Origin of the sequence: Streptomyces sp. NPDC085596 (assembly GCF_044541565.1) — a bacterium.
Taxonomy (GTDB): domain Bacteria; phylum Actinomycetota; class Actinomycetes; order Streptomycetales; family Streptomycetaceae; genus Streptomyces.
In genome coordinates this window covers 969,491-1,081,116 of sequence record NZ_JBITTC010000001.1, presented here as the reverse complement: position 1 = coordinate 1,081,116, position 111,626 = coordinate 969,491, and the positions used below count along the sequence as shown (strand labels likewise).

Here is a 111,626-nt window from a genome sequence, read left to right as displayed (position 1 = left end):
GCGACCGTGACCCGGTCGCCGCGCACGGACAGCACCAGACACGGCCGGTCCTTGGACTCCGGCCGGTCCTCGTAGGGCACGTCGGCCCACCAGATGTCGCCCGGCCGCGGACGGTCCGTCAGAGTCCGTGCCCGGTCCCGCGGTCGGGGCCGCGGTGCGGGCCGGCCGGGTGGCCGCAGCCGCCGCCCGCGCTGCCGGTGTCCCCGCCCCCAGCCGTCCACCAGCGTGGCGACCAGGGCCAGCAGGAGCACCGCCACCAGCGCCAGCCACCAGGTCGTGTCCATGCGGAGGACGTTACCGGCGTGCGCCGCCCGCCGCGCGCCCTTGAGTCATCCCCATGCGCCCCCGGTCCAGCCGAACCGGTGACAGCACAGGTGAGTTCGCCCACAACGGCCCCTGGCGGAGGAGCGACCCGCGCTTTCGCGCCTTACGCTCGACAAACCGCACAACCATGCCCTGCTGCTTCCCGACCCGCTTCTGTCCACGGAGGTTTCCGCTCCATGAAGCTCACCGTCGTCGGCTGCTCGGGGTCGTTCCCGTCCGCGGAATCGGCCTGTTCGAGCTACCTCGTCGAGGCCGACGGCTTCCGGCTGCTTCTCGACATGGGCAACGGCGCCCTCGGCGAGCTGCAGCGCCATGTCGGTCTCTACGACCTCGACGCGATCTTCCTCAGCCATCTGCACGCCGATCACTGCATCGACATGTGCGCGTACTTCGTGGCGCGCTACTACCGGCACGACGGCGGCCGCTGCGAGCCGATCCCGGTCTACGGCCCCGAGGGCACCGAGCACCGGCTGACCACGGCGTACGCCGACACGCCCTCGGCGTCGTCCATGAGCGAGGTCTTCGACTTCCACACGGTCAAGCCGTCCACGTTCGAGATCGGCCCGTTCACCGTGCACACCGAGCGGGTGCGGCACCCCGTCGAGGCGTACGCCATCCGGATCGAGCACGGGGGCAAGTCCCTGACGTACTCCGGGGACACCGGGGTCAGCGGGGCGCTGGACGAGCTGGCGCGGGACGCCGACCTGTTCCTGTGCGAGGCGGCGTTCACGCACGGCAAGGAGAACATCCCCGACCTGCACCTCAACGGCCGCGAGGCCGGGGAGACGGCCACCCGGGCGGGCGCCCGCATGCTGGTCCTGACCCACATCCCGCCGTGGACCGACCCCCAGGTCAACCTCGCCCACGCCCGCGAGACGTTCAGTGGACGGGTGGAGCTGGCGGTGCCCCGCATGACGTACGAGCTGTAGCCCCGAGCACGACGAAGGCCCCGGAACCTCGAAAGGTTCCGGGGCCTTGCGCGTAGACCGGCCGGGTTACTTGGCCTCGGCCTTCTGGAGTTCGGCCAGCTCCTCGTCGGACTCGCGGCCCGGCGTGGGGAGGTTGAACTTGGTGATGGCGAAGCGGAAGACGACGTAGTAGACGACCGCGAAGCACAGGCCGACCAGGACCAGGCCCCACGGGTTGGAGGCGATGCCCAGGTTCAGGCCGAAGTCGATCGCGCCGGCCGAGAAGCCGAAGCCGTCCCGCATGCCCAGCGACCAGGTCAGTGCCATGGAGACACCGGTGAGCACCGCGTGGATCGCGTACAGCACCGGGGCGATGAACATGAAGGTGAACTCGATCGGCTCGGTGACACCGGTGAAGAACGAGGTCAGCGCGAGGGAGAACATCATGCCGCCGACGACCTTGCGGCGCTCGGGGCGGGCGCAGTGCACGATGGCGAGGCAGGCGGCGGGGAGCGCGAACATCATGATCGGGAAGAAGCCGGTCATGAACTGGCCCGCGGTCGGGTCACCGGCGAGGAAGCGCGCGATGTCGCCGCTCTTGCCGTGGTAGTCGCCCGCCTGGAACCACGGGAACGAGTTCAGCAGGTGGTGCATGCCGATCGGGATCAGCGCGCGGTTGGCGACACCGAAGATGCCCGCGCCGACGGCGCCCGAGCCGACCAGCCACTCACCGAAGCTGTGCAGGCCCGTGCCGAGCACCGGCCAGATGTAGCCGAAGACGATGCCGATGAGCAGACCGGCGAGCGCGGAGAGGATCGGCACCAGGCGGCGGCCGCCGAAGAAGCCGGCCCAGTCGGGCAGCTTGGTGCGGTAGAAGCGCTGGTAGAGCAGGGCGACCACGATGCCCATCACCACACCGCCGAGGACCTTGGCGTCCACCGGGGCGTTCACCATGACGACCTTGCCGTCGACGGCGGTCGCCACCTTCGGCAGGTTCTTGTCGGTGAACGTGGCCAGCACGTTCTTGAAGACCAGGTAACCGACGACCGCGGCGAGCGCCGTGGAGCCGTCCGACTTCTTGGCGAAGCCGATGGCGATGCCCACCGCGAACAGCAGCGCCATGTTGTCCAGGATCGCGTTGCCGCCCGCGGCCATGAAGGATGCGATCTTGGTCAGGAACGCCGGGTAGGAGGGGTCGCCCAGCATGTCGGGGTTGCCGAGCCGCACCAGGAGGGCGGCGGCGGGAAGCACCGCGACCGGCAGCATCAGGCTGCGGCCGATCCGCTGCAGGACGCCCATCACCTTGGCGCCCTTCTTACTCTCGGCCGGGGGCGCGGCGCTGGCCGTGGTCACAACTTCCTCCAGATGGGCAGGGCGCCGCCCTGGGACCATGGAAGGGGACGGCAGCGTCTGTGGTCTACACCACTTGTGGTGTAGACCTGTTGTAGCACGATGGCACGAATATAAGGAACCCGTGAAATCTGCGACCGCAGAGCTACACGGTGTGCGCGGCCCGAGAGTTGCGGGGGGCGGTTTGGTGGGGTTCCCCTTGGTGGTGTAGACCAGTCTGCGGACGTTTGGCGTTCGGATCAGGGAGAAGGAACATGGCCACCAAGGCTGAGAAGATCGTCGCCGGGCTCGGCGGCATCGACAACATCGACGAGATCGAGGGCTGCATCACCCGCCTGCGGACCGAGGTCCACGACGCCTCGCTCGTCGACGACGCCGCCCTGAAGGCCGCTGGCGCCCACGGTGTCGTGCGGATGGGCACCGCCATCCAGGTCGTCATCGGCACCGACGCCGACCCGATCGCCGCGGAGATCGAAGACATGATGTGAGCCTCGGGCTCACCGGCACGAGGGGCTTCTCCCCATGGGGGAGGAGCCCCTCGCGTCACTCCCGATAGGCTCATCCGCATGTCTCGAATCGACGGCCGCTCCCCCGAACAGCTCCGCCCCGTCACCATCGAACGCGGCTGGAGCAAGCACGCCGAGGGCTCCGTCCTCGTCTCCTTCGGCGACACCAAGGTGTTCTGCACCGCCAGCGTCACCGAAGGCGTCCCCCGCTGGCGCAAGGGCAGTGGCGAGGGCTGGGTCACCGCCGAGTACTCCATGCTGCCCCGCTCCACCAACACCCGCGGCGACCGCGAGTCCGTCCGGGGCAAGATCGGCGGGCGCACGCACGAGATCTCCCGCCTCATCGGCCGCTCGCTGCGCGCCGTCATCGACTACAAGGCGCTCGGCGAGAACACCATCGTCCTGGACTGCGACGTCCTCCAGGCCGACGGCGGCACCCGCACCGCCGCCATCACCGGCGCCTACGTCGCCCTCGCCGACGCCATCGCCTGGGCCCAGCGCAAGAAGCTGATCAAGGCCAACCGTCAGCCGCTCACCGGCACCGTCGGCGCCGTCTCGGTCGGCATCGTGGACGGCGTCCCGCTGCTCGACCTCTGCTACGAGGAAGACGTGCGCGCCGAGACCGACATGAACGTGGTCTGCACCGGCGACGGCCGCTTCGTGGAGATCCAGGGCACCGCCGAGGCCGCGCCCTTCTCCCGCGACGAACTGAACGCCCTGCTCGACCTGGGCGTCGCCGGCTGCGCCGAACTCACCGAGTTCCAGCGGGCCGCCCTCGCGCTGACCCTGCCCGAGTAGGACCAAGCCCGAGTAGGACCAAGTAGGACCGGGCAGGACCGGCCGGGTAAAGGGAACACCAAAAACCCCCGGCCCTACGGGCAACCCCGCCCCGGCGGACGGCGTCTTGGACGGTACGGGCGCGCGGCACATCACCGCGCGCCCGGCCAGCCGTACCAGGGGAGGAACACCGCATGCCCGCCAGCCGCCGCCGAGGCCGCGTCACCGTCATAGCCGCCGTCGCGGCCGCCACGCTCACCGTGGGCCTCACCACCGGCTGCGACGCCGTGAACAAGGCCCTGGACTGTGTGCGGACCGCCGACTCCATCGCCGACAGCGTCACCGACCTGCAGCAGGCCGTGGAGAACGCCGCGAACGACCCGACGCAGGCCGACGCCTCCCTCGACTCCATCGAGAAGAACCTGGACAAGATCGGCGACCGGACGGACGACGCCGACGTCAACAAGGCGGTGGACGACCTGAATTCGGCCGTCTCGAACGTCCGTACCGCCATCAGGAACGGCGACAACACCCCGGACGTCACCCCGGTCACCGACGCGGCGGGCGAACTCACCAAGGTCTGCACGCCGTAGCGCGCTCAGTGTCCGTCGCGGTCCTCGCGGCGGACATGGCGCAGTTCGTGGCGGGCCTGCCTGCGGTCCAGCCGCTCCTGGCGGCGCAGCTCCTTCAGGCGCTGCCGCTCGGCCCGGGTGAGCTTGCGCTCCACGCCGACGCCGCCCCAGAACGCGAACCCGCTGATGATGACGCGCGGCGCCCCGGGCTCGCCCGGCTCGTCGCGGTCGGGGTGCTCGAAGCCGCCCATCACGCCGATGCCGCGCACCACGACCTCGACGCCCGGCGGCACGATCACCTCCAGGCCGCCCATGATGGCCACGCAGGAGATCTCGACCTCGCGGTCCGCGAAGTACGCCTCGCGCAGGTCGATCTCGCCACCGCCCATGAACGCGAAGCAGGTGAACTTCTTCGGCATCGTCCAGCGCCCCTTGCGCTGGAACCCGGACAGCACCGCCACCGCCCCGGTCGACGTGCCCTCGCTGCCGACGATCCGGGACGCCCAACTCCCGTCGTCCACCGGCTGCTTGGTGAAGGACACCGGAGTTGCGGGGGCCCCTGCCGCGGGGAGGTCACTGGTCAGCGGGGCCAGCTCGCCGTAGGTACGGGCCGTGTACGCCGCCTCCAGCCGCTCCTCGAACTCCGCCATGTCCAGGCGTCCTTCGGCCAGCCCGTCGCGCAGGATCTCGACGACCCGCTCACGGTCGGCGTCGGAGGCGCGGAGGTCCGGGACGGGACCGGGGGAGCGGCGGTCCGGGGCAGCGTCGTCGGTCATGACAGCAGACTACGAGACCGCCTTCTCCGCGTACATCTTGGCGATGACCGCCTCGATGTCGGGCTCGCGCACGGAGAGGTCCACCAGCGGGTACCCGGCCGCGATGTGCGCCACCAGCGGGGCCGCCGACTGTCCCGCCGGGAACGCCAGCCACTGCCGGGGTCCCTCCACCCGCACCACCCGCGCCGACGGCGCCTCGATCGGAGGCAGTTCCCGCTCCAGGTCCACCACCAGAGTCCGCTCGCCGTCCCCGGCCTCGTGCAGCCCGGTCAGCGAACCGTCGTACACCAGGCGCCCGTGGTCGATCACCATCACCCGCGAGCACAACTGCTCGATGTCCTGGAGGTCATGGGTGGTGAGCAGGACCGTCGTGCCGCGCTCGGTGTTCAACTCCTTGAGGAAACCGCGCACCTTGGCCTTGGAGACGACGTCCAGGCCGATCGTCGGCTCGTCCAGGTACAGCACCTCCGGGTCGTGCAGCAGGGCCGCCGCGATGTCGCCGCGCATCCGCTGGCCCAGCGACAGCTGCCGTACCGGCACGTCCAACAGGGCTTCCAGTTCCAGCAGTTCGACGCAGCGCTCCAGGTTCTCCCGATAACGGGCGTCCGGGACGCGGTACATGCGGTGCGCGAGGCGGTAGGAGTCGATCAGCGGCAGGTCCCACCACAGGGTCGTCCGCTGCCCGAACACCACCCCGATACGGTGTGCCAGCCGTGTCCGCTCCTTCGACGGGTCGATCCCGGCCACCCGCAGCCGGCCCGAGGTCGGGGTGAGGATGCCGGTCAGCATCTTGATCGTGGTCGACTTGCCCGCGCCGTTCGGCCCGATGTAGCCGACCATCTCGCCGCGCGCCACGGTGAACGAGATCGAGTCCACCGCCCGCACCTCGCGCCGCACCCGCTTGAGGAACCCCGCCTTCTTGCGCACCTCGAAGACCTTGCCGACCTTCTCCAGCGTGATGAACCCGTCTTCGTCCGCCATCAGTTCAGCTCCCCGTGCTCCGGTACGAACGCAGTCCCGCCCGCCAGGCCAGCCCGGCGAGCGCACAGCACGCCAGCGCCACCAGCGGGGAGACGAACGCCGTCCACCCCGGCAGCCCCAGCGGATACGGGCGCCCCAGCACATAGGCGGCGGGCACCCAGTTGACGAAGGCCAGCGGCAGCACGAAGGTCACCCCGCGCACCAGTTCCGCGGTGAACACCGTCGGCGGGTACTGGAGCAGCGTCGTACCGCCGTAGGTGAAGGCGTTCTGCACCTCCGAGGCGTCCTGCGCCAGGAACTGGAACGCCGCCCCCGCCACGAACACCGCGCAGAAGATCCCACACCCGCCCACCACCATCAGCGGCATCAGCAGCAGCTTGGCCGCCGTCCAGTCCACGTCCAGCCGGCTCAGCGACCAGCCCAGCACCAGCGACCCCTGCGTCACCCGGCCCAGCCTCCGCAGCGCGAACTGGTCCGCCGCGACCTGCGCCAGCACCGGCGCCGGACGCACCAGCAGCGTGTCCAGCGTGCCGTCGCGCACCCGGCGCCCGAGCCGGTCCATCGAGCCGATCAGCAGGTCCGCCAGCCCGAACGCCACCGCCGACAGCCCGTACAGGAACGCCACCTCGGGCAGCGAGTAGCCGCCCAGGGCGTCCACGCGGGAGAACATCAGCATGATCGCGACGAAGTCCAGGAAGGTCGCCGCGAAGTTCCCGAACGTGGTCATCACGAACGACACCCGGTACGCCATCGTGGACCGCACCCACATCCCGGCGATCAGCCCGTACGCCCTTACCCCCTCCCGCACCCGGCCGTACTCAGCCACCCTGGACCACCACCCGCCGGGTCGCCACCGACTGGAGCAGCCGCCCCGCGCCCAGCAGCGCCACCGCCCACACCGCCTGGAACAGCCAGGTGGCCAGGAGGTTCGCCCGGCCCAGCAGCACGTCCGCCGGGGCCTGGAGCAGCGCCGACCACGGCAGCGCCCGTACGACCTCGCCGAGCGTGCCCGGGAAGACGTTCAGCGGCAGCAGCATCCCCGAGCAGAAGTGCCCCGCCAGCCAGGCGATCCGGGTGATCCCCGAGCCGTCCAGCAGCCAGAACGTGCTCAGCGCCAGCAGATAGCGGATACCGAAGCCGACCAGCATCGCCAGCGCCACCGTCACCAGCAGGGCCAGCCAGGTGCCGACGTCCGAGGGCAGGTACGCGGGGAAGCAGAGCATCCCGAAGAGGAACGGCACCACCCCGCGCCCCAGCAGCTGGAAGCAGGCCCGGCCCAGGTCCGCCGCCAGCCACCACAGTTGGAGATCGACGGGCCGGTACAGGTCGACCGCGACGTCACCCGTACGGATGCGTTCCATCAGCTCTTCCTCGACGCCCCCGCCGCCGATCGCCAGCGTCGACAGCAGGGCCTGCCCGAGCCATACATAGGTCACTGCCTGCGCCTGGTCATATCCGCCCAAGTGCGGCCGGGCGTCCCACAGGGCACGGTAGGTGCACACGATGATGAGACCGAAGACGGTGTTGGTGAACACCCCTGCCGCAGTGGCCGCCCGGTAGGTCGCGTACCGTCTGAATCCACCTGCCGCGACGGCCCCGTACAACCGTCCAGCGCCCACGACGGTCCACCTCCCCGGACTCTCGACACCGAAGCGCAGGAGCCTAGCCCCCGGCCCCGCGATCGGCCACGCGTTTTCCGTGCCGGAAGCGTGCCGGAATCCGGGAACGGTTCGCCAGGTGCGAGAGTCTTCAAACAGGGGGCGCAGAAGGCGTACGAGGCGTACGGGAACGTACGACGAAACAGGAGTCCGTGCACGACATGAGCGACGAGCCGCAGCCGCAGCAGCCGAACGAGGGCGGGGCGCGAGAAGAACCTCAGCCGGCCGGGGGGCCCGCAGCAGCGGAACCGCAGGCGAAACCGGCGAAGAGTCCGGCCGGCCGCGAACCGGCGGAGACCGGGCAGCAGCCGGAGAGCGCACCCGCGCGCGACTCCGCGACCCCCAACACCCCCCGCCCGGCTGGATCTTCGGCCACGGGCGGGAAGTCCGACGCGGCGGCGGAGAAGACGCCCGGCAAGGGCACCCCGGCGGCCAAGGACGCCGGGACCCCGGCCAGGACCGGGCAGGCTCCCGCCGTGCCCGCCCAGTCCGGCGCCAAGGAGACCCCGCCGGCCGAGAGCACCCAGGTGCTGCGCCGGGTCAACGCGCCGACCGGGTCCGCAAAGCCCCGTACCGCGAGCGGGAAGCCGGAGCAGGCGCCCGAGAGCACCCAGGTGCTCCGGCGCGTCAAGGCCGACCGGCCCCCGCCCGCGGAGAGCACGCAGGTGCTGCGCCGGGTCAGCGCGCCCCGGCCCGGCGAGACCGCCGAGCCCGGTGGCGACGCGCCCAAGGCCCCCGCCGTCCCGACCGCCGCGGCCGGTGCCACCACCGTCCTGCCCCGCACCCCCTCCGAGCCCGCCGTGACCCCGCAGGCGAGCGGCAGCGGCAGCGGTGACGGCGGCAGTGGCGACGGCGGCGGTGCCGGTGGCGGCAAGAAGCCCAAGCGGCCCAAGCGCACCGGCTGGCGGCGGATCTTCCCCACCTGGCGGATGGTGCTCGGCACCCTCGTGCTCGGCGCGATGGTGATCATCGGGCTGCTGTTCCTCGGCTACTCCATGGTGCAGATCCCCGCCGCCAACGCCCTGGCCACCAAGCAGGCCACCGTCTACCTGTACGCGGACGGCTCCCAGCTCGCCCGCGACGGCGAGATCAACCGCGAGAACGTCGGCCTCGCCCAGATCGCCAAGGGCGCCCAGCACGCCATCCTGGCCGCCGAGGACCGCGACTTCTACACCGAGTCCGCCGTCGACCCCAAGGCGATGCTCCGCGCGGGCTGGAACACGGCCCTCGGCAAGGGCAAGCAGTCCGGCTCCACCATCACCCAGCAGTACGTGAAGAACTACTACCTGGCCCAGGAACAGACGGTCACCCGTAAGGCCAAGGAGTTCTTCATCTCGATCAAGCTGGACCGCGAGAAGTCGAAGAACGAGATCCTCGAGGGCTACCTCAACACCAGCTACTTCGGCCGCAACGCCTACGGCATCCAGGCCGCCGCCCAGGCGTACTACGGCCGCGACGCCATCGACCTCGACCCGGCCCGCGGCGCCTACCTCGCCGCGCTGGTCAACGCGCCCAGCGAGTACGACGTCGTCGCCCACCCCGAGAACAAGCCGGCCGCGCTCGCCCGCTGGAACTACGTGCTGGACGGCATGGTCTCCAAGGGCTGGCTGGCCCAGTCCGAGCGCACCGGCATGAAGTTCCCGATGCCGAGGGAGCAGACCGTCTCCACCGGCATGTCCGGCCAGCGCGGCTACCTCGTCGAGGCCGTCAAGGAGTACCTCGTCGGGCACGACATCCTGACCAAGGAGCAGCTCGCCACGGGTGGTTACCGCATCACGACCACCATCCAGAAGCCCAAGCAGGACGCGTTCGTCAAGGCCGTCGACGACCAGCTGATCTCCAAGCTGGACAAGAAGAACCGCAAGGCCGACACCTACGTCCGCGCGGGCGGCGCCTCGATCGACCCCAGGACCGGGAAGATCGTGGCGATGTACGGCGGCGTCGACTACGTGCAGCAGTACACCAACGGCGCGACCCGGGGCGACTTCCAGGTCGGCTCCACCTTCAAGCCGTTCGTGTTCACCTCGGCGGTGCAGAACGCGTCCGCCACCCAGGACGGCCAGCGCATCACGCCCAACACGTACTACGACGGCACCAACAAGCGTCCCGTACAGGGCTGGTCGGGCTCCGGCTACGCACCGGAGAACGAGGACCAGAAGTCGTACGGCAAGATCACCATCCGCAAGGCCACCGACCTCTCGGTCAACTCGGTGTACGCGCAGATGGCCGCCGATGTCACCGGCCCCAAGGTCAAGGAGACCGCGATCGCCCTCGGCGTCCCCGCCGACACTCCTGACCTGTACCCGTCCCCGTCCATCGCGCTGGGCACCGCCACCGCCAGCGTGCTGGAGATGACCGAGGCGTACGCCACCCTGGCCAACCACGGGCGGCACGGCACGTACACGATCATCGAGAAGATCAGCAAGGACAACGTCCCGGTCGACCTGCCCGGCCGCCAGACCAAGCAGGCCGTCAGCCGCGAGGCCGCCGACACCACCACCTCCGTGCTCAAGAGCGTGGTCGAGGGCGGCACCGCCACGGCCGCGCAGGCCGCCGGCCGCCCGGCCGCCGGCAAGACCGGCACCGCCGAGGAGGACACCGCCGCCTGGTTCGCGGGCTACACCCCCGACCTCGCCACGGTCGTCTCCGTGATGGGCCAGGACCCGGTGACGGCCAAGCACAAGCCGCTGTACACAGCCCTCGGCGCGCCCCGCATGAACGGTGGCGGCCCGCCCACCGAGATCTGGGCGCAGTACACGCGGGCCGCGCTGCGCGGCAAGCCCGCCGCGAGCTTCGACCTGGAGCTCCAGGCCGGCGCCGACGTCGTGGCGCCCAGCACCCTGCCCTCGACCTCGCCCGGCACCGACGCGGGCCAGGACAACGGCGGCGCCACCGGCACCCCGAGCCAGGGCACCACGCCGGCCGACGGCGGCCAGGACAACGGCGGCACGACCGGCACCCCGACCCAGGGCACCACGCCGGTCGACCCGACCACCACGGGCGGCGCCACCACCGACGGCACGACGGGCGGCCCGGCCACGGACGGCGGAGCCACCGGCGGCGGCACGGGCGGCCCCGGCGGCCCGCCCGGCGGTGACGCCACGGGCGGCGGCGCGGACCCCGGCACGACCGGTCTGCCCGGCGGTTTCATCGCCCCGCAGACGGCCCGGCGCCAGTAGCACCGGACAACACGAGAAGGGGCTGACGACCAGGTCGTCAGCCCCTTCTCGCGTTCTGGGCGGGGGTTGTTCTCGGCGGGGTTTCAGAGATACAGCCCCGTGGAGTCCTCCGACCCCTCGAACCGGTCCGCGGCCACCGCGTGCAGATCCCGCTCGCGCATCAGCACGTACGCGATGCCCCGGACCTCGACCTCGGCCAGGTCCTCCGGGTCGAACAGGACCCGGTCGCCGGGCTCCACGGTGCGCACGCTCTGCCCGACCGCGACCACCGCGGCCCAGGCCAGCCGCCGCCCGACCGCCGCCGTCGCGGGGATCAGGATGCCGCCGCCCGAACGGCGCTCGCCCTCACCGGTCTCCTGCCGCACGAGCACCCGGTCGTGCAGCATCCGGATGGGCAGCTTGTCGTGGTGGGGGGTGCTCTGCTCGTCTCTGTTGGCGCTCACGCCCCCGAACCTACCTGCCCGCGCGACGCCGGCACGCCTCCGGGCCGCCACGGCTGCCCGCCGCGGCGACCCGGTCGTAGGTGTCGTACGTGCTAGCGCCTGTGCTTGCGCTTGCGCGTCCCCGCGACGATCAGTCCGAGCGTCCCGGCCACGATCAGCGCGGCGGGCACGATGCGCTCCATCCGGGGCGCGCCGTCGTCGTCCACGAACTGGTCCCGTACCTCGGTCATCACCCGATTGACCTGGACGTACGTCCGTCCGAAGACACGGTCGACGCCGGCAACGGCCTTCGCCTTGGCATCCCCGACGATCGTCTTCGGGTGCACCCGCACGCCGATCTCGTCGAGCGTCTCGGCCAGCACTTCGCGACGGCGCTTGATGTCCGCCTCGATCTGCGCCGGTGTTCTGGTGTCCGACGTCTCCGCCACCGCACGGCCTCCGAAATCTCCTGGTGCTGTTCCGAACAGTCTGTCAGCTTCACGCCACACCGCACGGCAGGGGCACCCGGTTAGGCTGGCCGGATGAGCGAGCGACTTCAGCCCGGGGACGTTGCCCCCGCCTTCACCCTGCCCGACGCCGACGGCAACGAGGTGTCCCTGTCGGACCACAAGGGCCGCAAGACCATCGTGTACTTCTACCCCGCGGCGCTTACCCCCGGCTGCACCAAGCAGGCGTGCGACTTCACCGACAACCTCGCCCTGCTGGCCGGTGCCGGGTACGACGTCATCGGCGTCTCGCCCGACAAGCCGGAGAAGCTGGCCAAGTTCCGCGAGCAGGAGGACCTGAAGGTCACCCTCCTCGCCGACCCGGACAAGAAGGTCCTGGAGGCGTACGGCGCCTTCGGCGAGAAGAAGCTCTACGGCAAGACCGTCGTCGGCGTCATCCGCTCCACGGTCGTCGTGGACGAGGACGGCAAGGTCGAGCGCGCCCTGTACAACGTGAAGGCCACCGGCCACGTGGCGAAGATCATCAAGGATCTGGGCATCTGACCCCACGGGGCCCCGCCCCGCCGTCCGACGGCCCGCACCGGGGTGACCTGGTGCGGGCCGTTCGCGTTTTCCGGGCGTGACTGTCCGATAACCGGTTCGTTACTCCATCCGGGCGGCGAACGCGCGGCCGGAACGGAGGGGGCTCGATGGGGGCCAGTACGTACACCAGGGAGCGGCTGGAAGAGGCGGCTCGGGGGGCGCGGAATCTCTCGGAGGCGCTGGAGAGACTGGGGGTGGACCCGAAGAGTTCGACGCGGCGCCATGTGTGGGGACGGATGAAGACGCTGGGCGTGGACACGTCGCACTTCGAGCGGGAGGGGGTGAAGTGGACACGGGAGACTCTCGAGACAGCGGTCGCCGCCTCGACGAACACGTGCGAGGTGCTTCGTCATCTCGGGCTGGACGTCGTCGGCGGCCATCACACGCACATCAGCCGACGGATCAAGGCGTACGGGATCGACACCTCGCACTTTCGGGTACCGACCCAGCGAGGCAGGGCCTGGCAGCCGCGGACACCGGAGGGACCGCTCGTCGAGCAGCTGACCGGCCGGGAGCGGCGAATCCCAGGTGATCGGCTCAAGGGGGCGCTCATCGCGATGGGCCGACGAGAGCGATGTGCCCAGTGCGGTGTCGAGCCGGTGTGGAGAGGACGCCCCCTGCCGCTGGAGGTCGATCACATCGACGGAAACTGGCGCGACAACCGACCGGAGAACCTGCGGTTCCTGTGCCCCAACTGCCACTCCACAACCGACAGCTACCGGGGACGCGGCAAGGGGCGAGGCGGGGATGGTGTCGCATGAGCGGCGGCGCGCGGTACACCAGGGACCGGCTGGCTGAAGCGGCCGCGCGGTGTGCCGACATCGATGAGGTCATCGCCTACTTCGGCACCACACCGTACGGGCAGCTCCGGTGTCATCTCTTCCGGCGCTTCGATCACTTCGGGATCGACGTCTCCCACATGCCTCGGGGCAAGCGAGCGAGCGTCGCACATGTCAGACCAGCCGCTGATGTGCTGCGCGAGGCGGTCGCGGAATCGACCTCTGTCGCGGACACGCTTCGCGCGCTGGGCCTGGAGCCCTACCACAACAGAGCACGCACCATGCTCCGCCGCTGGGTGGCGGAGGACGGCCTCGACACCTCCCACTTCCTCGGGCAGGCGCACCAGCGAGGCGGTTCGGGCACCGTGCCACTCCGGCGCGCCTCGGACATCCTGATCCAGCACGACGGCAGTCGTCGGACGAGAACCCGTCTGCTGCGCCGGGCGCTCCTGGAGGTGGGCGAGCCCGACGTCTGCGCGGACTGCGGGGTCGGCCCCGTGTGGCTGGGCAGACCCATGACCCTGGAGGTCGACCACATCAACGGCGACTGGAGCGACGACCGGCGCGAGAACCTGCGGTTCCTGTGTCCCAACTGCCATGCCGTCACGAGCACCTGGTGCCGAGGGGGCAGTCGACGCTCCCCTCGGATATCCGGGACGTGACCGGTATCATGACCGTGCAAGCGGCCGTGTCGTAACTGGCAGCCGAGCAGCGCTTAGAACGCTGTGGGCGAAAGCCCGTGTGGGTTCGAGTCCCACCGGCCGCACGTGACTGAGGGGCCGCCGACGGGCGGCCCCTCACTCGTGCGTTCAGCCCAACAACTCCCGCACCACCGGCACCAGCGCCCGGAACGCCTTCCCCCGGTGGCTGATCGCGTTCTTCTCCGCGGCGCTCAGTTCCGCGCACGTCCGCGTCTCGCCCTCCGGCCGCAGGATCGGGTCGTACCCGAAGCCGCCCGTACCCGCCGGAGCCCCCCGCAGGACGCCGCGCAGCTGCCCCTCCACCACCCGCTCGGTGCCGTCCGGCAGGGCCAGCGCGGCCGCGCAGGCGAAGTGGGCGCCCCGGTGCTCGTCCGCGATGTCGGAGAGCTGGGCGAGCAGCAGGTCGAGGTTGGCGCGGTCGTCACCGTGGCGGCCGGCCCAGCGGGCCGAGAAGATGCCGGGGGCGCCGTTCAGCACGTCGACGCAGAGCCCGGAGTCGTCGGCGACGGCGGGCAGTCCGGTGGCCCGGGCGAGCGCGTGGGCCTTCAGCAGGGCGTTCTCCGCGAAGGTGACGCCGGTCTCCTTGACGTCCGGGACCTCGGGAAAGGCGTCGGCGCCGATCAGCTCGTGCGGCAAACCGGCTTCGGCCAGGATGGCCCTCAGCTCGGTGATCTTTCCGGCGTTACGGGTGGCGAGGATCAGGCGGGTCATGGGGGCCAGTATCCCCGGCTACCCGCCGAAGTCCCGCCGGGGGTTACAGCTCCGTCTGTCCCGCGCCCTTGAGCAGGCTCAGGTCCAGGGTCTCGGCCATCTTGCGGAACCCGAGGTCGCTGGGGTGCAGATGGTCGCCGGAGTCGTACACCGGGCGCATCCGGTGCGGGGCGGTGGGGTCCTTCAGGGCGAGGTCGAAGTCGACCACCGCGTCGTACACCCGGCCGGCCCGGATCTCCGCGTTGACCTGTTGGCGCATCGTCTCCAGGGCCGGACGCCAGGTCCGGTGGCCCCCGAAGGGCGTCAGGGTGGTGCCGACGACCTTCAGACCGCGCGCGTGCGCCTGCCGGACCAGGGTGCGCAGCCCGTCGGTGATCTTCTTGCCGTCGGCGGGCGACCGCGAGTGCGCGATGTCGTTGATGCCGAGGTCGATGACGACGATCCTGACGTTGGGCCGGGAGAGCGCGTCGCGGCCGAAGCGGGACAGGCCGCTCGGGTTCTCGGCGGGCCTGCCCAGGCCGTTCGCCAGCACCTGGTTGCCGGAGATGCCCTCGTTGACGACGGAGTAGCGCGGCACGTCCGCCCCGCTCGCGGCGGCCGAGCGCAGTCGGGAGGCCAGCACGTCGGGCCAGCGGCGGTTCTCGCCCATGGTGGAGGTGACGCCGTCGGTTATGGAGTCGCCGAACGCGACGACCGTGCCGTCCGCCTCGTTGCTGAGCACGTCGAGCGCGGTCAGATAACGCCAGTACGCGCTCCGCTCCGCGTACGGGATGCCCGTCGCCTCCGCGGTGCGGTCACCGGCCGCGACGAACGAGATCTGCCGTGCGTGCGGGTGGATGGTGACCGGGCCGGACGGCGTGGGGGAGTAGGTGGTGACCAGTACGTCCTGGTCGTGCGGTACGACGATCCGCACGGCGTCGCTGACCGCCTGGCCCCCGGCCGGGATGGTGACGGCGTAGGCCCCGTCGAACGTCAGGCGCCGCATCGTTTCCGCACGGGCGGCGGCGGTGCCCTTGCCCGCCGAGAGGGCCAGCGTGACGTGAGTGATGGTCAGGGGGGCCTGGCCGTACAGGTTGGACAGGGTGACGCGGGCGCTCGTACCGCCGGTGTTCGCGTGCACGACGTTGCGCACCGAGCGGCCCGCGAGCCCGGTCGTCTCGGTGCCGGGTTCGGCGCCCACCGGCGAGGCGGCCCAGGAGCCGACCCAGGTGCCAGCGGAGGCGGGAGCGGCGGAGGAACCGTGGTGGGGGCGCCGGCCCGTGGCCGTGGACCCCGAGGTGCTGTCGCCGGACGCCGTCCTGAGGAGGATCGTGACGGAAAGGGCGACGACGAGTGCGACGAGCGCACTGAGCAGGGCATAACCGTGGCGCTTGGTCACGCTGGCGTTGTTCTCCTCGGGCGACGGAAGCCGGACGATCGGTACACCATGATGCGGCATATGGGCGAACGGAGTTGACGGGCACCTGCCCGAACCCCCCTCCCAGTCTGACGCCGGGAACTTCCCGTCCGTTCCGTGCGCCGACGGGAAGGGACAATGTGTGTGCGGGATCACCGATCGGGCGGAGCGAGATGGAACGCGCGCAAACGGAAGAGGCGAAGCCGGGGCGTACCCCCCGGCCGGCCACGGCTGCCGGACGGGCCGGGTCGTACCGGACCATGACCGCCTTCACGGCGGCCGACGAGGAGCGGCAGCGCGGCGTACGGCGCATGAAGCTCACGGCGGCCGGACTGCTGCTGTTCGTCGCCGTCGTGTACGTCCTGGCCACCTGGGCCGGGCACTCGGGGGCGGGCCCCTGGACTGGCTATGTGGCGGCGGCCGCCGAGGCCGGCATGGTCGGCGCGCTCGCGGACTGGTTCGCGGTCACCGCGCTGTTCCGGCATCCGCTGGGCCTGCCCATCCCGCACACCGCGATCATCCCCACCAAGAAGGACCAGCTGGGCGTGTCCCTGGGGGAGTTCGTCGGCGAGAACTTCCTCTCCGAGGACGTCGTACGCCAGCGGCTCGCCGCCGTCGGCATCGGCAGCAGGCTCGGCGACTGGCTGGGCCGCCCGGAGAACGCCGACCGGGTCACCGCCGAGCTGGCCACCGCGCTGCGCGGCGCGCTGACCGTGCTGCGCGACTCGGACGTGCAGGCGGTGGTGGGGGAGGCGATCACCCGGCGGGCCGACGCGCGGGAGATCGGGCCCGCCGTGGGCAAGCTGCTGGACCGGATCGTGGCCGACGGCGGCCACCGGCGCGTGGTCGACCTGGTGGTGGGCCGCGCCCATGAGTGGCTGGAGCGGCACCGGAACGACGTCATGGTGGCCATCGAGGGCGGCGCGCCGGGCTGGACCCCGCGCTTCGTGGACCGCAAGGTCGGCGACCGCGTCTACAAGGAACTGCTGCGCTTCGTCACCGAGATGCAGGAGATGCCCGCACACCCCGCGCGGGCGGCCCTGGACCGCTTCCTCACCGACTTCGCCTCCGACCTCCAGTCCGACACCGAGACGCGGGCGCGGGTGGAGCGGCTCAAGAGCGAGGTGCTGGCGCGGGACGAGGTGCAGGACCTGATCGCCTCCGCGTGGACCGCCGTACGGTCCATGATCGTCGCGGCGGCGGAGGACGAGCAGAGCGAGCTGCGGCTGCGGGTGCGGGCCGGGCTGATGTCGCTCGGGCAGCGGCTGGCGACCGAGCCGAAGATGCAGGGCAAGGTCGACCGCTGGGTGGAGGGCGCGGCCGTCCACGTGGTGACGAGCTACCGCACGGAGATCACCTCCCTGATCACCGAGACCGTGGCGGGCTGGGACGCGGAGCACACCACCCGCAAGATCGAGGCGCACATCGGGCGTGACCTCCAGTTCATCCGGATCAACGGCACGGTGGTCGGCTCGCTGGCCGGACTGGTGATCTACACCGTGTCGCGGGCGCTGGGCGGCTGAACGACTCCTCCGGCCAGGTGAGCCTGCCCGTCCGGGCGGTCTGTTCCCGCGTGGCGCGGGCACCCGTAACTCGTCCTTCGACGAGGAGGGGTGCCGATGAGCGAGGGGTGCGGATGAGCGAGGGGTGCCGATGAGCACGGCAACCGGGACACCGTCGGCGGCCGGCGGTACGACCAGCAGTGACATTCCGGCCCGGCTGGACCGCCTGCCCTGGTCCCGCTGGCACTGGACCATCGTGATCGGCCTGGGCACGGTCTGGATTCTCGACGGCCTGGAGGTCACGGTCGTCGGCAACATCGCGGGCCGGCTGTCCGAGCCCGGCAGCGGCCTGTCGATCAGCTCCGGGCAGGTCACGGGCACCGCGGCCGCGCTGTACGTGGCCGGTGCGTGCGTCGGCGCCCTGTTCTGGGGCCGCCTGACGGACCATTTCGGGCGCCGCAAGCTGTTCATGATCACGCTGGCGGTGTATCTCGCGGCGACGGCGCTGACCTCGCTGTCGACCGAGGCGTGGTGGTTCTTCCTGTTCCGGTTCCTGACCGGCTTCGGCATCGGCGGCGAGTACGCGGCGATCAACTCCGCGATCGACGAGCTGATCCCGGCGGCCTATCGCGGCCGGGTCGACCTGATGATCAACGGCAGCTTCTGGCTGGGCGCGGTGGGCGGCTCCCTGCTGTCCATCCTGGCGCTCGACACGGCCTTCCTGCCGGAGAACATCGGCTGGCGGCTGACCTTCGCGCTCGGCGCGGTCCTGGCTCTCGTCATCCTGCTGGTCAGGCGGCACGTACCGGAGAGCCCGCGCTGGCTGCTGATCCACGGGCGGGACCGGGAGGCGGAGGAGATCGTCTCCGGGATCGAGCGGCGGATCGAGGAGGAGCGCGGGGAGCCGCTGCCCGCGCCGGAGGGCCGGCTGGAGATCCGGCGGCGCGGCAGTGTGACCTTCATCGAGATCGCCCGGACCGTCTTCGGCCGCTACCGCAGGCGCGCGGTGCTCGGCTTCTCCCTCTTCATCGGCCAGGCGTTCCTCTACAACGCGATCACCTTCGGCTTCGGCGCCATCCTGACCCGCTTCTACGACATCCCGGCGGACCGTACCGGCTACTACTTCGCCGTCATCGCGGTCGGCAACTTCTTCGGCCCGCTGCTGCTGGGCAAGCTGTTCGACACGGTGGGGCGCCGGGTGATGATCTCCTCGACGTACCTGCTCTCCGGTGTCCTCCTCTTCGGCACGGCCTGGCTCTTCGACCGGGGCGTCCTCAGTGCGGCCACCCTGACGGCCTGCTGGTGCGCGGTCCTCTTCTTCGCCTCGGCGGGCGCGTCCAGCGCCTATCTGACGGTCTCGGAGATCTTCCCGATGGAGACGCGTGCCATGTCCATCGCCTTCTTCTACGCCCTCGGCACGGCGGCGGGCGGCATCAGCGGCCCGCTGCTGTTCGCCGACCTCACGGGCACGGGCCGGGTCGGCGACACGGTGCTGGCCTTCCAGATCGGCGCGGCGCTGATGTGCGTGGCGGGGCTGGTGGCGGCGGTGCTGGCGGTGCGGGCGGAGGGGCGGTCACTGGAGGACGTGGCTACGCCGTTGTCGTCCTCGGCGGGCTCCGAGGAGAAGGGGGTGGGGGTGGGGTAGGGGCTTGTTGGTCTGGCGGGACCGGGGCCGGGGCGTGTGGGGGCCTGTTGGCCTTGTCTTGCGGAGCCGGGGCTGTCCGTGTTCGTCGGACGGCCCCGGCTTTCCTGGCATCGGCGGCCGGCCAGGGCCGGGCAGGGCCGGGCAGCCGAGGCGGTGTTCAACCCCGCCGGCCGCCCAGGACCGGGCGGACGAGGCGGTGTTCAGCCCCGGCGGTCGGCCAGGGCCCAGGAGGCGAGCGCGACGGCACCGGCCACGCCGAGGACGGACGGCCAGGCGCCGACCTTCTTGGCGAGGGGGTGCGAACCGGCGAAGCCGGCGAGGTAGGCACCGGTCAGCGCGGCGGCCGTAGGAGCCCCGGCCCGCGCGTTCCACTCACGAGCGGCGAGGGTGCCGGCAGCGGCCAGTACGACCCCGCCGAGCGGGCGCTTCTTGGTCCAACGGGCGACGCCGTAGCCGCCGATGAGTCCGGTGGCGGCGAGGGCCGCGCCGGGAATCTTGGGCATGGGTGTCTCCTGTCGTCCCCGTATGTCGTTGTTCGGTATGTCTGCCGCCGAGGCTAACGCGCGGTACGGAACGAGCATCGACCGGGTCACCCACCCCCGACGTGGCCACAACCATCCCCCATGCCCCTCCGATCGCGGACAGCCGTGGCCCACCACCTGGAGACCCTTCAAACCGCCCGCCTTCTCACCCAACTCCCGCCGGGGTGAGTCCTGCTGTTCGGCTTGGTGGACCTAGCGGCGGTGGCGTAGCCGCCGACCCAAGCCGTATCAATTGATGGGGCGATACGTTCAGAACCAGATCAGGTCGAACCAAACGACGTGACAAACATGATCAGCCTGGGTCACCATGAGGGGCATGAACGAGCGTCGCATCGGCCACATCGATGGCGTAGTCCCTGGCTCAGTCTTCGCAAGCCGTCTTGATGCCAAGTATGCCAACCTTCATGCCGATAACATGCGCGGCATCTCCCGCCTCAAAGGCCAAGATGGTGTGTACGTAGCCGATGCGATCGTCTTGAACGGTGGATACGAGGACGACGAGGACGAGTGGTATCGCGTTCTCTATACCGGCGCTTCTCCGGACGCAGATAAAAATGGCAAGAAGCTGCTGCGTAGCCAGTCTTGGGACTATCGAGATAATGCTGCGCTAAAGCTCAGCTATGAGCGCGGGATCGACGTCCGGATCATTCGCGGTCCCAAGGGTGACCAACGCTACTCGCTTCCCGACCAGTACAGGTATGACGGCCTGTACCGGATCACTGCTGCTCGTACTGCCATTTCTAAGTCTCCGGCTCCAAGCGGCTCGCCGATCGAGATCTGCCAGTTCGAGCTTGAGCGACTTCCTGATGAAAAGCAGGAGTTGACTGAGGCGGAGCGCGACATCACGGCTGTTTTGGTTCAGCAGGAAGAGCTGTTGCAGGGAGAGCTGGGGGACGGGCTCGTAGAGGACGAGGAGGTCGAGTTCTCGGACAGTGAGAAGCTGCCCAGGACGCGTGCCGTGTCAGTGCAGCGAATTGTTCGAGATGCCGCTGCTGCCCGGCGCATCAAGGATCTCTACGAGCATGAGTGTCAGATCTGCGGCACGCGGATCGTAGGCCCCGACGCGAAGCCCTACAGTGAGGGTGCGCACATAAGGCCCCTGGGTAAGCCGCACGGTGGCCCGGACGTCGAACGAAACATCCTTTGCCTGTGCCCCAATTGTCACGTGCGATTCGACATGGGTGCCATCGTGATCGACGAGGACTGGTCCATCGTCGTTCGGGCTGGACTGTTTGGCGACGCTGTGCGGTCCAAGCTCAAGATGCACCGCAAGCACAGGGTGCACGAGGGGTATGTCCGTTACCACCGTGATTGGTGGCAGGGGGCGAGTGACCCCAGCCAGTCGTAGGGCCGGGGTCGGTGCGCCCTACTTTATCCCGTGGCACACCTCATAGGCGCGCCCGGACCCGCACCAGCATGCCGCCCCCCGCTGCGGCGGCCACGCGATCGCCAAGCCGCGGGCCGCCAGTGTTGTTGCGTACTGGGGCAGCAGGGAGGGGTCTGCTGGGGAGGCGCCCTCCGAGGCCGCGAAGGCTTCGTACGACGGGACTGTGCCCGTCACGATCCCGAGGTTCGGGGTGCCGGAGGCGGCGAGTTCGCTCAGGGACGTCTCTATTGTCGCGAGATGGCCGGAGTGGGAGGTGTACTCCGACTCCAACGTCGGATACGCCGCCACGAGTTCCGTCAGTTCCGTCGACGGCCAGTGCAGGACTGCCACCGGGTACGGGCGGGACAACGCCTCGCGGGCTGTGGTGAGTTCGGCTCGGAGGCGGGAGAGTTCGGCCTCCAGTTCCGCGGGGTTCTCCGAGCCGAGGGACCAGACGCGCTTGGGGTCGTGGAGTTCGTCCAGGGAGACCGGGGAGGTGTGGAGGGTGTCGGCGAGGGCGTCCCAGGTGTCGTGCGGGAGGCCCAGCATGCGGCGGACGCGGTGGCGGCCGAAGAGGAGAGGGTGCGTGGCGTACGGGGGTTCCGGCACGTCCGTCAGGAGCAGGACCGCGCCCTCGTGGAACGTCTCGTGCGCCGCCTGGAGTTCGTCGTGCGACTCCAGCGACTCCGCGACGATCACCCAGGGCGCCGCCTCCCGCGGAGCCGTGGCGCGGATGCCGTCGATGATCGCTCGTGCCTCGGCCTCATGGCCGTACTCCCACAGGTTCGCCGCCTTCAGGGCGCGGACGAGCTGCGGATGCTCCAGGGGGCCGGCGGAGGACAGCAGGCGGTCGTAGAGCGCGGTCGCCGCGGGGCGGGCGCCGGACAGTTCGAGGTGGGCCGCGGCGCGCAGCAGCAGGGCCTCCGCGTCCTCGGGGTACAGGCCGGCGGTCCGCTCCAGGCGTGCCGCTTCAGCGGTGTGGTCGACGTTCTCGGCAGGCGTGTCGGGGCGCATGGATGACACCGTACTGCCGAGGGGTGACAGCGGAGGAGGGCGCCCGAGGTGGAGATTCCTCCAACTCATGGCGAGCGCGGGCCAAGCGAACAGCGGTCGAGAGCCCTGCCCTGGCCATCGACACCGTGCCGGGGCTCGGGGTTGTCGGCAAGGTGGCCCCGTTCCTGTCCTTTCTCACCCTGGTGACCGTCGCCGTGGTCCCGCTGGCCGCCGCGCTCTACGTCGTCACCAGCACGACCTGGAGCGCGGTGGAGCGGGCGGTGCTGTCATGAGCGGCCGGGGGCAGGGGCGGTCAGATGAGGATGCCCGCCAGCTTCCGCCAGGCCGCGCGGGGCAGGTCGTCCGGGGAACCGGCGTGCACGACTTGGAGGGCGACATGGTCGGCGCCCGCGGCGAGGAAGGAGTTCACCTTGTCCCGGATGCGGTCGTCGTCGCCCCAGGCGTACAGCGAGTCGATCAGGTGGTCGCTGCCGCCGTCGCGCAGGTCGTCCTCGCTGAAGCCGAGGCGCTGGAAGTTGGTGGTGTAGTTGGGAAGCTGGAGGTACATGTCCAGGTGGGCGCGGGCCAGTTCGCGGGCGCGGGCCGGGTCGGATTCCAGTACGACGCCGAATTCCGGTGCCAGGAGCGGGGCTTGGCCGAGGAGCTCGCGGGCCTGCGCGGTGTGCTCTGGGGTGACGAGATAGGGGATCGCCCCCAGGGAGCGCTCGCCGGCCAGTCGTACGGTCTTCGGTCCGAGCGCGGCCAGTACGCGCCGTCCGGCCGGGACACCGGCCGCGTCCAGCGCGTCCAGGTAGTCGACCAGCGCCGAGTACGGCCGCCGGTACTGGTCGGCGAACTTGGCGTGGCTCACGCCCAGGCCGAGCAGGAAGCGGCCGGGGTGCGCGGCGTCCACCTCGGCGTACCCGGCCGCGCTCTCCTCGGCGTCGTACTGCCAGATGCTCTGGATGCTGGTGCCGACGATCAGCCGGTCGGTCGTCTCCAGCAGCGGCAGGGCGTTGACCGGGGCGCTGCTGCCGCCGAGCCACGCGGTGCCGTAGCCGAGTTCCTGGAGTTCGGCCGCCGTCTCACCGATCTCGCCGCGCCGGCCCGGGTCCTCGTTGCGCAGGCCGACGCTCCAGACGCCGTACCGGCCGATCGCCGCCTTGTCGATGCTCCCGGTCGTCGAGTCGCTCATCGGGTAGTTCCCTCCGGCTGGATGTCGTGCCGTCGATCGTCGTGCACGACGGACTCAACCGGAGGGAGCCGCGCGGTAGTCCCGCGCTGCGATCACTCGCCGAGGAACCGCTCCAGGGCCTCGACCACCAGGCGGTGGTCCTCGATCTGGGGCAGGCCGGAGACGGTCACCGAGCCGACGACGCCGACGTTCTCCACGGTGATCGGGAAGGAGCCGCCGTGCGCCGCGTAGCGGTCGGGGTCGAGCCGGGACGAGTCCTCGAAGGTGGTGCCCTTGGCGCGGAAGCGTGAGCCGACCAGGTAGGAGGCGGCGCCGTAGCGCTCCACGACCCGGCGCTTGCGGGCGATCCAGGCGTCGTTGTCCGGGGTGGAGCCGGGCAGTGCCGCGTGGAAGAGCTGCTGGCCGGCGCGGTGGATGTCGACGGCGATCGGCGCCTGCCGCTCCCGGCCCAGCTCGACCAGGAGGGAGCCCAGCGCCCAGGCGTCGTCGTGGGTGAAGGTACGGAACTTAAGGCGCTGTTCCTGCGCCTCCAGGTCCGCCACGCTCTGAGTGGTCTGCGGCTGCGTCATCAGAGGGTCACCGTCACCTTGTCGCGGGCGGAGCGGCGGGCCGCCTCCAGTACGTCGAGGGTCTCGGCGGCCTCCAGCGCGGTCACCGGGTTGGGGCCGGTGCCACGGACGGCGGCGGCCACGGCCGCGTAGTAGGCGGGGTAGTCGCCGGGCAGCGTCTCGACGGCGGTGCCGCCGCCGGTGACCGGGGACTCGCCGGCGCCCAGGCGGCCCCACAGCGACTCCTCCTCGACGCCCCACGCGGCCTCGGTGCCGGGGCGGGCGCCGTCGCGCAGCGCCGCCTCCTGCGGGTCCAGGCCGTACTTCACGAAGCCGGCGCGCGAGCCGAGCACCCGGAAGCGGGGGCCGAGCTGGGCGGTGGCCGCGGAGACGTAGAGGTGCGAGCGGACGCCGCTCGCGTGGGTCAGGGCGAGGAAGGTGTCGTCGTCCGTCTCGGCGCCGTCCCGCCGTACGACCGCCTCGGCGTACACCTCGGTGACCGGGCCGAACAGCACCAGGGCCTGGTCGACGACGTGGCTGCCGAGGTCGTAGAGCAGACCGCCGATCTCCGCCGGGTCGCCGGACTCGCGCCAGCCGCCCTTCAGCTGCGGGCGCCAGCGCTCGAAGCGGGACTCGAAGCGCCATACGTCGCCCAGCGCGCCGTCGGCCATGAGCCTGCGCAGGGTGAGGAAGTCGTTGTCCCAGCGGCGGTTCTGGAAGACGGAGAGCAGTACCCCGTGCTCGTCGGCGAGGGCGGCCAGTTCGCGGGCCTCGGCGGCGGTGCCGGAGATCGGCTTGTCCACGACGACCGGCAGACCCGCCTTGATCGCGGCGGTGGCGAGCGGGACGTGCGTCTTGTTCGGGGACGCGATGACGATCAGGTCCAGCTCACCGGCGCGCTCGAGCAGTTCCTCGGGGGTGGCGGCGACGCGGACGTCCGGGAACTCGGCGCGGGCCTGCTCCTGGCGCTCGGGGTTCGAGGTGACGACCGTGTCCAGGACGAGACCGTCCGTGGCGGCGATCAGCGGGGCGTGGAAGACGGAGCCGGCGAGGCCGTAGCCGATCAGGCCGACGCGGAGGGGTGTACCAGTCATGCCTCCTACTTTCGCAACGCTGTTGCCAAAGTGCAAGCGGCGGGGAGAATGGACCCGTGAACAGGACGAGGAGCAACCCGGCGGGGGCGAATCTGCTCGCGGTGCGGTCGCACAACACCGCGCTCGTGCTCGATCTGCTGCGCGGCGCCGGGCCGGAGGGCATCAGCAGGCTCGAACTCGCCGAGCGCACGGGGCTCACCCCGCAGGCCGTCAGCAAGATCACCGGGCGGCTGCGGGAGGACGGCTTCGCCGCGGACGCCGGACGCCGGGCCTCCACCGGCGGCAAGCCGCGCACCGTGCTGCGCCTGGTCCCCGAGGCCGGGCACGCGGTGGGCGTGCATCTGGACCGGGACGAACTGCGGGTGGTGCTGCTCGATCTGAACGGCACCGTGGTGGGGGAGCGGCGCGGCGAGGTCGGCCTCGGCGGCGGCGCGGAGACGGTGCTCGCCCTGGTCGCGGACGAGGTGACCGCGCTGGTCACGGAGGTGCTGGGCCTCGGGCTCGCGGACGCCGGGACGCTGCTCGGGGTCGGGGTCGCGCTGCCGGGCCCGCTGGACCACGTGGGCGGGGTGCTGCACCGGGTGACCGGGTTCCCGGAGTGGGAGGGGTTCGGGCTGCGGGACGCGCTCGCCGGGCGGCTCGGGGCGCCGGTGGTCGTCGACAAGGACACCAACGCGGCGGCGCTCGGGCTGGCGGCGGGGGGCGAGCGCGGGTCGTTCGCCTATCTGCACCTCGGTACGGGCCTCGGCGCCGGCCTGGTGATAGGCGGCAGTGTGCACCGGGGGGCGCGGACGGGGGCCGGGGAGTTCGGGCACCAGGTGATCCAGCTGGACGGGCCGCTGTGCGAGTGCGGAGACCGGGGGTGCCTGGAGGCGCTGTGCCTGGCGGCCGTCGGCCGTGGTGAGACCGCGGAGGCGGCGCGGGTGCTGGGGGTGGGGGCCGGGAATCTGGCGGGGCTGCTGGACATCGACCGTGTGCTGCTCGGCGGGCGGACCATCGCGTCGGCGCCGGGGGTCTACGTCCAGGGGGTCTCCGGGATTCTCGCCGCGCGGGCCCGGCGCGAGGGGCTGCCCGGCGAGACGGTCCCGGTGCGGCTGGCGCCGGGCGGGGAGCGGGTCGTGGCCGCGGGGGCGGGGCAGTTGCTGCTGGCGCCGGTGTTCGGGCGGGCAGGGGGCTGAGAGGGGCCTGCCGGTTGGCGCAGCCGGGGTCCACTGATCGGGCGGAGATGAGGGCGGGGCCGGAGTGGCGCGGTGGCGGGGGACGGGTTTCCGGCATGTTCATGTGTTCATGCGATTGTCCTCGGCCCTGTCGTTGTCCCTGTCTCGATCTTCCGCGTCCGCATCCGTGCCCGCCTCGCTCTGTCTCGTCGCCGTCACCGCACTCGCGCCCGTGTCTCCCGCGGCCGCGGTGGCCCCGTGCACGGCGGGTGATGACGGTTCCTTCCCGCTCGACACCCGTATCCACGGCGGTCCCGCCACCTACCGGGCCGGCGGGGCGCCCGGTACCTGGTACATCGACCTCGTCAACACCGGGTCGCAGGCGTGCGCCGGTGTCCATCCGGTCGTGGTCCTCGTCGACGACGAGCGTCTTCTGCGACCGTCGCAGGCCAAACTCGATTTCTACGACGGCCACAAGCGCCGCCCGGTCCGGCTGGAGAGCACCGACCGGCAGGAACTGGTCGGCGTGGTCGGGGCCGACGGTTTCGCCGGGTACACCGTGGCGCCCGGCAGGACGGTCACCGTCAAGCTCCGCCTGATGATCACCTCCGACGCCTTCGCCGACCACGTCACCGCCAAGGCCGCCCTGGTCCAGCGGCGCGGCCAGGACGGGGAATGGGTGGGGGAGTCCGAGGACTACGTCTTCGACATCGACGGCGAGGAGCCCGAACGGGACCCGGACGAGCAGCGCGACCCCGGCCGTACGGAGGGCCCCGTACCGCCGGCCGAGCCGGACCGGTCCAGCCGCCCCGACCAGCCGGTCGGCACCGATGAGCCCGGCCGGCCGACCGGCACCGACGAGCCCGACCACCCGTCCGGCACCGACGAGCCCGACCGCCCGGTCGGCACCGATGAGCCCGGTCGGACCCCCGGCCCGACCGACCCCGCAGACCCCGACAGCACCCCGGTCGATCCCAGCCGCGCCCCCGACACCACCGAGGCAGGCGTCACCCCGGCCGCCGAAGAACCCTCCGCCACCGCAGCCGCCACCACCGCCCCCCTGGCCCCCGTCGACCCCTCCCCGCCCAACGCCGACGCCGACGACGCCGAGGACCCCGACCAGCAGCTCGCCGAGCTCGCCCGCACCGGCCAGGCCGTACCGCGCGGCCTCCTCACAGCGGCCGCCGTACTCCTCATCCTTCTCGGCGGCACCGCGCTGGTACTGGCCCGCAGACGCCGCTGACCTCACTCGACGCCCCCTCGCGGCCGCCGCCGGGCTCCTCTCCAGGGCAACACCGCGCCCCTGCCCCCGGAGCCGCTCGCGGCGGCTGCCCTGCCTCCGGCTGAAACCGGCAGCGCGCCCTCGCCGGCCCGTCGCCCCTCCGGAACCACCCCGGCCCCCGCCGCGCCGAAGGAGCCACCTCGTTCCACCTGGCTCACAGCGACACGACGCCCTCGGGTCTCCGACCCGCGCAGCCCCGCCCAGGGCGGCCGCCCTCGCCCCTCGAATCCGCTCAGGTTCCGCCGAGACCGCACCAGCCCGACCCACCCAGGCCCCGCCGCAGGCCGCATCCAGCCCCAGGCACCCCGGAACCGCTCAGGTCCCGCCGAGACCGCACCAGCCTCACCCACCCAGGCCCCGCCGCAGGCCGCATCCAGCCCCAGGCACCCCGCCGACCTCCCCCGAAACCCGCCACCCAGCAACCACCCGCCGCCCAGCAACCACCCGCCACCCAGCAACCACCCGCCACCCACAACCACGCCCGCCGCCCACAACCACGCCCGCCTAACTACCCTGGACCTCTCAGCCGTCGGCAGACACCCGCAGGAGGACGCACGCATGGCAGATCGCAGGCCCATCGAGTCGTGGCTCACCGACATGGACGGCGTCCTGATCCATGAGGGGGTCCCGATCCCCGGCGCCGACGCCTTCCTGAAGAAGCTGCGCGAGGCCGAGCGGCCGTTCCTGGTGCTGACCAACAACTCCATCTACACCGCCCGCGATCTGCACGCCCGGCTGACCAGGCTGGGCCTGGAGGTGCCGGTGGAGAACATCTGGACCTCCGCGATGGCCACCGCCCAGTTCGTGGACGAGCAGCGGCCCGGCGGCAGCGCGTACGTCATCGGCGAGGCCGGGCTGACCACCGCGCTGCACGACGTCGGCTACATCCTCACCGACCACGACCCCGACTTCGTGATCCTGGGCGAGACCCGTACGTACTCCTTCGAGGCCATGACCAAGGCGGTCCGGCTGATCAACGCCGGCGCCCGGTTCATCGCCACCAACCCGGACAACGTCGGCCCCTCCACCGAGGGCGCGCTGCCCGCCACCGGCTCGGTCGCCGCGCTGATCACCGCCGCGACCAAGAAGAAGCCGTACTTCGTCGGCAAGCCCAACCCGCTGATGATGCGCGCCGGGCTCAATGTGCTCGGCGCCCACTCGGAGACCTCCGCGATGATCGGCGACCGCATGGACACCGACGTGCTCGCGGGACTGGAGGCCGGGATGCGCACCTTCCTGGTGCTCACCGGGGTCACCCAGGCGGACGAGATCGACCGTTACCCGTTCCGTCCGTCCAAGGTCGTCGACTCCATCGCGGATCTCGTAGACCTGGTCTGAGCTGGGGGTTTGTCGGCATCTTCAAACCCGATCCCACCCGTACGGAGCAACCGGACGCCCTGTGAGGATGCGGAAGCGCACCGGACGGGGGAACCTCCCAATATCTGGAGGTTCACGATGGGCTCACTTCGCCTCACTCTCTGTACTGGAATCCTCGCCGCCGCCGCGTTCACCCCGGTGGCCCACGCGGCGGACGGTGACTCGCACGGCACCGGCGGGCTCACCGTGGCCCCGGCCGTCCCCGTCCCCGGTACCGATGTGTCGCTGCGGGTGCGCGGCTGCACGGCGTCGCAGGGCACGGCGGTGTCGAGCGCGTTCGTCTCGGACGCCCGGCTGACCGGCGGACAGGGCGACCTCTCCGGGGAGACGCGCGTCCGCACCTCGCTCAAGGCGGGCGCCTACGACGTGCGGATCACCTGCGCCGACTACTCGTTCACCGGCCGGATCAGCGTCGACGAGTCAGGGCACGGCACACGCCCCGACTCCGACTCCGATTCCGACTCGGGGCCGGACACCGGGCCCTCCCCGGTCGCCCCGGTCCACGCGGGCGGCGGCGGTACGGCGGCCGGTGACAGCGCCGGGGCCGGCAACAGCACCCTGTTCGCCACCGTGGCCCCCACCGGCTCCGGCCCCGGCGCCGCCCAGGCCCTGACCGGGCTGGCCCTCGCCGGCTGCGCGGCGGTCACGGTCGGGGCGCTCCGGTCCCGGCGGAGCCGGAACAACGGCTGAGCGGGAGCCGGAATGTCCGAGGAGCGAGGGCACACCACCGCCACCGGCCGGCTGATCACGGTCGTGGCCTGGGCCGTGCTGCTGCTCGGACTCTGGCTCTGGGGGCGGGACGTGACCGGGCTGCCGGAGAACCCGGCCGGCACCGCGCACGGCGATGTGGCCGGACTCGGCGGCATCCCGCTGCCCGCCCCGGCGACCCCGCTGTCCGACTCCGCCCCGCAGCGCGTCGACGTCCCCCAACTGGCCATCCAGGCACCGGTGGTGGCACGCGGGCTGGACAGCCGGGGCGGCATCGACCCGCCGCCCTTCGACCAGCCGGGGGTGGTCGGCTGGTACGGCGCCGGGACCACACCCGGCGCGGCCGGCACCGCGCTGCTCGTCGGCCATGTCGACACCGAGACCCGGCCCGCCGTCTTCTACCGGCTCAGCACCCTCGAACCCGGTGAGACCGTCCGGGTGGTCCGCGCGGACGGCCAGGTCGCCCGGTTCACCATCGACGACGTCGAGGTGCTCCCCGCCGACCGTTTCGACGCCGAGCGCGCCTACGGCACCCGTCACCCCGGCCGCGCCGAACTCCGCCTGATCACCTGCGGCGGCACCTACGACCGCGCGAGCCGCACCTACACGGCCAACGTGGTCGTCTCCGCGTACCTCACCGGTACGGGAGCCTGAGCACGCCCTGTCAACAGCCTTGACAATCAAGGGCGTTGGCTTCCACGTCTCCGCATGTCCGGCACGGCCGGCATGCCACGATTGGCCCTGAGGAGCAAATGCGCCCAGGGGGGAATCGCATGTACGAGAAATGGGGGGCTCGGGCGTCCGTGGTGCTGCTGGGGGCGGCACTGCTGACGGCCGGGTGTTCTTCAGGGGATGACGGCGCCGGGGGAGCGCCGATCACCCAGCGGCCCACAGCCGCCGACCCCTACTGGGTCAACCCCGACGGCAACGCAGCCCGCCAGGTCGCCGCCTACGAGAAGGCCGGGAAGAAGACCGAGGCCGCGCGGATACGGAGGATCGCCGAGCAGCCGGTGGGGGAGTGGATCGGCCCGGAGAACCCGGAGGGGGAGGCACGCGGGTACACCGAGGCCGCCGCCAAGTCCGGCCGTACCGCCCTGCTGGTGCTCTACAACATCCCGCACCGCGACTGCGGCCAGTACTCGCAAGGAGGCGCGGCCGACGGAGCCGCCTACCGGGCCTGGATCGACGGGGTCGCGCGCGGCATCGGGGACCGCGCCGCCACCGTCGTCCTCGAACCGGACGCCCTGCTCCACCTGGTGGACGGCTGCACGCCCGAGGAGTTCCACGAGGAGCGCTACGACCTCCTCAAGGGCGCGGTCACCACGCTCACGTCCCTGAAGAACACCAGGGTCTACCTGGACGCCGGCAACGCGGGCTGGGGCCACCCCGACCAGATCTTCGCCCCGCTGAAGTCGGCAGGCGTGGAGGACGCCGACGGCTTCGCCGTCAACGTCTCCAACTTCTACTCCACGACGGACTCCATCGCCTACGGCAAGCGCCTGGCCGCCAAGGTCGGCGACAAGCACTTCGTCATCGACACCAGCCGCAACGGCAACGGCCCGTACACGGAAGGCGCCCCCGAGGAACGCTGGTGCAACCCACCGGGAAGGGCCCTGGGCGAGCCCCCCACCACGAAGACGGCCGACCCCATGGTCGACGCCTACCTGTGGGTGAAGCGCCCAGGAGAGTCGGACGGCGAATGCAAGGGGGGCCCGAAGGCGGGGGCCTGGTGGCCGGAGTACGCCCTGGACCTGACCCCCTAGGGCACCCGCACCCACCGAGCCTTCGACGGCGTCCCCTGATCGTCATCCACGAACAGCATGTACCACCCCGCCTGCACCAGATTCCGGTTCCCCGGCACCCGCACAGTGATCCGGTCGCCGGAGACGCTGAAGTCCAGTGCGATCGACCGCTGATCCACATCCGTCACATGCGTGGCCGCGCTCGGCCGGATCAGCCGCACCTTGCGGATGCTCGGCGCGTGCTGCGAGACGAACGTCCCCGAGCCGCCCCGCGCGATGCTCTCCGGCCCCTTGCCCAGCGAGGGCCGGGAATCCCGGTACAGGTAGGGCGGGGTGTAGATCTCGATCCGCTGCTCGAAGCTGCCAGGCTTGGTGTTCGCCCGGTCCCCGTACAGCGGGTCGGAGCCGAAGAACATCACCCGCCCGTCCGGCAGCAGGATCGACCCGGAGTGGTAGTTCCGCCCCACCAGCGGATCGGCGACCCGGGTGAAGCTGTCGCTGTCCGGGTGGTAGATCCGCGCCTGGAGGATGTCGGAGTCACCGCGCCCCCGGTAGTCCTCCGAACCGCCCGACACCAGCACGGTGTCGTCGGGCAGCACCGAAGCCTGCGGATACCGGGTGCCCTTGTCCAGTGAAGGCCCGTCCACGAAGTGCGGATCGCGCGCCTTGAGGTCGATGAGCCGGGTCTTCCTGCTGGACAGCCTGGACTCGCCGACCCCGCCCCCGCCGATCACGAGGAACCGCTCGTCCTGCGCCGGAGGAAGCAGCACCGTGCCCGAGGTCTCCAGCCGGCCGGGATCGCTCAGCCCCGGCAGCTCGGTGAACTCGTTGCTGGCCACGTCCCAGACGCCAGGCCCCCGGCCCACGTCATCGGGGCCGTAGCCCGCGTTGGAGCCCGAGTAGAAGACCTTGCCGTTCTGCGTCAGGAACAGCGCCGGGTAGGTCGGGAACTGCCGGATCTTCGGCGTGTACGTCCACTTCTTCGTCGCCGGGTCGAAGACCTCGTTCTTGCCCGGCACCAGCTGGCCGATGTCGTCCAGGCCGGAAACGCTGAGGACCCTGCCGTCCGACAGGGTGGTGAGCGTCGGGTACCAGCGGGCCTCGTTCATCGGGTCGACCTTGATGTACCGCTCGGCCACCGGATCGAACTCGAAGGCGTCGCGGATGCCCTGGAAGTCCTTCTTGTCGAGCGCCAGCTTCTGCGCGATGCCGTACGTGTTGCGCGCCTCGGCGCCGGTGAGCCCGCGCACCCGGTAGTTGTCCTGGGTGCCCGTCTGGTACTTCGCGCCGCTGCGCTGCGCCTCGACGTAGATCCGGCCGAGGCCGGGGTCGTTGCGCAGGAACCTGCCCGCGCGGTCGAAGACCTTCTTCGCGCGCGGGACCAGCACCGGGTCCTTGGAGACGAAGGTGCGGCCGTTGCTCTTCCCGGTGAACCGGGTGCCGGCGGGCAGGGTGACCGGGCGGTCCGGGTTCTCGTTGTGGACGATCAGCAGGCCGCCCGCCTTGGTGACATCGCCCTTGAGCTTCTCGTACCGCTTGGTGCCGCCCGCGATCAGCAGATGACCGTCGGCGAGTTGGGTGTGGCCGGTGCAGAAGAGGTCCTTGGGTGTGGGGATCTTCTTGATGGTGCCCTTGACCGGGTCCCAGAGCCGGGTGTCGAACCTCTTCGCGTCGAAGTTGTCCTGGTTGTTGCCCGACCCCGCCACCAGCAGCACCTTCCCGGTGCGCAGCAGGGCCGCGTGGATGGTGTCCTGGCGGTACTTCTCGGGAAACTCCACGACCTCCCAGTGGCCGTTGGCGGCCTTGTACTCCGGCTTGTTGATCTTGTACTGGTGGTACTGCACGGTGCTGAAGCGGTAGAGCCACGGCCCGTTCATCCCGGCCAGCGCGAGGACCACCACCGCGCCCATCCCCAGTCGGCGGGCGCGGCGGCGGCCGGCGAAGTCCCTCATTCCTTCACTCCCCCCAGCCCGCCCAGGGCGATCCGCATCGTCTGCTCCCCGTCGCCGTCACGGGCCGTGCGCTGCACGGGGACGCGCGGCGTGGGCAGGGGCTCCGGTACGGGCCCGGCAGCCGCACCCAGCTCGACCCGCTCCCGCCGCAGCGACCACCGCCAGACGAGGATCGGCGAGGCGGTGATCAGCAGGGCGAAGACCGCCCAGGTGATCATCGCGGGGTGGGCGTGGCCCAGCGCGAAGCCCGCGGTGAGGGAGCCCGCGAAGACCGCGATGAAGAACCAGTGGATGCGGAACGTCCCGAACAGCGTGTCCGGGCTGGCCGAGTCGCCCTTGGGGGTCACCACGAAGCCGCTCTTGCGGCGCAGTACCGCGTCCAGCAGCGAGCGGGCGTACACCGGCGCGGAGAGCGCCGACATCATCATGCCCGCGACCCCGCCGGACCCCTCCGGTTCGTGCGGGGAGACGTTGTGCCGCCGGTTCCAGACGTACAGGCCGATCTGGAGCGCGGAGGCGTTGCCGTACAGCATCAGCCACACGGTGGGGTCGATGTTCACGCCCGAGGCGCCCAGGCCGAGGAAGAGCGCGCAACTCAGGGCGGCCAGAATCCAGTTGAGGGCGGACATCGGGTAGAAGATGATCATCATGGTGTAGTTGAAGAGCTTGCCCGGCGGCAGCGTGAAGAAGCCCTTCCCGTACTGCTTGAGGATCGTCTCGTAGGTGCCCCGCGACCAGCGCAGCTGCTGGGTGAAGAAGTCGGTCCAGGCGTTCGGGCCCTCGCCCACCGCGAGCACGTCCGGGGTGTACACCGACCGCCACTTGCGGCCGGTGGCCGGGTTCTTCGCCCGGTGCATCTCGAAGCCGGTCGCCATGTCCTCGGTGATCGAGTCGTACAGCCCGCCGATCTGCTTCAGCGCGCCGATCCGCACCGCGTTGGAGGTGCCGACGAACATCGGGGCGCCGTAGCGGTTCCCGGCGCGCTGGATCAGCGCGTGGAAGAGGAACTGCTGCGACTCGGCGGCCTTGGTGACGAACGTGTCGTAGTTGCCGTACACCTGCGGGCCGATGACGAAACCGACGTCCGGGTCGCGGAAGTAACCGAGCATCCGCTCCAGGTAGTTGGGGAGCGGGACGTGGTCGGTGTCGACGGAGGCGAAGAAGTCGTAGCCGTCGCCGTGCGCGTCCAGCCAGGCGTTGTAGTTGCCGTGCTTGGTCCGCGCGCGGTGCGGTCCCGAGGGCTGGTTCCACTTCGCCACGCCCTTGCGGCTGAAGTGGCGGACACCGAGCCGGGCGCAGACCTCCTTGACGGCCGGGTCGTCGCCCTCGTCCAGCAGCCAGACGTGCATGAGGCCCCGGTGCCGCAGCCGTACGGCCGCCTGAAGGGTCCGGGTGACCATCTCCAGCGGCTCCTTGCCGGGCACGAAGGAGGTCAGGAACGCCACGCGGGTACCGGCCTCGGGCACCACCGGCACCGGGTCGCGGGCGACGAGAGTGGCGTGCGCGTTGGACAGCACGTTCATGCAGCGGAAGAACTCGATCAGGCCGATCGAGACCAGCATGACGGTGTCCAGCGCCGGCAGGAAGCCGTAGGCGGGGTAGTCACGCTCGGTCCAGTGCTCCGGCTGGAGCAGCCAGGCCAGCAGGACGAGCGAGAGCAGCGGGGCGGCGCCCAGCATGAGCGCGGCGCGTATCCGGTGCGGCTCCTGCGAGAGCAGCGAGCGGTAGCGCACGGTGTAGGGCTCGTCGGCGGGCGGCTGGGTGAGCGGGCCGGCGAGCCTGCTGTAGTGCTCGTAGTCGTATCTCGGCAGGCTCTCCGCGACCCGGCCGGGCCGGTGCGAGACGGTTCTCGGTCTTGTGGTCCGTGACGGATCATCCGTCATGAGTCATCCCCCCACACGCGGGTCAGCGCGTGTTTCGTCGGTCCTTCCGTCCGCGACGGACCTCCCCAGGCCGTCGAGGGCGGCTCGATGGCATGCCGCCGTGACCACGCCCTGACTCACCGTGAGCAGAACAGGGAACGGCGATGCTCCGGTCGCGGCGCGGGATGCCCCCCAGGACCTCCGACTCCGGCGGGGCCCCTTCGCCCCGCCGGTGCGCGACCGGCACTTCCCCCCAACTGCCGTGCTTCCACGGCATCGTGGACAACAGGGTTCTATGTCGACGAGCATGATCGCAAGATGCGAAACATGTTGTTTACCGGTCAAAACCGTTCATTGTGATGACCAGAAACGCAAGCAGGCCCCCCGTTCGCACGGGGGGCCTGCTCGTTGTCTGTGCGCCGCCAGGGACTCGAACCCCGGACCCGCTGATTAAGAGTCAGCTGCTCTAACCAACTGAGCTAGCGGCGCCTGCTGACGGGAAAACTCTACAGGACCTGCCAGGGTGGTCCCGACCAACGCCGACCGCCCAGGGGGGTGGGCCGGCGGCGCGTGTGCACCATTCGGACCGTCAACATGCGCGTCACGCGGACAGTTGTGAGACTGATCAACGTGCACACACGCGGACATATCCACCCCGAATGTGAGGCAGATCGCATGACCGCTCCGGTGTTCGAGGAATTCGATCCGGTGAGCGACTGCGACTGCCTCGGCTGCGTCCGGTGGCGGCGGCTCGCCCCCCGGCCGGCGTCCGCCCGCTCAGGCGGCCGCCCGGCCGCCCGGGGCGCCGTGATCATGGCTGCCGCCGCGTCCGCCGTGCTCGGCGCCGTCCCCGCGGCCACCGCGCTCACTTCGCCGCCGCCCCGGCACGCAGCCCCCGACGCCCCCCGCTCGACGGCCCGTCCCGGCGCCCCGGCGACGGACGAGGGCCCCGCCACCCCGCAGGGCACCGCCGCACCCCTGCACGGTCCGGGCGGCTCGCCCGCGCGGCCGCAGGCCAAGACCCCGGCCACCACCCGGACCGCGATCATCAACCGGGCCAAGCTCTGGGTGAGCGCCCAGGTGCCCTACAGCACCAGCGCCTACTGGTCCGACGGCTATCGCCAGGACTGCTCGGGCTATGTCTCCATGGCCTGGGGCCTGCTCTCCAACGAATGGACGGGCAGCCTGGCCCAGTTCGGAGTGAAGATCACCAAGGAGGAACTGCAACCCGGCGACATGCTGCTCTTCCACAACACGGCCGACCCCCAGAACGGCTCACACGTCGTGCTCTTCGGCGGCTGGACCGACTACACCCACACCGCCTACACGGGGTACGAGCAGACGCCCCCGCACACCCGCCGCCAGAGCACGCCCTACCCCTACTGGAACAACACCACCAAGTACGTCCCCTACCGCTACAAGGGCGTGACCGCGGGGTCCGCGGGCGCCGAGCCGGAGACCGCCCCGGTGCCCTTCCCCGGCACCTCGTACTTCGGGCCCGGCGCGAACAACAAGTACGTGACCCAGCTCGGCGAGATGCTGGTCGCCAGGGGCGGCGGCTCCTACTACGCCCAGGGGCCCGGCCCGGTCTGGGGCGAGGCCGACCGGCGTGCCACCCAGGCGTTCCAGAAGGCCCAGGGCTGGACCGGCTCCGCCGCCGACGGACTGCCCGGCCCGCGCACCTGGGAACTGCTGGTCACCGGCGGCGGCAAGGACATCGCCCCGGGCGCGGCGGGCCCCGGCGGGGTGCCCGCCTTCCCCGGCAAGGACCGCTTCCGGCCGGGCGCGAACAACCCCTACGTCACCCAGCTGGGGCGGCAACTGGTGAAGAAAGGATTCGGCAGGTTCTACGCCACCGGGCCCGGACCGCGCTGGAGCGAGGCGGACCGGCGCGCCGTGGAAGCCTTCCAGCGCGCCCAGGGCTGGCGCGGTGGAGCGGCGGACGGCTATCCGGGCCCCGAGACCTGGCGCCGCCTGTTCGGCTGAGGCGCCCGGTCACCCCGGGCTCCGCGTCCGCGCGCAGTCCGGCATCCCTTGTCATGACGCATCTGGCGCGGAGGCTGGAGGCACCCATGAGCACGACCACACCCCACACCCACGAGTCCGAGGATCACCCGGAGAGCCTGCCGGGCGGCGCGGGGACGGCCGTCCGGCCGCCCCGGCTGATCCACAACGAGGCGACCACCGAGATCCCCGTCCATCTGCTCTTCCGCGACGAGCCCGCTCCCGCCCCCGAGGTGCGGCGGCCCGCCGTGGTGAACCGCCGGCAGGGCACCGGCGAACAGCCTCGGCTCGGCCGCCCGGCGCCGGTCCGCAGACGGCCCGAGCTGCGACCCGACCCGGAACTCCAGGAGCGCCCCGCGCGGGTGCTGCCCGGCGCCGCCGGGGTACTGGCCGGGCTCGGCGGGGTCGCCGGGTGCCTGGCCACTTCCTGGTGGGCGGGGGTGCTGCCGTCGCTCGCCGGGGACGCGCTCGGACTGCCCGTGCACCCCGGCGCGGGGCTCGGTGCCGCGCAGTGGGCGGCGTACGCGGGTGCCGGGACGCTGGGGCTGTTCGGCTTCGGCGGGCTGGCGCGCGGGCGCACCGGGCGGGCCTGGGTGCTGGGCCTGTTCGGCCGCTACCGGGGGACGGTCCGGCGCACCGGGCTGCTGTGGATGAACCCGCTGCTGCGGCGGCGCCGGGCCGATGTGCGGCTGCGGCACTGGCGCAGCGGTGCGGTGCCCGCGGCCGACGCGAACGGGGTGTCGCTGCGGGTGGTGGTGCTGGTGGTGTGGCGGGTGCGGGACACCGCGCGGGCGCTGCTCGGCATCGAGGAGCACGAGACCTACCTGCGCGAGTGCGTGGAGGCCGCGCTCGCTCGGGTCCCGGTGGAGCTGCCCGGCGGGGCGCGCAGCGGGGCCGACGCGGCCGGGGACGCGCTGACCCGGCTGGTGGCGGCGGACGTGGCGCCGGTCGGGGTGGAGGTGTTCTCCGTGCAGCCGGTCCGGGTGGAGTACGCGCCCGAGGTCGCCGCCGCCATGCACCGGCGCCGGATCGCCGCGCTGGACGCCCAGCAGCGGGCCACCATGCTCAGCTCGGTGGTGGACTCGGTCGAGGACACGGTCACCCGGCTCACCACGCGCGGGCTGGTCGAGCTGGACGACTACGAGCGCAAGGTGCTGGTCCGGGACCTGACGGTGGCGTTCTGCTCCGCCCGCGCGGAACCGGCCTGACGAGTGCCGCCGGATGGTATGGACATGTTCAACTCCCGGCAATAATCTGACACTTGGTCTGGACCTACCGCACGGCTCAGCTCAGCTCAGCTCAGCGCAGTGAGCCTTCCCCCACGACGTTCCCCAGGAGCGGCAGCATGCGTACCAGGACCAGGTTGTCAGCGTTGTCCGCGGCCGTGCTCGGCATGGCCACGGCCGGCGCCTTCGTGCTCTCCACCGGCGGCGCCAGCGGCCACGGCTACACCGACCTCCCCGTCAGCCGGCAGAAGCTCTGCCAGAACGGCTCCGTGACCAACTGCGGCGACATCCAGTGGGAGCCGCAGAGCGTCGAGGGCCCCAAGGGCTTCCCCGGCGCCGGCCCCGGCGACGGTCAGCTGTGCGGCGGCGGCAACAGCCGCTTCGGCCAGCTCAACGCCCCGAACACCCCCTCGGGCGGCGCCTGGCCCACCACCAGGGTCACCGGCGGCCAGTCGTACACCTTCCGCTGGCAGTTCACCGCCATGCACGCCACCAGCGACTTCACCTACTACGTCACCAAGCAGGGCTGGAACCAGAACCACGCCCTCGCCCGCTCCGACCTCAACCTGACCCCGTTCCTCTCGGTGCCGTACAACGGCCAGCGACCCCCCTCCACGCTCAGCCACAGCGGCACCCTGCCCAGGGGCCTGACCGGCCACCACGTGATCCTCGCGGTGTGGAACGTGGCCGACACCACGAACGCCTTCTACGCCTGCTCGGACGTCACATTCTGAGCTTCGCTTGAGGCCAACCGCCCTGAGGCATGGGTACGTTCACGGCACGCCGGTCCATCGGAGCGGCGTGCCGACCCAGGGGGGCCTCATGGACGCACTGCTCTACCTCGTGCCCGGAGTGATCACGGCCGGATGTGTCTTCGGCGCGGTCCAGGTGATCCGCCGCGCCCTGCGCACCAGCCGGCTGTGGGCACACGGCCTGACAGCCGAGGGGCGCTGCCTGAACACGTACATGAAGACGAGCGGCGGCAATGACGCGGCCGTGCGCAGCACGCTCCACCATGTGTACGAGTTCACCACCCGCGAGGGCCAGAGCTTCCGGTTCGACGAGGTCGGGGGCGACTCGACCGTGGTGGCGGGCGATCACGTCGTGGTGCGCTATCTGGCGGAGCGGCCGCAGTGGGCCACCGCGCTCGAGCCGTCCCGGGGGCGCTTGATCCTCGGCACCGGGGGCCTGATCGTCTTCCTGGGCGTGATGGTCGTGGGGTGCGTGCTCTTCGCCGTCTCCGCCCACTCGGCCCTCTAGCGAAGGCCGGGGAAAACACCGAGGGCGGATCGATTTCTCGACCCGCCCTCGGTGATTGTGCGCCGCCAGGGACTCGAACCCCGGACCCGCTGATTAAGAGTCAGCTGCTCTAACCAACTGAGCTAGCGGCGCATGACTCCCGCCGTCCGCTGTTCGCGGCCGGCGACAGAGAAAATACTACCTGGTCCCCGGGGGTGCTCCCGACCGCCGCCGGGACTACAGGGCGAGCGAGAGCAGGACCGGGGCCGCGTGCCGGTTGAGGGCGTCCGCGGCCTGGCGCAGCCGGTGCGCCCGCTCCACCGGCAGGGAGACGGCCAGACAGCCGACGGAGGACCCGGCGGTGATCGGGACGGCCGCGCAGACCGTGCCGACCGCGTACTCCTGGAGGTCCAGGACGGGGACCGTGGGCGGCTGGGACTCCAGCCGGGAGAGCAGCAGCTTGTCGCTGGTGATCGTGTGCGAGGTCAGCCGGGCCATCCGGTGCCGGGACAGATGGTCGCGCCGGGCGTCGTGGTCCAGCTGGGTCAGCAGGCTCTTGCCGACGGCGGTGGCGTGGGCGGAGGAGCGGAAGTCGACCCACTCGTTGACCGCGGGGGCGCTCGGTCCGGCCGCGTACTGGGTGACGTGGACCTCGCCGTCCTCGTACCGGCTGATGTAGACGGCCGCGCCGACCGAGTCCCGCAGCCCGTCCAGGGTGTGCTGGAGCTTCTCGCGCAGGGCGCGCTCGTGGTCGTGGGCCGAGGTGAGGCGGCGCAGGGTGTCGCCGGTGACATAGGCGCCGTCGGAGGTCTGCTCGACGTACCCCTCACGGCACAGCATGCGCAGCAGGGCGGTCAGCCGCCCTGAGTCCAGACCGGCCTCGCGGGCCAGTCCGGCCCCGGCGACCCCGGCGGGGTGGCGGGCCACGGTCTCCAGCACGCGCAGCGCGTCCTGGGCCGAGTGGTACGGGGCGGTCGGCTCGTGCATCAGCGCCACGGTTTCCCCCTGCGCTCGCTTCCTTGGCCGCGAGATCCGGTCGGCGGATCGCTTCCACGGTAGCGGTCAAGCGGCGGTCAGGGAGGGGGTGTTGCCGAGATCCGAGGGCCGCCGGTGCCCCTCCGAGCTGCACCGGCGGCCCTCTGGCATATGCCCTGGGCATCATCCAATGCCTGGACCTCGGCTTCCCGCCTTCACCCTCCCCGACCGCCGCCCCGGGGAGCCGCGTCTACAGCACCGCGCTGAGGAATTCCCGCGTCCGCTCCTGCTCCGGATCACCGAAGATCTTCTCCGGCGGCCCGGACTCCACCACCCGTCCCTGGTCGAACATCAGCACCTGGTCGGAGATGTCCCGCGCGAAGCCCATCTCATGGGTCACGCAGAGCATGGTGATGTCGGTGCCGCGCGCGATGTCACGCAGGACGTCCAGCACGCCCGCGACCAGCTCCGGGTCGAGCGCGCTGGTCACCTCGTCCAGCAGCAGCACCCGCGGCCGCATCGCCAGCGCCCGCGCGATCGCCACCCGCTGCTGCTGGCCGCCGGAGAGCCGGGTGGGCCGCGCGTCGCACTTGTCGGAGAGCCCGACCAGCTCCAGCAGCTCGCGGGCCCGCGCCTCCGCCTCGTCCCTGGACAGCCCGAGGACCTGGACCGGCGCCTCGGTGATGTTGCGCAGCACGGACATGTTCGGGAACAGGTTGAAGTGCTGGAAGACCATCCCGATCTTCTTGCGCACCTCCCGGACCTGCTTCTCCGGCGCCGGGAACAGCGCCTGGCCGTCCACGGTGATGGTGCCCTCGTCCGGCTCGGTGAGCGTCATCAGCAGGCGCAGGATCGTGGTCTTGCCCGACCCGGAGGGGCCGATCAGGGTCACATGTCTGCCCGCGTCCACGGAAAAGTCCAGCTGGTCGAGCACCGTGTTGGCGCCGAAGCGCTTGGTGACCTTCTCCAGGCGGATCAGCTCACCGGACTGGTTCTGCTTGGGCGGGTTGATGTCAGCGGACAAGGCGTCGCTCCAGTGCTCGCAGAAGAAGGGAGGCCAGGTAGGAAAGGACGATGAAGGCCACGCCGATCACGGTCAGCGGCTCGGTGAACTGGAAGTTCGCCTGCGAGAACAGCCGGGCCCGGCCGAGCATCTCCAGCACGGTGATCACCATCAGCATCGGGGTGTCCTTCAGCATGGAGATCACGTAGTTGCCGAGCGCCGGGATCACCCGCCGCAGGGCCTGCGGCAGGATCACCGTGGTCCAGATCCGCCGGCGGGGCAGGCTCAGCGCGGTGGCCGCCTCCCACTGGCCCACCGGCACGGCCTCGATCCCGGCCCGGTAGACCTGCATGGTGTACGTCGAGTAGTGCAGCCCGATGGCGAAGACACCGGTGGTCAGCGCCGAGAAGGTCACGCCCCACTCGGGCAGCACGTAGAACAGGAAGAACAGCTGCACCAGCAGCGGGGTGTCGCGCACGAACTCGGTGACCACACCGACCGGCCAGCGCACCCACCGCGACGGCACCCGCGTCAGCAGCGCCCACCCCAGCCCCAGCGAGAACGACAGCAGCGAGCCGAGCGCCACCACCTGGAGCGTGACCAGCAGCCCCTGCCAGAAGTACGGCATGAAGTCGCCCACGGCGTTCCAGTCCCACTTCACGCGGCACCACCCACCTTGCTCGTCCCGGCCGGTTCGGGTCCCCGCACCACCGGCTCAGCGGCGGGCCCCTGGCCCAGCCCCGCCTTCAGCCGCTTCTCCAGCGAGCGCATCAGCCGGGTCAGCCCGAACGCGATCACGAAGTAGATCAGCAGGACGTACGTGTAGATCTCCGCGCTCTGCTGGAGGGCGAGCCGCACCAGGTTGGCGCTGAACGCCAGATCGCCCATGCCCATCACCGACACCAGCGCGGTGCCCTTGAGCAGCTCGATCAGCAGGTTGGAGAACGGCGGGATCATCTCCGGCACCGCCTGCGGCAGCATGATCAGCCGCAGCCGCTGCCAGGAGGTGAAGCCGAGCGCGATCCCGCCCTCGCGCTGCGCCGGGTCGACCGCGTTCAGCGCGCCGCGCACGATCTCCGACCCGTACGCGCCGTACGTCAGCCCGAGCGCCAGCGTGCCCGCCCACAGCGGCACCAGCTGCCAGCCGAAGGCGATGGGCAGCACGAAGAACACCCAGAAGATCATCACCAGCGCCGAGGTGCCGCGGAACACCTCGGTGTACAGACCCGCGAGGAAGCGCACCAGCCGGCGCCGGCCGGTGCGCGCGATGCCGACGGCGAAGGACATCGCAGCCGCCAACAGCGCGCTCAATACCAGTAGTTGGACGGTCGTCCAGGCGCCCCGGAGGACGAGTTCCCACAGTCCCGAGGTCATCCGCCGCACAGCTCCTTCGCGGTGAGGTCCGTCATCTCGGCCGCGGTGAAGCCGAACGGCCTGAGGATGCGCAGCAGTTCACCGGTCCGCTTCAGCTCGCGCAGTTCGGTGTTGAAGGCGTCCCGCAGCCGGGTCTCGATGGGCCGGAACGCGAACGCGCCCCCGTCGACGTGCTGTTCGCCCTTCACCAGCGGCGCGAACGGCTCGGTGGCCTCCGTCTTCCGGGACTTCCTGACCACCTCGCGGACGGTGACCGCCGTACCGGCGAACGCGTCGACCCGCCCGGCCTCGACCGCGTTCAGCCCGGCGACCTGGTCCGGCACGATCAGGATGTCGCTCTCCCGGTAACCCGCCTCGACCGCGTACTGGATCTCGGCGTACCCGGAGCCGGTGGCGAACTTCGCCTTCTTCTCCACCACGTCCCGGTACGAGCGCAGGCCCTTGGGGTTGCCCTTGCGGACGATGAAGGAGTCCTTCATCTGGTAGTCCGGGTCGGCGAAGATCACCTGCCGGCAGCGCTCGGGGTTGACGTACATCCCGGCGGCCACCACGTCGAACTGCTGGGAGTTCAGGCCGGGTATGAGCGAGCCGAACTCCGTCGGCACCGGCTGCACCCGCTCCACCCCGAGCCGCTTGAAGATCACTCCGGCCAGTTCGGGCGCCTCGCCGGTCAGCTTGCCGTCCCGGTCGATGAACCCGAAGGGCACCTCACCGGCGATTCCCAGCCGTACGACACTCTGGGCGCGCAGCCGGTCCAGCAGGTCGCCGCCGTTCTCGCCGGACGCGGCCGCCACCCGCGTGCAGCCCGTCGCGCCCAGCGCACCCACCCCGCCCAGTGCCAGCGCGCCCAGCAGCACCGCCCGTCTCTCGCGCAGGCGCACCGGCCGGATTCTTTCCGTGTCCTTGCCAAGTCGAGAAGCCATGGCGGCGCCGCTACCCAGGCCCGCACGGGTCATGCGCGCCGATATCCAGCCGCAGAGGGGGAGTTCAGTGCCCCGGCACGTAACCGCGCTTCTTGTCCACCACGTTGACCAGCTCCTTTCCGGCCGCCCACCGCTCGTACAGCTCCACGAACTGTGCGCCCAGTTCGTCGCGCCAGCCGACCGTGTCACCGCTCATGTGCGGGGAGACGAGCAGGCCGGGCAGGTGCCACAACGGGCTTTCGCCGGGCAGGGGTTCGGTGGTGAAGACGTCCAGTGCCGCGCCCGCGATCCAGCGTCTGCGCAGCGCCTCGGCGAGCGCCGGCTCGTCCACCAGCTCGCCCCGGCCGACGTTGACGAAGACCGCCGAGGGCTGCATCACCCCGAAGCGGTGCGCGTCGAACATGCCGTACGTCTGCCCGGTCAGCGGAGCGGCGGCGATCACCCAGTCGGCGCGGGCGATCAGCCGGTCCAGGTCGGCCGGGCCGTGCACGCCGGTACGCGGCACCCGGCCCACCAGCGCGGGCGTCACCCCGAGCGCCTTCAGCGTGCGGGCGATCGCGCGGCCGATCGGCCCGGAGCCGACCACGCAGGCGCGGGTGCCCGCCACCCGGCGGGTCTCGCGGTGCCGCCAGACGCGGTCCCGCTGGAGGTCCACCGTGCGCGGCAGGTCCTTGGCGGCCGCCAGCACCAGCGCGGCCACGTATTCGGCCACCGGCTGGTCGAAGACACCGCGCGCGTTGGTCACCACCGTGCCGGAGGCGGTCAGTTCGGGGCACATCAGATGGTCCACGCCCGCGCTCGCCGTGTGCACCCAGGCCGGACGCGGCCCGTCGCCGGGCCACGCTTCGCGCACCGCCCGCGACCGGAAGTCCCACACCAGCAGCACGTCCGCCTCCGGCAGCAGCGCGGCCAGCCCCTCGTCACCGGTGTGCAGCACACGGGCCCGGCCGGTGAGCCGGCCCAGCCTCGGCGGCGGATCGGCGTCCAGCACCAGCAGGGTGGGACGGGTCGGGACGGGCATCGGCCTGCCACACCTCCCGAGTCCGGGGCCCGCGTACTTCGCGCGAGGTCGACCCACGCTGGCACGCGCACCCGGCGCCGTCAACGGGCCGCGCCCTTCAGGGGGCGATCCGGCTCCCGCTGGGTACCCGAACCTCCGGCGGGGGCGCCCGTACCGCCGTGCGGGCCACGCGGAGCGCCCTCGCGGGAAGCGGGGGAAGACGCAGGGAACAGCCCTGAGTAACACGGAGAAAGGCCGACATGACAGCAATCGGATTCCTCTGCCCGGGCCATCGCGGCGAGGACGACTATCCGCGCGTCGAGCAACTGCTCGCCGGTGCGGTCCGGCTGGACCTGGTGCACACCGGCACCGGCGAGGACGCCCACGCGGTGGACCCGCTGCACGGCGCGGACTTCGCCGGACGGCTCGCGGCGGCCATGGAGGGGCTGCGGCTGACCGGCGCCGAGGCGGTGGTCTGGACGAGCCCGGCGGGCGGCTTCGCGCACGGCTGGAAGGGCGCGCACGCCGAGGTGACGGAACTGGCCCGGCAGGCGGGACTCCCCGCCTCCTCCACCTCGCTGGGCTTCGTGCACGCCGCCCAGGCGCTCGGCGTCCGCAAGGTCGCCGTCGCCCACGCCTACCCACCGGCGACCGCCGCCCTCTTCCGCGCGTTCCTCACCGACGGCGGGCTGGAGGTGACCGGAACCGACGAGCCCGACGCCACCACCGCCGAGCGGGCCGTGAACGGCGGCGAGGCCGAACTGCTCGCCCTGGCCCGGGCCGCCGACACCCCGGACGCCGAGGCGGTGCTGCTGCCGGACACCGCGCTGCGCACCGCCGCCCATCTGTCCGCCCTGGAGGCCGAGCTGGCCAAGCCGGTGCTCACGGCGTCCCAGGTCTCGGTGTGGGAGGGGCTGCGGCTGGCCGACCGCCGGCTGCGCACCGACACCCTCGGCACCCTCTTCACCCGAGAGCCCGTCGTACAGCTCTGACCAGCGTCCCGGCCCGGCCGGGGGAATAAGCGGGGACAGCCTCCTGTTACGGGACGCAGGACAGAGCACGCCGTAAACAGGAGGCATCCACCGTGCCGGCAGACGAGATCCGGGGCGCCGTGCACGGCACCGCCCCCGTCCCCCTCTCCGTACTCGACCTGGTCACCGTGGGAGCCGGGAGCACCGCGACCGACGCGCTGCGCACCAGCGTGGCGCTGGCCCGGTTCACCGAGGCGCGCGGCTTCCACCGGTACTGGGTGGCCGAGCACCACTCGATGCCGGGCGTCGCCTCCTCCTCGCCCGCCGTCATCCTGGCGAACCTCGCCGCCCACACCGACCGCATCCGGCTCGGCTCGGGCGGCGTCATGCTGCCCAACCACGCCCCGCTGGTCATCGCCGAGCAGTTCGGCACCCTGGAGGCCATGGCGCCGGGCCGGATCGACCTGGGCCTCGGCCGGGCGCCGGGCACGGACGGGGCGACCGCGGCCGCGCTGCGCCGCTCCGACACCCTGAACGAGGGCGCCGACGACTTCCCGCAGCAGCTCGCCGAGCTGACCCGGTTCCTCGACGACGACTTCCCCGACGGGCACCCCTACGCCCGCATCCACGCCATCCCCGGCCCCGTGCAGGGCAGTACGCCCGGCGGGACGCAGTCCCCGCACCGGCCGGTGATCTGGCTGCTCGGCTCCTCCGGCTTCAGCGCCCAACTGGCCGGAATGCTCGGCCTGCCCTTCGCCTTCGCGCACCACTTCTCCGCGCAGAACACCATCCCCGCGCTCGACCTGTACCGGGAGAACTTCCGCCCCTCCGCGGTGCTGGCCGAGCCCTACGCCCTCATCGGCGTCTCCGCCCTCGCCACCGACGACGAGGCCGAGGCGGGCCGGCAGGTCCGCGCGACCGCGCTCAACATGCTCCGGCTGCGCATGGGCCGTCCCGGGCTCTTCCCCGACCCCGAGGACGCGGCCCGGCACGAATTCAGCCCGATGGAGGAGGAGTTCGCGGCCTCCTTCACCCGCAACATCGTGCACGGCACCGCCGACGAGGTCCGCGCGGGCCTCGACGACCTGCAGAAGCGCACCGGCGCCGACGAGCTGATGCTCACCAGCCACGCCCACCGCGGCGAGCTGCGGCTGCGCTCCTACGAGCTGATCGCCGACGCCTACGGCCTGCCCGCCGCGTAGCTCTGCACCCCGAGCAGCTCCGTGATGCGGTCCGGCGGCACCGGGCGGGAGTACAGCCAGCCCTGCCCGGTGTCACAGCCGATCCGGCGCAGCCGGGTGGCCTGCGCGGAGGTCTCCACGCACTCGGCGGTGACGGTCAGCCCGAGGCGGTGGGCCAGCTGGATCATCGCCTCCACGATCACCTCGTCGGCCGGGTTGGCCGTCGTGCCGGCCCGGCCCGGGTCGCCGCCCTCGTACTGGAAGCCGCGTACGAAGGACCCGTCCAGCTTCAGCACCGAGACCGGGAGGCGGCTGAGGTAGGCCAGGTTCGAATAGCCGGTGCCGAAGTCGTCGATGGCGATGCGCACCCCCATGTCGCTGAGGGCCTGGAGTGCCTGGATCGGGCGGCCGCCGGAGCCCATCACGGCCGACTCGGTCAGCTCCAGCTGGAGCAGCTGCGGGGCGAGCCCGGTCTCGCTGAGCGTGCCGGCCACGTCCGCCACCAGGTCGGAGTCCCACACCTGGCGCACGGCCACGTTCACGCTGACGAAGATGGGCGGCTCGTCCGGATGGGCGAGCTGCCACTGCCGGGCCTGGCGGCAGGCGGTGACGAGTGCCCAGCGGCCGAGCTGCACGATCGAACCGTCCTCCTCGGCCAGCTGGATGAACCGATTCGGCGTCAGCATCCCGAACTGCGGGTGATGCCAGCGCACCAGCGCCTCCACCCCGCTCAGCCGCCCGTCCTCCATGCCGACCAGCGGCTGGTACTCCAGCGCGAACTCCCCGCGCTCGATGGCCGGGCGCAGCGTGGAGGACAGCGCCTGACGGGTGACGCGGTGCGCGTTGCGCTCGGGGTCGAACAGGGTCCAGCGGGCCTTGCCGTCCGCCTTCGCCCAGTACAGCGTGGTGTCGGCGGCCTGCATCAGACCGGTCGGCGTCGTCCCGGCCGTGTGCCGCTCGACCACCCCGATGGACGCGGTCAGCGACAGCCGCCGGCCCGCCAGGTCGAAGGGCTCCTCCAGCGCCCGCAGCGCCGAGGCGGCCAGGTCGGAGAGCTGTTCGGTGCCGGTGGAGTCCTCCACGAGCAGCGCGAACTCGTCGCCGCCGAGCCGGGCCACCAGCGGGGCGCCGGCCCGCGCGCCCTCGGTCTCCTCGGCCACATGGGTCAGCCGCTTGGCCACGGCCTCCAGCAGCCGGTCGCCGACGCGATGGCCCAGGGTGTCGTTGACCGCCTTGAAGCCGTCGAGGTCCAGACAGCACAGGCCGATCCGTCCGGTGCCGGTGCTGCCGTCCTCCGGCTCCGCCTCCAGCGCGGCCGACAGCCGCTCGAAGAACAGGGTGCGGTTGGGCAGCCGGGTCACCGGGTCGTGCATCCGCAAGTGCCTGAGGCGCGCCTGGAGTTCACGGCGGGCGCTGATGTCGGAGACGGACAGCAGGGCGCCCGGCGTGCCCTCGGTCAGCGGGGTGACGGTGATCCGCACCCACACGGGGTCGCCGTCCGGCTGTTTGAGGCGCCGGGTGCAGCGCAGCCGGTCCTGGCGGCCGCCGAGCACCTCGCGATAGGCGTGCCGGGTGCGCGGGTCGGGGGCCAGGTCGACGAGGTCGGCGGCGGGGCGTCCGGCCAGTGCCTCGGCGGATGTGCCCAGCAGCGCTCCCAGGGCGGTGTTGGCGTGGGCGACCAGCCCGTCGGGGGTCACCACGGCCATGGGGAGCGGGGCCGTCGTGAAGACCCGGTGGTAGGTCATGTGGTCACCGTCTGTCACGGCTGACCGGTCGAGGTCTGCCGCGGGCGTCGGCCCTTCGGACGTTCCGCTCACCGCTCGCTCCCGCAGTGCACTCGATCCCAGTCCGTGCCGGAAAGTGTGCCGATCATAGAGGCTGGTCCCGGCCCCTTCCAGCCGGTCTCCAGTCTCCCCGACCGACCCGCCCTCCTGACAGATCGTTTCTGCCCGGACCTGGACGGGTTCTTGAGGCCCACGACCACTTGTGACGTTCCGTGAGTGGTTCGGGGTGTCGGCCGCCGGGTGCCCACCGGACGGGCAAACGGGCGTACTCACCCTTCCGGTTCAGGTAAACAGGGCATAGCGCAACATAAGCACACAGTCTGGGTGGCGGTGTCCCGCGAACCGCGACCGGAGGTCCCAGACGTGCTCAAGCTGCGCAGCGCCGCCGCCGTGGCCACCACGATGTCGGCGCTCGCCGCGACCTCGATCCTGACCGGCCCCTCGGTGGCCGAACCCTTCTCGCCCGAGCCCTGCGCGCTGCACCGCACCGACGCCCACCACTCCGAGGGCCTGGACACCTGGAACTCCGCCTACCCCCGCCCCGAGGGCCGCCTGGACGCGGCCCTGGTCTTCCTGTCCTTCCCGGACGCCACCCCGCGCACCACCCCGGCCGAGCTGACCGCCGACCACTTCCCGGCCACCAGCCGCTACTTCGAGCAGTCGTCCTACGGCCGCTTCACCCTGCGCCCGCACCCGCTGGACCGCTGGCTGCGGATGCCGCGCCCGTCGACCGCGTACGCCATAAAGCGGGACTGGGGTGCCTCGGACCGCTCCGCCTATCTGCGGGACGCGTTCGCCGTGGCCGACAAGGCGCTGGACTTCTCCCGCTACGACGTGGTCTACCTGGTGGCCGACCCGGACGCGCCCGGCGTGGACTCCGACGCGACCAAGGTGGTCAACCTCGACTCGCCCGTCCGGCTGGACGGCAGCGACGTACGCCGGGTCGTCACCGTCTTCGAGCAGCACCCGCCCGACCGGCTGGTGCTGGCCCACGAGACCGGGCACGTCTTCGACCTCCCCGACCTCTACCACCGCCCGACCGACTCCAAGGACGACTGGGACACCCATGTCGGCGACTGGGACCTGATGGGCAGCCAGTTCGGCGAGGCCCCGGACCTGTTCGGCTGGCACAAGTGGAAGCTGGGCTGGCTGGGCCCCCGCCAGGTGGCCTGCGTACGGGGTGCGGGCCCGACCCGGCTCACCCTGGAGCCGCTCGCGGCCGGACCCGGCGTCCCGGTGCGCGGAGCGGCCGGAACCCCGGCCTTCGGGCTCGGCAACGGCACCAAGCTCGCCGTGGTGCGCACCGGCCCGGACACCGCCCTCGCCTTCGAGGCACGCGGCCCGGCCGGGAACGACCGTACGGCGTGCAAGCAGGGCATCCTCGTCTACCGGGTGCGCGCCGGCGTCGAGTCCGGGGACGGTCCGATCGAGGTGGTGGACGCGCATCCGCGCACCGAGGCGTGCTGGGAGAACTCCGTCTATCCGCCACTGGCCGACGCGCCCGTCTCGCTGGGGGAGAGCTTCACGGTCCCGGGGGACGGGGTACGGGTGGAGGTCGAGGAGCGCACGGCGGCCGGGGCGTGGACGGTACGGATCACACCGGGGGAGGGCGCTTGAGGGCACGGGGGTACGCGAAAGGCCCCCGCTCGCGCGAGGGCCTTCGTTGTCTGTGCGCCGCCAGGGACTCGAACCCCGGACCCGCTGATTAAGAGTCAGCTGCTCTAACCAACTGAGCTAGCGGCGCCTGCTGACGTCGTAGACCTTAGCATCCTGGTCGGCGGGAGGAAAAATCGATAACCGGGCCGCCGCGCGGGCCGCGCGCACCGCCGCCCAGAGCATCACCTCGGGGCCGGGCAGCCAGGGGTGCCGGGTGTCCGGGGCGACCAGCCAGCGGGAGCCCGCGGGAGCCGGGGAGGCGTCGCTCTCCAGCGCCGGGACGGTCACCGCGTCCCCGGTGCCGTGACACAGCAGCGGCGGTACGGCGTGGGTACGCGGGCCCCACTCCTCCCAGGCCAGCAGCGAGGGCAGCCGCTGGGCGGTGCCCGGCGCCGCGAACAGCAGGGTCCGGCCCCGGTGCACCGCGACCGGGCCGCAGCCCGGCCCCTCCTCCCACAGCCGGTCCAGCATCCGGCGCCCGAACACCGCGGGCGCGCTCACCACGTCGAAGACCGTGCCGCAGGGCAGCACGACGGGGGCGCCGGGCCGCTCCTCCCAGAAGGCGAGCGTGCTGCGCGGATACGTGCCGGCGGAGGCGAGCCAGGCGGCTCCCTCGGCGGTGGTGGCGGTGACGTCCGGTGCACTGGTCATGCACACAGGTCTACCGCCGGTGAGCGGCCGGTTTCCCTGGGTTGCGGAAATTGGGGACAGGAGGGGGCGGGAGGGGGTATCTTGCCCGCCTGGCATATGCCAGATGCGCGGGGCGGTCCCTCGCTAGTGCGGATCGGCCGCTCTGCGGCCCTCGGGGTCCGCGCCCCGCAGCAGGTCCCGGCCGAACTCCACCATCTTCTTGGCGTAGTCCTCGGTCCACTCCGCCCGCTCGGCGATGTCCGCCGCCGTCAGCCGGTCGAACCGGCGCGGGTCGGCCAGCTGGGCCGCCGCCACGGCCTGGAACTCCATGGCCCGGTCGGCCGCCGCGCGGAACGCCTGGGTCAGCTCGGTGGCCCGCGTCAGCAGCGCGCGGGGGTCGTCCATCGACTCCAGGTCGAAGAAGTGCTCCGGATCGGCGGCCGCCTCCGCGGGCTCGAAGAGCAGGGGCGCGGGGCGTAGCCGCGGTTCGTTCCGACGCGGCGAGGGCTCCGCCATGTCTTCATCTCCTCCTCGTACGTTCGCTTCACTCGGCCCCGCCTGCGGCCGGACCACCGTCCATTGTCCCGCGCCGGTGCAAGAGGGCCCCAGGGCCAGGCATGCACCGACGGTCAGGGCCGCCGGGTCAGGGCCGCCAGCTCACCCGGTGCTCGGCCAGGTGCGCCAGGACCGCGTGATTCGCCTCCCAGCCGTCCGGGAACTTCACCAGGGTGCCCAGCTGGACCGGTTCCGTGGACGGGTACTCGTCCAGCAGGTCGCTCACCCCCGCGCGGCACACCACGATGCACGCGTGCCGGTGCCGGGAGGCCAGTACGCACAGGCGGCCGGTCTCCAGGTGGAAGGCGGTGGCGTCGGGGCGGCCGGAGAGCGGGTGCAGGACCACCGTCACGTCGTACTCCCGGCCCTGGAGCCGGTTCGCGGTGTCGACGGTCACTCCCGCCACGCCCAGGTCCGCCAGCGCCGCGCGGACCGCCGCCGCCTGGTCCCGGTGGGCGGTGCCCACGGCGACCCGGTCGGCGGTCAGCGGGCTCGGCGCCTCGGCGCGCTCGGAGAAGGCCGCGCCCCCTCGGTCCAGCAGCCGCCGCACCACCGCGGCCACCGCCCGCACCGCCTCCGGGTCGGTGCGCGGGGTGTGCCGGGCCGGCAGCTCCAGCAGCCCCCAGCCGGACTCCGCCGCCTCGTCGATCACCCGGTCCGGGCCCGAACCGTCCGACGGCACCGCGAAGGCGAGCCGCCGCTCCCCGTGCCCGGTCCCGCTGCGGAACGGCGTGTACGGGTAGAACGCGGCCGACACCAGCGGCGCCGCCGACGCGGGCAGCCGCCAGGACACCGGCAGCCGGTGCTGCGGCAGCCGGGGGTTGTGCGCGAGCAGGGTGGACACCGCCGAGGCGGACGGGTCGTAGGACAGGCCCGCCCACTGGTCGCCGCCCACCGTGGAGAACGGGTCCAGCTGGCCGGGATCGCCCACGAACAGCGCCCGCTCGAACAGCCCGGCCACGGCCAGCAGCGAGTCCGAGCGCATCTGGTACGCCTCGTCCACGATCGCGTGCCGCCACGGCTCGTCCACCGAGACATGCGCCCACTTCGCGGCCGTGGACAGCACCACGGGCAACCCGCTCAGCTCGCCCGCCTTGGCCGAGGTGCGGACGTTCGGCAGCGCGTCCAGCGCCTTGTCGTAGGCGTCGGTGTCGCTGCTGTGCAGGCGGCCCACCGGCAGGTCGGGGTTCTTCTCCGCGAGCCGCAGCACCAGGTCGTCCACCTGGGCGTTGGTCTGCGCCACCACCATCAGCGGGCGGCCCGCCTCGGCCAGCTCCAGCGCGGCCCGGACCACCAGCGTCGACTTGCCGGCGCCGGGCGGGGAGTCCACCACCACACCGCGCTCGGTGCCGTGCAGGGTGTCGGCGAGGATCGCGTCCGTGGCGCGCGTGGCGGCGGCCGCTGGGTCGAAGTCCACGGTCGTCACAGGACGTCCTCCTCGGTCACCGCGTCCGGGACCTCCGGCACGGGCTCACCGGGCGGTCCGCCGTGCGTCCAAGGGGTCTGCTCGGGGTCGGGCAGCTTGGCGCCGCCGCGCTGCTCGTGCTCGAAGAGCGTGAAGCACAGCGCGTCGCCCTTCTCCGGCACCGAACCGGCCTCCGGCTCCTTGCCCCGGCCCATCTTGTCCATGATCCGCAGCACGATCACGCCGTCCTCCGGCGCGCCCTCGTACCCGGCGAACTCCGCCGTCTGCGGCTTGCCGTTCAGCGAGCGGTACACCTTGGCGCGCTCGCCCAGATGCGGGCGGTCCTCGGTGCGCACGGTCACCAGCGGGCGCGGGCTCGGCCGCCTGCCCTCGCTGTACGCCATGACCACCTCGGTCACCTCACCCGCGAGCGCCTCCCCGGCCAGCCGCCGGGCCGCCATCACCAGCGGGTCGTCCAGCGCCTCCTGCGCCTCCAGCCGGGCCTGCTCACGCTCGCGGGTGGCCAGCTTGTTCGCCGCCGTCACCGCGTCGTCCCGGCGCGGCTGCGGGGGTTCGCCCGCCGTGATCCGGTCCCGGTGCGAGGTGAACGACCAGCGGTCCCTGGTCCACCGCTGCTCGACATGGCCGCCCTCCGGGAGCGCCCGCAGCAGGTCGAGCCCACGCCACACCGCGTCCCAGGTCGGCCGCGTACGGCTCAGGACCAGGTCGCGGATCTCCCGCTCGGCGGCCGTGACGGCGGTCAGCAGGTCCTCGGCTCCCGGGGCGTCCTCGGCGGCGGCCAGCGCGGTGCGCGCCCGGTCGTACCGCTCGATGGCCGGGGCCAGCAGCTTGTTGTCGAACGCCGGGTCGGTGGCGGGGCCCGCCGGGGGACACAGCAACTGGCCCGCCGCGTCCCGCGCCCGCTCGGCCCGGGCTGCCGCCTCGGCGCCCGACTCGCCCTCGGGCGGGTCGATCCAGGCCAGCAGGGCACCCAGATGCTGGTCCTCCACCATGGACTGCCCCGTGGCCCAGTGCCGGGACAGCGCGTCGGTCAGCGCCAGCAGCAGCGAGGAGCCGGGCACCCGGGACCGCTCGCCGTAGTGCGTCAGCCAGCGGCCCAGCAACGGCACGCGCGGCGGCGCCGGATGCGGCGATTCCGGGTCCTGCTCGGCCGTACGCCGGAACCGCATGGAACGGCCCAGCAGGCGGACGAGATCCAGGCCCGCGCGGCTCGGCACGACGATCTGGGGCGCGTCCACGCACAGGTCGACCTCGACCTTGATCCGCTTGCCGGTCTCCGGGTCGGTGTCGGTGCGCTCGGCCGTCTCCACCGCCTCGGCGCAGGAGTCGAGGTGCGGCAGCACGATGTCGGCCAGCTCGGCGAGGAACGCGAAGCGCAGATCGCGGTCGCGGGGCTGCGGCACGACCAGCAGCCGGGGCGCGTCCCGGTCGGTGCCGACCAGCGCGCCGAGCGGGGCGCCCGTCTCACCTGCGGTGGTCAGCGGCACGAACACCAGCGGGCGGTCGGACAGATGACGGTGCCGTACGGTCGCGGCGGGCTGGGCCCGGCCGGTGGCGACCGCCTCCAGGCGGGCCAGGGTGGCGATCAGGGACACGGCACGGCCTCCCGGTCCGCCGCGCGGGCGAGCGCCTCGGCGCGCAGGGCAGCGGCCCGGCGCAGCGCGGCCACCACGGGGTCGGCGGGATCGCCGCTCTCGCCCCGGGCCGCCGAAAGCACCTCCTGGACCGTGCCCAGACCGCCCAGCTCGGCGCGGAGCGGACGGCCGAGCCGGGTCACCGCGTCGGCCGCGCGGGACCGCTCCCGGCAGTGGAAGGCCAGCTCGCAGGAGGACAGGCACTCGGGCGCGTAGGTCGCCGGGACCGCGTCGACGGCGGCCGCCAGCTCACCGGCCGGGCGGTCCGGCGCGAAGCAGGTGCCCTCGGGCAGCTCCTCCGCGATCGTCTCCACGCGGGTCAGCCGGGCGAGCTGTCGCGCGGTGACCGCCCGCTGGGCCCGTACGTCCACCGCGCGCGCGGTGGCCAGGTTGGAGAAGTCCTTCGGGCACACCAGCAGCACCTCGTGCCGGACGGCGGGCGGCGGGGTCAGCCGGGCCGCGACCGCCTCCAGCGCCAGCACGTACACCGCCGCCTGCCGGGCGGCCGCGCCCACCTTCGCCGGGTCGGCCGAGCCGTCCAGCATCGGGAACGACTTGATCTCCACGACCGTCCAGCCGCCGTCCGGGTGCACCACCACCGCGTCCGGCTCCAGGAAGGCGGACGAACCCGCCACGTCCAGGGCCAGCATCGGATGGTCCAGCAGCGTCCAGCCGCCCGCCTCGACGGCCTCGCGCAGCGCCAGAGCCGTACGCGCCGTACGGCCCTCGGGGCCCGGTGCGCTCAGGTCCGGCACCGATGCCCCGGCGGGCGGTTCGGCGGCCGGGTCCAGCAGGGTGTGGGTCAGGCGCAGCAGCTCGGCGCCGCCGTCCGCCTTCACCCGGGCCTCGAAGGTGTTGCCCCGGATCAGCGCGAACTGGGACTGTCCGTAGTCCGAGGGGGCGCCCAGCGCGCCCGCGAGCGCGGCCTTGTCCACCCCGGCGCCGTCCAGGATCGCGCGTCTGCGGCAGCCCGGGTTGGCCGCGAGCGCCGCGAGGGCGCGCGCGTCCAGCGCCTTGGCCGGGACGTCGGGACCGCGCAGCTCAGCGAGCCGGTGCCGCAGCGCCGTCCCCCGCTTCGCTGGGGGAGGCGTCGGGTCCGGCCGCGGGGTCGAGCCGCGACTCGCGCTGCCGTGGAATTCGCTCACCCGCGGAAGTCTGGCATCCGTCACTGACAATCGGGGAAACTCCGCTGCTCCCGGCCGTCTTGAGCGGGGCGGCCCATACGGCGAGCCTCAGCCGCAGAGCGGTCGCGCCGCGCGTCACGTACGGGGTCAGGAGCAGGCCGGCGCCCATCACGGCCGCGCCCGCGACCGCGTCCAGGAAGTAGTGGTTGGCGGTGCCCATGACCACGATCGCGGTCAGCAGCGGGTAGCCGATCGCGGCGGCCCTGGCCCAGCGGGTACGGCCGCACTTCCACAGCATCACCCCGCAGAACAGGGCCCAGCCGACATGCAGGCTCGGCATCGCCGCGTACTGGTTGGTCATGCCGCCCATGCCGCGCGGGGCACTGGCCTCGCCGCCCCACCAGCCGTACGCGCTGTAGTGCGCCATGGTGTCCACGAAGCCATGGCCGGGGGAGAGCAGGCGGGGCGGGCAGGTGGGCAGCAGGGTGAAGCCGATGAGGCCGATGAACGTGGACGTCATCAGCCAGGTGCGGGCCGCCCGGTAGTGCTCGGCGCGGGCCCGGAACAGCCAGACCAGGACCAGGGGCGTGACCAGGTAGTGCAGCGAGGCGTACCAGAAGTCGGCCGGCACCCCTATCCAGGGCTCGGCCGTGAAGAGCCGGTTCAGCGGGTGCTCGGCGTTCAGATACAGCGCCTGCTCGACGCGGAGGATGGCCAGACCGTGGTCCACGGCGGAGGAGACGTCCCCGCGCGCGAGGAGCCGTCCGGCGGTGTAGCAGCCGTAGACCAGCAGAATCAGCGGCAACTCGGTCCACCAGCGCGGGCGCGCTCGCGGGACTGCCCCGGTGCCTGGTGCCTCGGTCTGCGGCATCCGATCGCCCTCCCCCTTCGCGCTGCCTGGCACCCCCCTCGGGCGCCGTGACACTTTACGGTGTCGGCCCGCCCGTCCGCGCGGGCGTTCCGGCTCTCGAAGACGCCCGGATCGCCCGCCGGGTTGCCCGCGCGCGGGGTGCGCGATGATGGAAGGACCTCGCATCGGGTTTCCCCGGCGTCCACCCGGCGTCCCTCTTCCGGAAAGGTCCCCCATGGCACCGCGCATCCTGCTGGCCCGGCACGGACAGACGGCCTGGTCGCTGTCCGGCAAGCACACGGGCAGGACCGACGTGCCGCTCCTTGAGGAGGGCCGGCGCGGGGCCAAGCTGCTCGGCGAACGGCTGCGGCAGACCCCGCCGGCCGGTTTCGCGGACGTGGAGGTGCGCACCAGCCCGCTGGTCCGCGCGCACGAGACCTGCGAGCTGGCCGGGTTCGGCGACCGTGCCGAGGTGTGGGACACGCTCATGGAGTGGGACTACGGCGCCTACGAGGGCATGACCCCGGCCGAGATCCAGGCTGTCCGGCCCGGCTGGCTGATCTGGCGCGACGGCGTCCCCGAGGGCGAGACCCTCGCCGAAGTGACCGCCCGCGCGGACGAGGTCGTGAAGTGGGCCCGCTCCGCCGACCGCGACGTCCTGATCTTCGCCCACGGCCACATCCTGCGCTCCATCGGCGCCCGCTGGCTCGGCCTCCCCCTCGACTTCGCCGCCCGCCTCCGCCTCAACCCCACCTCCCTGTCCACCCTCGGCTGGGCCTACGGCGAACCGGCGATCGAGAGCTGGAACGACACGGGGCACCTGGCGGGCTGAGGCGCGCTCCGCGCGGGGGCCTACGCCCGCCTGGGCCGCGGCAGTGAGGCGTGCCGGTCCAGGAAGTCCGCCACCCCCGAGGCGCGGCGGTGGGGGAGAAGGACGCGGGCGGTGCCTGCCAGCATGGTCTGGATGCGGGAGGACTGGACCTGGGCGAGGAGGTCCAGGACCCGCAGCCCGGCCGTCGCCGCCTCGTCGGGGTGGCCGTCGCGAGCCAGGTCGTCGGCGAGTTCGGCCGTGTACAGGGCGATGTTGCGGGAGAAGTGCGGGTCCTGGAGCCGGGTCGCGCGGCCGGCGTGCCGGGACGCGCGGCGCCAGTCGCCCAGCGTCGACCAGCACTGCGCCTCCAGCCCCGCCAGCTCGGCCTCGCCGTAGAAACTCATCCACTCCGGGTCGGCGTCGGAGATGCCGCGCCCGAACAGCGCCTGCGCCCGTACGAGCGCCTGCTCGCAGCCGGTGCGGTCCGCGAGCCCCGCCCAGCCGCCCGCCTCGCGCAGCGCGAGCAGCGACATCAGCCGGGGCGACCCCAGCGGACGGGCGGCCCGCTGCGCGGCCTGCGCCGCGCGGACCGCCTCGCGGGGGCGACCGGCGTCCCGCGCGAGGAAGGCGGTGTTGCAGAAGGCGTGCGCCTCCAGGCCCGCGTCCCCGGTCATCCGGGCGGTGGCCAGCGCCTCCGCGTAGTGCGAGCGGGCGTCGTCGAAGCGGCCCGAGTCATGGGCCAGCCAGCCCACCGAGATGGCCAGTTCACCGGCGCCCGAGTGGAGCCGCTCGGCGGTGGTCTGCCGGGTCGCGCCCGCGTCCAGCAGGGCGTACGCGACGCGCAACGGCTCCGCAGCGCGCCGGTACAGGCCGTCCGCGCCGTGCTTGTCGTCCAGCAGCCGGATGCGGCGGACGGCCTCCTCGACGGCGGCCGCCTCCGACGTACCCGGCCGCCGCGAGGCCGCCGAGGCGTCCGCGGCGATGCCCAGCGGGCCCAGCGCGGCGGCGGCCGCCACCGTGGCACTCGTACCGGTCATGAATGCGCGACGCAGCACGTCGCTCTCCTCGTGGTTCAGGGGGTCGATCGGGTACGGCCGGTGGGCGCCGTACGGGGCGTCGCGGTCGTCAGGGTGCTCGTGTGCGGCCGGCACCACGGGGGCGGCCGCCGGGCGCGCGCCGCGCCCGCGCACCGCCGAGCGCGGCGCGAAGCCGAGGTCGGTGAGCGTGCGGCCGGGGAACAGGTGCAGGAACACCCGCTCGTACGCGTAGTTGGGACAGCGGATCTCACCCGCCTCGACTCTCCCGACATAGCGCGCGTCACAGCTCACCCGCTCGCCGATCTCCCGCGCCGCGCGCCGCACCAGGGCGGCGAACTCCGCCGGGGAACGGCGGCCGCGCAGCTGCCGGAAGGCGGTGTTGGGGCGGAGCGGCCGGTCGGGCTGCGCCGAGGTATCGGTTGACGACGCCATGGCCGGTCCTCTCGTGCGAACCGTCGAACCATGCCGGAACAGGGGCCCGCACGGGCATGGTTTGCCCGTGTGACACCGTGGGTCCGGCGGGGCAAGAACGTACCCGCTGTGTCCGGCCCGACACGCAGGGTTTAGCTACAAACCGGATATCTCATCCACGATCCGCCATGAACTGCCATCCTTTGCGGCGCACTTGTGCCGTAGCCCTTGACGCAGTCACGCGTTGTACCCCACGGACCGCAACAGGCAGCGTGCTGGAGGCCGGCATGGAGACCCGCCCGAACAACGATCCTTGTCTGGTGCCGTCGTGGTCACGGCCGCCCGGCGACGCGGCGCCCGACCTCGTCACGGTGCCGACCCGCCAGGGCCTGGAGGCCGTCGACATCCTGCGCCGCGAGGCCGCCGAGGGCGTGGGGCCGGTGCTGCACGACGACGGCCGCGACACCCTCGGCTTCCTCGTCCCGCCCGGCACGGCCGGCAGCTGGGACATGCCGGGCAGCACCTGCGTCCGGACCTCGGGGCGCGGTCTCAGGCTGAACCCGGAGCCGCCCGTACAGGGCTCGGACTGGCTGCTGCCGCCCGGCGAGGCCGACCTCGCCACCGACCCGGCCGTGCTGCGCCGGGCGCTCGGCGAGGCGGCCCGGCTGATCGAGGCCGCCGACAGCTGCCGCTGAGCCGCCGCCGTGCGGCGGGCCCCCGCGCCACCTGCGAGAATGGGCCGATGGGCAGGTCCAGGGACAACCGGCGCAGGGCGGCCGCCGAAGCCGTGGTGGAGGCCGTCGAGGGCGGCCTCGCCGAACTCATACCCGATCCGGACCGGGCGCGGGCCTGGTCGCTGCTGATCGACGGCGCGCCCCAGTCGCACGTCGACCTCGACGACCCGGCGCACCTGTCCTTCGAGTACCAGCGCCGCATCGGCCATGTCATCGACCTCGTCGCCCCGCCCGGCAAGCCCGTCCACGCCGTGCACCTCGGCGGCGGCGCGCTCACCCTGGCCCGGTACACCGCCGCGACCCGGCCCCGCTCGACGCAGCAGGTGGTGGAGCGCGACGCGGCCCTCGTCCAACTCGTCCGCCGTGAACTCCCCCTGGACCCCGGCGCCCGGATACGGGTGCGCCCGGCCGACGCCCGCGAGGGGCTCGCCAAGGTGCCGGACGGCTGGGCCGACCTGATCGTCGCCGACGTGTTCAGCGGCGCCCGCACCCCGGCCCACCTGACGTCCGGCGAGTTCCTGGACGAGGTCCGCCGCGCCCTGCGCCCCGGCGGCGTCTACACCGCCAACCTCGCCGACGGCCCGCCGCTCGCCCACCTGCGCGGCCAGATCGCCACGGCGGCGGCCCGCTTCGCCGAACTGGCCCTGATCGCCGACCCGGCGGTCCTGCGCGGCAAGCGTTTCGGCAACGCCATCCTCATCGCCTCCGACCTCCCGCTCCCGCTCGCCGAACTCACCCGCCGCGCCGCCTCCGACCCCCACCCGGCCCGCCTCGAACACGGCCCCCGGCTCACGGACTTCACGGGCGGAGCGGCCCCGGTGACGGACACCTCGGCGGTGGCCTCACCCGCACCACCGCCTTCGGTGTTCCGCTGAGAGGTGCCGCGTTCGGTACGCCCGGCACGATTCCCGGACGGCTGATCAGACCACCGGCGGTCCCGCCTCGATGCGGCGCAACACCGTGGACAGGCGGTCCAGGTCGGGGCCGTCCTGGTCCTGCCGCTCGTCCCACCAGGTGGCACCGGCGTCCCGCAGGGGGCCTATCAGGTCCCTCGCCTTCGCCGCGTCCGTGGGCGTGGCACCGCCGAGCACGAAGTCGAAGGGGCGCTCGTCCCCGGCCGGACGGTACTTGCGCACGAAGTCGACCAACTCGCGTACCTCCGCCACGTCCGGCACATGACCGTGCAGGGCCGACTCGAAGAGCGGCACCGCGCCGTTCCACCGCGCCGCCCGGCGCATGGGCGCGCGCTTCGGCCAGAACCCGCCGATCCACACCGGCGGACCGGGCTGCTGTGCGGTGGCGGGCAGCAGCGCCACATCCCGCACCTCGTAGTGCCGGCCGTGGTGGCTGACCGGCTCACCGGACCAGAAGCGGCCCAACAGCTCCAGTCCCTCGTCCAGCCGCTCGGCGAGTACGGGCGGCTCGGCGGTGTCGCCGAAGCTGCGGTACTCGTCCCTGACCGGACCGCCCAGGCCGGCCGCGAAGATCACCCGGCCACCGCTGAGCTGGTCCAGGGTGGCCACCTGGCGGGCCAGTTGCTGCGGACGGTAACGGGCGACCGGCGTCAGCAGCGTGCCCAGCCGGACGCGGGAGGTGGCCAGCGCGGCCGCGGTCAGGGACATCCAGGGATCTCCGAAGGGGCGCCCCTGGTACTGCCGGTGCAGCACGTGGTCCCAGATGAAGATCCCGTCCCAGCCGGCCTGTTCGGCGGCGGCGGCGACCTTCGCGACGTTGCGCGGGTCGGCGAAGTCACCGAAGTTCGGGATGTTGATCGAGAAGCGCATCCCAGCAGGATGTGCGGCTGATCACGAAGCGGCAACCCCTTTTCACACCAGCGCCGTTGACTCAGTACGTCTGCACGTCCACATGCGGTGGTCCGTCGTGCCAGTCGCAGAAGACCGTCACCCGGTCCGTGCTGCGGCTGAACTCGACGCGAATCCAGGTCTCCGTCTTCCAGACCTGCATCGACCAGCCGGTGCCCGGTGTCGCGGAGACCAGGGTCGCGCTCGCGGGGCCCAGGTCGAACACCGCCCGGCCGCCGCCCGTGTCGTACGCCTTGACGTCGCCGGGGGGCGTGGTGGGCGCCGGGGGAGCCGGGGTCGGGGTGGCCGGAGGAGTGGTGCGGGCCGGGGTGGGGGACGAGGGTGCCGGGGTGCGGTGGGGAGTGGGTGTGGGGGCCGGGGTACGGGGTGGTGCCGGGGGTGGGGTGGAGGCGTGGGCCGCCGCCTCGGCCGCGGTGATCGGCACGGCGCGCGGGGGGTCGTACGCCGTGCCCGCCATCACCGTGTGCACGCCCCACCAGGACAGCGTGGTCGCCGCCGCGGTGGCCAGCAGCCACGCCAGTACGTGTACGAGTCCTCTGCGCATCGGGGCCATACTGCCTCAGCCGCCACGCGCCGCGCAGGCAGCCCCAGTTGTCCACAGGGAGTTGTCCACAGGCCAACACTTGGCAAGTGCGCATGGCGTACGGTGCGGCGCATGGCAAGTGTGCTCGTGGTCGAGGACGATCAGTTCGTCCGCTCGGCACTGATCCGGCATCTCACCGACGCCGCCCACGTGGTGCGCAGCGTCGGCACCGCGCTGGAGGCGCTGCGCGAGGTCGCCCATCTCCGGTTCGACGTCGTCATACTCGACCTCGGACTGCCCGACCTGGACGGCTCCGAGGCGCTGAAGATGCTGCGCGGCATCACCGACGTGCCCGTCATCATCGCCACCGCGCGGGACGACGAGACGGAGATCGTCCGGCTGCTCAACGCCGGGGCGGACGACTATCTGACCAAGCCCTTCTCGGTCGAGCACCTGTCCGCCCGCATCGCCGCCGTGCTGCGCCGCTCCCGTGTCAGCGGGGCGGAGGCACCGCCGTCGCCGGTGATCCGGGTCGGCGGCCTCACCGTCGACCCGCTGCGCCGCCAGGCCGAGCTGGACGGTGCCCGACTCGACCTGACCCGCCGCGAGTTCGACCTACTCGCCTTCCTCGCCGGCCGCCCCGGCGTGGTCGTCCCGCGCAAGGAACTGCTCGCCGAGGTCTGGCAGCAGTCCTACGGCGACGACCAGACCATCGACGTCCATCTGTCCTGGCTCAGACGCAAGCTGGGGGAGACGGCGGCCCGGCCCCGCTATCTGCACACCCTGCGCGGCGTCGGGGTCAAGCTGGAGCCGCCCGCCGTGGGGGAGCCCCGATGAGATGGGCCCTGGTCAAGGTCTGCCTGGCGGTGACCACGATGGTCGTCGTCGCCTTCGCCGTCCCGCTCGGCCTGGTCGTCAAGGAGATGGCCCGCGACCGTGCCTTCGCGGGCGCCGAGCGCGAGGCCGCCGCCGTCGCGCCCGCGCTGTCCATCACCACCGACCGGGGCGAGCTGGAGCGGGTGGTGGCCGCGGCCGGAGCCGACTCCGGGATGTCCGTGCACCTGCCCGCCGACGGCGACCGGGGCGCCCTCGACCTCGGCCGGGGGCGGGCCGCCGACCGGGACATCGCGGCCGTGCGCCGGATGGGCCGGGCCTCCACCACCGAGGTCACCGGGGGCTCCGCGCTGCTCCAGCCGGTCGCGCTCGGCTCCGGTGCCATCGCCGTGGTCGAGGTGTGGGTGCCCGAGGCCGCGATGAGCAACGGCGTGGGCACGGCCTGGGCGGTGCTCGCCGCCGTGGGGCTCGCGCTGATCGCCGGTTCGGTCGCGGTCGCCGACCGGCTCGGGGTGCGCATGGTGCGGCCCGCCCGGCGGCTGGTGGAGGGCGCGCACGAACTGGGCGAGGGCCAGCTCGGCGCCCGCGTCCCCGAGGAGGGGCCGACCGAACTGAGGCTCGCGGCCGTCGCGTTCAACTCCATGGCCGACCAGGTCGTCCAGCTCCTCGCCAACGAACGGGAGCTGGCGGCCGACCTCTCGCACCGGCTGCGCACCCCGCTCACCGTGCTCCGGCTCAACGCCGCCTCGCTCGGCGCCGGAGCCGCCGCCGACCAGACCCGCGCCGCCGTGGCCCAGCTGGAGGGCGAGGTCGACACGATCATCCGTACCGCCCGCGAGGCCAAGCCGCAGACGGCGGCCGCCGGGCCCGGCGCGGGCTGTGACGTGGCCGAAGTGGTGCGCGGACGCATGGAGTTCTGGTCGGCGCTCGCCGAGGACGAGGGCCGCAAGTGGCGGGTGGCCGGAGCGGAGCGGCCGGTGCGCGTCCCGGTGGCCCGCGCCGACCTGGCCGCCGCTCTGGACGCCCTGCTCGGCAATGTCTTCCGGCACACCGCCGAGGGCACCGCCTTCGCGGTCGACGTCCACCACGCCGAGGACGCGGTGATCGTGCTGGTCTCCGACGCGGGCCCCGGCATATCCGACCCCCGGGCGGCGATGGCCCGCGGCCGGGGTTCCGGTGCGGCGGGCTCGACCGGGCTCGGCCTGGACATAGTGCGCCGGCTCGCCGAGTCCACGGGCGGTGACGTACGCATCGGCTCCTCCGTGCTCGGCGGCACCGAGGTGCGGATCTGGCTCCAGCTGGACGCCCGCAAGCCCGCCGGACGCGGCCACCGGGGCACCGTGCGCAAGCGGCGCCGCCTCATACCCACCCGCTGAGCCGAGCACCCGCTGAGCCGAGCGAGCAGCCGGCGAACGCGGAAACCGCCCCGGAATGGTCTCGACCTTTAACCCGTCCCGATCCCTTCCTTAAGCGCACCCTAAGCCTGTCAACCACCGTCCCTGATAAGCCGATTGCCGGATTCCGCATCGATAGCGTGCTGCCACCACCCCCCACCCCCGCACGAAGGACAGGCACGCCATGAGCACGCACCGGCGCAGGATCAGTGGCAGGAACAAGGCGATAGGCGGCGTGGTCGCGGCCGCCGTGGCCGGTGGCGGCGCGGTCCTGGTGACCGGGGTCGCCCACGCCGCCGGTGTCGGCGCGGCGTACACCAAGACCAGCGAGTGGTCGACCGGGTACAGCGCCCAGTACGTCGTCACCAACGACACCGGAGCGGCCAAGAAGGACTGGAGCCTGGAGTTCGACCTCCCGGCCGGCGCCAAGCTCGGCTCGCTGTGGAACGCCGAGTCCAGTGTGAGCGGGCAGCACGTCACGGTGAAGGCCGCCAAGTGGGACACCGACGGGCTGGCCGCGGGCAAGTCGGTCACCGTCGGCTTCGTGGTCGACGGTGCCGGTGACCCCACCGGCTGTCAGATCGACGGCGCCGAGTGCGCCGCCGACCCCGGCGCCACCCCCGAGCCCAGCGGCCGCCCCACCGAGCCCGAGACCCCCGCGCCCAGCCAGAGCGCCCCCAGCCAGCCGGAGACCCCGGTTCCCACCAAGAGCGCGGGCAACGGCACCAAGTCGGCGGCCGGCTTCGCCCCCTACGTCGACACCTCGCTCTACCCGGCCTTCGACCTGCTGGGCACCGCCGACGCCACCGGCGTGAAGAACTTCAACCTCGCCTTCGTCACCGACGGCGGCGGCTGCACCCCCAAGTGGGGCGGCGTGAGCGACCTGACCGCCGACGGCGTGGCCGCCCAGATCGGCGACCTGCGCGCCAAGGGCGGTGACGTCCGCGTCTCCTTCGGCGGCGCCTCCGGCTCCGAGCTGGCCACCACCTGCTCCTCCGCCGACGCCCTGGCCGCCGCGTACGCCAAGGCCGTCGACGCCTTCAAGCTGACCAAGGTCGACTTCGATGTCGAGGGCGGCGCGCTGCCCAACACCGCCGCCAACACCAAGCGCGCCCAGGCCATCGCCAAGCTCCAGGCCGGCCACCCCGACCTGAACGTCTCCTACACCCTCCCGGTGATGCCCGAGGGCCTCACCCAGGACGGGGTGAACCTGCTGGCCGACGCCAAGGCCAACGGCGTCCGCGTCGACGGCGTCAACATCATGGCGATGGACTACGGCCCGGCGTACAGCGGCGACATGGGCGACTATGCGATCCAGGCCGCGACCGCCACCCAGGCCCAGATCAAGGGTGTTCTCGCGCTCTCCGAGGACGACGCCTGGAAGACGGTCGGCGTGACCCCGATGATCGGTGTCAACGACGTGGCCACGGAGATCTTCAAGGTCGACGACGCCGGCCAGCTGGCCGACTTCGCCGAGTCCAAGGGCATCGGCTCGCTGTCCATGTGGTCCGGCACTCGTGACAAGAGTTGCGACGGCGGCACCAAGCCCACCGCCGACGCCACGTGCAGCTCGATCACCCAGGACAAGTTCGCCTTCTCCAAGGCGTTCGCCGCCTTCAACTAGGCGGCGACGAGAGCGAGGCCCGGCGGAAGGCTCACCGCCGGGCCTCGCTCGTGCGTCCGCGTCAGCCTGTCGACTCCACCGACGGCAGCGTGCCGGTGCGGGCCGCCTCGCCGTACCAGCGGGCGCTGGACTTCGGGGTCCGCGCCTGCGTCGCGTAGTCCACGTACACCGCGCCGAACCGCTTCTCGTAGCCGTAGGACCACTCGAAGTTGTCCATCAGGGACCACAGGTAGTAGCCGCGCACATCGGCGCCGTCCCGCAGGGCGTGCCGGACCGCCGAGAGGTGGGCGTGGAGGTAGGCGACGCGTTCGGGGTCGTGGACGCGGCCGTCCGCGTCCGGCTTGTCGTCGTAGGCGGCGCCGTTCTCCGTGACGTACAGCGGGAGTCCGGGCGCCTCGCGGGTGTAGCGCATCAGCAGGTCGTACAGGCCGGTCGGGTCGACCGCCCAGCCCATCTCGGTGCGCTCGCCGGGGCTCTGATGGAAGAGGACGTCGTCGGCGCCGGGCCAGGGGGAGTGCTCGCTCGCGCCGTGCCCGTCCGCGCGCGGGCCGCTCACCTTGTCGGTCACCGCCGAGACCAGCGCCGGGGTGTAGTAGTTCAGGCCCAGCGCGTCCAGCGGCGCGTTGATCGTGGCGAGGTCGCCGTCCAGGACGAACGACCAGTCGGTGAGCGGGGCCGTCGCGGTGAGCAGGGACTCGGGGTAGGCGCCGTGCAGCATCGGCCCGTGGAAGACCCCGTTGGCCAGGTCGTCGATGCGCCGGGCCGCCGCCAGGTCCGCCGCGTCCTGCGAAACCGGGCGCACCACGGCGGAGTTGAGGCTGACCGCGACCTGGTTGCGGGCCGGCATCGCCGCGCGCAGCGCCGCCGCCCCCAGACCGTGCGCCAGGTTGAGATGGTGGGCCGCCCTCAGCGAGGCCACCGGGTCGGTGCGGCCGGGGGCGTGCACACCGGAGCCGTAGCCCAGAAAGGCGCTGCACCAGGGCTCGTTGAGGGTGATCCAGTTCTCCACCCGGTCGCCCAGCGCCTCGCCGACGAGGTGCGCGTACTCTGCGAACCGGTGCGCGGTGTCCCGCTCCGGCCAGCCGCCCGCGTCCTCCAGCTCCTGCGGGAGGTCCCAGTGGTAGAGGGTGGCGGCGGGCTTGATGCCGCGCTCCAGCAGTTCGTCCACCAGCCGCCGGTAGAAGTCCAGGCCGATCTGCACCGCCGGACCCCGGCCGGTGGGCTGCACCCGCGACCAGGAGACCGAGAAGCGGTACGCGCCCAGGCCGAGGTCCGCCATGAGGGCGACGTCGTCGCGGTAGCGGTGGTAGTGCTCGACGGCCACGTCACCGGTGTCACCGCCCGCCGTCTTGCCGGGCGTATGGCTGAAGGTGTCCCAGATCGAGGGCGTACGGCCGCCCTCGCGCACCGCCCCCTCGATCTGGTACGCGGAGGTCGCCGCCCCCCAGAGGAAGGCCGGCGGGAAGGTGACCTCGGAGGCCACGGGGGAGACCGTGGAGGAGGAGTCGGGCATGGAAGCGCTCCCATCGCGAGTCGGGAAGACCTTGTCGGGAAGACCTTGGAGGAAGGGGAGGAGGGGCCGGGACGCCATCGGCCCGGCCCTCCGTGAAAGCGGTTCAGCCCTTGATCGCGCCCTGCATGATGCCGCCCACGATCTGCTTGCCGAACAGCAGGAAGGCGATCAGCAGCGGCAGGGTGCCGAGCAGCGCGCCCGCCATGATGACCGCCTGGTCCGGTACATACCCGGTGCCGAGCGCGTTCAGGGCGACCTGCACGGTCGGGTTCTGCTGGTTCAGGGCGATGATCGGCCACAGGAAGTCGTTCCAGGCGAACACGAAGGTCAGCAGGCCGAGCACCGCCATCGCGGGCCGCGCCGCCGGGAACACCACGTGCCAGACGATCCTGAGGCTGCTCGCCCCGTCCACCCGCGCCGCCTCGATCAGCTCGGTCGGCAGCGCCTGCACCAGGTACTGCCGCATGAAGAACGTGCCGAACGCGGTCACCAGGCTCGGCAGGATCACCGTCTGGAGCTGGTTGGACCAGCCGAGATCGCTCATCCACAGATACAGCGGTACGACGGCGAGCTGCGGCGGGATCATCATCGTGCCGATGGTCAGCAGCAACAGCAGGCCCGAGAAGCGGAACCGCAGCTTGGCGAAGGCGAAGCCGGCCAGCGTGGAGAAGACCACCGTACTGACCGTGATCGTGCCCGCGACGATCAGCGAGTTGAACATCGCGGTGCCGAGCCCGGCCTCGTCCCAGGCGGCCTGAAGGTTCTTGAACAGGTTGCCGCCGAACCACAGTGGCGGCGGGGACTGGGCGAGCCGCCGGTCGGTGCGCGAGGCCGCGACCGCCGTCCACACCAGCGGGGCCAGCGAGGCCAGCGCGAACACGGTCAGCACCACGTACGTCACCGGACCGGCGTGCAGCTGCTTGCCCGCGCCCGTGGCCCGGCGCCAGCCGGTACGCGCCTTGGGAAGCGTGAGGTCACCGGTGGTCATCGGACCTCCTCAGCCAGCGGGTCAACAGCAGATTGACCGCAGCGACGATCAGCAGGATCAGGAACATCGACCAGGCGATCGCGGACGCCTTGCCGAGGTTGCCGATGATCCAGCCCTGGTCGTACATGTACAGCCCGAGCGTCTGGTACTGGTGCTCGGAGCCGCCCTTGGAACCGCTCACCCCGCCGAACAGCAGCGGTTCACCGAAGAGTTGGGTCGCGCCGATGGTCGAGACGACGATCGTGAACAGCACGGTCGGCCGCAGCTGGGGGATCGTGACGTGCCAGAACTGCTGGCGCCGGTTGGCCCCGTCGAGCGCGGCCGACTCGTACAGGTCCGCCGGGATGGCCTGCATCGCGGCCAGGTAGATCAGCGCGTTGTAGCCGGTCCAGCGCCAGATCACGATGGACGACACCGCGAACTGCGAACCCCAGTCGGACTCACGCCAGTTGACGGCGTCGACCCCGAAGAAGTGGAGAATCCAGTTCACCATGCCGCCGTCCCACGAGTACAGCAGCGTGAACACCAGCGTCGCGGCGGCCACCGAGGTCGCGTACGGGGTCAGCATCACCACGCGCCACACGGTCGAGCCGCGCAGCCGGTAGTTCAGCATGTGGGCCAGCCAGAGCGCCGCCATCAGCTGCGGGACCGTGGAGATCACGCCGATGGTGAAGGTGTTCCTGAGGGCGTTCCAGAAGAAGTCCGAGGACAGCAGGTTCCGGTAGTTGGCCAGCCCCGCCCAGCTCTGCTGGTCGAGCGCGGACAGCTGCACGTCGTGCAGCGAGTACCAGACCGTGTACAGCAGCGGGACCAGCGTGAAGACCCCGAAGAGGACGAAGAAGGGGGTCACGAACGCGTACGGCGACGCCTTCATGTCCCAGCGGTACAGCCGGCTGCGCCAGGAGGGGGCGCCGTCCGGCGCACCGCGACCCCGAGCGCCCCGGACCGCGCCCGGCGGGATGCCGGGCGCGGTCTCGGCGCTCGACGCGGGATGCGCGAGAGCCTCTTTTGAGGTCACTGGCCGAGCACGTCCTTGATCTCCTTGGACGCGGCGTCCCAGCCCTGTGCCGGGGACTTGCCCTTCTGCTCGACCTGGAGGATGCCGATGTCACTGATCGCGGTGTCGATCGGCTTGTCCTTCGGACCGAGCGGCTGGGCCGGGATGGTCTTGGCCGCGTCGGAGAAGATCTGGGTGAGCGGCGCGTTCGAGAAGTACGCGGTGGTGTCGGCCTGCGGCTTCAGACCCGCGTACGCCGACGGGGTGGAGGGGAAGCTGGCCTGCTTGGCGAAGACCTTGGCCTGCTGCTCCGGCGCGGTCAGCCACTTGGCCAGCGCGACGGCCTCCTTCTGGTGCTTGCTCGCGGTCGGCACACCGAGGAAGGAGCCGCCCCAGTTGGACGCGGTCGGCGCCGCCGCCACGTCCCACTTGCCCTTGCCGGAGTCACCGGCCTTCTCACCGATGTAGCCGAGCATCCAGGCGGGGCAGGCCACGGTGGCGAAGGTGCCGTTGGCGAAGCCCTTGTCCCAGGTGGGGTCGAACTGCTTGAGCTTGGCCGACATGTCGCTGGTGGCCACGCTCATCGCGTCGTCCCAGGCGTCCTTCACGCCCTGGGACTTGTCCCAGACGACGTTGCCGTCCTTGTCGTAGTTCCGCTCGGTGGAGCCGCCCAGGGACGCGTTGTACACCGAGGACGCCGAGTCGACGAACTTGGTGCCCTTCGGCGCCTTCTTCATGTACTGCTTGCCGAGGTCGACGTACTTGGACCAGTCGCCCTTCCACTGGTCGGCGAGCTTGGTGCGGTCGGTGGGCAGACCGGCCTTCGCGAAGAGGTCCTTGCGGTAGCAGATCGCCATCGGGCCGATGTCGGTGCCGAGGCCGATCGTCCTGCCGTCCTTGGTGGTGGCCTGGGCGAGCTTCCAGTCCAGCCACTGGGACTTGTCGACGTCCTTGCCGATGTCGACGAACTTGGCGGCCTGCGTCTGCACGGCCTCCGTGATGTTGCCGACCTCGATGGCCTGGATGTCGTCGGTGCCCGAGCCGGCCTGGAGGCGGGTGAGCACCTTCGGCCAGTACACGTCTGTACGGGTGGTGACGTTCTCCTTGATGTTGATGTCCGGGTGCAGCTTCGTGTACTCGTCGTACAGACCGGCCTGCTTGTAGCCGAAGACCCCGAAGGTGCCGACCGTCAGCGTGATCTTGCCGTTTCCGTCGCCGCCGCCCGCGTCCGACGAGCCGTCGTCCGAGTCGTTGGCGCAGCCGGCCAGCAGACCCGTGGCCAGCGCGGCGACGGCCACCATGGCCACCGTGCCGCGGGACCTGCGGATGCTCGTGCGCATTGCGTCCTCCTGTTGCCTGACGTGCCGACCCCCCGGCCAACTGCATGGAAATCGCGTGGATCTGGGCCCGTTCGTACTCGCTGCGGCTCGGGCGGGGAACGTGCGGGATGTGTAGGTGTCAGGTAGTGTGGGAGCGCTCCCACATGTGATGGGTTGAAGGTTCGTCCGTTCGGGACGGGGTGTCAAGGGAGTGCGCACGGCCAACGCGGTTCAGTTATAGGGCTGTTAACCGGCCAGCGAGGTTTTCCGGCGGACAGTGTTGAATGTGAGGCCGGAGTGGGACGGCCGAGAGAGGCGGAGGCCATGTCGAGCCACGGAGTGCGGGGCGGCCGGGGCGGGGGTCGGCCGACGCTCGAAGAGGTGGCCGCCCGGGCCGGGGTCGGCCGGGGCACGGTCTCCCGCGTGATCAACGGCTCCCCGCGGGTCAGCGACGCCACCCGCGCGGCCGTTCAGGCGGCGGTCGCGGAACTCGGGTACGTCCCCAACACCGCGGCCCGCGCCCTCGCCGCCAACCGCACCGACTCCATCGCGCTGGTCGTGCCGGAGCCGGAGACCCGCTTCTTCGCCGAACCGTACTTCTCCGACATGCTGCGCGGGGTGGGGGCCGAACTCGCCGACACCGAGTGGCAGTTGCTGCTGATCTTCGCGGGCAGCGGCCGTAAGCGGCAACGGCTCGCGGACTACCTCTCCGCCCACCGCGTCGATGGTGTCCTGCTGGTCTCCGTGCACGCCGACGACCCGCTGCCGGATCTGCTGGACCGGCTGGAGATCCCGGCTGTGATCAGCGGCCCCCGGTCGGCGGGGGAGACCCTCACCTCGGTGGACTCCGACAACTACGGCGGCGCCCGCTCGGCCGTCGAGCACCTCCTCGCCGGCGGCCGCCGCCGCATCGCCCACATCACCGGCCGCCCCGACGTCTACGGCGCCCAGCGCCGCGTCGACGGCTACCGCGACGCGCTGCGCGAGGCGGGCCTGGACGTGGACGAACTCCTCATCGAACCGGGCGACTTCACCGAGGACGGCGGCCGCCGCGCCATGACCGCGTTGTTGTCCCGCCGCCCCGACCTCGACGCCGTCTTCGCCGCCTCCGACGTCACGGCGGCGGGCGCCCGCCGGGCCCTCCGCGAAGCGGGCCGCCACATCCCCTCCGACGTCGCCCTCGTCGGCTACGACGACTCCGCCATCGCCCGCCACATGGACCCCCCGCTGACCAGCGTCCGGCAGCCGATAGAGGAAATGGGCCGCGCGATGATCGACCTCCTCCTCACCGAGATCGCGGACCGCCGGCCGGCGGGGACACGGGGGTTGGAGAGGCGGCATGCGGTGCTGGCTACGGAACTGGTGGGGCGGGAGTCGTCGTAGGGCGCCCTGCGTGCAGAGCGGTCAGAACGTCGCCGTCCACCCGTCGCGGCTCAGGGTGGTCTCCCCGTCCGGGGTGATGGTGACCTTCGCTCCGTACACCGGGAGTTCGCCGCGCTCCAGCCATCGCCAGCGGATGTCGTCCAGCAGGTCGTACAGGCGGCGCGGGCCGCCCTGGTGGACGGTGGCGGTGTGTTCGCCCGGTTTGGTCCGGGCGCGCGGCCAGGAGCCGTCGGCGTGCAGCATCCACGTCATCCGGCTGCCGTCGTCGTCGGTACCGGTGCGGTGCTCGATACCGGGCGCGGCCAGGGTGAGCATGGACCACACCTCCCACGCACGCATCACGTCGAGCACGGGGAAGAGGGAGATGCCGACCTCGCCGTCGTCGGTCATCGCGGTGGTGAACACGTCGTCCAGCAGGTCCGGGTAGTCGTGGCCGGCTCGGGTGGCCATGAACGCCGCGCGGTCCCGGGCGACCTGGCCGACGGCACCGCCGTCGGGGGTCTTGCCGGCGGTGATGATCAGCCCGGTTCCGGCGACGGTGGTGACGAGACGGCCGCCGGGCCGGAGGGCCTGGAGCCAGCTCGCCGGGATACGGGGCACGGACACCATGGACACGATTCGGTCGTAGCTGCCGGGAAGTGTCCCCGCCGCGTCACCGGTGATCACCTGAGGGCGATGGCCGACGAGGTCGAGACGTTCCGCCGCGGCCTCGGTGAGGTAGGGGTCGATGTCCAGGGTGGTCACCAGCTCATCACCGAGCAGGTGGCAGGCCAATGCCGCGCTGTAGCCGGAGCCCGTGGCCAGGTCGAGCACCCGGTGTCCGGGCACGAGGCGGGCGTGCTCCAGCATCGAGACGACCAGGCCGGGCAGCGTGGACGAGGACGTGGGCCTTCCGGTCACGCGGTGGCCGCCTGGTACGTCGTCGGCATGGACGGCGCCGACCCGTGTGACGAGCGTGGCGTCCGTGAACGCCGCCTCCACCCAAGCCTTTTCGTCCGCCGGGCCGTCCACGCAGGTCCAGCCACCCGCGTCCGCGGTGTACCAGCGCGGCACGAAGACGTGCCGGGGAGTCGCGTGGAGGGGCTCCCACCAACGCGAACCGGGGTGGGTTGCCTCGGCGGCGAGGCCGGCCGCGTACGGCTTCCAGTCCACCCGCATCAGTCGACTCCTTGCAGTTCATCGGCGAGTGCTCGCATGATCGGCAGCCCGGTCTCGGCCTGAATCCCTTCCCATTGCCCGCAAGGATTGACCCCGAGAGGGGTCCACTGGCCATCGGGCCCGACCACGAAATCGGCTGCCCCGTAGGAGAGCTGGAGGCGCGCCATAAGACCGGCCTGCACACGATGCCGTGCGGTAACCCGCTGACGCTTGTCGGACGGGTCCTCGCGGTGAACGACGAGGACCTTCAGCGCCGCCTTCGTGCAGGGACGCACTGCTCGCGATGACGGTAGGCGTCCGGGGTCACGCCGGTGCCGGACTCGACGGATACGACGTCGTAGGGCTCGCCGGGCTGGAAGTAGTGGCCGCAGCGGGCGCAGGCGGGGGTGATGTACGAGGGGGGCGGCTCGGGTTCGGTGTTCACTTCCGTCCCTCCAAAGCCGTCCGGGCGCGATCTCCCCGCTCGTCCGTGCAGGGGCGGCAGGCGCGCGGGAACCAGCGCTGAGGGCTGGTCAGTTGGCCGAAGTCGAGGAAGGCGGTCTCGGCGGTGAGCTGCGTGTCGCACCAGACGCAGGTACGGCCTCTTCGGTGGTCGTCGGACAGGGTGTCCGGTGCGGGAAGTTCCTGAGCGAGCGCGCGCAGTACCTCTGCGTCGGTCGTGCGTTCCTGCCTCAACTCCCGCCTGCCGCAGGCGATGAGAGCCAGTACCTCCTCAGCGCGGCACAGATGGTGTCGGCGACGGGGCGCGGTCACCCAGAAGGACCCGGGCGGACCGATGACGGTGAGGTCGGGCACCCCGAGGTATGTGCCGTGGCTGAGGAGCGGGGTTTCCGCGTCGCCGGGCCAGTCGTCCTGGCGGGGGACCAGGGCCCAGTAGGTGGGGCCGAGGGTTCGTACGTCGTGGATGACGGGGCCGTCGAGGGCGTCGCCGACCGCGCCGCTTCCGACTGCGGCGTGAAGGAGCTCGCCGGGAATGCGGACGGCATCGAAACGGGAACCGAGCGGGAGCAGCGCGAGCCCACACCGGGCCCACTCGCGCCGTACCTGCTCGGGAGACCCGTGCGCGCCGGCCAGCCAGTTGCGGATGGTGTCGGGGGGATTGGTGCGGGAGGGGAGAGTGGGGGGCGGGGTGGCGCGGCCGCGATGCATACGGGGCTCCCTCGGAGTCGGTGGTCCCCAGTGACGCTAGAGAGGTGGCGTACGGCGCGGCGAGCGGTGTGCATATTTGTGCGTGACTTTAACTCTCCCTTGTTTAACAGGGCTTGCGCACTCTTGACGGCATGCTCCGCTCTCGCCATCGTGGTGCACAGTCCTGCACATCCCGGCAAAGGAGGCAGCGGTGTCATTAGTGTTCATCGGTATCGACCCGAACACGGGAGACCACGAGAGTCCGACCGTCTGGGTCGACCCGGAGGCCAACGAACTGGTCTTCCAGGGGTGGAAGCCGAGCCTCGAACTGCAAGCGGAATGCGCCGCGTTGGAGCTGCCCGGACACGCGGTCGGCATTCCGGAGCACGAGGCTGTGATTCGTATCCCCGCCCGCATGGTGCCGATGATCAGGGAGGCTTGTGATGTCGCCGAACGTGCCGCCGGTCGAGTTCGCTGATCTTCTCGCGTCCGCGCAACGGTCGGCCGTCCATCTGGAGATGCGCGACTCCTACGCCGTCGACTACGAGCGCGGGCCCTTCGCCGAATGGCGCGCGGGATTCCGGTACGACCCCGCCGACCGCGCGTCCTGGTGGCGGCCGTGGCTGGACCTGGTGCGGGACACCGTGGCCCGAGGGGTGATCGTCCGCCGGGCCCGGATCGTCTCCGAGCCGGTGAGCGAGTACACCCGCTTCCTGTACGACAACACCTTCACCAACATGGCCGCCGGAGAGCAGGTCCGCTGGCTTCCGCGTCGTCAAGCGGGCGCGATCGCTCTGCCCGCCAACGACTTCTGGGTCATCGACGGCCAGGTGGTCCGCTGGAACCACTTCACAGGAGCGGGCGCGTCCGCGGGCGGGGAGGTCACCGACGACCCCCTGGCGGCGAAACTGTGCAGCGAAGCCTTCGATACGGTCTGGGCACGAGCCGTTCCGCACGACCAGTACGAGATCCGCTGACCCAGCACGCACCGGACAGGCCAGTTCATGCCCGTTTCCCCGTCGTCGGCCGCCCAGGCGGCCCGCGAAGTCGTCGCCCACAGGCTGCGCGACCTGCGCAAGAGCGCCGGACTGACGGTGGTCGAGCTGGCCGACCGGTGCGGCTGGCACCACGCCAAGACGAGCCGGATCGAGAACGCCCGCACCGCGCCCACCGCTCCGGACATAAGAGCCTGGTGCGCGGCCTGTGGTGTGCCGGACGAGGCCGACGGACTCGTCGCCCAGTCATTGCATGCGGAGTCCCTCTACACCGAGTGGCGCACCCAGGTCCGGGCCGGACTCAAGGCGCTCCAGGGCAGCGAGCCGAACCTCTTCCGCGACACGGCTCTCTTCCGGGTGTACTCCTCCTCGCTCGTGCCCGGTCTGTTGCAGACGGAGGGGTACGCAGCCGGAGTGCTCGGGATCAGCGCGCGGTTCCGGGACGTTCCCGTGGACGACAGCGCGGCCGCCGCCCGTGCCCGGGTCGAGCGCAGCAGGGTCGTCCACGAGCCCGGCCGCCGTTTCGTGTTCGTGGTGGAGGAGTCCGTCCTGTACTACCGCGTCTGCGACGTGGAGGCGATGGCCGCGCAGCTCGGCCACCTCCTCACTGCCGGCGCCCTTCCGCAGGTCTCGCTCGGCATCATCCCCACGGACACGGCGTCCCGGCAGCAGTGGCCGCGCGAGACGTTCCACGTCTACGACGACCGTCTCGTCAGCGTCGAGCTGGTGTCGGCCCGCGTACGGATCACGCAGCCGTCGGAGGTCGATCTCCACCTGGCGGCGTTTGAGCAGCTTCGTTCCATGGCCGTCTACGGCGCGGCAGCGCGTACCTTGATCCGGCGGGCCATCGAGGTGCTGGATCAGCCGGGGGTGTGACGGGAACGACCAAGGGGCCGACTCCGTAATGCGAGTCGGCCCCTCGATCATTCAGGGTGAGTGACGGGACTTGAACCCGCGACTTCCTGGACCACAACCAGGTGCTCTACCAGCTGAGCTACACCCACCACGACCGGCGGTGGAACTTGTCGTTTCCCCGACCGGCCGAGAAGAAGTCTACAGGGTCCCGAGGGGTGCTCGCGCACACGTTTCCGCGCACGCGTTCCCAGTGGGCTACTGCGGAGGCAGGACGTACTTCGCCGCGATCGACTTCGCCGTGTCGGAGTCCGGGCCGGGCTGCGGGACGAAGACCGCCTCGCGGTAGTAGCGCAGCTCGGCGATCGACTCGCGGATGTCGGCCAGCGCCCGGTGGTTGCCGTTCTTGTCCGGGCTGTTGAAGTACGCCCTCGGGTACCAGCGCCGGGCCAGCTCCTTGACCGAGGACACGTCGACGATCCGGTAGTGGAGGTGGGCCTCCAGCGTGGGCATGTCCCGCAGCAGGAAGCCGCGGTCTGTGCCGACGGAGTTGCCGCACAGCGGGGCCTTGCCGGGCTCCTTGACGTGCTCACGGATGTAGGCGAGCACCTGCTCCTCGGCGTCGGCGAGCGTGGTGCCGCCGGCCAGCTCGTCCAGCAGGCCGGACGCGGTGTGCATCTGGCGCACCACCTCCGGCATCGTCTCCAGTGCGGAGTCCGGCGGGCGGATGACGATGTCCACCCCTTCGCCGAGCACGTTCAGCTCGGAGTCGGTGACGAGGGCGGCCACCTCGATGAGCGCGTCGTCGGACAGCGAGAGGCCGGTCATCTCGCAGTCGATCCACACCATGCGATCGTTCATGTGTCTCACCTTAAGGGGACCAGGACCCACCCGGACCCGCCCGTACGCACGGAGACCCGTACGCACGGAGACCCATGCGCACGGAGAAGGGGGCGGGAGAGGCCGAGCCTCCTCCCACCCCCCTCACGCCGGTGATCCTCAGCCGCTTCCGCGCGGCCCCGGCAGCAGACTCACCGCGCCCGCCGTGTGGCGACGGCTCTGGAGCGGAACCCCGCCGTCCCGGTCCGGGTGCAGGACCGAGGGGACAGGGGCCACCGGGCCGTGACCGGGCAGGCCGGACGCGGCCGGGCCCTGGGGCCCGCCGTGCTGCGCGAACTGCTGCTCCTGCTCGACCGGCCGCTCACCCTGCGGCCTGCGGGCCCGGTAGGCGGCCCGGTAGGTCGCCGGGGACGAGCCCAGCTGGCGGCGGAAGTGCCCGCGCAGCGCGACCGGGGAGCGGAAGCCGCAGCGGCCCGCGACCTCGTCCACGGAGTAGTCGGAGGTCTCCAGCAGCCGCTGCGCCTGGAGCACCCGCTGGGTGATCAGCCACTGCAGCGGCGCGCTGCCGGTGAGCGAACGGAACCTGCGGTCGAACGTACGGCGGCTCATGTAGGCGCGTGCCGCCAGCGTCTCCACGTCGAACTGCTCGTGGAGGTGTTCCAGCGCCCAGGCGACGACCTCGGCCAGCGGGTCGGCGCCGATCTCCTCGGGTAAAGACCGGTCGAGGTAGCGCTCCTGACCGCCGCTGCGGCGGGGCGGCACCACCAGGCGGCGGGCCAGCGCACCGGCCGCCTCGTTGCCGTGGTCCGTCCGCACGATGTGCAGACACAGGTCGATCCCGGCGGCCGTACCGGCCGAGGTGAGCACATCGCCGTCGTCGACGAACAGCTCACGCGGATCGACGTGCACCGACGGATAGCGCTTGGCCAGCGTCGGCGCGTACATCCAGTGGGTGGTGGCCGGGCGGCCGTCCAGCAGGCCGGCCGCGGCCAGGACGAACGCCCCGGTGCACAGGCCGACGATGCGGGCCCCCTCCTCGTGCGCCCGGCGCAGCGCGTCGAGCGCCTCCTCCGGTGGCGGCGAGGTGATCGAGCGCCAGGCCGGTACGACGACCGTGCCCGCGCGGGAGATCGCCTCCAGGCCATGCGGCGCGGTGAGTTCCAGGCCCCCCGTGGTCCGCAGCGGGCCGTCCTCGCCGGCACACACCAGCAGTCGGTAGCGCGGCACTCCGGCGTCCTGGCGGTCAATCCCGAACACCGAAAGCGGTATGGAACTCTCGAAGATGGGGCCGCCGCTGAACAGCAGCACCGCGACGATCTCCTTGCGGCGTCGCCCGGCGAGTTTCCGGACAGTGGCTTCCGGCGCGGCGGTGGAGTCGTGGCTCATACTGCTAAGCCCCCCTCGGTGGTCGCGGCTCCCTTTACGCTTCGGGTCTGTCGCTCCTGCACGTTTCCCCTCGGTCCTGCACGAGTCCCCCGCCGTAAGACATCAAGATCGAAATCTACTGGCTCCCGCGGTCTGCCGGTGGCCAGTTCCACACGCGGTGCATTGTCGACATGACAACTTGGCGTGAAGCATTCGATCACGAAGGGTTGCACTCGTGGGGCGTGCAGGGAAGTACGCCTCCACGGGGTGGCCAAACCGCATAGGGTGCGACGGGTCGGACGACCCCTGTTTGTGCAGGTGGAACGGGGGTTGAGGGGTGGTTGGGACCCCTCCGGAGCGATATTCAGAACTTGGCTGAAAACCAGCGTTCGAGGGTGTGGAAACCGGTCAGTCGACCGGTGTACTGGCTCTCGTGTGATCTGCGACTCCCCGCGCGGTCTCCCGCAGTGAGCGATCCAGCAGCAACCGGCAGGCACCGGTGACGCCGGCCAGTCCCAGCCCCGCCCCCACGGCGGCCATCGGCGCCGTTCCGCACCACAACAGAACCACCGGCACCAGTACGCAGCTGAAGACCGCCCAGCGGATCACCTCACGCGCGGTGTCCGTGCCTGGGCGCGGGCCGGGCGCGGAGCGCGGTGCGGGGCGGGGTGCGGGCATCTGCGGGCTCCCTGGGGGCGGCGGTTCAGGGGGTTCAACGCGCGGACGGCCGGACGGTCACCCCTCGATGGGCGGCTCCCGGCAAACCGCCTGTACGGGGCAGCGACCATTGCGTAAGGGGCGCCGCTCGTGCATGCTCCGGGGAACCCCTCGGGACGTCCCGGAGGGCCGTTCACGGAGCGTGTGCGCGAACTGCGACTGGGAGGCGTGCCGCCGTACCCTTGGGGGTATGGGGATGGGAAGACGTTTCCCGGACACAGCTCCGCCGCACGATGTCCCCCTCCATACAAGGATCACGACGCCGAGACAGCCATGGCCGGTCACGAATTCTTCGAACCCGCGGACCGCAAGCGGCCGGTAGCCGAACCCACGGCGGCCGAGCCCCTGGCGGCGGAAGAGTCACGCCCATCCTGCGATCCCGCCTTCCGGCACGGAGTGGTCGTCGGCTTCGACGGCTCCACCTCCAGCGAGCGCGCCCTCGCGTACGCCGTCGGCATGGCCCACCGCTCCGGCTCGGGCCTGATCATCGTCCATGTGGCCAACCGGCTGCCCACCACGGTCTGGGCCGGCTGCGAGCCGCCCGTCTTCGTGGACGTCCCGGACCACCGCACCGAGGTGCTCGGTCTGGAGCTGGCCTGCGCCGACCACTTGAGTGAGGTGCCGTGGATTCTGGTGGAGCGCGGCGGCGACATCTGCCATGAACTGGAGGAGGTCGGGCGGGAGTACGAGGCGGACGCGATCGTCGTCGGCTCCACGCACGGCATCGCCGGGCGGATCTTCGGCTCCGTCGCCGGACGACTCACCAAGCGCGCCCGGCGGCCCGTGATCGTGATCCCCTGACGCCTCAACTTCCTCTGTTTTCGCCCCACTTCGCGCTCCGTGAAGCTACTCGCGCGTAGAGGTGTCCCTCATCCCCGTGCCGGGCATACAACGGCCGACGCCGCAGGCAAAGTCGTGCTGTCGGCCGGGGGGTGACGGCCACCGGCCGAGGACAGTGGCACGGACAGCGGCACGGAAACGGACCCCCACGACGGCTCGCGCAGGGGTCCGTTTCTTGCGCCTAAACCGGCGCCGCTCTCGCGGACGTGGTTGCGCGCCGCGGGGGTCCGTCAATCATCGCTTCCGCCGTGGCGGGGATGTCCTACTCGACGGTCACAGACTTGGCCAGGTTGCGCGGCTTGTCGATGTCGCGGCCCAGGACCTTCGCCGCGTGGTAGGCGAGGAGCTGGAGCGGGATGCCCATGAGGATCGGGTCCAGCTCGTCCTCGTTCTTCGGGACGACGATCGTCTGGTCGGCCTTCTCCTGCTCGCGGTGGGCCACGGCGAGGATCTTGCCGCTGCGGGCCTTGATCTCCTCCAGCGCGGCGCGGTTCTTCTCCAGCAGGTCGTCGTCCGGGACGATGGCGACCGTCGGCAGGGCCGGCTCGATCAGGGCCAGCGGGCCGTGCTTCAGCTCGGAGGCGGGGTACGCCTCGGCGTGGATGTAGGTGATCTCCTTGAGCTTCAGGGAAGCCTCGCGGGCGACCGGGTAGCCCCGGACGCGGCCGATGAAGAGCATCGAGCGGCTGTCCGCGTACTCCTCGGCCAGCTCGCGGACCTGCTCCTCCTGCTTGAGGATCTCGGAGATCTGGCCGGGCAGCTTGCGCAGGCCCTCGATGATCCGCTTGCCGTCACGCACGGACAGGTCACGGGTGCGGCCCAGGTGCAGGGCGAGCAGCGCGAAGGCGACCGTGGTGTTGGTGAAGCACTTGGTGGAGACCACGCACACCTCGGGGCCGGCGTGCACGTAGATGCCGCCGTCGGCCTCGCGGGCGATGGCCGAGCCGACCACGTTGACCACACCGAGGACGCGGGCGCCCTTGCGCTTCAGCTCCTGCACGGCGGCCAGCACGTCGTACGTCTCACCGGACTGGGAGACCGCGATGTACAGGGTGTCGGGGTCGACGACCGCGTTGCGGTAGCGGAACTCGGACGCCGGCTCGGCGTCGGCGGGGATACGGGCCAGCTCCTCGATCATCTGGGCGCCGATCATGCCCGCGTGGTACGAGGTGCCGCAGCCGAGGATCTTCACGCGGCGGATGCGGCGCGCCTCGCGGGCGTCCAGGTTGAGACCGCCCAGGTGCACGGTGGAGAAGCGGTCGTCGATGCGGCCGCGCAGCACGCGGTCCACGGCGTCGGCCTGCTCGTGGATCTCCTTGTGCATGTAGGTGTCGTGGCCGCCCATGTCGTAGGAGGCGGCCTCCCACTCCACGGTGGTGGGCTCGGCGCTGGTGCGGGTGCCCTCGGTGGTGTAGGTGCGGAAGTCGTCGGCCTTGAGGGTCGCCATCTCGCCGTCGTCCAGGGTGACGATCTGGCGGGTGTGGGTGACCAGGGCGGCGATGTCCGAGGCGACGAACATCTCCTTCTCGCCGATGCCGAGGACGACCGGGGAGCCGTTGCGGGCCACCACGATGCGGTCGGGGAAGTCGGCGTGCATCACGGCGATGCCGTAGGTGCCCTCGACCGCGCGCAGCGCCTCGCGGACCTTGTCCTCCAGCTTCTCGGCCTCGGAGCGGGCGACCAGGTGGACGAGGACCTCGGTGTCGGTCTCCGAGAGGAACTCGACACCGTCCGCCTCCAGCTTGCGGCGCAGGTCGGAGGCGTTGTCGATGATGCCGTTGTGGACGACGGCGACCTTGTCGTCGGCCGACATGTGCGGGTGGGCGTTCACATCGGAGGGGGCGCCGTGGGTGGCCCAGCGGGTGTGGGCGATGCCGGTGGTGCCCTTGAAGCGCGCGGGGACCTTGGCCTCCAGGTCACGCACCCGGCCCTTGGCCTTGACCATCTTCAGGCCGGCCGACTTGGGCGAGGAGACGACGATGCCCGCCGAGTCGTAACCCCGGTACTCCAGGCGCTGGAGACCCTCCAGCAGCAGGGGGGCGACATCCCGCTTACCGATGTATCCGACAATTCCGCACATGTGTTAGCTCCCTCACCCTGGCTTCTCAGCCGTAGACCATGCGGCGCAGCTGCCTGAGCGTCAGCTCCGGCGGCGCCACCGCGCGGTATTTCAGGTCCGCATCGATCCGTTCGAAGATCGCCGCGTTCTGCAGGCCCTGGGCCTGCAGTTCTCGGTGTCGACGACGGACGTAGTCCTGGGTCGTCTCGTCGAAGAAGGCGAGCACGTCCTGTATCACTCGCAGCGCCTCGCCCCGGCTGAGCGGGGTGGAGCGCGTCAAATGATCGACAAGTTCCTCGTGCACCCGGTAGATCTTCGGGTACGAACGCCGGTTTCGCAAGAATCGTGCCCGATTCCGGGCAAGCGCCTGTTGGTCTGCTCATGGGGCGCTGTTCGCCCGGTGTCCACTTGCCGTCCCGGACCGCGTTGCCGCCGGCCACGAGTTTGCTGGTCATGGACATTCCTCGTATGGGCGTACCCGAGAAGCTGGCCGAGCGGATGAGCATGGCCGAGCGGCACGAGTACCTGCGGAGCAGATTCTCCCGGCGCACCCTGATCAGGGGCGGCGCCGTCACCCTCGGCACCGTCGCGGGCGGCGCCTTCGTACCCGGCGCCGCCACCCCGGCCGCCGCCGCGACCCCGGCTCCCCGGCCTGCCGAACCGGTCGACGGCGCCCTGGCCGCCCCCTTCGGCCGCCACCTGGCCTGGGGCAACGACCCGCGCACCGAGATCACCGTCTCCTGGCAGGTGCCGGTCGCGGTGAAGCGGCCCTTCATCCGGATCGGCGCCCACCCCTGGGACCTCTCCCGCAAGATCGACGCCGAGGTCCGGGCGCTGTACACCCCGGCCGGGGTCGGCGCGAGCGGCGACCACACCCAGTACTACGTGCACGCCAGGCTGAGCCGGCTGCGACCCGGCCAGACCTACTACTACGGCGTCGGCCACCACGGCTTCGACCCCGCCGAGCCCCACCTGCTCGGCACCCTCGGCACCTTCACCACCGCCCCCGCCCACAAGGCGCCCTTCACCTTCACCGCCTTCGGCGACGAGGGCGTCGGCTACCACGGCCTCGCCAACAACGCCCTGATCCTCGGCCAGAACCCCGCCTTCCACCTGCACGCGGGCGACATCGCCTACGGCGACCCCGCCGGCGCCGGCAAGAAGACCGACACCGGCTTCGACTCGCGCACCTGGGACCAGTTCCTGCACCAGACCGAGTCCGTCGCCAAGCAGATCCCCTGGATGCCCGCCTACGGCAACCACGACATGGAAGCCTGGTACTCGCCCAACGGCTACGGCGGCGAGGAAGCTCGCTGGTCCCTCCCGGACAACGGCCCCGACGCGGCGAACCTGCCCGGCGTCTACTCCTTCGTCTACGGCAACACCGCCGTGATCTCGCTCGACGCCAACGACATCTCCTACGAGATCCCGGCCAACCTCGGCATCTCCGGCGGCACCCAGACCGCCTGGCTGGAGGCCCAGCTCAAGAAGTACCGGGCCGCGCGGGACGTCGACTTCGTCGTGGTCTTCTTCCACCACTGCGCCTACTGCACCTCCACCGCCCACGCCTCCGAGGGCGGGGTGCGCCAGGAGTGGGTGCCGCTGTTCGAGAAGTACACCGTGGACCTGGTCATCAACGGCCACAACCACCAGTACGAGCGCACCGACGTGATCAAGGGGGACGCGGTCGTCAAGAAGCTCCCCGTCGGCGGCACCGCCTACCCCGAGACCGAGGGCGTCGTCTACGTCACCGCGGGCGCGGCCGGCCGCAGCCTGTACGCCTTCACCGCCCCCGACACCTACGAGGGGCACGAGAACGAGGTCGAGTCCGTCGCCTCCTTCGTCAACCTCAAGGACGGCAAGCGGCCCGAGACCGTCACCTGGTCCCGCGTGCGCTACCTCGACTACTCCTTCCTGCGCGTGGACGTGAACCCCGCGCCCCGGGGCCGGCACACCACGCTGACCGTGTCCGGCATCGCCGAGACCGGTGAGCGCATCGACCACTTCACCGTGGCCCGCCGCGCCAAATAGCCGAGCGGGCGGTCCTCCCAGCGACCGAGGGCCGCCCGCACGGGCGGGATCGATTCACCGGATCTGCGGGACAGTTGTCCCGACCACATCCGAAGGGAGCGCATGTGACACGGCACCACGGCACCACTCCCCGAACGACCCGAACGACCCGAACGACCCGAACGACACGAATCCTCGGATCACTGCTGCTTGTCGCGGCGGCCGGTGTCTTCACCTTCGCCGCGAACCCCGCCGCGCAGGCGGCCGCCCCGCCCGCGCTGGACCGGGTGGTCCCGGCACCCGCCTCGGTCGAGCCGGGCGGAACCCCGTACCGCATCACCCGCGCGACCGGCGTCCGGGTGGACGGCTCCGCCGAGGTCCGCCGGATCGGCGCCTACCTCACCGGCATCCTGCGGCCCTCCACCGGCTATCCGCTGCCCCTCACCGACCACGGCGGCGGCGGAGGCATCCGACTCCACCTCCAGAAGGGCGACTTCGGCGCCGAGGGGTACCGGCTGCACAGCGGAGCCGGTGGCGTCACCATCACCGCCGCCGCCCCCGCCGGCCTCTTCCACGGCGTGCAGACCCTGCGTCAGCTGCTGCCGGCGGCCGTCGAGAAGAAGACCGTCCAGCCCGGCCCCTGGCGGATCGCCGGCGGTACCCTCGAGGACCGCCCGCGCTACGCCTACCGGGGCGCCATGCTGGACGTCTCCCGGCACTTCCTCACCGTCGCCCAGGTCAAGCGCTACATCGACCAGCTGGCCCTCTACAAGATCAATGAGCTGCATCTGCACCTCAGCGACGACCAGGGCTGGCGCATCGCCGTCGACTCCTGGCCGCGCCTGGCCCGGTACGGCGGCTCCACCGAGGTCGGCGGCGGCGAGGGCGGCCACTACAGCAAGGCCGACTACCGGGAGATCGTCCGGTACGCGGCCGGCCGCTATCTCGAGGTCGTCCCCGAGATCGACATGCCCGGCCACACCAACGCCGCCCTGGCCTCCTACGCCGAGCTGAACTGCGACGGCGTGGCGCCCCCGCTCTACACCGGCACCCAGGTCGGCTTCAGCTCGCTGTGCGTGTCCAAGCAGGTCACCTACGACTTCGTGGACGACGTGATCCGCGAGCTGGCCGCGCTCACCCCAGGCCGCTATCTGCACATCGGCGGTGACGAGGCGCACTCCACCAGCCACGCGGACTACGTGACGTTCATGGACCGTGTGCAGCCGGTCGTCGCCAAGTACGGCAAGACGGCCATCGGGTGGCACCAGCTCACCGGCGCCCATCCGGTCAAGGGCGCCCTCGCCCAGTACTGGGGCCTGGACCGCACCAGCGCGGCGGAGAAGGCGCAGGTCGCCGAGGCCGCGCGGAACGGCACCGGGCTGATCCTGTCCCCGGCCGACCGGGTCTACCTCGACATGAAGTACACCAAGGACACCCCGCTCGGCCTGGACTGGGCGGGTCTGGTGGAGGTGCGGCGGTCCTACGACTGGGACCCGGGCGCCTATCTCGACTCAGTGCCCGCCTCGGCGATCAGGGGTGTCGAGGCTCCCCTGTGGTCGGAGACGCTGAAGAAATCCGCCGACATCGAGTACATGGCGTTCCCGCGGCTGCCGGGCGCGGCGGAGCTGGGCTGGTCACCGGCCGCCACCCACGACTGGGACGCCTTCCGGGTGCGGCTGGCGGCGCAGGCCCCGCGCTGGGACGCCCTCGGCATCAACTATTACCGCTCGCCGCAGGTCCCCTGGCCGGCGGACTGACGGGCCGGAGAAAGGGGTACGAGCACCCCGGAGGACCGTCTCCGGGGTGCCCGTGGTCTTGGTACGGCTCCTCAGCGCCCGGCGAGCGGGTTGTCCAGGGTGCCGATGAGCTGGAGCGCGCCGGACGGGTCGGCGAGGTCCACCATCTGCTTGTTGTTCCGGAGCTGGAGCCGGTTCAGGCAGGACAGCGCGAACTCCGGCGCGAACATGTCGTACCGCTCGAACTTCTCCGCCAGGTGTGGGTTCGCCTCCTGGTACTCGCGGGTGATCTCCGCGACCGTGTCCCAGAACTCGTCCTCGGTGAGCACGCCGTCGGCGGCCAGGTCGGCGGCGAGGAAGCGGAAGAAGCAGTCGAAGACGTCCGTGAAGATCGACAGCAGCTTCTTGTCCTCGGGCACCTCCACGCGGATGCGCCGGACCTCCGGCGGCAGGGCCGCGTCCGGGTCCATGACGGCGATCTCCTCGGCGATGTCCTTGTACACCGCGCGCCGGACCGCGCCGTCCTCCAGCACCAGGATGACGTTCTCGCCGTGCGGCATGAACACCAGGTCGTAGGCGTAGAAGCTGTGCAGCAGCGGCACGTAGTAGGCCCGCAGGTAGTCGCGCAGCCAGTCGGTGGGTGCCTGGCCGGAGCGCTCGATCAGCGCGCCCGCGAAGGAGGCGCCGTCGTGGTCGACGTGCAGCAGGGAGGCCATCGTCGCCAGCGACTCGCCCTCGGCGAGGCGGGACACCGGGGACTCCCGCCACAGGGCGGCCAGCATCTTGCGGTAGGGGGAGTAGCGGTCGGTGGCGCGCTCGTACTCCAGGTGCCGGTAGCCGACGGCCGCCTGTTCGCGGATGATCGTGAGGCCGGTCGCGGTGAGCACCGGGTCGTTCTCGATCAGCCGGGCCAGCCAGTCGTTGATCGCCGGGGTCGCCTCCATGTACGCGGCCGAAAGACCGCGCATGAAGCCCATGTTGAGCACGGACAGCGCCGTCTTCACATAGTTCTTCTCGGGGTGCGTCCGGTTGAAGAACGTCCGGATGGACTGCTGGGCCAGGTACTCGTCGTCACCCTCGCCCAGGCACACCAGATTGCGGCGGGCCACCTCGGCGGCGAAGGTCACGCTCAGCTTGTTCCACCACTGCCAGGGGTGGACCGGGATCAGCAGGTAGTCGTCCGCGTCGAGCCCCTGCTCGGTGAGCACGCCCCGGAACCGCTCCAGGGTGGCCCCGCCCAGCTCCCGCCGGAAGAACTCCTCGTACTCGACGCCCGCCCCGGCGGTGAACGCGGCGCGCGAGCGGTGCGCGGCCAGCCAGACCAGTTTCACCGGGCTCGCCGTCTCCGGCGCGTACGCCAGGTACTCCTGGACGCCGAAGCCGAGCCGGCCGTTGTTGGCCACGAAGCAGGGGTGGCCCTCGGTCATCCCGGTCTCGATGTCCTGGAACGAGGCCCCGGCCAGTTCCTTCGCGCTCACGCGCGGTTTGGTCAGCTTGTAGCAGGTGCCGGACAGGGTGGAGGAGATCTCCTCCAGGTAGACCGGCAGGATCTCCTCGCTCAGCCCCAGGGTCTCCTTCAGATCGATGAAGAAGTCCAGTGCGGCCAGCGGGAGTTCGGCGCCCTCGCGGTGCCGGGTGATGGAGTCGGCGTCCACCTGCCAGTGGTCCAGGCCCCGGCGCACGGCGGAGAAGCGGTACGCGGTGAGCTTGTCGTCGCCGCGGACGACGTACCCCTCCTCACCGTCCGGCTCGGGCGTGAGCAGGCGCTCGTGCGCGAACTCGGCGAGGGCCTTGCGGATGAGCAGGCGGTTGGCCTTCTCCCAGCGCTCGGGGGAGAGGTGGGCCACGGAGTCGGCGAGCGTCATGCCGCCACCCCCGTCGCCGCCTCGAACTTCTCCCGCGTGCAGAAACTCAGCAGGGCGCGCTTCTCCGGCTTCTCTATCTCGCCCTCGGGCACGAACCCGACGGCCTCGTTCAGCGCGTGCACGGCCGTGTTGCGCACATCGGGCTCCACGACGACCCGCAGGGTGCGCGGGTCCGTGAACAGGTGCGCCATCACGGCGGTGATGACCCGCCGGGTGAACCCGTGCACGGGCCTGTCGGTGGGCGCGACGAGGAAGTGCATGCCGACATCACCGGGCTGCGCCTCGTACAGCCCGGCCAGCTCGCGGTGCGCGGGGTCGTACGTCTCCATCAGGAAGACCGGCACCCCGTCGTCCAGACCGAGGAAGGCGTGGTGGTGCTCGTCGGCCGCGATCTCCATGTAGGCACGCTCGACGTCCACCAGCCGGGCGTCCTGCATCATCCAGAACGCGGCCTTCGGATCAGTCACCCAGCCATGCACCAGGCTCGCGTCCTTCAGGGGGTCGAGCGGGCGGATCGTGAAGGTCATATCGCGAACTCCTGGAAAGCGATGGTCTTTTCGACCGGGTAGTACTCCGAGCCGAGCAGCTCGCGGATGATGTAGGCGTTCCGGTAGGCACCCATGCCCAGGTCGGGGCTGGTGATGCTGTGGGTGTGGACGCCGGCGTTCTGGAGGAAGACACCCCGGCCGGTGACGTCGATGGCGTAGTTGCGGGCCAGGTCGAAGTTGCCGTGGGTGTCGTAGCGCAGGCGGTCGCGGACCGGCTTCAGGAACTCCGGCTCGCGGTACTGGTATCCGGTGGCCAGCACCAGGCCCTCGCTGTCCAGCTCGTAGTCCTTGTCCTGCTCCTCCTGGCGGAGGGAGAGGGTGTAGGTGCCGTGGTCGTAAGAGGCGCTGTTCAGCGAGGAGTTGGTGAGCAGGCGGGTCTGGATCGGGCCGCCGAGGTTCTTCTGGTAGAGCAGGTCGAAGATCTCGTTGATCAGCTCGCCGTCGATGCCCTTGAACAGGCCCTTCTGCTGGGCGGTGATCCGGTAGCGGGTGTCCTCGGGGAGCGCGTGGAAGTAGTCGATGTACTCCGGGGAGGTCATCTCCAGCGTGAGCTTGGTGTATTCGAGCGGGAAGAAGCGCGGCGAGCGGGTGACCCAGTTCAGCTGGTAGCCGTGGACGTCGATCTCACTGAGCAGGTCGTAGTAGATCTCCGCCGCCGACTGCCCGCTGCCGACCAGGGTGATGGAGCGCTTCTTCTGCAGCTCCGCCTTGTTCGCCAGGTAGCGGGAGTTGTGGATGAAGTCGCCGCCCAGGCCCTCGCAGGCTTCCGGGATGTACGGCGGGGTGCCGGTGCCGAGGACCAGGTGCTTGGCGCGGTAGGTGTCACCGGCGTCGGTGTGCACCGCGTACAGCCCGTCCTCGAAGGTGACTTCGGTGACCGTGGTGCTGAAGCGGACGCTGGTCAGCTTGTTCGCGGCCCAGCGGCAGTAGTCGTCGTACTCGACCCGCAGCGGGTAGAAGTTCTCGCGGATGTAGAACGAGTACAGCCGGCCTTTCTCCTTCAGATAGTTGAGGAAGGAGTACGGCGAGGTCGGGTCGGCCAGGGTGACCAGGTCCGACATGAACGGTGTCTGGAGGTGGGCGCCGTCCAGGAACATCCCGGCGTGCCACTCGAAGTCGGGCTTGGAGTCGAGGAAGACGCCGTTCAGCTCTTCGACGGGCTCGGTGAGGCAGGCCAGGCCGAGGTTGAAGGGGCCGAGGCCGATCCCCACGAAGTCGAGGACGGGGCTGGCTTCAGGAAGCGCGGTCAAGGGACTCTCCCAGGTACTGCTCGGCGTGGCCGGCGATCAGATCGAGGACGGCGGCGATGTCGGCCGCGGTGGTCTCGGGGTTGAGCAGGGTGAACTTCAGGTAGTGGCGGCCGCCGACCTTGGTGCCCGCGACCACGGCGTCACCGGAGGCGAACAGGGCCTTGCGGGCGTACAGGTTGGCGCGGTCGATCTCGGCCGGGTCGGTGACGTTCGCCGGGATGTAGCGGAAGACCAGGGTGGACAGCGAGGGCGCCACGACCACGTCGTAGCGTGGGTCGGCGGCGAGCAACCGCCAGCCCTCCTGGGCCAGTTCACAGACCTCATCGAAGAGTTCGCCGATGCCGTCGGCGCCCATCACGCGCAGCGTCATCCACAGCTTGAGCGCGTCGAAGCGGCGGGTGGTCTGGAGGGACTTGTCGACCTGGTTGGGGATGCGCTCCTGCACCATGCGGCGGGGGTTCAGGTAGTCCGCGTGGTAGGTGGCGTGCCGCAGGGTGGCCGCGTCCCGGACCAGCACGGCGGAGGAACTCACCGGCTGGAAGAAGGACTTGTGGTAGTCGACGGTGACCGAGTCGGCGCGCTCGATGCCGTCGATGCGGTCGCGGTGCTTTAGCGAGGTGAGCAGTCCGCAGCCGTAGGCGGCGTCCACGTGCATCCACACCTCGAACCGCGCGCAGAGTTCCGCGATTTCGGGGAGCGGGTCGATGGAGCCGAAGTCGGTGGTGCCCGCGGTGGCGACGACGGCCATCGGGACCAGGCCGTCCTGGACGCAGCGCTCCAGCTCGTGGGCGAGCGCGAGGGTGTGCATCCGCTTGTCGTGGTCGACCGGGATGACGACGACCGCGTCCGGGCCGAGGCCGAGGAGTTTGGCGGACTTCTTCACGCTGAAGTGGCTGACCTCGGAGGTGAAGATGCGCAGCCGGCCGTAGGACTCGGCCTTGGCCTCCTCGCGGGCCAGCAGCAGGGCCTGGAGGTTGGACTGGGTGCCGCCGGAGGTGAACACGCCGTCGGCGGCGGGTCCGAGGCCGATGCGGGCGTTGGTCCAGTCGATCAGTTTCCGCTCGATGAGCGTGCCCCCGGCCGACTGGTCCCAGGTGTCCAGGGAGGAGTTGACCGCGGAGAGCACGGCCTCGGCGACCACGGCCGGGATGACGACCGGGCAGTTGAGGTGGGCGAGGTAGCGGGGGTGGTGGAAGTAGACGGCGTCGCGGAGGTAGAGCTCCTCCAGCTCGTCCAGCGCGCTGGCGGTGTCGCCGAGCGGCTGGTCGAGGTCGACGGAGTCGACGCGGGGAGCGAGGTCGTCGACGGTGACGCCGGTGAACGGACTTGCGGCGGTGGCGAGTTTGGCCGCCACCCGCTCTACTCCTTCGGTCACGGAGCGGCGGTACGTCTCCGCGGTGAGGCCATTGAGCAGGTGCGAGCGCATGAGGGGGTCCTCCGAGGGAAACACGAGGGGGAGTGAAGTTCCGCGGCTTCAACTTAGGTAAGCCTAACCTAAGTGGGAATCCTTTGATCACGCCTCTCCCGTGACGGCCGTCACTCTGGGGGGACCGTCCCTTACGCGGCGCTCGCGCGCAGCTGTTCCTCCGTCAGCCCCTGCCGCCAGTAACCGACGAAGGTCACCCGCCGCCGTTCGGTGCCGCGCTCCCCGACGAAGTGCCGGCGCAGCTCCCGCACCTGCCCGGCCTCGCCCGCGAGCCAGACGTACGGGCTGGTGTGCGCGGGCAGTTCGGCCGCGCGCAGGGCCTCCACGGCCGAGGGGGCGCCCTCGTGCCGTACCAGCCAGGTGATCCGGGCGTCCGCCTCGGTCCGCACGTCCTGGATGTCCCCGGCGTGCGGCACCTGCAGCCAGGCGTGCACCCGGGTCGACGGCGGCAGCGACTCCAGTACGGCCGTGGCGGCCGGTACGGCGGTCTCGTCGCCCCACAGCACGACCAGGTCGGTGTCCTCCGGCGCCCGGAACCGGATGGCCCGGTTGTCGGCGACGGCGGGCCCGAGCAGCAGCACCCGGTCGCCCTCGGCGGCACCGGCGGCCCAGCGGGAGGCGGGGCCGGCCGGGACGGGGGCGCCGGGCTCCGTGCCGTGCAGGGCGAAGTCGATGTCGATCTCGTCCGGGTCCCGGCGCAGCGCCCGCAGGGTGTACGAGCGCATCACCGCCCGTACGTCGTCCGGGAGTTCACGCCAGCCGTGCCACCAGTCGTCGCCCAGCTCCAGCGGGACCACGGGTGCGCTCTGGCCCGGCTGTGGCAGGAACAGCGAGAGGGACTGGTCGCGGCCCTCGGAGTGGAACTCGGTCAGCTCGGGGCCGGTGAAGGTGACGCGGAGCAGAGACGGGCCGAGCCGCCTCGTCCGGGTCACCTGGAGGGCGAAGAAACGGAACGGGGCGGCTACGGCCGTCGTCATGCGGGGCTCCTGAACGTCAGGAAGGGTTCAGATGGGCAGGGGCTAGCTGACCTTCTTGGCCGTCTCGATGGCCTTGGCGAGGTTCTCCAGCAGCGGCGCGCACTTGTCGTAGGACAGGATCGGCTCGGCGGAGCGGGGGATGACCTGGCCGGCCTTGACGGCGGGCAGCTTCTTCCAGGTGGCCTTGGTGATGTCGGCGGGCTGGATGGCCACGGAGCGGTCGTCCATGATGATGACGTCGGCCGGGTGCTTGTCGACGTTCTCCCAGCTCAGCGTCTCGAACCAGCCGCCGGTGGGCTTCTTGGCCGCCTCCGAGGGCTCGATGAAGTTCACGCCGAGGGACTTGAAGTACTCCAGGTCCGCGGAGAGGTTGGTGCCGGAGACGTAGAACGCGTCCTGCGCGGCCGAGCCGGCCATCACCTTGATCTCGGGGCGGGACTTGGCCGCCTTGCGCAGCCGGGCCGCGGCCGCCTCGAAGCGCTTCTTGGCGTCGGCGACCTTGGCCGCCTTCATGTCGGCGCCGAGGGACTCGGCCAGCTCCCACACGCGCTGGAGCGGACCGGTGAGCGGGCGGTCGTAGACCGAGACGGCGACGCTGGGGGCCAGCTTGGCTATCTTCGCGGCGGACTCCAGCGGCACGTACCAGAGGGTGCCCTTGGGGTCGAAGGTCGTGGTGATGAGGACCTGCGGGCCGAAGGCCGCGTACTCCTCGATGTTGAACTGGTCGAAGACATTGCCGAAGACGGTCAGCTTGCTGACGTCCATGTCGCCGGCCTGCACATCGGCCTTGCCATCCTTGGTCTTGGTCGGGCCGAAGACGCCCTTGACCTCGACGCCGTAGTCGTACAGCGCGGCGGCGACACCGGTGAACGCGACGATCTTCGTGGGGACCGAGTCCAGCTTGACGGTCGTGCCGCGGTCGTCCTTGAAGCTCCACGCGCCGGACTTGCCGGGCTTGGCCTGCCCCTCGGAGCCACCGCTCTTCCCCTTGTCGTCACCGCATGCGGCAAGCGCGACGCCAAGACCGAGAACGCCGCCCGCGGCGAGGATGCCGCGACGAGTGAGGTGGGTGGCACGGGTGTGGGACATGGGTATGACTGCTTTCGACCGGGGCGGACACCGCCTGACCAATTCGCAGCAAGGTTAGCCTAACCTTGCTGTATGTCCAGGGCTGGGGCGTCCGCCCCCATCGGGCTGTTCGCCGAGGTCAGCCGGTCAGGCCCAACTCCCGGGCGATCAGCATGCGTTGGACCTCGCTGGTGCCCTCGCCGATTTCCAGGATCTTGGAGTCGCGCCACATGCGGGCGACCGGGTACTCGTTCATGAAGCCGTAGCCGCCGTGGATCTGGGTGGCGTCGCGGGCGTTGTCGACGGCGACCGTGGAGGAGTGGAGCTTGGCGATGGCGGCTTCCTTCTTGAAGGGTTCGCCGGCCACCAGGCGGGCCGCCGCGTCGCGCCAGGCGAGGCGGGCGGTGTGCGCCTTCATCTCCATGTCGGCCAGCTTGAACTGGATGGCCTGGTTGGCGCCGATCGGCCGCCCGAACGCCTGCCGCTCCTTGGCGTAGCGCACCGACTCGTCCACACAGCCCTGGGCGAGCCCGGTGCCCAGCGCGGCGATGGCGATGCGGCCCTCGTCCAGGATGCGGAGGAACTGGGCGTAGCCGCGGCCCTGCTCGCCGAGCAGGTTGGCGGCGGGGACGCGGACGTCCTGGAAGGACAGCTCGCGGGTGTCCGAGGCGTTCCAGCCGACCTTGGAGTAGGGAGCGGCCACCGTGAAGCCGGGGGTGCCCGAGGGGACGATGATCGAGGAGATCAGCGGCTTGCCGTCCGGCTTGCGGCCGGTGACCGCCGTGACCGTCACCAGGCCGGTGATGTCCGTGCCCGAGTTGGTGATGAAGCACTTGGTGCCGTTGATGACCCATTCGTTCGTGTCCGGGTCCAGGCGGGCCGTCGTACGGGTCGCGCCCGCGTCCGAGCCGCCGTCCGGCTCGGTCAGCCCGAACGCGCCCAGGACCTCGCCCGCGCACAGCCGGGGCAGCCACTCGGCCTTCTGCTCCTCGGTGCCGAACAGATGGATCGGCATGGCCCCGAGCGAGACGCCCGCCTCCAGGGTGATGGCCACCGAGGAGTCGACACGGGCCAGCTCCTCCAGCGCGATGCCCAGCGCCAGATAGTCGCCGCCCATCCCGCCGTACTCCTCCGGGAACGGCAGCCCGAACAGGCCCATCCGGCCCATCTCGCGGACGATCTCGTACGGGAACTCGTGCCGCTCGTAGAAGTCGCCGATCTTCGGCGCCACGACGTCGTGCGCGAACTCCTCCACCGTGCGGCGGAGTTCCTCCAGCTCGGGGCTGAGGCGGTGGTCCATGCTGATCACTGGTCCTTGTCGGGCTGTGTCGTGGTGCCGAGGGCGCGGACGGTGCGGGAGGGGCTCGGGCGGCCCAGGTGGCCCGCCATCCAGACGCTGGTGGCGGTCAGCGCTTCGAGGTCGACGCCGGTCTCGATGCCGAGGCCGCGCAGCATCCAGACCAGGTCCTCGGTGGCGAGGTTGCCGGTGGCGGACTTGGCGTACGGGCAGCCGCCGAGGCCGCCCGCGGAGGCGTCTACGGTGGTGACGCCGTGCTGGAGCGCCGCGTAGGTGTTGGCGAGCGCCTGGCCGTAGGTGTCGTGGAAGTGGACGCCCAGTTCTGCCGTGGGCAGGCCCGCCTCGTTGAGCTGGGTGAGCAGGGCGCGGACCTGGCCGGGTGTCGCTACGCCGATGGTGTCGCCGAGGCTCAGCTCGTCGCAGCCCATGTCCCTCAGGGCCGCGCACACCCGGACCACCTGGGGGAGCGGTACCTCGCCCTCCCACGGGTCGCCGAAGCACATCGACACATAGCCGCGTACATGGGCGCCCGCGTCCTTGGCCTGCCGTACTACCGGCTCGAACACGGCCAGCGACTCGTCCACCGTGCGGTTGAGGTTGGCCTTGGCGAAGGACTCGGTGGCGCTGGCGAACACCGCGATCCGGCGCGCCCCGAGCGCGAGCGCCCGGTCAAGCCCGCGCTGGTTGGGCACCAGCACCGGCAGCTCGGCGTCCACGTCGGAGAGCTGCGGGAACAGCTCCTCGGCGTCCGCCAGTTGGGGCACCCACTTGGGGTGCACGAAGCTGGTCGCCTCGATCGTGGTCAGGCCCGCCTCGCGCAGCCGGCGGATGAACTCCGCCTTCACCTTGGTCGGTACGGCCGACTTCTCGTTCTGCAGGCCGTCCCGCGCGCCCACCTCGTGGATGCGGACCCGCGTGGGCAGGCCGGGGTCGGGGACGACCATGGGCAGGGCGCTCATTCCGACTCCTCCTTCGGCGCGATGACGGCCAGCACCTGGTCCATGGCGACCGTGCTGCCGGGCGTCACGTCGAGTTCGGCGACCGTGCCGGCGTGCGGGGCGGAGACCACGTGCTCCATCTTCATCGCCTCCACCACCAGCAGGCTCTGCCCGGCCTCGACCTCGTCGCCCACGGCCACCTTCACCACCGTCACCGTGCCCGGCATGGGCGCGGTCAGCGAGTCGGCGCCCGCGTGCGCGGACCGGCTCAGCGAGGCCGCGACCGGGTCGTGGTCCCGCACCTGCCAGGCGTCACCGTCCCGGCCGAGCCAGTCGGCCGCGCGGCGGAAGGTGTGCCGGACGCCGTCCAGGGTGACGCTGACCGTGTCGGGGGTGACGTGGGCGTCAGTGCCGCGCAAGGCGTGCTCCACAGGCTCCCCGCCGGGCACACGCAACGGGAACGACACCGGCTTCGGGGTCCCGCTCAGCCGCCAGCCGTCCGGCACCGAGAAGGGGTCCACCCAGCCGTCGCCCCTGGGGCGCAGCTCCTCCAGGCGTACGGCCGCCGCCGCCTCGTAGACCTCCTCCGGAACCCCGTCCGGGATCAGGTCGTCCACCGCGCGCTCCACCAGCCCGGTGTCCAGCTCGCCCGCCACCACCGCGGGATGCGCGAGCAGCCGGCGCAGGAAGCCCGCGTTGGTCGGGACGCCCAGCGTGACCGTCTCCGCCAGGGCGGCGCGCAGCCTGCGCAGGGCGGTCGCGCGGTCGGGGCCGTAGGCGATCACCTTGGACAGCATCGGGTCGTACAGGCTGCCGACCTCGGTGCCCTCGCTGAGCCCGGAGTCGGTGCGGACCCCGTCGCCCTGGGGCTCGTCCAGCAGCAGGACCGTGCCGCCCGAGGGGAGGAAGCCGCGGGCCGGGTCCTCGGCGCAGATACGGGCCTCCACGGCGTGCCCGGTCAGGCGGACGTCCTCCTGGGTGAAGCCCAGCGGCTCACCGGCGGCGACTCGGAGCTGCCATTCCACCAGGTCCAGGCCCGTGATCAGCTCGGTCACCGGGTGCTCGACCTGGAGGCGGGTGTTCATCTCCATGAAGTAGTACGAGGACGGGTCTTTGCCCGGCACGATGAACTCCACCGTGCCCGCGCCCCGGTACCCGCACGAGCGGGCCGCCTGCACGGCCGCCTCGCCCATCGCGGCGCGGGTCGCCTCGTCGAGCAGGACGCTCGGCGCCTCCTCGATGACCTTCTGGTGCCGCCGCTGGAGGGAGCACTCGCGCTCGCCGAGGTGGACGACGTTGCCGTGGCCGTCGGCCAGGACCTGGATCTCGATGTGCCGGGGGCGGTCGATCCACCGCTCGACCAGCAGGGTGTCGTCGCCGAAGGAGGCGCGGGCCTCGCGGCGGGCGGCCGCGATCTCCTCGGCCAGCGCGCCCTCCTCCCGCACCAGGCGCATGCCCTTGCCGCCGCCGCCCGCCGAGGGCTTCAGCAGCACCGGCATCCCGATCTCGCGGGCGGCGTCGGCCAGTTCGGCATCCGTGAGCCCGCTGCCGCTGGAGCCCGGCACGACCGGCACCCCGGCCGCGCGCACCGTCTCCTTGGCCCGGATCTTGTCGCCCATCAGGGCGATGGCGTCCGCCGGGGGCCCGATGAAGGCGAGCCCCGCCTCCTCGCAGGCGCGCGCGAAGCCGGCGTTCTCGGCGAGGAAGCCGTAGCCGGGGTGGACCGCCTGGGCGCCGGTGCGGGCGGCGGCCTGAAGCAGCCGCTCCACCGACAGATAGCTCTCCCCGGCCGGGGCCGGGCCGATCCGGACGGCCGTGTCGGCCTCCCGGACGTGCCGCGCGTCGGCGTCGGCGTCGGAGAAGACCGCCACCGAGCGCACGCCGAGCGCGCGGAGCGTACGGATGACCCGTACGGCGATCTCGCCCCGGTTGGCGACCAGCACTGTGTCGAACACGATTCCCCTCCCTCTCACATCCGGAAGACGCCGAACCGGGGCTCTCCCAGCGGCGCGTTGGCACAGGCGGTCAGGGCGAGTCCGAGCACCTGACGGGTCTGGAGCGGGTCGATGACGCCGTCGTCCCAGAGCCGGGCGGTGGCGTAGTAGGCGCTGCCCTGGCTCTCGTACTGCGCGCGGATCGGCGCCTTGAAGGCGTCCTCCGCGTCGGCGGACCACTCCTCGCCGCGCGCCTCCATCTGGTCCCGCTTGACGGTCGCGAGCACCGAGGCGGCCTGCTCGCCGCCCATGACGGAGATCTTGGCGCCGGGCCACATCCACAGGAAGCGGGGGGAGTAGGCGCGGCCGCACATCGAGTAGTTGCCCGCGCCGTACGAGCCGCCGACGACCACCGTCAGCTTCGGTACGCGCGTGCAGGCGACGGCGGTGACCATCTTGGCGCCGTGCTTGGCGATGCCGCCCGCCTCGTAGTCCCTGCCGACCATGAAGCCGGAGATGTTCTGGAGGAAGACCAGGGGGATGCCGCGCTGGTCGCACAGCTCGATGAAGTGCGCGCCCTTCTGGGCGGACTCGGAGAACAGGATGCCGTTGTTGGCGACGATGCCGACCGGGTGGCCGTGGATACGCGCGAAGCCGGTGACCAGGGTCTGGCCGAACTCGGACTTGAACTCGCTGAACCGCGAGCCGTCCACCACGCGGGCGATGATCTCGCGGACGTCGTAGGGGGTGCGGGAGTCGACCGGGACCGCGCCGTACAGCCCGAAGGGGTCGACCTTGGGCTCGACGGCCGCCGTCACCTCCCAGGGCGCGTCCTTGCGGGCGGGGAGGGTGGCGACGATGTTCCGCACGATCCTGAGCGCGTGCGCGTCGTCCTCCGCGAGGTGGTCGGTGACGCCGGAGACGCGGGAGTGGACCTCGCCGCCGCCCAGCTCCTCCGCCGTGACGACCTCGCCGGTGGCGGCCTTCACCAGCGGGGGGCCGCCGAGGAAGATCGTGCCCTGGCCGCGGACGATGACCGCTTCGTCGCTCATCGCCGGTACGTAGGCTCCGCCGGCCGTGCAGGAGCCGAGGACGGCCGCGATCTGCGGGATGCCGGCCGCCGACATGCGGGCCTGGTTGTAGAAGATGCGGCCGAAGTGGTCGCGGTCGGGGAAGACCTCGTCCTGCATGGGCAGGAAGGCGCCGCCGGAGTCCACCAGGTAGACACAGGGCAGGCGGTTGTCGAGGGCCACCTCCTGGGCGCGCAGGTGCTTCTTCACCGTCATCGGGTAGTACGTGCCGCCCTTGACGGTCGCGTCATTGGCGACGATCACGCACTCGCGGCCGCTGACCCGGCCGATCCCGGCGATGACTCCGGCGGCCGGGGCCTGCCCGTCGTACATCCCGTCGGCCGCCAGGGGGGCCAGCTCCAGGAAGGGGGAGCCGGGATCGAGCAGGGCGTCCACCCGGTCCCTCGGCAGCAGCTTGCCGCGCGCGGTGTGCCGGGCGCGCGCCTTCTCACCGCCGCCGAGGGCCGCGGACGCCAGCTTGGCGCGCAGCTCCTCGCCCAGGGCGAGATGGGCCTGTTCATTGGCCCGCCAGGGCTCCGACGCGGGGTCTGCCGCGCTCGTCAGCTCCGGTGCCTCGTGCATCCTGCGAACCCCTCACCTTGTTAATGAGCGTTAACGCATTTCCCTCAGGTTAACGACCGCTAACCTCGCTGTCTACAATGACCCGCATGGCCAGCAGAACCGACGCCACGACCCGGCGCCAGCAGATCCTCAAGGAGGCGGCCCGCCTCTTCGCCGAGCGCGGGTTCCACGGCGTGGGCGTGGACGAGATAGGGGCGGCGGTCGGCATCAGCGGTCCCGGCCTCTACCGGCACTTCCCCGGCAAGGACGCGATGCTCGCGGAGCTGCTGGTGGGCATCAGCGGCCAGCTCCTCACCGGCGCGCGGCGCAGGCTGGCGGAGGCGGACGGTCAGGCCGGGGCCTCCGAGGTGCTGGACTCCCTCATCGAGGGCCACATCGACTTCGCCCTGGACGACCGCCCCCTGATCACCCTCCACGACCGCGAACTGGACCGCCTGCGCGACAGCGACCGCAAGCTCGTCCGCCAGCTCCAGCGCCAGTACGTCGAACTCTGGGTCGGCGTCGTCCGCGAGGTCTACCCCACCCTCACCGAACCCGCCGCCCGCTCCGCGGTCCACTCCGTCTTCGGCCTCCTCAACTCCACCCCCCACCTCGGCCGCTCCGGCACCCTCCCGGGCCGGGCCACGACGGCGACCCTGCTCCACCGGATGGCCCGGGGGGCGTTCGGGGCGGCGGGCGCCTGACGGCTCCGCCGGTACGTTGCGGCCGTGGACTACGCCAGGATGCGCGTGCTCGCCGAGGAACTGGGTGCCTTCGCCGAGGGGCTCGAGGGCGCGTGGCGCGTCGAGATCGGACCGGAGGGGCCTTCGCTGGCCTTGAGAAGTCGCCCGAAGCGCCATGCGGGTACCGTCCGCCGGCTGCGCGAGCAACTGGACGGGCAACTCCGCGCGACCCATCCGGACCACATCTGCGCATCCCCGCACATCGAGCACCCAGCCCTCGGCCGGATGCTCCACCCGGACCTGGCGGTCGTTCCCGAGGCCGCCCTCGACGGACGGCCCGGCGGTGAACGCCTCGCATGTGCCGGCGTCCGCCGAAATCGTCACCGAGGTGGAGGGGAGTGCCGCGCGGCCGGGCACCTTTGCCGCCATGGGCATAGCCCACCACCTGATCGTCGACCCCCGGACCGGCACCATCGAGGCCCACTCCGACCCCCGCAAGGGCCGTTACGCCCGCAAGGACGCGTACATCTTCGGCGACACCGTCCCCTTCGGACCCTGGCTGATCGGCACCGCCGACTTCCGCCGGTACGGCAAGGCCGGGAACTGACAGCCGTCCGGGGTGGGGAAGCTCACCCTGGACGGTGAACGTACTCGCCGGTACCTTCGGTTGAGCAAGCGCTTAGACATGCTCGATGTCATGCCGAGGTACGTGGAGGTGGCGGCGTGCGCCGTACGGTGTTCAACGAGGATCACGAGGCGTTCCGGGAGACTCTCCGGGACTTCATCGAGTCCGAGGTCGTGCCGGTCTACGACGAGTGGTTCGCCGCCGGTCAGGCTCCGCGCGACTTCTACCACCAGCTCGGCGAGCTGGGCATCTTCGGCATCAACGTGCCCGAGGAGTTCGGCGGCGCCGGCATGGACAGCCACAAGTTCGAGGCGGTGCTGTACGAGGAGACCGCCCGCGCGGGTGTCCAGTTCGGCGGCTCCGGCGTGCACGTGCTGCTCGCCCTGCCGTACATCAAGATGCTGGCCACGGACGAGCAGAAGAAGCGTTTCCTGCCGAAGTTCGTCACCGGCGAGGAGATGTGGGCCATCGCCATGACCGAGCCCGGCACCGGCTCGGACCTCGCGGGCATGAAGACCACCGCCAAGCTCTCCGAGGACGGCACGCACTACGTCCTCAACGGCGCCAAGACCTTCATCACCGGCGGTGTGCACGCCGACAAGGTCATCGTCTGCGCCCGCACCTCCGCCCCGAAGGAGGACGACCGCCGGTTCGGCATCTCCCTCTTCGCCGTGGACACCAAGTCCGAGGGCTACTCCGTCGGCCGCAAGCTGGACAAGCTCGGCCTGCGCACCTCCGACACCGCCGAACTCGCCTTCGTGGACGTCAAGGTCCCCGTCGAGGACCTGCTCGGCGAGGAGAACAAGGGCTTCTCCTACCTCGGCCACAACCTGGCCTCCGAGCGCTGGGGCATCGCCTTCGGCGCCTACGCCCAGGCCAAGGCCGCCGTCCGCTTCGCCAAGAGTTACGTCCAGGACCGCACGGTCTTCGGCAAGCCGGTCTCCCACTTCCAGAACACCAAGTTCGAGCTGGCCGCCTGCCAGGCCGAGGTGGACGCCGCCGAGGCCGTCGCCGACCGCGCCACCGAGGCGCTGGACGCCGGCGAGCTGACCCCCGCCGAGGCCGCCTCCGCCAAGCTGTTCTGCACCGAGGTCGCCCACCGCGTGATCGACCGCTGCCTCCAGCTGCACGGCGGCTACGGCTACATGAACGAGTACCCGATCGCCCGCCTGTACGCGGACAACCGGGTCAACCGCATCTACGGCGGCACCAGCGAGATCATGAAGTCGATCATCGCCAAGGACATGGGCCTGTAAGGCCCCCGCAATAACTGGCCGGTACAACTACACGACATGAGCCAGGCACTTCAGGACCTCCTCGATCTGCTCGATCTCGAGCGGATCGAGGAGGACATCTACCGCGGCCGGTCCCGCTCCGCCGTCGTCCCCCGCGTCTTCGGCGGGCAGGTCGCCGCGCAGGCGCTGGTCGCCGCCGGGCGCACGGTCCCCGCCGACCGCGCCGCCCACTCCCTGCACGCGTACTTCCTGCGCACCGGCGACCCCGGCGCGCCGATCGTCTACAGCGTCGACCGCATCCGCGACGGCCGTTCCTTCACCACCCGCCGCGTGGTCGCCGTCCAGCACGGCAAGCCGATCTTCCACCTCTCCGCCTCCTTCCAGGCGTACGAGGACGGCCTCGACCACCAGGCCCCCATGCCGCCCGCTCCCGACCCGGCCACCCTGCCGACGTCCCAGGAGCGCCTGCGCGGCTACGCCCACCTCGACCCCGAGATCGTGGAGCGCTTCCTGGAGGCCCGCGAGGCGATCGACCTGCGGTACGTGGACGAGCCGCCGTACGGGGAGTTCGGCACCCCGCGCGAGCCGCACAGCCAGGTCTGGTTCCGTGCCAACGGCAAGCTGGACGACGATCCCCTGCTGCACGTCGTCCTCGCCACCTACGTCTCCGACATGACCCTGCTCGACTCGGTGCTGCTCGCCCACGGGCGCGGCGGCTGGGCGGTCGGGGACGTGGTCGGGGCCTCCCTGGACCACGCGATGTGGTTCCACCGCCCCTTCCGCGCCGACGAGTGGCTGCTCTACGACCAGGAGTCACCGTCCGCGCACGGCGGCCGGGGCCTGGGCCAGGCCCGGATCTACACGCGGGACGGCCATCTCGCCATCTCCGTCGTCCAGGAGGGCGTGGTCCGCGTACCCCGCTGAGGTATCAAATCCGTTGTCCGGCGCCGGAGATGACCCCGTACATGGGGCCTCTGGCGCCCTCGGTTGCGAGGGGTTCCGGGCCGTGCGGATGGTGCCTGCGAGGGCCCGTCACTCAGTAGACCGCTCAACAGGACGCGCGACGCATCCGGGACTAGGCTTCATGAGTGAAGGCCGCAGCACACGGCATGCCCGGCGACGAGGATTCCGGATTCCAGGACCTCAGCCGCAGCACCTGATGGCGTAAATGCGCACGGGTGGTCTGTAAGGCGTCGACGGAGCACGATCGTGCCGCTCAGCACACTGCGGTGACACCTGAAGACCGTGCCGCAATCTTCCTCTTCGCGGTGACGGCCATCCACCTCGCACCCAGATCGGGATCGCGAGAGACGATGGAATGAAAGGTAATTTCTCATGCGATCAACGCGCGCGAGGCGTCTCGTCGCCCTGTCCGCAACCGGCCTGCTGCTGGCCGGCGGAGCAGCGGTGGGCGCCGCGGGCACCGCTTCGGCGACCCAGAACGGCCACCACAGCTCCTACGACCGGGACTACCGGGACGGTCACCACAACAGGTACAACGATCGCGGCTGGTGGAACGATGACGACTGGGGTCGTCACGGCAACCGTCACCACAACAACTGGAACAACTGGGGTGACTACAACAACAACTGGGGTGGCTACGGCCACGGCGGTTACGGCCATGGCGGCTACGGCAACGGTCACGGCGGCGGCTACGGCGGCGGTCATGGCGGCGGCTACGGCGGCGGCCACGGCGGTGGCGGTCACGGCGGCGGCGGCCACGGTCGCTGACAACACCGCAACCTGAGCGCGACGTGCGGTCCCTCCGGGGGCCGCACCTCGCGTTCCGGGCAGGCTCAGCCGAGGCCGGCCTGGTCCAGCAGATACGCCGTCATCGGGTCGTAGTAGCGGGGGCTGACCACGTGGTCGTCGAGCGGCACCGCCACCTGGAGGGTGCCCTCGGCCTCGGCGAGGAACAGCGCCGGGTCGTTGCAGTCGGCGTACCCGGCCGCGTCGACACCGTGCTGCGCGGCGTATCCGGCCCAGCCGTGGTCGGCCACGACGAGGTCCGGCAGCTCGCGGCCCTCGCGCTCAAGTCCCGTGAGAATGGCGCGCATCGGCTCCCCGGAGTGGGTGTGCCAGAGAGTCGCGCCATGCTCCAGGACGGCCACGTCCGCGAACTGCATGACGTACCCCTCGTCGGTCTGGAGCCGCTCGGGGATGACGACGATCTCGCAGCCGGCGGCGCGCAGCGCGGCGGCGGTGGCCCGGTGTACGTCCAGCAGGCCGCCGGGATGACCGGTGGCGAACAGCACCCGCTGGCGGTCCTCGGCGGCCTTGCGCAGCCGCAGCGCGAGGCGCTCCAGCGCGGCCACCGTCAGCTCCGGGTCGATGGTGTCCTGCCCGTACCGGTGCTCGGCGTCGTCATTGACCCCGACCCGCTCGGCCATCACCGCGAGCACGTCCTGCTCGTCGGTCCACCGCTCGCCCAGCTCCAGGCCGAGCCAGAAATGCCGGTCGCCGTTGGCCAGCCTGCGGTAGTGGGAGAGGTTGTTCTCGCGGGGCGTGGCCACGTCCCCCGCGATCCGCGTTCTCACCAGATGGTCGACGAGCTGAGCACGGCTGGGCGTCCCGGATATCGGCATGCCCCCCATTGTGGGGCAGCGAACGATCCGCCGTCTCCGGGACGCCCCTCTTCCGGGGGACCCTTGTTGATCTAGCCGCGCCGCAGGGCGAACCACAGCTCCATGCGGACGTCCGGATCGTCCAGATCCGTGTCCAGGAGGGCCGCGCAGCGGGTGATGCGCTGGCGGACGGTGTTGCGGTGCACGTCCAGCGCCACCGCCGTGCGGTCCCAACTCCCGTGCAGGGACAGCCAGGTGCGCAGGGTCTCGGTCAGCGCGGGGCCCGCCGCGAGCGGGGCGAGGAGGGCCCGCGCGTACTCCTCCGCGTCCGCGCGCGGCACCAGCTCCGACAGCCCCGGCCGGGCGCCGTGCCGGACCAGCGGGGCGCGGGTGGCGCGGGCCCGGGCCAGCGCGCGGGCGGCCTGCGCGTCGGCGGACGGCCAGTCGGCGGGCCCGGCGGGGGCACCGACGCCCAGCGTCCAGCCGGGCTGCGCGGCCGGTTCCCGCCCGGCGGGCACGAGGACGCGTACGACGTCACGGGCCAGGTCGATCAGGGGTGAGCCGAGCGCCGCGCCGAGGGCGGCCGAGCCCACGGGGTCCGGCGAACCGTTCTCCGGGCGCGCGTGCACCACGAGCCACCGGGCGTCGTCTCCGCCGCCGAGCAGCGCGGCCACCTCCGCCGGGGCCGAGCCCAGCAGCAGCCGCACCAGCGCGGAGGAGCGGGCCGCGCCCGCCCCGCTCTGGTGCTCACCGGTCAGCAGGGAGAGGAGCACGGCGGCGACGGAGGCGATGGTGTGGTCCGCCGGTTCGCGCCGCCTGGTCGCCACACCGAGTACGAACCCGCTGCTCCCGCCGAGGGCGTAGGCGGCGAGCTGGGTGTCCCCGAGTGAGTCGGTGGCCGAGGTGGGGGCGTCCCGAGCGGTGTCCGCGGGGCCGGCGTCCGGCCGTACCACCCCCGTCAGCTGCCGCAGCGCCTCCTGCGTGCCCGGTACCGGAGCGCGGCCCGCGCTCGCGATCACCGTGCCGTCGGGGCCGTAGAGGAGGGCGTGGGCGGAGAGACGCTGGGCCAGCTGGCGCAGGACCGAGGGGACGGGGTCGGGGCGGGAGGCGGCGGCGGCCAGGCTCTGCTGGGCCTCCGTGACGCGGCGCAGCTCGGCCAGGCGGGCCTGCGCCATCAGCTGCCACACCGCGCGGGCGACCCCGGAGAACGTGGTCCGGGGCGGCACCTCCAGCAGGGGGAGCCCGTACGTGTCACAGGCGGCGACCAGCGCGCGGGGCACCGTGTCGTGCACCGGGGCCAGCCCGAAGCCGAGGGCCGCGCCGCCCGCGGCGACGATCCGGGACACATAGTCCTCGAAGTAAGCGCCGGCCCCCGCCGCCTCCGGCACATGCACCCCGGCCGTCAGCAGCAGCTCGCCGCCCAGCAGATAGGGGTACGGGTCGGCCATCTCCGAGGTGTGCGCCCAGTGGATCACGGTGTCCGGCGCCGGGGGGCCGGCGATCTGGCGCAGGCCCAGGTCCTCGCGGGCCAGCAGCGCCGAGAGCGGTACGGGCGGGGTCGGTGGGACGGCCGGCGCGATCGGCTCAGACATGGTGTGCACATCCTCCTGCCTGCCCCGTTCGTATGGATGAAACGTACACTTCGCAGTCGCTTTCCGGCCACCTAGTGTCTAGGCGGAACGGCAGCCGCGGGTACGGGCGGATGTCCCCGCGATCCGCTGCCGTCGAAACCCCCACGCCACCGCACGACACGCCACCGGACAAGCGCGCGAAGGAGGGCCCCGCCCCATGGCCGTCGACTACACAGTGATCGTCGTCTATCTCGTCGGGATGCTGGCCATGGGCTGGTGGGGCATGCGCCGCGCCAAGTCGAAGAGCGAGTTCCTGGTGGCCGGCCGCAGACTGGGCCCGGCCATGTACTCCGGCACCATGGCCGCCATCGTCCTGGGCGGCGCGTCCACCATCGGCGGGGTCGGCCTCGGCTACAAGTACGGCCTCTCCGGCGCCTGGATGGTCTTCACCATCGGCCTCGGCCTGCTCGCCCTGTCGGTGTTCTTCTCGGCCCGCATCGCCCGGCTGAAGGTCTACACCGTCTCCGAGATGCTGGACCTGCGCTACGGCGGCCGGGCCGGACTCATCTCCGGCGTGGTCATGTGGGCGTACACCCTGATGCTCGCGGTCACCTCGACCATCGCCTACGCCACGATCTTCGACGTGCTGTTCGACATGAACCGCACCCTGGCGATCGTCCTCGGCGGCTCGATCGTCGTCGCGTACTCCACCCTCGGCGGCATGTGGTCGATCACGCTCACCGACATGGTGCAGTTCGTGGTGAAGACCATCGGCGTGCTGCTCCTGCTGCTGCCGATCGCCGTGGTCAAGGCGGGCGGTTTCTCGGAGATGAAGGCGAAGCTGCCGACCTCGTACTTCGACCCGCTGGGCATCGGCGGCGAGACGATCTTCACCTATGTGCTGATCTACACCTTCGGCATGCTGATCGGCCAGGACATCTGGCAGCGCGTGTTCACCGCCCGCGACGACCGCACCGCCAAGTGGGGCGGCACGGTGGCGGGCACCTACTGCCTGGTCTACGCCGTCGCCGGCGCGGTGATCGGCACCGCCGCCAAGGTGCTCTACCCCAAGCTCTCCAGCCCGGACGACGCCTTCGCCACCATCGTCAAGGACGAACTCCCCATCGGCGTCCGGGGCCTGGTGCTGGCCGCCGCCCTCGCCGCCGTGATGTCGACCTCCTCCGGCGCCCTGATCGCCTGCGCGACCGTCGCCAACAACGACATCTGGTCCCGGCTGCGGGGCCTGGTACGGGCGGACGCCTCCACGGGCGAGGAGCACGACGAGGTGAAGGGCAACCGCGTCTTCATCCTGATCATGGGCCTCGCCGTGATCGGCACCGCCATCGCGCTGAACAACGTCGTCGAGGCGCTGACCGTCGCCTACAACCTCCTCGTCGGCGGCCTGCTCGTACCGATCCTCGGCGGCCTGCTGTGGAAGCGCGGCACCGTTCAGGGCGCGCTGGCCTCCGTGATCGTCGGCGGCCTCGCGGTGACCGGCCTGATGGCGGGCTACGGCATCCTCGCCAACGAGCCCGTCTACTACGGCCTGCTCGCCTCCCTGGCCGCCTACATCGCGGTCTCCCTGGCCACGAAGCCCACCGACGAACGCGTCCTCGCCGTCTGGCGCGACCGCCTCGCCGGCAGGTCCCCCGAACTCCCGTCCGAACCGGTCCCGGCTCACCAGTAGAGTCGTACGGAAAGCAGTACATGCGCGACGAAGCGCAAGGAAGAAGGCATTTCACGATGAGCAGCTCCGAGACGCCCCGCGGGCCCGTCGACTCCTCCCGCATCCCGCGCTACGCGGGCCCCGCGACCTTCGCCCGGCTGCCCCGCCTGGACGAGGTCGGCCGCGCCGACGTCGCCGTGGTCGGCGTGCCGTTCGACTCGGGCGTCTCGTACCGGCCGGGCGCCCGCTTCGGCGGCAACGCGATCCGCGAGGCGTCCCGGCTGCTGCGCCCCTACAACCCCGCGCAGGACGCCTCTCCCTTCGCCCTCGCACAGGTGGCGGACGGCGGCGACATCGCGGTGAACCCGTTCAACATCAACGAGGCCGTCGACACGATCGAGGCGGCCGCGGACGACCTGCTCGGCACCGGCGCCCGCCTGATGACGCTGGGCGGCGACCACACCATCGCGCTGCCGCTGCTGCGCTCGGTCGCCAAGAAGCACGGCCCGGTGGCCCTGCTGCACTTCGACGCGCACCTCGACACCTGGGACACCTACTTCGGCGCCGAGTACACCCACGGCACGCCGTTCCGCCGCGCGGTGGAGGAGGGCATCCTCGACACCGAGGCGCTGTCCCACGTCGGCACCCGCGGCCCGCTGTACGGCAAGCAGGACCTCACCGACGACGAGAAGCTGGGCTTCGGCATCGTCACCTCGGCCGACGTCTACCGCCGGGGCGCCGACGAGGTCGCCGACCAGCTCCGCCAGCGCATCGGGGACCGCCCGCTGTACATCTCCATCGACATCGACTGCCTCGACCCGGCCCACGCCCCCGGCACCGGCACCCCCGAGGCGGGCGGCATGACCTCCCGCGAGCTGCTGGAGATCCTGCGCGGCCTGGCCTCGTGCAACCTGGTCTCGGCCGACGTGGTCGAGGTCGCCCCGGCCTACGACCACGCGGAGATCACGTCGGTCGCGGCCTCGCACACGGCGTACGAACTCACCACCATCATGAGCCGTCAGATCGCGGCGGCCCGGAAGGACGCGTAAGCGACGTGACGCACGACCACGACCTGGAACTCCGCCCGACCGAGGCGCAGACAGAGGCGGCCCTGAATCCCCCGCCGGGGCGCAACGGCGGCGACCTGGTCGTGGAGACCCTGGCCGGCCTGGGCGCGACGACCGTCTTCGGCCTGCCCGGCCAGCACGCGCTCGGCATGTTCGACGCGCTGCGCCGCTCCGCGCTGCGCTACATCGGCCTCCGGGTGGAGAACAACGCGGGCTTCGCGGCGGACGCGTACGGCCGGATCACGGGGGAGGCGGCGCCGCTGCTGCTGTCCACCGGTCCGGGCGCGCTGACCTCGCTGGCGGCCCTCCAGGAGGCGGCGTCGGCCTCGGCGCCCGTCCTGGCGATCAGCAGCCAGATCCCGACCGCCGGGCTGGGCGGCGGGCGACACGGCTACCTCCACGAACTCCCGGACCAGTCGGCCTCGTTCCGGGGTGTGGTGAAGTCGGTCCACACGGTCCGCACCCAGTCCCAGATCCCGTCGGCGATCGCGGAGGCGTGGCGGTCCGCGCTCACCGCGCCGCACGGCCCGGTGTGGGTGGAGATCCCGCAGGACGTGCTCCTCGCGGAGACCTCGCTGCCCATGGTGACGGCGCCGGACGCGACGCCGGAGGAACTGGTCCCGCGTATCGAACTCACCGCCGTGGCAGCCGACTTGCTGTCCAGGGCCGAGCGTCCGGCGATCATCGCGGGCGGGGGAGTCGTACGGTCGGACGCCTCGGGCAAGCTGCGGCAACTGGCGGAGAAGCTGGACGCCCCCGTGGTGACCACCTTCGGCGGCAAGGGCGCCTTCCCCTGGGAGCACCCGCTGTCCCTCCAGTCCTGGCTGGAGGACCGGCACATGACCGACCTGCTGGAGGACGCGGACGTCCTGCTGGTGGTCGGCTCGGGGCTCGGTGAACTCTCCTCGAACTACCACACGTTCAAGCCGCGCGGCCGGGTCGTACAGATCGAGGCCGACCTCGGCAAGCTGGAGTCCAACCACCCGGCACTGGGCATCCACGCGGACGCCCGCCTCGCGCTGCAGGCGCTGCTGGAGACGGTGACGGAGCGGACGGACGAGACGGCTCCCGACCGGGTCCGTGACGTGCTCTCCCGGATCGGGGACCGCATCGCCGGACAGGAACTCACCCTGGAACAGGACGTGTTGGCATCGGTCCGCCGCGCCCTCCCGGCCGGCTCACCGTCCTTCTGGGACATGACGATCCTCGCCTACTGGGCCTGGTCCGCCTTCGACCCGCGCGGCGCCAACACCATGCACTCCGCCCAGGGCGCGGGCGGCCTCGGCTACGGCTTCCCCGCCGCCCTCGGCGCGGCCGCCGCCGACCCGACCCGCCCGGTCCTCGCCGTCTCCGGCGACGGCGGCGCCCTGTACTCCATCGCGGAGCTGGCCACGGCCAAGCAGTACGAGCTTCCCGTGACCTGGCTGATCATCGACGACGGCGGCTACGGCATCCTCCGCGAGTACATGACGGACGCCTTCGGCCAGGCCACGGCGACCGAACTGACCCGCCCGGACTACGTCGCCCTGGCGGAGTCCTTCGGGGTACCGGGTGTGCGTACGTCCCCGGAAGCCCTTGAGGCGGACCTGGCGAAGGCGCTGGCGTCTCCGGGGCCGTCGGTGGTCGTACTCCCGGCGGTGCTGCGGATGTTCGCGCCCACGCACCTGGACTGAACGGCCGCGCCGGACACCGGACGGTGGTGAACTCCCCCTCCGCGGGGGAGTTCACCACCGTCGTGCTCTCACCAGATCGCGTCGACCCACTCCGGGTGGTCGATGAACGGGTTGCGGTTGTGCTGGTAGGTGTCGTAGATGACCTGGTTGCGCTTCTCCTCGAAGGCGCTCGGCGGGTCCTCGTCGCTCCACTGCTTGAGGACGGACAGTTTCCCGATGTACGGGTTGCTGCCGTTGCTGACCTTCTCGTTGGGCTCCAGGTCGGCGAAGCCGTCGCCCCCGTCGTAGCGGACCGCCATGTAGAGGATCATCCGGGCCACGTCGCCCTTGTCCGCGTCGCGCGGCTCGAAGGAGTCGGAGTCGGTGAGGCTGCCGCCCCCGCCGCTGACCGTGCTGCCGCCGTTGTCGAAGTCCTTGTTGCCGCGGATGCTGTTGACCGATACGTCCGCGGGGCGCAGGTGGTGCAGGTCGGTGCCGGGACCGGTCACCTCGCCGAAGTCGCCGTGCGACTTGGCCCAGGTGTGCTCGCGGTTCCAGTCGCCGGTGCTGCCGCCGTTGAGGGACTTGGCGCGTGAGACGCCGCTGTAGAGCAGGATCACGTTGCTGCTGTTGTCCGGGTCCTGGTCGGTGACCTTCAGTGCGTCCCAGACCGCCGAGTACGAGATCTTGCTCTGACTGCTGATGATGGTGTGCAGCGAGGACTTGAGACTCGCGCCCGTCTTGCCGACGGCGTTCTTGTAGTACGTGCTGTCGTACGAGGTCGTCGTCGCGCTTGCCGGGGTGGCGACCGCAGCGGGCAGGGTGAGGCCGACGAGCAGGGCCGAAACGGCCAGCGCCGGAGCCTTCCAACGGTGCATGTGCGTCACGGGCATGAGGGTGCCGATCTACGCGGGTTGATTGAGTGGACAAAGAGCGTGGCATGGACACGCGTAAATGGCGGTGAAGAAGAGGTGACCGTTGTGTGTCGAGATCCGGCAAGTCGCCTGCGCTGAGCGCTCTTTGAAGTGACGGTGGCGGACCTGGCGAAGGCCCCGGTGTCCCTCGAACACCGGCGGCCGGACCTGGACGAGCTGGGGTGGCGGCTCTGGAGGGCGTCACTCCCCGGCCGCGTCGAGCAGCACCTGTGCCAGCTCGCGCGGCCGGGAGAGCATCGGCCAGTGGCCGGTGTCCATGCGGACCAGCCCCCAGTGGCCGTCGGCCACCAACTGGGCCACGTCGTCGTCGGGTTCCTCCCCTGCGGGTGCGCAGAGGACGTAGGTCGCCTTCAGGGCGGTGAGTGGTCCGGATAGTACGGCGGGCTCGGTCAGGGTGCGGCCCGGGTGGGGCGTGGAGTCGGCCACGATCCGGGCGATCTGCTCCTCGGTGAGGTTGTGGCCGGCGTAGTGGGAGGCGGGGGCGGGCGGCCAGAAGCCGTCGTTCCGGGCGAGGGACGCCTCGATGTCCGGCCACGGCCCGGCGAAGGACTCGCCGTCGGCCGGGATGCTGGAGTCGAGGAACACGGTGTGTGCCAGCCGGTTCTCGATTCGCTGTGCGGCCTGGCCTACTGGGATACCGGCGTAGCTGTGGCCCACGAGGACGACTTCGCGCAGATCCAGCCGTTCGACCTCGTCGACGATGTCCTGCACATGCGTCTGCTGCCCGGCCGGCAGCCCCTGCTTCTCGGCGAGGCCGGTGAGCGTCAGGGGGTGGGCGCCGTGACCGGCCGCTCGGAGGTGGGGTACGACGTCGTCCCAGGCCCATGAGCCCAGGCGGGCGCCCGGTACGAGTATGAAGTTGACCATGGGGGCACGGTAGCGGTGTCCGAAGCGTGACTCAGGGACGGGACGAGGCGTCGGCTGCCTTGGCCCGGCAGGTCGAGCATGTCCCGGACCTCCTCGCGACGAACAGATGCCGATAGAGCGTCACTTG

At 71.5% G+C, this 111,626-nt stretch carries 103 protein-coding genes, 5 tRNA genes and 1 pseudogene (1 of these 109 cut by a window edge); 47 read left to right on the top strand and 62 right to left on the bottom strand.

The window, feature by feature from the left end; genetic code table 11:
* Positions 1-284, bottom strand: the 5' portion of a protein-coding gene (locus tag ACIGA3_RS04960) for a type II toxin-antitoxin system PemK/MazF family toxin (protein WP_399710582.1). Its footprint begins 196 nt before the window's first position; 284 of the gene's 480 nt are visible here — the first part of the coding sequence; the start codon lies at positions 282-284; its stop codon lies beyond the left edge, outside the window.
* Positions 285-500: 216 nt separating this feature from the next.
* On the opposite strand from ACIGA3_RS04960, the gene ACIGA3_RS04955 reads away from it, so the two are divergent.
* The gene (locus tag ACIGA3_RS04955) at positions 501-1,253 is read left to right on the top strand and encodes an MBL fold metallo-hydrolase (RefSeq protein ID WP_399710580.1); all 753 of its coding nucleotides are present in this window, start codon (positions 501-503) and stop codon (positions 1,251-1,253) included.
* A gap of 66 nt (positions 1,254-1,319) precedes the next feature.
* On the opposite strand, the gene ACIGA3_RS04950 is transcribed toward ACIGA3_RS04955, so the two are convergent.
* On the bottom strand, positions 1,320-2,585 hold the full coding sequence (locus ACIGA3_RS04950) for a PTS transporter subunit EIIC (protein ID WP_399710578.1): 1,266 nt from the start codon (positions 2,583-2,585) through the stop codon (positions 1,320-1,322).
* A 251-nt stretch (positions 2,586-2,836) separates the two neighbouring features.
* On the opposite strand from ACIGA3_RS04950, the gene ACIGA3_RS04945 reads away from it, so the two are divergent.
* The 3 genes from ACIGA3_RS04945 (at position 2,837) to ACIGA3_RS04935 (ending at position 4,458) form a co-directional block, all read left to right on the top strand.
* A complete protein-coding gene (locus ACIGA3_RS04945; RefSeq protein ID WP_399710576.1) occupies positions 2,837-3,070 on the top strand; it encodes a glucose PTS transporter subunit EIIB in 234 nt (77 codons plus the stop codon).
* Between the two features lie 78 nt (positions 3,071-3,148).
* Entirely contained in the window at positions 3,149-3,886 is a 738-nt protein-coding gene (gene rph / locus ACIGA3_RS04940; protein WP_399710574.1) for a ribonuclease PH, read from the top strand.
* Between the two features lie 173 nt (positions 3,887-4,059).
* Entirely contained in the window at positions 4,060-4,458 is a 399-nt protein-coding gene (locus ACIGA3_RS04935; protein ID WP_399710572.1) for a hypothetical protein, read from the top strand.
* A 5-nt stretch (positions 4,459-4,463) separates the two neighbouring features.
* Here the strand turns inward: ACIGA3_RS04935 and ACIGA3_RS04930 are convergent, their stop codons facing one another.
* From ACIGA3_RS04930 to ACIGA3_RS04915, 4 genes are read right to left on the bottom strand one after another with little or no spacing between them, the layout of a single operon-like run.
* Entirely contained in the window at positions 4,464-5,213 is a 750-nt protein-coding gene (locus ACIGA3_RS04930; protein WP_399710570.1) for a DUF1707 domain-containing protein, read from the bottom strand.
* A 9-nt stretch (positions 5,214-5,222) separates the two neighbouring features.
* Positions 5,223-6,194, bottom strand: coding sequence for an ATP-binding cassette domain-containing protein (locus ACIGA3_RS04925; RefSeq protein ID WP_399710568.1), 972 nt, complete (start codon positions 6,192-6,194; stop codon positions 5,223-5,225).
* Between the two features lie 4 nt (positions 6,195-6,198).
* Positions 6,199-6,963 carry an ABC transporter permease gene (locus tag ACIGA3_RS04920; protein WP_399710810.1) on the bottom strand — a complete coding sequence of 255 codons (765 nt, stop codon included), beginning with the start codon at positions 6,961-6,963 and terminating at the stop codon, positions 6,199-6,201.
* A 49-nt stretch (positions 6,964-7,012) separates the two neighbouring features.
* Complete coding sequence (locus ACIGA3_RS04915) at positions 7,013-7,813, bottom strand: ABC transporter permease (protein ID WP_399710566.1); 801 nt, start codon at positions 7,811-7,813, stop codon at positions 7,013-7,015.
* Between the two features lie 839 nt (positions 7,814-8,652).
* Here ACIGA3_RS04915 and ACIGA3_RS04910 point away from each other — a divergent pair.
* Positions 8,653-11,031, top strand: coding sequence for a transglycosylase domain-containing protein (locus tag ACIGA3_RS04910; RefSeq protein WP_399710808.1), 2,379 nt, complete (start codon positions 8,653-8,655; stop codon positions 11,029-11,031).
* An 83-nt stretch (positions 11,032-11,114) separates the two neighbouring features.
* On the opposite strand, the gene ACIGA3_RS04905 is transcribed toward ACIGA3_RS04910, so the two are convergent.
* Positions 11,115-11,417, bottom strand: coding sequence for a co-chaperone GroES (locus ACIGA3_RS04905; protein WP_399710806.1), 303 nt, complete (start codon positions 11,415-11,417; stop codon positions 11,115-11,117).
* A 149-nt stretch (positions 11,418-11,566) separates the two neighbouring features.
* Entirely contained in the window at positions 11,567-11,902 is a 336-nt protein-coding gene (locus tag ACIGA3_RS04900) for a DUF3618 domain-containing protein (protein ID WP_399710564.1), read from the bottom strand.
* A gap of 93 nt (positions 11,903-11,995) precedes the next feature.
* Here ACIGA3_RS04900 and bcp point away from each other — a divergent pair, with 93 nt between their 5' ends.
* From bcp to ACIGA3_RS04880, 4 genes are all read left to right on the top strand, one after another.
* Positions 11,996-12,463 (top strand): thioredoxin-dependent thiol peroxidase, encoded by a 468-nt coding sequence (gene bcp, locus ACIGA3_RS04895; protein WP_399710563.1) that lies wholly within the window; start codon positions 11,996-11,998, stop codon positions 12,461-12,463.
* A 146-nt stretch (positions 12,464-12,609) separates the two neighbouring features.
* The gene (locus ACIGA3_RS04890) at positions 12,610-13,263 is read left to right on the top strand and encodes an HNH endonuclease signature motif containing protein (protein WP_399710561.1); all 654 of its coding nucleotides are present in this window, start codon (positions 12,610-12,612) and stop codon (positions 13,261-13,263) included.
* Entirely contained in the window at positions 13,260-13,943 is a 684-nt protein-coding gene (locus ACIGA3_RS04885) for an HNH endonuclease (RefSeq protein ID WP_399710559.1), read from the top strand. The genes ACIGA3_RS04890 and ACIGA3_RS04885 overlap by 4 nt, the downstream gene beginning before the upstream one ends.
* Before the next feature lie 20 nt (positions 13,944-13,963).
* A tRNA-Leu gene (locus tag ACIGA3_RS04880) sits at positions 13,964-14,047 on the top strand.
* Positions 14,048-14,090: 43 nt separating this feature from the next.
* On the opposite strand, the gene rdgB is transcribed toward ACIGA3_RS04880, so the two are convergent.
* Positions 14,091-14,693, bottom strand: a complete 603-nt coding sequence (gene rdgB / locus ACIGA3_RS04875) for an RdgB/HAM1 family non-canonical purine NTP pyrophosphatase (protein WP_399710557.1) — start codon at positions 14,691-14,693, stop codon at positions 14,091-14,093.
* Between the two features lie 43 nt (positions 14,694-14,736).
* Positions 14,737-16,071 carry an SGNH/GDSL hydrolase family protein gene (locus tag ACIGA3_RS04870; RefSeq protein WP_399710555.1) on the bottom strand — a complete coding sequence of 445 codons (1,335 nt, stop codon included), beginning with the start codon at positions 16,069-16,071 and terminating at the stop codon, positions 14,737-14,739.
* Between the two features lie 191 nt (positions 16,072-16,262).
* Between ACIGA3_RS04870 and ACIGA3_RS04865 the strand changes: the two genes are divergently transcribed.
* Together ACIGA3_RS04865 and ACIGA3_RS04860 are read left to right on the top strand one after the other, a co-directional pair.
* Positions 16,263-17,612: a DUF445 domain-containing protein gene (locus ACIGA3_RS04865; RefSeq protein WP_399710553.1), complete on the top strand. Its 1,350-nt coding sequence runs from the start codon at positions 16,263-16,265 to the stop codon at positions 17,610-17,612.
* 130 nt (positions 17,613-17,742) lie between these two features.
* A complete protein-coding gene (locus tag ACIGA3_RS04860; RefSeq protein WP_399710551.1) occupies positions 17,743-19,236 on the top strand; it encodes an MFS transporter in 1,494 nt (497 codons plus the stop codon).
* Positions 19,237-19,436: 200 nt separating this feature from the next.
* Here ACIGA3_RS04860 and ACIGA3_RS04855 read toward each other — a convergent pair whose 3' ends face one another.
* Positions 19,437-19,739, bottom strand: coding sequence for a hypothetical protein (locus tag ACIGA3_RS04855; RefSeq protein ID WP_399710549.1), 303 nt, complete (start codon positions 19,737-19,739; stop codon positions 19,437-19,439).
* Between the two features lie 355 nt (positions 19,740-20,094).
* On the opposite strand from ACIGA3_RS04855, the gene ACIGA3_RS04850 reads away from it, so the two are divergent.
* Positions 20,095-21,126 carry a YDG/SRA domain-containing protein gene (locus tag ACIGA3_RS04850; RefSeq protein WP_399710547.1) on the top strand — a complete coding sequence of 344 codons (1,032 nt, stop codon included), beginning with the start codon at positions 20,095-20,097 and terminating at the stop codon, positions 21,124-21,126.
* An 18-nt stretch (positions 21,127-21,144) separates the two neighbouring features.
* Here ACIGA3_RS04850 and ACIGA3_RS04845 read toward each other — a convergent pair whose 3' ends face one another.
* Positions 21,145-22,158 carry an SEC-C domain-containing protein gene (locus ACIGA3_RS04845; protein ID WP_399710545.1) on the bottom strand — a complete coding sequence of 338 codons (1,014 nt, stop codon included), beginning with the start codon at positions 22,156-22,158 and terminating at the stop codon, positions 21,145-21,147.
* A gap of 83 nt (positions 22,159-22,241) precedes the next feature.
* Between ACIGA3_RS04845 and ACIGA3_RS04840 the strand changes: the two are divergent.
* Positions 22,242-22,430 (top strand): annotated as a pseudogene (locus ACIGA3_RS04840) (hypothetical protein); the annotation flags it as partial.
* Positions 22,431-22,450: 20 nt separating this feature from the next.
* On the opposite strand, the gene ACIGA3_RS04835 reads toward ACIGA3_RS04840, so the two are convergent.
* The 3 genes from ACIGA3_RS04835 to ACIGA3_RS04825 all read right to left on the bottom strand — a co-directional run bounded on the left by ACIGA3_RS04835 (position 22,451) and on the right by ACIGA3_RS04825 (position 24,974).
* Complete coding sequence (locus ACIGA3_RS04835) at positions 22,451-23,332, bottom strand: LLM class F420-dependent oxidoreductase (RefSeq protein WP_399710543.1); 882 nt, start codon at positions 23,330-23,332, stop codon at positions 22,451-22,453.
* Positions 23,333-23,424: 92 nt separating this feature from the next.
* Complete coding sequence (locus ACIGA3_RS04830) at positions 23,425-23,901, bottom strand: heme-degrading domain-containing protein (protein ID WP_399710541.1); 477 nt, start codon at positions 23,899-23,901, stop codon at positions 23,425-23,427.
* Positions 23,901-24,974 carry a Gfo/Idh/MocA family oxidoreductase gene (locus tag ACIGA3_RS04825; protein WP_399710539.1) on the bottom strand — a complete coding sequence of 358 codons (1,074 nt, stop codon included), beginning with the start codon at positions 24,972-24,974 and terminating at the stop codon, positions 23,901-23,903. Before ACIGA3_RS04825 ends, ACIGA3_RS04830 begins: the two co-directional genes overlap by 1 nt.
* 56 nt (positions 24,975-25,030) lie before the next feature.
* Here ACIGA3_RS04825 and ACIGA3_RS04820 point away from each other — a divergent pair, with 56 nt between their 5' ends.
* From ACIGA3_RS04820 to ACIGA3_RS04795, 6 genes are all read left to right on the top strand, one after another.
* Positions 25,031-26,152 carry an ROK family protein gene (locus ACIGA3_RS04820; protein WP_399710538.1) on the top strand — a complete coding sequence of 374 codons (1,122 nt, stop codon included), beginning with the start codon at positions 25,031-25,033 and terminating at the stop codon, positions 26,150-26,152.
* A gap of 211 nt (positions 26,153-26,363) precedes the next feature.
* Complete coding sequence (locus tag ACIGA3_RS04815; RefSeq protein ID WP_399710536.1) at positions 26,364-27,374, top strand: hypothetical protein; 1,011 nt, start codon at positions 26,364-26,366, stop codon at positions 27,372-27,374.
* A 597-nt stretch (positions 27,375-27,971) separates the two neighbouring features.
* Positions 27,972-28,751, top strand: a complete 780-nt coding sequence (locus ACIGA3_RS04810) for an HAD-IIA family hydrolase (protein WP_399710534.1) — start codon at positions 27,972-27,974, stop codon at positions 28,749-28,751.
* A gap of 117 nt (positions 28,752-28,868) precedes the next feature.
* Entirely contained in the window at positions 28,869-29,480 is a 612-nt protein-coding gene (locus tag ACIGA3_RS04805) for a hypothetical protein (protein WP_399710532.1), read from the top strand.
* A gap of 12 nt (positions 29,481-29,492) precedes the next feature.
* Entirely contained in the window at positions 29,493-30,152 is a 660-nt protein-coding gene (locus ACIGA3_RS04800; protein ID WP_399710530.1) for a class F sortase, read from the top strand.
* 119 nt (positions 30,153-30,271) lie between these two features.
* Entirely contained in the window at positions 30,272-31,261 is a 990-nt protein-coding gene (locus ACIGA3_RS04795) for a glycoside hydrolase family 6 protein (protein WP_399710528.1), read from the top strand.
* On the opposite strand, the gene ACIGA3_RS04790 is transcribed toward ACIGA3_RS04795, so the two are convergent.
* The 3 genes from ACIGA3_RS04790 to ACIGA3_RS04780 form a co-directional block, all read right to left on the bottom strand.
* Entirely contained in the window at positions 31,258-33,192 is a 1,935-nt protein-coding gene (locus ACIGA3_RS04790) for a galactose oxidase-like domain-containing protein (protein ID WP_399710526.1), read from the bottom strand. The two genes, ACIGA3_RS04795 and ACIGA3_RS04790, sit on opposite strands and share 4 nt — an antisense overlap.
* On the bottom strand, positions 33,189-35,075 hold the full coding sequence (locus ACIGA3_RS04785; RefSeq protein ID WP_399710524.1) for a glycosyltransferase family 2 protein: 1,887 nt from the start codon (positions 35,073-35,075) through the stop codon (positions 33,189-33,191). Before ACIGA3_RS04785 ends, ACIGA3_RS04790 begins: the two co-directional genes overlap by 4 nt.
* A gap of 394 nt (positions 35,076-35,469) precedes the next feature.
* Positions 35,470-35,543: transfer RNA gene (locus tag ACIGA3_RS04780), tRNA-Lys, on the bottom strand.
* A 186-nt stretch (positions 35,544-35,729) separates the two neighbouring features.
* On the opposite strand from ACIGA3_RS04780, the gene ACIGA3_RS04775 reads away from it, so the two are divergent.
* The 4 genes from ACIGA3_RS04775 to ACIGA3_RS04760 all read left to right on the top strand — a co-directional run bounded on the left by ACIGA3_RS04775 (position 35,730) and on the right by ACIGA3_RS04760 (position 39,544).
* Positions 35,730-37,040: a peptidoglycan-binding protein gene (locus tag ACIGA3_RS04775; protein ID WP_399710522.1), complete on the top strand. Its 1,311-nt coding sequence runs from the start codon at positions 35,730-35,732 to the stop codon at positions 37,038-37,040.
* Between the two features lie 86 nt (positions 37,041-37,126).
* On the top strand, positions 37,127-38,266 hold the full coding sequence (locus ACIGA3_RS04770) for an SPFH domain-containing protein (protein ID WP_399710520.1): 1,140 nt from the start codon (positions 37,127-37,129) through the stop codon (positions 38,264-38,266).
* A gap of 137 nt (positions 38,267-38,403) precedes the next feature.
* Positions 38,404-39,018 (top strand): lytic polysaccharide monooxygenase, encoded by a 615-nt coding sequence (locus tag ACIGA3_RS04765; protein WP_399710518.1) that lies wholly within the window; start codon positions 38,404-38,406, stop codon positions 39,016-39,018.
* A gap of 88 nt (positions 39,019-39,106) precedes the next feature.
* Positions 39,107-39,544, top strand: a complete 438-nt coding sequence (locus ACIGA3_RS04760) for a DUF3592 domain-containing protein (protein WP_399710516.1) — start codon at positions 39,107-39,109, stop codon at positions 39,542-39,544.
* Positions 39,545-39,602: 58 nt separating this feature from the next.
* On the opposite strand, the gene ACIGA3_RS04755 is transcribed toward ACIGA3_RS04760, so the two are convergent.
* The 7 genes from ACIGA3_RS04755 to ACIGA3_RS04725 form a co-directional block, all read right to left on the bottom strand.
* Positions 39,603-39,676 (bottom strand) — tRNA-Lys (locus ACIGA3_RS04755).
* 84 nt (positions 39,677-39,760) lie between these two features.
* Positions 39,761-40,519, bottom strand: a complete 759-nt coding sequence (locus tag ACIGA3_RS04750; RefSeq protein WP_399710514.1) for an IclR family transcriptional regulator — start codon at positions 40,517-40,519, stop codon at positions 39,761-39,763.
* Between the two features lie 229 nt (positions 40,520-40,748).
* Positions 40,749-41,522: an ectoine/hydroxyectoine ABC transporter ATP-binding protein EhuA gene (ehuA, locus tag ACIGA3_RS04745; protein ID WP_399710512.1), complete on the bottom strand. Its 774-nt coding sequence runs from the start codon at positions 41,520-41,522 to the stop codon at positions 40,749-40,751.
* Positions 41,512-42,162, bottom strand: a complete 651-nt coding sequence (gene ehuD, locus ACIGA3_RS04740; RefSeq protein WP_399710510.1) for an ectoine/hydroxyectoine ABC transporter permease subunit EhuD — start codon at positions 42,160-42,162, stop codon at positions 41,512-41,514. The genes ehuA and ehuD overlap by 11 nt, the downstream gene beginning before the upstream one ends.
* Positions 42,159-42,875 (bottom strand): ectoine/hydroxyectoine ABC transporter permease subunit EhuC, encoded by a 717-nt coding sequence (gene ehuC, locus ACIGA3_RS04735; RefSeq protein WP_399710508.1) that lies wholly within the window; start codon positions 42,873-42,875, stop codon positions 42,159-42,161. The genes ehuD and ehuC overlap by 4 nt, the downstream gene beginning before the upstream one ends.
* Positions 42,872-43,798 (bottom strand): ectoine/hydroxyectoine ABC transporter substrate-binding protein EhuB, encoded by a 927-nt coding sequence (gene ehuB, locus ACIGA3_RS04730; RefSeq protein ID WP_399710506.1) that lies wholly within the window; start codon positions 43,796-43,798, stop codon positions 42,872-42,874. Before ehuB ends, ehuC begins: the two co-directional genes overlap by 4 nt.
* A 64-nt stretch (positions 43,799-43,862) precedes the next feature.
* A complete protein-coding gene (locus ACIGA3_RS04725) occupies positions 43,863-44,819 on the bottom strand; it encodes a D-2-hydroxyacid dehydrogenase (protein WP_399710504.1) in 957 nt (318 codons plus the stop codon).
* A 239-nt stretch (positions 44,820-45,058) separates the two neighbouring features.
* On the opposite strand from ACIGA3_RS04725, the gene ACIGA3_RS04720 reads away from it, so the two are divergent.
* Both ACIGA3_RS04720 and ACIGA3_RS04715 read left to right on the top strand, forming a co-directional pair.
* Positions 45,059-45,790 (top strand): decarboxylase, encoded by a 732-nt coding sequence (locus ACIGA3_RS04720; RefSeq protein ID WP_399710502.1) that lies wholly within the window; start codon positions 45,059-45,061, stop codon positions 45,788-45,790.
* Positions 45,791-45,882: 92 nt separating this feature from the next.
* Positions 45,883-46,971, top strand: coding sequence for an LLM class flavin-dependent oxidoreductase (locus ACIGA3_RS04715; protein WP_399710500.1), 1,089 nt, complete (start codon positions 45,883-45,885; stop codon positions 46,969-46,971).
* Here the strand turns inward: ACIGA3_RS04715 and ACIGA3_RS04710 are convergent.
* The gene (locus tag ACIGA3_RS04710; RefSeq protein WP_399710498.1) at positions 46,950-48,767 is read right to left on the bottom strand and encodes a putative bifunctional diguanylate cyclase/phosphodiesterase; all 1,818 of its coding nucleotides are present in this window, start codon (positions 48,765-48,767) and stop codon (positions 46,950-46,952) included. The two genes, ACIGA3_RS04715 and ACIGA3_RS04710, sit on opposite strands and share 22 nt — an antisense overlap.
* Positions 48,768-49,136: 369 nt before the next feature.
* Between ACIGA3_RS04710 and ACIGA3_RS04705 the strand changes: the two genes are divergently transcribed.
* Positions 49,137-50,351, top strand: a complete 1,215-nt coding sequence (locus ACIGA3_RS04705; protein ID WP_399710804.1) for a M6 family metalloprotease domain-containing protein — start codon at positions 49,137-49,139, stop codon at positions 50,349-50,351.
* A gap of 53 nt (positions 50,352-50,404) precedes the next feature.
* Here ACIGA3_RS04705 and ACIGA3_RS04700 read toward each other — a convergent pair.
* From ACIGA3_RS04700 to ACIGA3_RS04670, 7 genes are all read right to left on the bottom strand, one after another.
* Positions 50,405-50,478: transfer RNA gene (locus ACIGA3_RS04700), tRNA-Lys, on the bottom strand.
* Positions 50,469-51,101 carry a bifunctional DNA primase/polymerase gene (locus ACIGA3_RS04695; protein WP_399710803.1) on the bottom strand — a complete coding sequence of 211 codons (633 nt, stop codon included), beginning with the start codon at positions 51,099-51,101 and terminating at the stop codon, positions 50,469-50,471. The genes ACIGA3_RS04700 and ACIGA3_RS04695 overlap by 10 nt, the downstream gene beginning before the upstream one ends.
* A 63-nt stretch (positions 51,102-51,164) precedes the next feature.
* On the bottom strand, positions 51,165-51,536 hold the full coding sequence (locus ACIGA3_RS04690) for a hypothetical protein (RefSeq protein ID WP_399710496.1): 372 nt from the start codon (positions 51,534-51,536) through the stop codon (positions 51,165-51,167).
* Positions 51,537-51,663: 127 nt separating this feature from the next.
* Positions 51,664-53,001 (bottom strand): AAA family ATPase, encoded by a 1,338-nt coding sequence (locus tag ACIGA3_RS04685; protein WP_399710495.1) that lies wholly within the window; start codon positions 52,999-53,001, stop codon positions 51,664-51,666.
* Positions 52,998-54,596, bottom strand: coding sequence for a hypothetical protein (locus ACIGA3_RS04680; RefSeq protein ID WP_399710493.1), 1,599 nt, complete (start codon positions 54,594-54,596; stop codon positions 52,998-53,000). The genes ACIGA3_RS04685 and ACIGA3_RS04680 overlap by 4 nt, the downstream gene beginning before the upstream one ends.
* Complete coding sequence (locus ACIGA3_RS04675) at positions 54,587-55,780, bottom strand: hypothetical protein (protein WP_399710491.1); 1,194 nt, start codon at positions 55,778-55,780, stop codon at positions 54,587-54,589. Before ACIGA3_RS04675 ends, ACIGA3_RS04680 begins: the two co-directional genes overlap by 10 nt.
* On the bottom strand, positions 55,677-56,630 hold the full coding sequence (locus ACIGA3_RS04670) for a phosphatase PAP2 family protein (protein WP_399710489.1): 954 nt from the start codon (positions 56,628-56,630) through the stop codon (positions 55,677-55,679). Before ACIGA3_RS04670 ends, ACIGA3_RS04675 begins: the two co-directional genes overlap by 104 nt.
* A 214-nt stretch (positions 56,631-56,844) precedes the next feature.
* Between ACIGA3_RS04670 and ACIGA3_RS04665 the strand changes: the two genes are divergently transcribed.
* Positions 56,845-57,441, top strand: a complete 597-nt coding sequence (locus ACIGA3_RS04665; RefSeq protein WP_399710487.1) for a histidine phosphatase family protein — start codon at positions 56,845-56,847, stop codon at positions 57,439-57,441.
* A 20-nt stretch (positions 57,442-57,461) separates the two neighbouring features.
* On the opposite strand, the gene ACIGA3_RS04660 is transcribed toward ACIGA3_RS04665, so the two are convergent.
* Positions 57,462-58,889: a hypothetical protein gene (locus tag ACIGA3_RS04660; protein ID WP_399710485.1), complete on the bottom strand. Its 1,428-nt coding sequence runs from the start codon at positions 58,887-58,889 to the stop codon at positions 57,462-57,464.
* A 266-nt stretch (positions 58,890-59,155) separates the two neighbouring features.
* Here ACIGA3_RS04660 and ACIGA3_RS04655 point away from each other — a divergent pair, with 266 nt between their 5' ends.
* Both ACIGA3_RS04655 and ACIGA3_RS04650 read left to right on the top strand, forming a co-directional pair.
* Positions 59,156-59,563, top strand: a complete 408-nt coding sequence (locus tag ACIGA3_RS04655; protein ID WP_399710483.1) for a hypothetical protein — start codon at positions 59,156-59,158, stop codon at positions 59,561-59,563.
* A gap of 47 nt (positions 59,564-59,610) precedes the next feature.
* Positions 59,611-60,477 carry a spermidine synthase gene (locus ACIGA3_RS04650; protein WP_399710481.1) on the top strand — a complete coding sequence of 289 codons (867 nt, stop codon included), beginning with the start codon at positions 59,611-59,613 and terminating at the stop codon, positions 60,475-60,477.
* A gap of 45 nt (positions 60,478-60,522) precedes the next feature.
* Here ACIGA3_RS04650 and ACIGA3_RS04645 read toward each other — a convergent pair whose 3' ends face one another.
* Positions 60,523-61,386, bottom strand: a complete 864-nt coding sequence (locus ACIGA3_RS04645) for an LLM class flavin-dependent oxidoreductase (RefSeq protein WP_399710479.1) — start codon at positions 61,384-61,386, stop codon at positions 60,523-60,525.
* Between the two features lie 61 nt (positions 61,387-61,447).
* Positions 61,448-61,969, bottom strand: coding sequence for a hypothetical protein (locus tag ACIGA3_RS04640; protein WP_399710477.1), 522 nt, complete (start codon positions 61,967-61,969; stop codon positions 61,448-61,450).
* Between the two features lie 111 nt (positions 61,970-62,080).
* On the opposite strand from ACIGA3_RS04640, the gene ACIGA3_RS04635 reads away from it, so the two are divergent.
* From ACIGA3_RS04635 to ACIGA3_RS04625, 3 genes are all read left to right on the top strand, one after another.
* Complete coding sequence (locus ACIGA3_RS04635) at positions 62,081-62,785, top strand: response regulator transcription factor (protein WP_399710475.1); 705 nt, start codon at positions 62,081-62,083, stop codon at positions 62,783-62,785.
* The gene (locus ACIGA3_RS04630; protein ID WP_399710473.1) at positions 62,782-64,158 is read left to right on the top strand and encodes a sensor histidine kinase; all 1,377 of its coding nucleotides are present in this window, start codon (positions 62,782-62,784) and stop codon (positions 64,156-64,158) included. The genes ACIGA3_RS04635 and ACIGA3_RS04630 overlap by 4 nt, the downstream gene beginning before the upstream one ends.
* A 202-nt stretch (positions 64,159-64,360) precedes the next feature.
* Complete coding sequence (locus ACIGA3_RS04625) at positions 64,361-65,800, top strand: cellulose binding domain-containing protein (protein WP_399710471.1); 1,440 nt, start codon at positions 64,361-64,363, stop codon at positions 65,798-65,800.
* Positions 65,801-65,861: 61 nt separating this feature from the next.
* Here the strand turns inward: ACIGA3_RS04625 and ACIGA3_RS04620 are convergent, their stop codons facing one another.
* From ACIGA3_RS04620 to ACIGA3_RS04605, 4 genes are all read right to left on the bottom strand, one after another.
* On the bottom strand, positions 65,862-67,313 hold the full coding sequence (locus tag ACIGA3_RS04620; protein ID WP_399710469.1) for a GH1 family beta-glucosidase: 1,452 nt from the start codon (positions 67,311-67,313) through the stop codon (positions 65,862-65,864).
* A 103-nt stretch (positions 67,314-67,416) separates the two neighbouring features.
* Entirely contained in the window at positions 67,417-68,301 is an 885-nt protein-coding gene (locus ACIGA3_RS04615; protein WP_399710467.1) for a carbohydrate ABC transporter permease, read from the bottom strand.
* Positions 68,288-69,319 (bottom strand): carbohydrate ABC transporter permease, encoded by a 1,032-nt coding sequence (locus tag ACIGA3_RS04610; protein ID WP_399710465.1) that lies wholly within the window; start codon positions 69,317-69,319, stop codon positions 68,288-68,290. Before ACIGA3_RS04610 ends, ACIGA3_RS04615 begins: the two co-directional genes overlap by 14 nt.
* The gene (locus ACIGA3_RS04605) at positions 69,316-70,638 is read right to left on the bottom strand and encodes an ABC transporter substrate-binding protein (protein WP_399710463.1); all 1,323 of its coding nucleotides are present in this window, start codon (positions 70,636-70,638) and stop codon (positions 69,316-69,318) included. Before ACIGA3_RS04605 ends, ACIGA3_RS04610 begins: the two co-directional genes overlap by 4 nt.
* Before the next feature lie 303 nt (positions 70,639-70,941).
* Here ACIGA3_RS04605 and ACIGA3_RS04600 point away from each other — a divergent pair, with 303 nt between their 5' ends.
* Positions 70,942-72,000: a LacI family DNA-binding transcriptional regulator gene (locus tag ACIGA3_RS04600; RefSeq protein WP_399710461.1), complete on the top strand. Its 1,059-nt coding sequence runs from the start codon at positions 70,942-70,944 to the stop codon at positions 71,998-72,000.
* Positions 72,001-72,021: 21 nt separating this feature from the next.
* On the opposite strand, the gene ACIGA3_RS04595 is transcribed toward ACIGA3_RS04600, so the two are convergent.
* The 3 genes from ACIGA3_RS04595 to ACIGA3_RS04585 all read right to left on the bottom strand — a co-directional run bounded on the left by ACIGA3_RS04595 (position 72,022) and on the right by ACIGA3_RS04585 (position 74,307).
* The gene (locus ACIGA3_RS04595) at positions 72,022-73,158 is read right to left on the bottom strand and encodes a methyltransferase domain-containing protein (protein WP_399710459.1); all 1,137 of its coding nucleotides are present in this window, start codon (positions 73,156-73,158) and stop codon (positions 72,022-72,024) included.
* A 247-nt stretch (positions 73,159-73,405) separates the two neighbouring features.
* Positions 73,406-73,582, bottom strand: a complete 177-nt coding sequence (locus ACIGA3_RS04590) for a hypothetical protein (protein WP_399710457.1) — start codon at positions 73,580-73,582, stop codon at positions 73,406-73,408.
* On the bottom strand, positions 73,579-74,307 hold the full coding sequence (locus tag ACIGA3_RS04585) for a hypothetical protein (RefSeq protein ID WP_399710455.1): 729 nt from the start codon (positions 74,305-74,307) through the stop codon (positions 73,579-73,581). The genes ACIGA3_RS04590 and ACIGA3_RS04585 overlap by 4 nt, the downstream gene beginning before the upstream one ends.
* A gap of 190 nt (positions 74,308-74,497) precedes the next feature.
* On the opposite strand from ACIGA3_RS04585, the gene ACIGA3_RS04580 reads away from it, so the two are divergent.
* From ACIGA3_RS04580 to ACIGA3_RS04570, 3 genes are read left to right on the top strand one after another with little or no spacing between them, the layout of a single operon-like run.
* Positions 74,498-74,764 (top strand): hypothetical protein, encoded by a 267-nt coding sequence (locus tag ACIGA3_RS04580; protein ID WP_399710453.1) that lies wholly within the window; start codon positions 74,498-74,500, stop codon positions 74,762-74,764.
* Positions 74,730-75,263, top strand: coding sequence for a DUF6879 family protein (locus ACIGA3_RS04575; RefSeq protein WP_399710451.1), 534 nt, complete (start codon positions 74,730-74,732; stop codon positions 75,261-75,263). The genes ACIGA3_RS04580 and ACIGA3_RS04575 overlap by 35 nt, the downstream gene beginning before the upstream one ends.
* A gap of 27 nt (positions 75,264-75,290) precedes the next feature.
* A complete protein-coding gene (locus ACIGA3_RS04570; RefSeq protein WP_399710450.1) occupies positions 75,291-76,157 on the top strand; it encodes a helix-turn-helix domain-containing protein in 867 nt (288 codons plus the stop codon).
* 55 nt (positions 76,158-76,212) lie between these two features.
* On the opposite strand, the gene ACIGA3_RS04565 is transcribed toward ACIGA3_RS04570, so the two are convergent.
* The 3 genes from ACIGA3_RS04565 to ACIGA3_RS04555 all read right to left on the bottom strand — a co-directional run bounded on the left by ACIGA3_RS04565 (position 76,213) and on the right by ACIGA3_RS04555 (position 78,359).
* A tRNA-His gene (locus ACIGA3_RS04565) sits at positions 76,213-76,285 on the bottom strand.
* Between the two features lie 106 nt (positions 76,286-76,391).
* Positions 76,392-76,994 (bottom strand): oligoribonuclease, encoded by a 603-nt coding sequence (orn, locus tag ACIGA3_RS04560; RefSeq protein ID WP_399710448.1) that lies wholly within the window; start codon positions 76,992-76,994, stop codon positions 76,392-76,394.
* 138 nt (positions 76,995-77,132) lie between these two features.
* Positions 77,133-78,359: a GlxA family transcriptional regulator gene (locus tag ACIGA3_RS04555; RefSeq protein WP_399710446.1), complete on the bottom strand. Its 1,227-nt coding sequence runs from the start codon at positions 78,357-78,359 to the stop codon at positions 77,133-77,135.
* A 969-nt stretch (positions 78,360-79,328) separates the two neighbouring features.
* On the opposite strand from ACIGA3_RS04555, the gene ACIGA3_RS04550 reads away from it, so the two are divergent.
* Entirely contained in the window at positions 79,329-79,856 is a 528-nt protein-coding gene (locus ACIGA3_RS04550) for a universal stress protein (protein ID WP_388993983.1), read from the top strand.
* A gap of 301 nt (positions 79,857-80,157) precedes the next feature.
* On the opposite strand, the gene glmS is transcribed toward ACIGA3_RS04550, so the two are convergent.
* Together glmS and ACIGA3_RS04540 are read right to left on the bottom strand one after the other, a co-directional pair.
* Positions 80,158-81,975: a glutamine--fructose-6-phosphate transaminase (isomerizing) gene (glmS, locus tag ACIGA3_RS04545; RefSeq protein WP_399710444.1), complete on the bottom strand. Its 1,818-nt coding sequence runs from the start codon at positions 81,973-81,975 to the stop codon at positions 80,158-80,160.
* A gap of 25 nt (positions 81,976-82,000) precedes the next feature.
* Positions 82,001-82,258: a hypothetical protein gene (locus ACIGA3_RS04540; RefSeq protein WP_030816599.1), complete on the bottom strand. Its 258-nt coding sequence runs from the start codon at positions 82,256-82,258 to the stop codon at positions 82,001-82,003.
* A gap of 164 nt (positions 82,259-82,422) precedes the next feature.
* Between ACIGA3_RS04540 and ACIGA3_RS04535 the strand changes: the two genes are divergently transcribed.
* Complete coding sequence (locus tag ACIGA3_RS04535; RefSeq protein WP_399710801.1) at positions 82,423-83,985, top strand: purple acid phosphatase family protein; 1,563 nt, start codon at positions 82,423-82,425, stop codon at positions 83,983-83,985.
* 104 nt (positions 83,986-84,089) lie between these two features.
* Positions 84,090-85,721, top strand: a complete 1,632-nt coding sequence (locus ACIGA3_RS04530) for a beta-N-acetylhexosaminidase (protein WP_399710442.1) — start codon at positions 84,090-84,092, stop codon at positions 85,719-85,721.
* 71 nt (positions 85,722-85,792) lie between these two features.
* Here the strand turns inward: ACIGA3_RS04530 and ACIGA3_RS04525 are convergent, their stop codons facing one another.
* The 10 genes from ACIGA3_RS04525 to ACIGA3_RS04480 form a co-directional block, all read right to left on the bottom strand.
* Positions 85,793-87,565, bottom strand: a complete 1,773-nt coding sequence (locus ACIGA3_RS04525; RefSeq protein ID WP_399710441.1) for an IucA/IucC family protein — start codon at positions 87,563-87,565, stop codon at positions 85,793-85,795.
* Complete coding sequence (locus tag ACIGA3_RS04520; protein ID WP_399710439.1) at positions 87,562-88,092, bottom strand: GNAT family N-acetyltransferase; 531 nt, start codon at positions 88,090-88,092, stop codon at positions 87,562-87,564. The genes ACIGA3_RS04525 and ACIGA3_RS04520 overlap by 4 nt, the downstream gene beginning before the upstream one ends.
* Positions 88,089-89,363: a lysine N(6)-hydroxylase/L-ornithine N(5)-oxygenase family protein gene (locus ACIGA3_RS04515; RefSeq protein ID WP_399710437.1), complete on the bottom strand. Its 1,275-nt coding sequence runs from the start codon at positions 89,361-89,363 to the stop codon at positions 88,089-88,091. Before ACIGA3_RS04515 ends, ACIGA3_RS04520 begins: the two co-directional genes overlap by 4 nt.
* Positions 89,347-90,789, bottom strand: a complete 1,443-nt coding sequence (desA, locus tag ACIGA3_RS04510; RefSeq protein ID WP_399710435.1) for a lysine decarboxylase DesA — start codon at positions 90,787-90,789, stop codon at positions 89,347-89,349. The genes ACIGA3_RS04515 and desA overlap by 17 nt, the downstream gene beginning before the upstream one ends.
* Before the next feature lie 131 nt (positions 90,790-90,920).
* Positions 90,921-91,766, bottom strand: coding sequence for a siderophore-interacting protein (locus ACIGA3_RS04505; RefSeq protein ID WP_399710433.1), 846 nt, complete (start codon positions 91,764-91,766; stop codon positions 90,921-90,923).
* Positions 91,767-91,808: 42 nt separating this feature from the next.
* Positions 91,809-92,855, bottom strand: coding sequence for an ABC transporter substrate-binding protein (locus tag ACIGA3_RS04500; protein WP_399710431.1), 1,047 nt, complete (start codon positions 92,853-92,855; stop codon positions 91,809-91,811).
* 118 nt (positions 92,856-92,973) lie between these two features.
* A complete protein-coding gene (locus tag ACIGA3_RS04495; RefSeq protein ID WP_399710429.1) occupies positions 92,974-94,134 on the bottom strand; it encodes an acyl-CoA dehydrogenase family protein in 1,161 nt (386 codons plus the stop codon).
* 5 nt (positions 94,135-94,139) lie between these two features.
* Entirely contained in the window at positions 94,140-95,090 is a 951-nt protein-coding gene (locus ACIGA3_RS04490; RefSeq protein ID WP_399710427.1) for a hydroxymethylglutaryl-CoA lyase, read from the bottom strand.
* Positions 95,087-97,024 (bottom strand): acetyl-CoA carboxylase biotin carboxylase subunit, encoded by a 1,938-nt coding sequence (locus tag ACIGA3_RS04485; RefSeq protein ID WP_399710426.1) that lies wholly within the window; start codon positions 97,022-97,024, stop codon positions 95,087-95,089. The genes ACIGA3_RS04490 and ACIGA3_RS04485 overlap by 4 nt, the downstream gene beginning before the upstream one ends.
* A 14-nt stretch (positions 97,025-97,038) precedes the next feature.
* Positions 97,039-98,655, bottom strand: a complete 1,617-nt coding sequence (locus ACIGA3_RS04480; RefSeq protein WP_399710424.1) for a carboxyl transferase domain-containing protein — start codon at positions 98,653-98,655, stop codon at positions 97,039-97,041.
* An 86-nt stretch (positions 98,656-98,741) separates the two neighbouring features.
* On the opposite strand from ACIGA3_RS04480, the gene ACIGA3_RS04475 reads away from it, so the two are divergent.
* From ACIGA3_RS04475 to ACIGA3_RS04455, 5 genes are all read left to right on the top strand, one after another.
* A complete protein-coding gene (locus tag ACIGA3_RS04475) occupies positions 98,742-99,338 on the top strand; it encodes a TetR/AcrR family transcriptional regulator (protein ID WP_399710422.1) in 597 nt (198 codons plus the stop codon).
* Positions 99,339-99,660: 322 nt separating this feature from the next.
* Positions 99,661-99,924, top strand: a complete 264-nt coding sequence (locus ACIGA3_RS04470; protein WP_399710420.1) for a hypothetical protein — start codon at positions 99,661-99,663, stop codon at positions 99,922-99,924.
* Positions 99,925-100,040: 116 nt separating this feature from the next.
* Positions 100,041-101,198 carry an acyl-CoA dehydrogenase family protein gene (locus tag ACIGA3_RS04465; protein WP_399710418.1) on the top strand — a complete coding sequence of 386 codons (1,158 nt, stop codon included), beginning with the start codon at positions 100,041-100,043 and terminating at the stop codon, positions 101,196-101,198.
* Positions 101,199-101,234: 36 nt separating this feature from the next.
* Entirely contained in the window at positions 101,235-102,101 is an 867-nt protein-coding gene (gene tesB / locus ACIGA3_RS04460) for an acyl-CoA thioesterase II (protein WP_399710416.1), read from the top strand.
* Between the two features lie 411 nt (positions 102,102-102,512).
* Positions 102,513-102,908 (top strand): hypothetical protein, encoded by a 396-nt coding sequence (locus ACIGA3_RS04455; RefSeq protein WP_399710414.1) that lies wholly within the window; start codon positions 102,513-102,515, stop codon positions 102,906-102,908.
* Between the two features lie 65 nt (positions 102,909-102,973).
* Here ACIGA3_RS04455 and ACIGA3_RS04450 read toward each other — a convergent pair whose 3' ends face one another.
* Positions 102,974-103,762: a phosphatase gene (locus tag ACIGA3_RS04450; RefSeq protein ID WP_399710412.1), complete on the bottom strand. Its 789-nt coding sequence runs from the start codon at positions 103,760-103,762 to the stop codon at positions 102,974-102,976.
* A gap of 71 nt (positions 103,763-103,833) precedes the next feature.
* Complete coding sequence (locus ACIGA3_RS04445) at positions 103,834-105,333, bottom strand: PucR family transcriptional regulator ligand-binding domain-containing protein (protein ID WP_399710410.1); 1,500 nt, start codon at positions 105,331-105,333, stop codon at positions 103,834-103,836.
* A gap of 196 nt (positions 105,334-105,529) precedes the next feature.
* Between ACIGA3_RS04445 and ACIGA3_RS04440 the strand changes: the two genes are divergently transcribed.
* Genes ACIGA3_RS04440 through ACIGA3_RS04430 form a run of 3 tightly spaced genes read left to right on the top strand, consistent with a single transcriptional unit; the run spans position 105,530 to position 109,718 of the window.
* Positions 105,530-106,999, top strand: coding sequence for a sodium:solute symporter (locus ACIGA3_RS04440; RefSeq protein ID WP_399710408.1), 1,470 nt, complete (start codon positions 105,530-105,532; stop codon positions 106,997-106,999).
* Between the two features lie 56 nt (positions 107,000-107,055).
* Entirely contained in the window at positions 107,056-108,027 is a 972-nt protein-coding gene (gene speB, locus ACIGA3_RS04435; RefSeq protein WP_399710406.1) for an agmatinase, read from the top strand.
* 5 nt (positions 108,028-108,032) lie between these two features.
* Positions 108,033-109,718 carry a thiamine pyrophosphate-binding protein gene (locus ACIGA3_RS04430; RefSeq protein ID WP_399710405.1) on the top strand — a complete coding sequence of 562 codons (1,686 nt, stop codon included), beginning with the start codon at positions 108,033-108,035 and terminating at the stop codon, positions 109,716-109,718.
* 68 nt (positions 109,719-109,786) lie between these two features.
* On the opposite strand, the gene ACIGA3_RS04425 is transcribed toward ACIGA3_RS04430, so the two are convergent.
* Positions 109,787-110,590 (bottom strand): endonuclease I family protein, encoded by an 804-nt coding sequence (locus ACIGA3_RS04425; protein WP_399710404.1) that lies wholly within the window; start codon positions 110,588-110,590, stop codon positions 109,787-109,789.
* Positions 110,591-110,812: 222 nt separating this feature from the next.
* Positions 110,813-111,499, bottom strand: a complete 687-nt coding sequence (locus tag ACIGA3_RS04420) for an alpha/beta fold hydrolase (protein ID WP_399710402.1) — start codon at positions 111,497-111,499, stop codon at positions 110,813-110,815.
* Positions 111,500-111,626 lie beyond the last annotated feature (127 nt).

Bases quoted from the DNA above. Each gene is read 5' to 3' on its own strand.
- ACIGA3_RS04625 (WP_399710471.1), top strand. From the start codon at position 64,361: ATGAGCACGCACCGGCGCAGGATCAGTGGCAGGAACAAGGCGATAGGC.
- ACIGA3_RS04860 (WP_399710551.1), top strand. From the start codon at position 17,743: ATGAGCACGGCAACCGGGACACCGTCGGCGGCCGGCGGTACGACCAGC.
- ACIGA3_RS04810 (WP_399710534.1), top strand. From the start codon at position 27,972: ATGGCAGATCGCAGGCCCATCGAGTCGTGGCTCACCGACATGGACGGC.
- tesB (WP_399710416.1), top strand. From the start codon at position 101,235: ATGAGCCAGGCACTTCAGGACCTCCTCGATCTGCTCGATCTCGAGCGG.
- ACIGA3_RS04575 (WP_399710451.1), top strand. From the start codon at position 74,730: ATGTCGCCGAACGTGCCGCCGGTCGAGTTCGCTGATCTTCTCGCGTCC.
- speB (WP_399710406.1), top strand. From the start codon at position 107,056: ATGAGCAGCTCCGAGACGCCCCGCGGGCCCGTCGACTCCTCCCGCATC.
- ACIGA3_RS04535 (WP_399710801.1), top strand. From the start codon at position 82,423: ATGGGCGTACCCGAGAAGCTGGCCGAGCGGATGAGCATGGCCGAGCGG.
- ACIGA3_RS04705 (WP_399710804.1), top strand. From the start codon at position 49,137: ATGTCGGCGCTCGCCGCGACCTCGATCCTGACCGGCCCCTCGGTGGCC.
- ACIGA3_RS04640 (WP_399710477.1), bottom strand. From the start codon at position 61,969: ATGCGCAGAGGACTCGTACACGTACTGGCGTGGCTGCTGGCCACCGCG.
- ACIGA3_RS04585 (WP_399710455.1), bottom strand. From the start codon at position 74,307: ATGCATCGCGGCCGCGCCACCCCGCCCCCCACTCTCCCCTCCCGCACC.
- ACIGA3_RS04935 (WP_399710572.1), top strand. From the start codon at position 4,060: ATGCCCGCCAGCCGCCGCCGAGGCCGCGTCACCGTCATAGCCGCCGTC.
- ACIGA3_RS04495 (WP_399710429.1), bottom strand. From the start codon at position 94,134: ATGGACCACCGCCTCAGCCCCGAGCTGGAGGAACTCCGCCGCACGGTG.
- ACIGA3_RS04490 (WP_399710427.1), bottom strand. From the start codon at position 95,090: ATGAGCGCCCTGCCCATGGTCGTCCCCGACCCCGGCCTGCCCACGCGG.
- ACIGA3_RS04945 (WP_399710576.1), top strand. From the start codon at position 2,837: ATGGCCACCAAGGCTGAGAAGATCGTCGCCGGGCTCGGCGGCATCGAC.
- ACIGA3_RS04930 (WP_399710570.1), bottom strand. From the start codon at position 5,213: ATGACCGACGACGCTGCCCCGGACCGCCGCTCCCCCGGTCCCGTCCCG.
- ACIGA3_RS04615 (WP_399710467.1), bottom strand. From the start codon at position 68,301: ATGACCACCGGTGACCTCACGCTTCCCAAGGCGCGTACCGGCTGGCGC.
- ACIGA3_RS04920 (WP_399710810.1), bottom strand. From the start codon at position 6,963: ATGTGGGTGCGGTCCACGATGGCGTACCGGGTGTCGTTCGTGATGACC.
- ACIGA3_RS04670 (WP_399710489.1), bottom strand. From the start codon at position 56,630: ATGCCGCAGACCGAGGCACCAGGCACCGGGGCAGTCCCGCGAGCGCGC.
- ACIGA3_RS04570 (WP_399710450.1), top strand. From the start codon at position 75,291: ATGCCCGTTTCCCCGTCGTCGGCCGCCCAGGCGGCCCGCGAAGTCGTC.
- ACIGA3_RS04600 (WP_399710461.1), top strand. From the start codon at position 70,942: ATGTCGAGCCACGGAGTGCGGGGCGGCCGGGGCGGGGGTCGGCCGACG.
- ACIGA3_RS04800 (WP_399710530.1), top strand. From the start codon at position 29,493: ATGTCCGAGGAGCGAGGGCACACCACCGCCACCGGCCGGCTGATCACG.
- ACIGA3_RS04835 (WP_399710543.1), bottom strand. From the start codon at position 23,332: ATGAGCGACTCGACGACCGGGAGCATCGACAAGGCGGCGATCGGCCGG.
- ACIGA3_RS04760 (WP_399710516.1), top strand. From the start codon at position 39,107: ATGGACGCACTGCTCTACCTCGTGCCCGGAGTGATCACGGCCGGATGT.
- ACIGA3_RS04630 (WP_399710473.1), top strand. From the start codon at position 62,782: ATGAGATGGGCCCTGGTCAAGGTCTGCCTGGCGGTGACCACGATGGTC.
- ACIGA3_RS04720 (WP_399710502.1), top strand. From the start codon at position 45,059: ATGACAGCAATCGGATTCCTCTGCCCGGGCCATCGCGGCGAGGACGAC.
- ACIGA3_RS04500 (WP_399710431.1), bottom strand. From the start codon at position 92,855: ATGTCCCACACCCGTGCCACCCACCTCACTCGTCGCGGCATCCTCGCC.
- ACIGA3_RS04890 (WP_399710561.1), top strand. From the start codon at position 12,610: ATGGGGGCCAGTACGTACACCAGGGAGCGGCTGGAAGAGGCGGCTCGG.
- ACIGA3_RS04455 (WP_399710414.1), top strand. From the start codon at position 102,513: ATGCGATCAACGCGCGCGAGGCGTCTCGTCGCCCTGTCCGCAACCGGC.
- ACIGA3_RS04770 (WP_399710520.1), top strand. From the start codon at position 37,127: ATGAGCACGACCACACCCCACACCCACGAGTCCGAGGATCACCCGGAG.
- ACIGA3_RS04450 (WP_399710412.1), bottom strand. From the start codon at position 103,762: ATGCCGATATCCGGGACGCCCAGCCGTGCTCAGCTCGTCGACCATCTG.
- ACIGA3_RS04865 (WP_399710553.1), top strand. From the start codon at position 16,263: ATGGAACGCGCGCAAACGGAAGAGGCGAAGCCGGGGCGTACCCCCCGG.
- ACIGA3_RS04885 (WP_399710559.1), top strand. From the start codon at position 13,260: ATGAGCGGCGGCGCGCGGTACACCAGGGACCGGCTGGCTGAAGCGGCC.
- ACIGA3_RS04635 (WP_399710475.1), top strand. From the start codon at position 62,081: ATGGCAAGTGTGCTCGTGGTCGAGGACGATCAGTTCGTCCGCTCGGCA.
- ACIGA3_RS04420 (WP_399710402.1), bottom strand. From the start codon at position 111,499: ATGGTCAACTTCATACTCGTACCGGGCGCCCGCCTGGGCTCATGGGCC.
- ACIGA3_RS04655 (WP_399710483.1), top strand. From the start codon at position 59,156: ATGGAGACCCGCCCGAACAACGATCCTTGTCTGGTGCCGTCGTGGTCA.
- ACIGA3_RS04605 (WP_399710463.1), bottom strand. From the start codon at position 70,638: ATGCGCACGAGCATCCGCAGGTCCCGCGGCACGGTGGCCATGGTGGCC.
- ACIGA3_RS04725 (WP_399710504.1), bottom strand. From the start codon at position 44,819: ATGCCCGTCCCGACCCGTCCCACCCTGCTGGTGCTGGACGCCGATCCG.
- ACIGA3_RS04795 (WP_399710528.1), top strand. From the start codon at position 30,272: ATGTACGAGAAATGGGGGGCTCGGGCGTCCGTGGTGCTGCTGGGGGCG.
- rdgB (WP_399710557.1), bottom strand. From the start codon at position 14,693: ATGACCCGCCTGATCCTCGCCACCCGTAACGCCGGAAAGATCACCGAG.
- ACIGA3_RS04440 (WP_399710408.1), top strand. From the start codon at position 105,530: ATGGCCGTCGACTACACAGTGATCGTCGTCTATCTCGTCGGGATGCTG.
- ACIGA3_RS04660 (WP_399710485.1), bottom strand. From the start codon at position 58,889: ATGGCGTCGTCAACCGATACCTCGGCGCAGCCCGACCGGCCGCTCCGC.
- orn (WP_399710448.1), bottom strand. From the start codon at position 76,994: ATGAACGATCGCATGGTGTGGATCGACTGCGAGATGACCGGCCTCTCG.
- ACIGA3_RS04850 (WP_399710547.1), top strand. From the start codon at position 20,095: ATGAACGAGCGTCGCATCGGCCACATCGATGGCGTAGTCCCTGGCTCA.
- rph (WP_399710574.1), top strand. From the start codon at position 3,149: ATGTCTCGAATCGACGGCCGCTCCCCCGAACAGCTCCGCCCCGTCACC.
- ACIGA3_RS04765 (WP_399710518.1), top strand. From the start codon at position 38,404: ATGCGTACCAGGACCAGGTTGTCAGCGTTGTCCGCGGCCGTGCTCGGC.
- ACIGA3_RS04665 (WP_399710487.1), top strand. From the start codon at position 56,845: ATGGCACCGCGCATCCTGCTGGCCCGGCACGGACAGACGGCCTGGTCG.
- ACIGA3_RS04520 (WP_399710439.1), bottom strand. From the start codon at position 88,092: ATGACCTTCACGATCCGCCCGCTCGACCCCCTGAAGGACGCGAGCCTG.
- ACIGA3_RS04925 (WP_399710568.1), bottom strand. From the start codon at position 6,194: ATGGCGGACGAAGACGGGTTCATCACGCTGGAGAAGGTCGGCAAGGTC.
- ACIGA3_RS04790 (WP_399710526.1), bottom strand. From the start codon at position 33,192: ATGAGGGACTTCGCCGGCCGCCGCCGCGCCCGCCGACTGGGGATGGGC.
- ACIGA3_RS04480 (WP_399710424.1), bottom strand. From the start codon at position 98,655: ATGCACGAGGCACCGGAGCTGACGAGCGCGGCAGACCCCGCGTCGGAG.
- ACIGA3_RS04825 (WP_399710539.1), bottom strand. From the start codon at position 24,974: ATGACTGGTACACCCCTCCGCGTCGGCCTGATCGGCTACGGCCTCGCC.
- ACIGA3_RS04620 (WP_399710469.1), bottom strand. From the start codon at position 67,313: ATGCCCGACTCCTCCTCCACGGTCTCCCCCGTGGCCTCCGAGGTCACC.
- ACIGA3_RS04830 (WP_399710541.1), bottom strand. From the start codon at position 23,901: ATGACGCAGCCGCAGACCACTCAGAGCGTGGCGGACCTGGAGGCGCAG.
- ACIGA3_RS04855 (WP_399710549.1), bottom strand. From the start codon at position 19,739: ATGCCCAAGATTCCCGGCGCGGCCCTCGCCGCCACCGGACTCATCGGC.
- ACIGA3_RS04525 (WP_399710441.1), bottom strand. From the start codon at position 87,565: ATGACGCTCGCCGACTCCGTGGCCCACCTCTCCCCCGAGCGCTGGGAG.
- ACIGA3_RS04955 (WP_399710580.1), top strand. From the start codon at position 501: ATGAAGCTCACCGTCGTCGGCTGCTCGGGGTCGTTCCCGTCCGCGGAA.
- ACIGA3_RS04445 (WP_399710410.1), bottom strand. From the start codon at position 105,333: ATGTCTGAGCCGATCGCGCCGGCCGTCCCACCGACCCCGCCCGTACCG.
- ACIGA3_RS04805 (WP_399710532.1), top strand. From the start codon at position 28,869: ATGGGCTCACTTCGCCTCACTCTCTGTACTGGAATCCTCGCCGCCGCC.
- ACIGA3_RS04595 (WP_399710459.1), bottom strand. From the start codon at position 73,158: ATGCGGGTGGACTGGAAGCCGTACGCGGCCGGCCTCGCCGCCGAGGCA.
- ACIGA3_RS04645 (WP_399710479.1), bottom strand. From the start codon at position 61,386: ATGCGCTTCTCGATCAACATCCCGAACTTCGGTGACTTCGCCGACCCG.
- ACIGA3_RS04775 (WP_399710522.1), top strand. From the start codon at position 35,730: ATGACCGCTCCGGTGTTCGAGGAATTCGATCCGGTGAGCGACTGCGAC.
- glmS (WP_399710444.1), bottom strand. From the start codon at position 81,975: ATGTGCGGAATTGTCGGATACATCGGTAAGCGGGATGTCGCCCCCCTG.
- ACIGA3_RS04785 (WP_399710524.1), bottom strand. From the start codon at position 35,075: ATGACGGATGATCCGTCACGGACCACAAGACCGAGAACCGTCTCGCAC.
- ACIGA3_RS04550 (WP_388993983.1), top strand. From the start codon at position 79,329: ATGGCCGGTCACGAATTCTTCGAACCCGCGGACCGCAAGCGGCCGGTA.
- ACIGA3_RS04475 (WP_399710422.1), top strand. From the start codon at position 98,742: ATGGCCAGCAGAACCGACGCCACGACCCGGCGCCAGCAGATCCTCAAG.
- ACIGA3_RS04555 (WP_399710446.1), bottom strand. From the start codon at position 78,359: ATGAGCCACGACTCCACCGCCGCGCCGGAAGCCACTGTCCGGAAACTC.
- desA (WP_399710435.1), bottom strand. From the start codon at position 90,789: ATGCGCTCGCACCTGCTCAATGGCCTCACCGCGGAGACGTACCGCCGC.
- ehuB (WP_399710506.1), bottom strand. From the start codon at position 43,798: ATGGCTTCTCGACTTGGCAAGGACACGGAAAGAATCCGGCCGGTGCGC.
- ACIGA3_RS04505 (WP_399710433.1), bottom strand. From the start codon at position 91,766: ATGACGACGGCCGTAGCCGCCCCGTTCCGTTTCTTCGCCCTCCAGGTG.
- ACIGA3_RS04425 (WP_399710404.1), bottom strand. From the start codon at position 110,590: ATGCCCGTGACGCACATGCACCGTTGGAAGGCTCCGGCGCTGGCCGTT.
- ACIGA3_RS04650 (WP_399710481.1), top strand. From the start codon at position 59,611: ATGGGCAGGTCCAGGGACAACCGGCGCAGGGCGGCCGCCGAAGCCGTG.
- bcp (WP_399710563.1), top strand. From the start codon at position 11,996: ATGAGCGAGCGACTTCAGCCCGGGGACGTTGCCCCCGCCTTCACCCTG.
- ACIGA3_RS04845 (WP_399710545.1), bottom strand. From the start codon at position 22,158: ATGCGCCCCGACACGCCTGCCGAGAACGTCGACCACACCGCTGAAGCG.
- ACIGA3_RS04690 (WP_399710496.1), bottom strand. From the start codon at position 51,536: ATGGCGGAGCCCTCGCCGCGTCGGAACGAACCGCGGCTACGCCCCGCG.
- ACIGA3_RS04905 (WP_399710806.1), bottom strand. From the start codon at position 11,417: ATGCTGCACGACCGGGTGCTCGTGCGGCAGGAGACCGGTGAGGGCGAG.
- ehuC (WP_399710508.1), bottom strand. From the start codon at position 42,875: ATGACCTCGGGACTGTGGGAACTCGTCCTCCGGGGCGCCTGGACGACC.